This is a genomic window from Nocardia sp. NPDC050406, assembly GCF_044459025.1.
Taxonomy (GTDB): domain Bacteria; phylum Actinomycetota; class Actinomycetes; order Mycobacteriales; family Mycobacteriaceae; genus Nocardia.
This window is the reverse complement of record NZ_JBITIM010000001.1, coordinates 1,842,853-1,957,910: the sequence shown is the minus strand read 5'-3', so window position 1 is coordinate 1,957,910 and position 115,058 is coordinate 1,842,853. Positions and strand designations below refer to the sequence as shown.

Below are 115,058 nucleotides of genomic sequence, written 5' to 3'. Positions count from 1 at the left end.
CATCGGTCACCGGCGCGGAATCCATGGCGGCGACGGCTGTTTCGGTGTCCTCGGTATCGAGTACCAGCCAGCGCACCCGATCCGGCAGAGCTGGCCGCGCCGCCGCCACCGTCACACCGGCCACCACGCCGCTGTCGCTGAGCATGTGCTCGATGCGGTCGGTCGGATAGTCGGGGTCGATGGGGACGAACGCTGCCCCGGTGCGTGCCACCGCGCACATCGCGAGCACCGACCGCACCGACCGCGAGATCGACACGGCCACCGGCCGTTCCGGTCCCGCCCCGGCGGCGATGAGCACGCGCGCCAGCTGATTGGTGTACTCGTCCAACTCCCGATAGCTCAGGACCGTCCCGTCGCCTCGAATCGCGATGGCCGAGGGATTCTTCGCCGCGCCGTGCTCCAGAATCTCCGGCAGTGTGCGGACCGGTGCGTCGGAACGTCCACGCGCGGGCGCGATCTCGCGCTCCGCCTCGGCCAGCACCGTCAGCGACACCAGGCGGCCGCGCGGTCCCGCCGCGAGGAACGTGTGCAGGAAATCCAGGAATCGCGTGTGCAGCGACGCCAATTCGTTCTCGTCGTAGCAGTTCGGATTGGCCTGGAGGTCGATATGGGTGCTCTCCCCGCCCACGCCCGGATAGACGTTGACGAACAGATCCTCGATGAGCCCGGAGGTCAGCACGTGCAGGCGACCGGTGGTGTTGCCGAGCCGAATCCTGCTGTCCACCAACATCAGATTGACCGTCGGACCGAACGAGCCCACCTCGTCCATGGCCCAGCCGAGGTCGCGGACGATATCCTCCTGCCGGTACCGCTGCCGTCGCAGCGCCGCCGTCAGCTCCCCCTGGGTGGCGCGAATCAGCTCACCCACTGTCAGCGTCGGCGACTGCCGCAGGCGCAGCGGCACCACATTGGCCATCATGCCGCCGGAGCGGCGCAGCGTCGCGGTGGTGCGGCCCGAAACCGGCAGGCTCAGCACGATTTCCGGGGCGCCGGTCATGGCTCCCAGATACGCGGCGAAGGCGGCGACGATCACCGGCGCGGCACTCGAGGACAGCTCCCCGGCCACCTCGTCCAACAACTTCGACGTGGTCGCGGGCAGAGCCCGGCTCGACAGCCGCGGATGGGCGTCGACCGCGCCGCTGTGCCGCCCCAGCCGCACCGGCTCGGGCATACCCGCCAGATGCGCACGCCAATACTCGCGGTCGGCGTGCAACCGCTCCGAATCACGGTAGGCCGCATCGGCTTCCACGATGCCGCGCAGATGTTCGGCCTTGCCCGGCGGGATCTCGCGACCCGAGGCCGCCGCGTTGTAGATCTCGCCCGTGCGCTGCAACATGGTCAGCGCGCCGACCCCATCGAGAGCGATGTGGTGGAAACGCGAATACCAGAACCAGCGGTCCTCGCTCAGCCGCAGCATGGCGACCCGGCAGAGCCGATCGCGCAGCGGGTCCAGCGGGGCGGTGTACTCGGCGCGCATCCAGGCGTGCGCGGCCGCCTCCGGATCGGGGGCATGGCGCAGATCGACGGACTCGATGGCGTCGTCCAGCGAGGTGTCGACCATCTGGTAGGGGAAGTCGTCGATCTCGACGAGGCGCAGATATCCGGTACCGAACTCCCGCCCCGCCCGCCGGGCCGCCTCCTCGAGGAGGGGAACGTCCACCGCGCCGCGGAATTCCACGTACTGGGCGATGGAGACGGGGGTGTCACCGGCCAGATGCTGGGCGAACCAGATTCCGCGCTGCGCGGCGGAGAGCGGGAAGGCGGCGTCGGAGCCGGTGACAGTGGGGGACAGGGCAGAGCTCGAAACCATGAACAGTCCTGCGTACTGGTGGAATACGACCGGTCAGGACGCCTTCCTCGCCAGCTGGCGGTCGGCATCGGTGATCGGAGCGTCGGAGCCGGTCAGGTACTGCACCAGCGTGGCAAGCTCGTCCAGCACCAGCCAGCCGCTGGCGGTGCTGCCGGACAGCGCGGTCAGACGCTCCCGGCCTTCCTTCGTGGTGATCACGAAATCCGCTCGCGCGGTGGAGCTTTCGGTGCCCACGGCGATCAGTGCGGCACCGGTCTTGGTGACGGCCTCGCGGGCCACCATCGATTCGAGTCGCGGGGTCCCCACGATCGCGACGCGGGTGCCCGGGCGGGCCCCGAGACGCAGCAGCATGCGGGCCACGCGGTTGGACCAGCGGTCCAGTTCGGCGAAGCTCAGCTCGCAGTCGGCGGCGGCCACCGCGATGGCGGCGGGGTCGTGCGGGGCGGCAACCGGATCGGCCGCGCTCGGGCGGAGTGCGACGAGAGTTGCGGACGATTCGACCGGCTTGCACATGAGTATCATCCCCTCGGATGTGGTGATCTGTGGCGCTGTTCGGGATGTATTCAGAGTCGTCGCTCCGGGTTCATTCCGACAGCAACCTCAGTGCGGGGGATCACCGCTCCGAGGGTGGGGGAATCCGCACCTAAGGGGTATTGAGCTCGCGCATCTCCTCGATCGTCTTGTGGATCAGGTCCTCGGAGTGCTTCGGGCTCAGCGCCATGGCGCGCAGCTGATCGAACATCACCCCGTAGCGGCGCACCTCGGTGTGGCCCTCGATGATCTCGTCACTGGCGATGCCCTCCACGTACACCAGCTCCGGATCGGCGGGGTTCTGGAAATCCAGCAGCACGAAGGATCCGGCCATCCCCGGATGCGCGCCCGCGTCGAAGGGCAGCAGCTGCAGGATCACATTGCGCTTGTCGGTCTCGTCGAGCAGGCGTTGCAGCTGTTCGATCATCACGTTCGGGCCGCCGACCATGCGCCGGATCACGCACTCGTCCAACACCACCCAGAGTTCGAGGGGATCTTCTTTGGTGAGCACCTTGGCGCGCTCCACCCGGGCCTGGACGCGCTGGCCGCGCACCTCGTCGGAGATCTTGGGCATGGAGGTCTGCATGATGGCATCGGCGTAGGCCTCGGTCTGCAGCAGGCCCGGAATGTAGCTGGCCTGGAAGAACCGGGCCGAGAGCGCCTCGGCCTCGAAATTGATGTACGCGCCGTACACCTCGCCGACCGCGGCCTCGAAGGGGCGGGCCATACCGGGCTTGAGCGCATCGGTCAGCAATTGCAAGGCGTCTGAACGCTGTGGTTCGCCGATCTTGTAAAGATCCAGCATCGCCGTCAGCGTGCGGCGTTGCGGACGCGCCTGCGCGGTCTCGATGCGGTAGAGAGTGGTGACATTGATTCCGGTTTTGGTGCTGACCTCTTCTTTGCTGAGCCCGGAGTGTTCGCGCATCTCGTGGAGCATGGCCGCGAGCCTGCGCAAACGAACGGTCAACACGGTGCGCTTGCCTGCCATGACAACCCTTTCGCTTAGCGCACTAGTTAGAACGCAGTATTGCGTTCTTGCATTTGTAAGAGCATGATCCAGCTAGCCTAGTTCTAGTACGACCGATCCGATGAGCGGTTCAGCTGAATCCGGAGACCAATCATGTTGCTGCGATTAGTGATGTTGTCGGTAACGTTCGGGGAGCCTAGATGACCATGTCGATAGCGGGCGTGCTGCCGACGGCCCCGCAATTGCTCTGCGCCTTCCAGGGCAGGCGTTTCCAGGACCGAGTTCTGCTGCGCTCCGCGCACGCGCTCGCGGAACTGCACGAACGCCGTGCGCAAGTGGGCGATCCCCTGCTCGTGACCGAGATCGATTGTCGGCGCGGCGAACTCGTTGACGATATCAACGATTGGGTGGAACAGGAACTGCCACAGCACCGTAACGGGGCCGCCCTGCACACCGAGAGCCTCGGCGCGGTGGTGGACCGTATGGCCCGGAGCTGGGTCGAAGCGAACCAGGTCATCGACCACGAGGGCGCTGCCAGCGACAATACCCATAAACACTGGTATCACCTCGCCGAACTCGTTGACGGTTACACTGATCTCGTATTCGACGTGGCCGGTGGCCGTCGCCGTTTACCCCAATGACTCCGAATGCATTGACACAATTGATGCATTGCCGCCGAGCCATTGTGTCGCCTGCGGTGACGTCAACCGAGTCGCGCTATCCGACCAGTAGCTCACTCGAACCGTAGACGTCGCCCGCCATAAGACGGCGGGCGCAACGGGGCGCCCCGCCCGGCGTGCCGCGTGGTCGACTGGCGCGGCACGCCCGTCCTGAAGATCGCATTTCTTTTCCTAAAAATACGCACCATTCAGTTTGTTACGAAGCGCAATTCGCTACACACGAATGGAGTTCGCCAGTGCGCGCGGATGAATCGGCCGCCCAACAAATCTACGCAGAAGCGGCAGATGGGACATTCCGCATGGATGTCATCGCCGCCCGCAAGTGCGCCGCAAACTTCCTGCGCTTCGCCCACGCGATCGACACCCAGCTCCCCGCCACGAGCGACCTCCAATCCCTCACCGGCTTCGGCGGTTTCGAATCGGCGCACCAATTGCGCCGGGGATTCGAGGGGAAGGCCGCCGAAGCCACCGAGATCCTCACCGGCCTGCGCACCTCCGCGGTACGCATAGCGCAGGCCTTCCTGCTGTCCGGCGGGTTGATCGAAGAGGCCGACACTCTCACGGCCAAGTCACTCCAGGCCGCCTTGGCCGACCTCGAGACTCCGCGCTGAACGGAGTTCGCCGCAGTTCGTGCCGCACTGTCAGCGCAGTGCGGCCTTGCCGCGTACGCGGCCGAGAACGACCAGGGCGATGAGGGTGACCAGGACGAGCAGAGTGGTGCTGGCGGCGGCGTCGAAGACCTCGCCGCGGTCGGTCGCGGCGAAGATGGTGACCGGCAGGGTTTTCCAGGTGGCGGGGTAGACCATGATGGTCGCGCCGAGTTCGCCCATGGACAGGGCGATGGAGAGTCCGGCGGCTGCTCCGAGGGCGGGCAACAGCAGGGGGAGGGTGATGCGGGTGAGGACTCGGATCGGGCCCGCGCCCAGGGATTCGGCGGCTTGGCGGTAGCCGGGGTCGAGGCGGTCCAGGGCGGCGGAGACGCCGCTGAAGGCATAGGCCAGCACCAGGACCGTATGGGCCAGGATCACAATCCATTTGGTGCCGCCGAGCAGCAGGGGGCGCTCGTTGAAGGCGATGAGGACGCCGAGTCCGATGGCGACCGAGGGGACCGCGACGGGGACGTGGAAAACGGCATCGGTGCAGCGGCGCAGCCATTCGGGGGCTTCCCGGGCGGCGAGGGCGGCCCAGGTGCCCAGGACGAGGGCGACGGCACCGGCGAGCAGAGCGGTTTGCAGGCTGACCGAGAGGCTGGCGGCCTGTTCGCCCGAGAGTGCCTGATCGAAATTGGCGAAGCCGAGGTTCGAGGGGAGCGGGCCGGTCCACTGTCCGGCCAGGGCCGCGGCGACCACGGTGGCGATGGGGGCCACGAAGACCACGGTGACGATGACGGCGAAGACCGCCAGCACGGCGGCGCGGCCGCGACGGGTCCAAACCAGCATGGGTCAGCGCTCCTGTCGAGATCCGGTGAGGCGGGCGAAGATCAGGCGGTAGCCGAGGTAGAGGGTCAGCGACAGCAGCACCTGGATGGAGGCGAGCACCGCCGCGCCGGGCAGATCGAAGGTCACGATGCCGCGGGTGTAGATGAGCGCGGGCAGGGTGATGACGCCCTTGGCTCCGGTGAAGAGCACGATGCCGAATTCGTTGAGGGTCAACAGCAGTACCAGGCTGCCGCCGGCGGCGAGAGCGGGCCACGCCTCGGGCAGGACCACCTGGCGCAGCACGCGCCACGGGGACGCGCCGAGGCTGGAGGCCACGTCGAGTTGTTCGCGGGGGAGCTGCGCGAACGCCGCCAGCAGCGGGCGCACGACGAACGGGGTGAAGAAGGTGATCTCGGCGAGGATGACGCCCCACGGGGTGGTCAGGAAGTCCAGTGCGGGTTCCGTGCGACCGGTGATCTCGCCGATGAGCGCGTTGACCGCGCCCGCCGCGCCGTAGAGGAACGTGAAGGCCAGGGTGATCAGGAACGACGGCAGCGTGAGGATGGTGTCGATGAGCCGCCCCACCAGACCCGACCCGCGAAACGGGACGAAGGCGAGCACGATCGCGAGGAAGGTGCCCAGCACCAGACAGCCCAGCGTCGAACCGACCGCGATGGTGATGGTGCGCCACAACGCGTTTCGGAAGGACTCCGAGCCCAGTACCGACGTCCAGGTCTCGGTGCCGCGGCCCTGCGGAGTCTCGGTGGACTCCCACAGCACCCGCGCGATCGGGTAGACGGCGATGGCGAGCACCACCAGCACCGGCGGCAGCGTCCACAGCACGGGCTTCCAGGAGCGGCCGGGCTCGACCGGTGTCGAGGGGGTGGCGGGGGATTCGAGCAGTGCGGTCACGCCCGCACCTCGGATTCGCCTGCGGCGGCGTCGGTTCCGATCCCCGGCGGAATGAGCACACCGGCGGGGTCGGGGAAGCGCACGCCGACGAAGGAGCCGACCTCCAGCTCGGTGTGTCCGAGCACATCGGCGGTGAGTTCGCCCGGAATTCCGGCCACCTCGAGGTGCAGGCGGGTGGAGGCGCCCTTCCACACGGCGGCGGTGACGGTGCCGCGCAGGGCATCGCGCTCGGTGAGCGCGCAGATGCCGATGGTGTGCGGCCGAACGCACAGCCGCGCTTCGGCATTCGGCACCCAGTCCGGCCGCCCGACGCCCGGTGCGGGCGCTTCGGCGCGCAGGGTGTGTTCACCGACGGTGACCAGCGCGGCGGTACCCGACACGTGATTCACCGTGCAGGGCAGCAGATTCGCACCGCCGAGGAACGAGGCGGTGAAATCGGTGGACGGTGTCTGCCACAGCTTGCGGGCGGTATCGATGTCGACGAGGCGGGCATCGCGCATGACCGCGATCCGGTCGGCGAGCGCGAGCGCTTCGGCTTGGTCGTGGGTGACGTACAGCATGGCGGTGTCCGGCAACGCTTTTCGCAGTTGCTGGAGTTCGCCGAGCATGGACTGTCGCAGCTGGGCGTCGAGGGCGGCGAGCGGTTCGTCGAGCAGCAGGACCTTGGGCCGGATGGCGAGGGCCCGCGCGATGGCGACGCGCTGCTGCTGCCCACCCGACAGCTCACGCGGCAGCCGCTTGGCGTAAGCCCCCATGCCCACCATGTCCAGGGCTTCGGTGACGCGCGCGTCGATCTCGTTGCGCGGCACCCGATGTGACTTCAAACCGAACGCCACATTGTCGTGCACCCGCATATGCGGGAACAGCGCATAGGACTGCACCACCACCCCGATGCCGCGCTTGGCGGGGGAGAGGTGGGTGACATCGCGGCCCGACAAGCGCACCGAACCCATGCTCGGCCGGACGAATCCGGCCAGGGCCTTGAGCGCGGTGGACTTGCCGGAACCGCTGGGTCCGAGCAGCGCGACCGTTTCCCCCGCGGCGACGCGCAGGTTGAAATCGGCAAGGGCCACAGTGGTTTTGCGGCCGCGCCCATAGGTGACACCGACTCGGTCGAAGACTATGGCCGGTTCGGCGTCGGTGGTGTTCGCCGCCGTTGCTGTGGTCAACGCGTGGGTCATGATTGCGCTCCTCGGAGATGGGGCGGACGGGCTACTGGCCGGTGGCCTTCTGGTACGCCGCGAGATCGGCGTCGAGCTCGGCGAGCACGGTGTTCCAATCCGGGTTGACGATCTCGACGCCGGTGAGCAGCGTCGCCGGGCTCGGTCCGGTGCCGGTGGTGGTGAGCGAGCGCAGTTCCTGGCGGGCCGGAACCGCCATGGCGTCGGGCAGCGTCTTCTGCACGTCGGCGGAGAGCAGGAACTCCATGAGCTTCTTGCCCGCCTCCGAATTCGGCGCGCCCTTGGCCAGGCCCATCAGGTACGGCAGCGCGATGGTGCTGCGCTTGCCGTCGGCCGAGGCCGGGAAGAAGAGGCTGAACTTGGAGCCCTTCTCCTTGATATTGGCCAGGTTCATCTGGATATCGCCATTGGCGATGAGGATCTCGCCCTTGTCGACCTTGGCTTGGAGCTTGCCGGTGGACGAGGACGGGCCGACATTGTTGGCTTGGAGCTTGGTCAGGTAGTCCAGCGCGCCCTGCTTGCCGAGCAGCTGCTGCAGCAGGATGAGCACGGCGGTGCCGTCACCGGCCTGACCGGGGGTGGAGTACTGGATCTTGCCCTTGTACTCCGGCTTCAGCAGATCGTCCCAGGTGATCTTGGAGGAATCGACCGAGGGATTGGCGATGAAGGACAGGTAGTTGCCCGCCAGCATGACGAACTTGCCGCCCGCGTCCTTGTCGGTGGCCGGAACGGCGCTGGTGTCCACGCCGCTGGTATCCAGCAGCCCCGCCTTGTCGGCCTTCTGCATGAAGGGCGGCAGCGTGACGATCACATCGGCCTGCGGGTTGGACTGTTCCTTGTCCACGCGGTTGACGACCTCGCCGGAACCGGCCTCCACGAGGTTGACCGAAATACCGGTCTGCTGCTTGAAGTTCTCGAACTGGGTCTTGTACCAGTCGCCGACACCGTCGGCGGAGTAGACGGTCACCGTCTTGCCGTCGCCGGATTCGGTGCCCGTGCCGCCGCAGGCGGTGAGGCTGAGGGCGACGGCGGTCGCGGAGGTGAGGATCAGCGCCGTACGGGCGATGGTGCGTGCGAGGCGGTTGTTCGAATTACGCACGGTGACTGCAACTTTCGGTTCGTTGGAGCGAGAATCGAAGGGGCGGGGAAGCCGTCGCCGGATGCGGCGACGGGGTCTCAGGCGCGCTCGTCCAGGAGGATTCGCGCGAACTCGGCGACATCGGCCACGACGTGGGTGGCTCCGGCGGCACGCAGCTGCTCTTCGTCGTGCGCCCCCGTGAGGGTGCCCGCGACGATCCGCGCTCCGGCGGCCAGGCCGGTCGCGATATCGCTGGCCGTATCACCCAGCACCGCAACCCGATCCACGGCGTCGATGCCCAAGCGGAGCAGCGCGGTGAGCACCATGTCCGGGTAAGGGCGGCCGCGACCGGCGTCGGACGGGGCGAGCGTGAGATCGGCGAGCTCTTGCCAACCGAGAGCGGCCAGCAGCTTGTCCTGGGTGCCACGGCTGAACCCGGTGGTGAGCGCCACCTTGATCCCGGCCTCGCGCAGTCGCGTAACCGCCTCCGCCGCACCGGGAATCGGAGCCGCGGCGGTGGCGGCGAACTCGTCGTAGGCGGCCTCGAAGGCGCGATTGGCGGCCTGGGCACTGTCCTCGTCGCCGAGCAGGGCGCGGAAGACGACGATCTTGGACTGCCCCATGGTGTCGAGGACGTACTGCCGGGCGGCGTCGCGCTCGAGCCCCTCGGTGGGGATTCCGGCGGCGGTCGCGGCCTCCTCGAAGGCGCGCAACACCAGGCCGCCGTCGGCGACGGTGGTGCCCGCCATATCGAGTACCGCGAGGTCGATCTGCTTGTCGGACATGGTTTTTCCTTTACAGATTGAGCAGGTCGGCGGTTTCCTCGCCGAGGGCAGGGCCGAGGGTCATACCGCGTCCACCCGGCCCGGTGACGACCCAGGTCCGTTCGTCGGCCTGCGCGCGGGTCACGATGGTGCCCGGATCGATGGACTGGCTGTAGACGCCCGCCCAGCGCCGCACCACCGGCGGCAGCTCGCGGCCGAGCAGCTCCTCGACGACGCCGGTGAGGTATTCGTACGGGGCCTCGTCCACATCGAAGTTGAACGGCTCCTCGTATTCGTGCGTGTCGCCGATGGTGAGGCCGCCGTGCAGGCGCTGGACACACAGCATCTGCATCTTGTGCTGCGCCGCGACGAAGGACTGCGCCTCTTCGGCATTGAGCCGGTCGAGCTCCGGGCCCTGGAAGCCCGGGTAGTAGCGGAAGCTGTCGCCGTCCGCGATGGCGGTGGTGAGGTTCTCGCCGAGCGGCGCGGTCTGCATCATTTGCAGGCGCACGCGGCGAACGGGCATGTCGCCCACCAGTTCTCGGGTGAGGCCGGTATGCGCCGCACCCGGGCAGACAAGGACGAGATCGCCCGTGTGCGCACGGCCCCGGTCGTCGGTCACGGTGCCGTTGGAGATGGTGCGGGCTTCGGTACCGGCGAAGAACTGGTAGCGACCGGTGGACTCCATGTACCGGCGCAGCGCGGGCAGCGCCTGCCGTGACTCGACGGCCGCATCCTGCGAACAATGCAGTCCCGCAAGGAATGTGCCACGAAGCGCCGGATTGAGCGCACGAACCTTGTCGGCCTCGAGCAGTTCGAACCCCCGCTCGGCCGCGGATGCGTTGCCCGCGGCGGCCTCGGCCACCTTCAACTCCGCCTCGGTACGCACCAGGGTGAGCGACCCCGCCGGTCGGAACCCGACCCCCGGCACCTTCCCACCGATCTCCTCCCACAGCCGCCGCGACCGCAGCGTGATCTCCAGTTCGTTCGCACTGCGCCCCGACACCCACACCAGCCCGAAGTTCCGCACGGTCGCCCCGCGCGCCTCCACCTCACGCTCCAGGTGAATCACTTCGTGTCCGCGCCCGACCGCTGCCAGCGCGTGGGCGGTCCCGAGGATTCCACCGCCGATAATCACCAATCGCATGCCGCCATCGTGACCAATGGTCTAGACCTATGGGTGTTTCGCACGCAAACGTCAGGTTAACAATTGGTATAGACCAATCTTGTGTACGCTGGGCGCATGGAGACGACCGACGCGGCGGGGGTGGGCGCGCGCAAGGACCGGGCGCACGGCTACGGTGAAAGTCAAGTTGTGCCAACGGTTTCGGGCGGTGAGCGACTGCCCAAGGCATACCGGGTTCGAACCGAGCTCGATTCGATTCTCGGGGAACTCAGCGAAGGGGACCCCGTCCCCTCGGAACGCGAGCTGGCGCTGCGGTTCGGAGTGGCCCGCGAAACCGTGCGCCAGGCACTACGGGATCTCTTGGTAGAGGGGCGAATCAGACGCAAAGGACGCGGCACCGTCGTCTCACACCCGAAAATGGTGCAGCCGCTATCGCTGCGCTCCTACACCGAAGGCGCGATCAGATTCGGCCGGACGCCCGGACGTCTCCTGGTCGACTGGTCCGACACGCCCGCCGACGAGAACACCGCGCGGGATCTCGGTGTGGCGGTCGGAACCCCTGTCATGCACCTGGAACGAATCCTCCTGGCAGACGGTGAACGCATCGGCCTGGAAAGCACCTTCCTCCCTCTGGAACGCTTCGCCGACCTCCGCGAAACCTACGATCCCGCAACATCGTTGTACGCCGCGGTCCGCGCCACCGGAGTGGTCTACACCGCCGCGACCGAACGCATCGAAACGGTCCTCGCGTCTCCGCGCGAGGCTCATCTCCTCGAATGCACCACCGCTCTACCGATGTTGCTGCTTCACCGGCGGAGTGTTGATGCGGAGGGAATGCCGATCGAGCGGGTTCGGGCGCTCTATCGAGGTGACCGGATTGCCTTCGAGGCCGCGTTGCGTGAGTAAAAGATTAAAAGCATGAAGTGTGGTTGCGTCGCCTGCCTTTCCTGACTTTAGCTGACGCGACTTGGGAGCCGTTGGCCTGCGATTCCAGCCTGCGGACTGCACTAATGCTGTTTTAGAGATTAGAAGAATTTGAAGATGCTGAGATCAGATATTTTTCCTGCACTGGGACAATGCATTTCGCGATAGAATTACCGCATGACTTCGGGTGGGGAAATCAACGAGAACGGCGTGGTCGCCACACTGGCGAACCTCGACGTCCTTCTCGATTCTCTGCTCGACAATTCATGCACCACTTTGTCCGATGACGAGTTCATCGACCACATGCGCGAATTCGAAGCGTTCGCACGCAAAGTCGCCGTCGTGCAACACCGCTTCGCGCAAGCGGTCGCCGACCGCGGGTTGGCGCAGCGGTACGGGTTCAGCCCCACCGCCGGAGTGCGCAGCTTCCTCGTGGAGACCCTCAACCTGTCGAAGGGGGACGCGGCCGCGCGGGCGAACGCCGCCGAACACCTCGACGATCGCCGGTTCAGCCCGAACGGGTACCTGCCACCGGCATTGCCGTTGACCGCGGCCGCGCAAGCCGCGGGCGAGGTGTCGGCCGACCATGTGCGCGTGATCATCTCGGTGATGGACCGCATCCCCAGCAGCGTCGAGCAGCAGTCGCGGACCGAGGCCGAGGAGCGGCTGGTCGAGTCCGCGCGGGTGTGCACACCCGACGGATTGAAGAAGGTCGGCGCGCGCATTCTCGCCTTCCTCGACCCCGACGGGAAACTGACCTCCGACCGGGATCGCGCGCGGATGCGCTCGCTCGTGCGCAGCACCCAACGCGTCGACGGCATGATCGAATTCAAGGGCCTGTTCAACCCGGAGGCCACGGCGTTTCTCGACACCATGTTGGCGAAGTGGGCACGTCCAGGGATGTGCAATCCGGACGATCCCGAGAGCCCGATGGTCGCCGATCCCGACGGGGACGACCGCAGCCTCGTCGAGGCCGCCGCCGCGCGCGACACGCGGTCGCAGGCGCAGCGCAATCACGACGCGCTGCTCGCCTACCTCAAGCACGGCGGCCCACAGAAACTCGGCGACCATCGCGGCATCCCGGTCAGCGTCGTGTTGACCATGACCGTCGAGGATGTCGAGAAGGCATCCGGGTGCGCCACGACCGCCACCGGCGGCACCGTGCCGATGAAGACCGCCCTCGAAATGGCCGAAGGCAGCATCCCGACACTCATGGTCTTCGACCACACCCAGAACAAGCCCCTGCACCTCGCACCCGGCGTGCGACTGGCCAACAAATGGCAGCGCCTCGCCCGCATCGCCACCGATCGCGGCTGCACCCGCCCGGGCTGTGCGGCCCCGGCGACGATGTGCCAGATGCACCATGTCCTCGGCTTCGCCCAAGGCGGGTTGACCCACATCGAGAACCTGACTCTCGCCTGCGATCAGTGCCATAGCCGGATCTTCGGCACCACCTCAGGATGGGAAACCGAAGTCCTCGACGCGAATTCGGACCATCCGGGCAGAGTCGGCTGGCGAGCCCCCGCGCACGTGGACCCGGTCGGTCTACTCGAGGTGAATCATGTGCATCATCCCGACGAGGTCCTCTACCAGGCCGACGTCCGCATCGAGGCACGCCACCTCCGCGAAACCCGCGTCAACGCACGTGGTTCCACCGCGCCCGCCTCTCCAGGCATCGCCCAGGCCAGCGCACCCACCGCACCAGAACCACCACCGGGCACAACGCCGAGCAGCGAACCCGCCGCCTCCCAACCCCCGTGGTGAGCGTCCCCAAAGAGGGACAACCCCGCACCAGACCCCGGGAATCGCCGTGGGGTAATCCCATCACCCCCAGCCCCCGTGGGTTAGGTCGGAAGGCGACCCGCTGCGGCCGAACCCCCGGGACGACCCATCGCCCCCGGGGTCCCGGGCATTGTGTCGGACAACCAATCCCACTGCCCCGACCCCCGGAAGTTGTGCCGGGACTGATCCCATCACGCCCAATACTCAGGTGTTGTGCGGAAGGTAATTCCACCGCGTCCGAGTCTCGAACTGTTGCTTGGGGGCCTAACCGGCACTGGATTGCCGTCCGGGACAACACACGGAGGTTCAGGCGCTGGGCCCCGGGTGTTGTGTCGGTAGGCGGCCCGTCGCGCCTGAGCTCTCGGGTGTTGTGCCGGGAGGTGACCCGTCGCGCCTGAGCTCTCGGGTGTTGTGCCGGAGGGCAACCCGCCGCGCCTGAGCCCCGGGAGTTGTACCGGGAGGCAAACCCTCCTCACTCGAGCCATCTTGGCGGCATGTCCCGGCGGAGAACCCGCCGCGCCTGAGCCCCGGAGTTGTACCGGGAGGCAAACCCTCCTCACTCGAGCCACCTTGGTGGCATATCCCGGCGGAGAACCCGCCGCGCCACAACTCCGGGTGTATCTGTCAGTGAATTGTCTCTAAAACAGCATTAGTGCAGTCCGCAGGCTGGAATCGCAGGCCGACGGCACCCAATGTCGCGTCAGCTAAAGTCAGGAAAGGCAGGCGACGCAACCGCGCTTAATGTCGTTCAAAGCAGATGTCGCCCAGGACATCTACCCGTTCCTGGCAGACGGACGCACACACTCCTACAATTCATCCACTTCAAGAAGCCAAACCCCTCAAGCAAGCGGATGCATCGAACCACCCCGGAACCCTCGCCGCTCGCATACCCTTCAATCGGCACTTCCGAGCAAAGGGGTAGGCCGTGTACCACGTAGTCCAAGCGCTCCCGACTGCGGCCGACCCGCCTCATGTGGAGCTGGCCATCATCGCGTCCATGTCCGTTCCCGTTGTGGGAGCGGTGCTTTCGTCACCAGGCCTGCGTGAGGTGCGGCAGATCGCCAGCGCCAACCTGCGGCGCACGCTGGTGGTGTCGCAGGTATTGGCGGGGTTGGCGGCGATTGCGTTCTTGGCCGCTGTGTTGCTCGGGGTGCTCGTCGCGGACGCTCATACCGAAGTGATCTTCATTGGGCTCGGGGCTGGGACTTTGGGGGTCGTGTCGTTGCTGGTGGGGCGTCGGACGGCGGGTGCGCAGCGGTTCGCGAATGATGTTGCGGCCGTGCGGGATGACGCTTCGGCCAGGTTCGCGTTGATCACGAATCTCGTGGACGGGATTCATGATCGCGCGACACAGGATCAGGTGCGGGCCGACGCCGCGAAACTGTTGATCAGATCGTTGGCAGGGGAGCGGGCGGAAGATCCGGGGCCGATGCCGAATCTTCCGGTGCCGCTGGAGAAGTCGGAGTCCTGATCAGCGGACCTGCGGGGCGACCTTCTCGCCGAGGAGTTCGATATTGCGGAGTACCTTCTCGTGCGGGAGGGTGCCGACGCTGGTGTGCAGCATGAAGCGGTCCAGGCCGAGGGTGTCGCGGATATCGGCGATCTTCTCGGCTACGTAGTCGGGGGTGCCGACGAACAGTGAACCGCTCTGGGAGCGTAGGGCGTCGAACTGCTGGCGCGTCATCGGGCCCCAGCCTCGTTCGCGGCCGATATTGCTCATGGCGGCGGCGTACGGGGCGTAGAAGTCGTTCACCGCTTGGGAATCGGTGTCGGCGATGTAGCCGTGCGCGTGGACGGCGACCGGCTGCTTGTCGTGGCCGCCTTCTTCGAGTGCGCGGTGGTAGAGGTCCACCAGCGGGCGGAAGCGGGCGGGCTGGCCGCCGATGATGGCGATGGCCAGGGGTAGGCCGAGAAGTCCTGCGCGAGCTACGGATTCGGGAGTGCCGCCGACCGCGATCCAGACGGGCAGTGGACGCTCGGTGCGGGGGTACACGACGGCATCGGTCAGGGGTGCGCGGAACTGGCCGGACCAGTTCGTCGGGCCTTCCTCGCGAATCTTCAGCAGCAGTGCGAGTTTCTCCTCGAACAGCGCGTCGTAATCGCTCAGGTCGTAACCGAACAGCGGGAACGATTCGATGAAGGACCCGCGTCCCGCCATCAACTCCGCCCGCCCATTGGAGATCAGGTCGAGCGTCGCGAACTCCTGGTACGTGCGTACCGGGTCCGCGGAGCTGAGCACCGTCACCGCGCTGGTCAGTTGAATGCGTTCGGTGCGCGCGGCAATCGCCGACAACACCATGGCGGGGGAGGATGCCGCGAAGTCCGCGCGGTGATGCTCGCCGACGCCGTACACGTCCAGCCCTGCCCGCTCGGTGGCGACGGCCTCCTCGACAACTTCGCGCAGCCGCTGTCCAGCACTCGGTGCGGGCTGGTCGCCGACCGCGATCATCTCGGCGAATGTGGTCAGGCCCAGTTCCATGGCTCGCGCCCCTTCTAGTAGTTCCCGTGTCAACCAAAAGGCTAAACGGACCGTGGTCCGGAAACATTCCCGGACTCGAACCCGTAAGCATTCAGGCTGCTCAGGAACTCGTCCGGGTCGACCAGCTCTTCGATGTGACGCACTCCTGCCGGGAAACGGTCGAGGCGTTCGACCAGCATGGCGGCGACCACGCCGGTGGCTCGGCTCTGACGGCGTCCGGTGAACCACGCGCCCGCCGTGCCCGACTCCGCTTTCAAGGCGAAGCGGTCGGATCCCACATGGATTCGACCGAGGGCGGCTGCGGCCGCGCGGCTTCGCATGACTTTGGCAAGGCCGGGCAGCCGTGCGGCCGCAAGGAGGGCTGTGAGCAGTCGGGAATCCATGGCGAGGCCGGTGCGGACCTGCGATGCGCCGAGGGTTCGAGGCAGCGTGTACTGATCCGAAAAGGGGAAGCGGTGCACGCTGCGGCGACCCGTGGGGAAGTCCATTGCCCACGAACCCGGCAGGCTGCCCAAGCCGTCGAGTGTCCAGCGGATAGCGGCTGGTCCGTGGGTTTCGCCGGAGCCGAGCACAGCGCCGATGCCGACCTCGTCGGCGGATGACCGTTCGAAGACGCTGCGTGCCAACAGGTTCGAGACGCCAGGAATCAGTCCGACGCTCAGAACTCCGACGGCGTTGTTGGCCACCGCCGACTCGTGCAGAGCCTCCAACGCGCAGATCACCGGGTACGAGGCGGTGACGTCCAGGTAGTGGATGCCACGTTCGAAGGATGCCCGAGCCACCTCGGCATTCTGAGATTCGGTGCACATGAGCACCGCGCTCGCATCCGCGAGCGCGGACCTCACCTGCTCTGGATCGGTGGTGTCCACCCGGACCATTTCGGCACCTGGAATCGCCTTCGCCCGATCCGGATTCCGCCCGGCGAGCACCACTTTCCGTCCCGATACCACCAGCTCGCGCGCCGCTTCACGCCCGACCGCGCCGTACCCACCGAAGATCACGATCTTCGCCATTTCGATCACACCTCCACGAGTTCGCGGACCGGCCGGTCCGGGACGTACCAGGCCAGCGCCACCACCACACCAAGCGCCGCGAGCACCGCGGCGGCGGCGAAGTCGATACGCAGACCCGCCTTGCCCCCGACCCGCGCCGCGACAATGAGCGCCGCCGTCAGCCCGAGCGAAGCACCCAGGCGCTGAACGGTATTCACCACACCCGACGCCGCACCCTTGTCGGCGTCGGCGGCAGCACGCAGCACCGGGGCCATGGACCCCACGAACACCGGCGGCAGGCCGACCGCGAAAACCAGGCTCACCGGCAGTATGACGGTCAGGTAGTCCGCGCCGGGCGTCATCAGCACCGCGAACCCCGCGAGACCCGTTGCCTGCAAAGCCATTCCGCCCGCCAGCACCAGCCGCGACCCGTACCGCTCCATCGCTCGCGGAACCACCGCCCGCGCCACCACGAGATTGACCAGCGCGATGGGCAGTACCGCGAATCCGGCTTCGATGGCGGAGTAGCCACCGTGCTCCTGCAGCATGACGGTGATCAGCACGAAGGCGGGGACGTGCGCCGCGCCGACGATGAAGGCCGCAGCCGAACCCACCCGCACCTCACGCAATCGCACAAGAGTATTGGGCACCAAGGGATCCCGGCTCAGCCGCTGATCACGCACGAAGACAGCCGCCGCGGCCACGGTCAGTACGGCGGCCGCCAGGGTCACGGCATCGATCCCGCGTCCGGGCAGCTCCGAGGCCAGGTAGACCAGTGACAGCAGAGCGACGGTGCCACTGACCGCACCCGTGAGCGCGATGGTGCGCCGCGCACCCGAATCCACTGCGTCACTGGGCAACAGGCGCGTACTCGATACGAGCACCAACACCCCGATCGGCACATTGATCAGAAAGATGGACGGCCACCCCAGCCATTCGGTGAGCACCCCGCCCAACGACACCCCGATCGCCGCACCGGCCGCCCCCATGGCACTCCACACCGCGAAAGCCCTTCGGTAGGACGCGGGTTCGGTGAAGATCGCCGACAGCAGCGCGAGCTGCGCCGGAATCACGATCGCCCCGCCCATGCCCTGCAACGCGCGTGCCGCGATCAGCAGCCCGCCGCCGGGAGCGGCCGCCGCGGCCAGCGAGGCGAGGGTGAACAGCGCGAGCCCGAGCTGGAACATGCGTCGGCGGCCGTACAGATCGGCCGCGCGCCCGGCGACCAGTTGGAAGCCGCCGAAGGTCAGCAGATAGGCCGTCACCACCCAAGCCGCACCCGACGGCGTGAGATCCAGCGCGGCGGTGATGGACGGCAGGGCCACGTTCACCACGGACCCCTCCAGAAAAACGAGCAGCTCGACAGAGGTGAGCAGCAGCAAGGCCGCTCTAGTTTTCGTAGTCACGCTACAAGAATGTTTTAGTAGTGCCACTACAGTCAAGGGTGTTGGCAAAGTTTTTGGAGTGGAACTACAGTTAGCCGCCATGGCCAAGGAAGACGGCAGAAAAGCCCGCGCACGCGCCACCAAGGCGAAGATCGTGCGCGCCGCCACCGAGCTGTTCGTCGCGGACGGCTACAGCGCCACCAGCATCACCGCCATCGCCACCCGTGCGGGCGTCGGCGAACAGACCGTCTACTACGCGCTGGGCAACAAACGCGCCATCCTGAGCGCGGCCCTCGACCAAGCCGTCGCCGGGGACGACGAACCCGTGCCCACCCTCGAACGCTCCTGGACCGCCGACGCCCTCGCCGATCCGGACCCCCTCGGCCAACTCCGCGCCCAGGTCCGTGGCGCGGCCGAGATTCTCGAACGCGCCGCCCCGCTGCTCGACGTGGTGCGCGGCGCGGCCGCCACCGACGCCGAACTGGCCGAACTCTGGGCCACCAATATCGCCCAACGCGCCACCGTGCAGCACACCTTCGCCGCCGCCCTCGCCACCAAAACCCCACTGCGCGGCAGCCTTTCGATCGACGAGGCCGCCGACATCATGCAACTGCTGCTCGGCCCGGAGAGCTACAGCCTGCTCGTCGGCGCGCGCGGCTGGTCACAGCGGCGCTGGCGCGACTGGACCCTCGAGGCCCTGGTGCGCCAACTCACCGACCTCACCCCGGAGCCCTCCGGGCAGTAGCCTCGCCAACTCGCGGCACCGGGCAGATAGTCTTGATCCATGTCAGTGCGCACCCGCAAACCTCTCGTTCCCGGCACCCAGTCGCCCATTCGTGAGGTGCCGAAATCCATCGAGCGGCCGGAGTACGTCTGGAAGAAGACCGCCAAGGAGGGCAACGAGCCCTGGGTGCAGACGCCGGAGACCATCGAGAAAATGCGTATCGCGGGCAAGATCGCGGCGCAGGCCCTCGAGGAGGCGGGCAAGGCGGTCGCGCCGGGCGTCACCACCGACCAGCTCGACGCCATCGCCCACGAGTACATGTGCGATCACGGCGCGTACCCGTCCACCCTGGGCTACAAGGGTTTTCCCAAGTCCTGCTGCACCTCGCTCAACGAGGTCATCTGCCACGGTATCCCCGACTCGACGGTCATCGAGGACGGCGACATCGTGAACATCGACGTCACCGCCTACATCAACGGCGTGCACGGCGACACCAACAAGACCTTCCTCGCCGGTGACGTGGACGAGGAGGTGCGCCTGCTGGTGGAGCGGACCGAAGAGGCCACCATGCGCGCCATCAAGGCGGTGCGCCCGGGCCGCGCGCTCAATGTCATCGGCCGCGTCATCGAGGCCTACGCCAATCGTTTCGGCTACGGCGTGGTGCGCGACTTCACCGGCCACGGCGTCGGCCCCACCTTCCACAGCGGCCTGGTGATCCTGCACTACGACCAGCCCGCGGTCGAGGCCGAGATCGAACCCGGCATGACCTTCACCATCGAGCCCATGATCAATCTGGGCGGTATCGACTACGAGATCTGGGACGACGGCTGGACCGTGGTCACCAAGGACCGCAAGTGGACCGCGCAGTTCGAGCACACCCTCGTGGTCACCGAGGACGGGGCCGAAATCCTCACCCTGCCCTGACGTGAAGGGCGCACTGCTGGTCGCCGGTACCACCTCCGACGCCGGGAAAAGCGTTGTGGTGGCCGGGCTTTGCCGCATGCTGGCGCGGCGCGGCATCAAGGTCGCGCCGTTCAAGGCGCAGAACATGTCCAACAACTCCGTCGTCACCCTCGACGGCGGGGAGATCGGCCGGGCGCAGGCGCTGCAGGCGCGGGCGTGCGGCCTCGAGCCCAGCGTGCGGTTCAATCCGATCCTGTTGAAGCCCGGCAGCGACCGGCGGTCGCAGCTGGTGGTGCGCGGACGCGCGGTCGACACCGTCGGCGCGAAGGACTACTTCCGGCACCGCCAGCAGCTGCGCCAGGTCGTCGCCGACGAATTGGCCGCGCTGCGTGCCGAATTCGACGTCGTGATCTGTGAAGGCGCGGGCTCGCCCGCCGAGATCAACCTGCGCGCAACCGATCTGGCGAATATGGGCCTGGCCCGGGCGGCCGATCTCCCGGTGCTGCTGGTCGGCGATATCGACCGAGGCGGAGTGCTCGCACATCTCTTCGGCACCGTCGCGATCCTGGAACCCGAAGACCAGCAACTCATCTCGGGTTTCATCATCAACAAGTTCTGCGGCGATGTGGACCTGCTCCGGCCCGGCATAGACCAGCTGGCCGAGCTCACCGGACGGCCGACCCTCGGCGTCATCCCCTTCGCCGAGGAGCTCTGGCTCGACGCCGAGGACTCCCTCGGCACGGTCGCCGACGCCCCCGTGGGCCGCTCCCGCCCACCGCGCGGCAAGGAATGGCTCACCGTGGCGGCCATTCGGCTCCCGCGCATCTCCAACTCCACCGATGTCGAGGCGCTCGCCTGCGAGCCGGGCGTCTCCGTGCGCTGGGCCAGCGACCCCGCCCGCCTCGCCGGTGCCGACCTGGTCGTCCTGCCCGGCAGCAAATCCACCGTCAGCGACCTGGAATGGTTGCGCCGCAGTGGAATCGCCGACGCTCTCACCGCCCGCGCCCAGGCGGGAGGTCCCATTCTCGGCATCTGTGGCGGCTACCAGATGCTCGCGCGCACCATCACCGATCGCGTCGAATCCGAGGCGGGCACCGTCGACGGACTCGGCCTGCTCGACCTCGAGATCGAATTCGCCGATCCCAAGGTGTTGCGTCGCTCCGACGGCCCGCTGCGCGGCTATGAGATTCATCATGGTCGCGTCCGCCACAGTGGTGACGCCCCCTGGCTGCGGCTGCACGGCGTACCGGAAGGCAGTGTGCGCGGCTCGATCTGGGGCACCCATCTGCACGGCGTACTGGAGAACGACGACTTCCGTCGCGACTGGCTCCGCATGGTCGCGATCCGCGCAGGTCGCACGGATTTCGTTGTCGCCGAGGATATTTCGGTCGCAGCCGTGCGCGACGAGCAACTCGATCTGCTCGCCGACCTGATGGAGAAGCACCTCGACCTGGAAACCCTCGAACGCCTCGTCGACACCGGGGCGCCGACCGACCTCCCGGTTCTGCGAACCACCCGCTGACCAGCGCTCCAAATCACACCGACTCGAGGTCGCGACTCCGTGCCGCCGTGTACCGTGAATCCACATGGAAACTCGGCAGCTCACGGTTGGCGACAACACGTGGACAGTGCGAGTCGGGGGTCCGCAATCCCGGCACAGCGTGCTGTTGCTACCGGATGCGGGCGACCCGGCCGATGTCTTCGACCGCGTATGCGAACGCCTGCACAACTCGGATCTGCGCACCATCGCCGTGGAGAACGCGGACGGTCTCGACGCCACGGCGGTCTTCGGCATTCTCGACCAGCTCCAGGTGCCCTGGGCCAATCTCGTCGGCGTCGGCGCGGGCGCGGATCTGGCCTGGCAGCTGTGCGCCCGCGGCTTCGGCCGCTTCATGAGCCTGGTGGTGGCCGGTCGCGGCCATCCCGCCGTGCCCGGTGAGGACGGCACCGTCGTCGACGCCAGCTGCCCGGCCGTGGAGATCCCCACCACACTGCTGGCCACCAAGAGCCTGCCCGGCTCGATCGCCGAGGTCTCCGGCCGCCACGTCTACGGCGAATTCCGCATGGTCACCGTCGATGTCGCCGATATCGCCACCGAGGCCGACCACGAATTGGCCACCGAGATCGTGCTACGCACCAGTTTCTGGTGAGGTAGTCAGCCACGCCAACCACGAATCGAGTTCGGCGAGCGCCTGTTTGCGCGGCGCTTCCGCCGACAGGAACACATCGTGGCGCGCGCCCTCGATCGGCACGATATTGGTGCGCGTGCCCAGGCAGCCCGACCAGCGCTGAATCTGGCGCACATCCAGGACCACATCCGAGACATCCGCGGCCGGACCGTACTTGCGCATGAACTTGGTCACCTTGGACCGCAGAATCAGCGCGGGCACACCGATATCCAGACCCTGGTGCAGCTGTGCGTGCCCGCGGCGAATGGCCCGCAGCCAGCCCGCGTGAACCGGGAAGCCCGCCAACGGTTTCCAGTCCAGGTCGTAATCCCATTCCCCGGACGCGGTGTGGTGCAGGCTGTCTCCGTAGGTGCGGATCTCGCCGAGTGGGAGCTTGGTCTTGGCGCTGAACCGCCCCAGCCCGTGCAGGATCGCGGTTCCCACCGAGCGGTAGTAGGACGGCCCCTGTAGGTCGAACCACGGGCTGTTGAGCATCAGGCCGGTAATGCCCTGCGCCCGCACGCCACCGCCGGTGCGGTTCAAGCGGTTCAGCCACAGCGAGGTGATGAGCCCGCCCGTCGAATGCGCCATGATCAGCGTCGGCAGGCCGGTCTCGGCGCGAATGACCGCCAGCGCGCGATTCAGTTCGGCGTCGTAGAGCGCGAGATCGCTCACATAGTGCGGGGTCTGCCCCTCCTTGCGGGCGCGCCCGCATTTGCGCAGGTCGAGCGCGTAGAAGCGGTAACCCTGACCGGCCATGTGCTCGGCCAGATGTTTCTGGAAGAAGTAATCGGTAAAGCCGTGGATGTAGAGCACGGCATGGGCGGCGACCGGCGCGTCGGTGGGCGTGTGCCGCACCAGCACCGCCTCGACCTCGCCTTCGCCGTCGGGGTCGGTGCCCAGCGGGATGGTCAGCCGTTCGTAGCCAGCGCCGAGCACATCCGATTGCCACTCGGCGGGGCTGCCGTTGTCGGTGGAAGTGGAGGTCGCGGAGGACGTATCGGAGCTCACACCCCCAATCTAACCGCCGCCGCGACGGTGTCCAGCCAGGAGGTATCTCTCACATTCGGCGGTTCCGTTGCAGGATATCGGCGTGTGGAGGGGCACAATCGGATTTAGGTGAACGACGGGTAACCTAAGCGCCGCTAGGTTGCCGCATCTAGGACAAGGAAGTCGATCCAGCCGTGCCGAACGCTGCCAAGATTGAGAAAACCGACGTAGTACTGATCGGTGCCGGAATCATGAGTGCCACCCTGGGTGCACTTCTCCGCCAGGTGCAGCCCGACTGGTCGATCACCATGTTCGAGCGGCTCGACGCCGCCGCCGCCGAGAGCTCCGACCCGTGGAACAACGCGGGCACCGGCCACTCCGCCCTCTGCGAGCTGAACTACACCCCGCAGAACGCCGACGGCTCCGTCGAGATCGCCAAGGCCATCGATATCAACGAGCGCTTCCAGGTGTCGCGCCAGTTCTGGTCGTACGCCGTGGAGTCCGGCATCCTCGCCGAGCCTTCGAACTTCATCAACCCGATCCCGCACGTGAGCTTCACCCACGGCGCGAACGGCGTGGAGTACCTGCGCAAGCGCCACGCGGCGCTGTCGCGGCACCCGCTGTTCGAGGGGATGGAGTTCATCGACGACTCCGCCGAATTCGCCAAGCGCCTGCCGCTGATGGCGCGCGGCCGCGACTTCTCCGATCCGGTCGCGCTGAACTGGACCGACTACGGCACCGATATCGACTTCGGCGAGCTCACCACCGAACTGCTCGCCTACCTGGGCGCCAGCGGCGCGGATCTGGCCTTCGGGCACGAGGTGCGCAACCTGAGCAAGCAGTCCGACGGCTCCTGGCTGGTGAAGGTCCGCAATTCGCGCACCGGCAAGAGCCGCGTCATCAACGCCAAGTTCGTGTTCGTGGGCGCGGGCGGCGGTGCGCTGCCGCTGCTGCAGAAGGCGGGCATCAAGGAGATCTCCGGTTTCGGCGGCTTCCCGGTCAGCGGATTGTTCCTGCGCTGCACCAACCCCGAGCTCATCGCACAGCACGAGGCCAAGGTGTACGGCCAGGCGTCGGTCGGCGCGCCGCCGATGTCGGTGCCGCACTTGGACACTCGCGTCATCGACGGTGAGCGCGGGCTGCTGTTCGGCCCCTACGCGGGCTGGACGCCGAAGTTCCTCAAGGACGGCAAGAACACCGACCTGTTCAAATCGGTGAAGCCGAACAACCTGTTCTCCATGCTCGGTGTGGGCGTGACCGAGATGGGCCTGGTCAAGTACCTGGTCTCCGAACTGCTCAAGTCGCAGGCCGGTCGCGTGGACGTGATGGAGGAGTTCCTGCCGCGCGCCAATGGCGACGACTGGGATCTGATCATCGCCGGTCAGCGTGTCCAGGTGATTCGCCGCAAGGGCGCGGGCGGTGTGCTCGAGCTCGGCACCGCGGTCGTCGCCGCCGAGGACGGCACCATCGCCGGTCTGCTCGGAGCCTCGCCGGGCGCGTCCACCTGTGTGAGCGCCATGCTCGATGTCATGAAGCGGTGCTTCCCGCGCGAATTCGCTTCGTGGGAGCCGAAACTCAAGCATATGGTGCCTTCGCTCGGTGTGAAGCTGTCGGAGAACCAGGCGCTGTTCCGCGAAGTGTGGGACTGGTCCAACAAGGCGCTACGTCTCGATTCCAACACGCCGAATGCCACTGGGGTCGCATCGCACGCTTTGGTGTGATAGCAAGACTCGATGATGTCAACGGTCGCTCTCAAACGGTCATGGGCCCAGGACCTGGATACCGAGACCCTGTACAAGCTGTTGAAACTTCGTGTCGAAGTGTTCGTCGTCGAGCAGAAATGCGCCTACCCGGAACTCGACGGACTCGACCTGTTGCCGGAGACCCGGCATTTCTGGCTCGACGACGAGGGTGAAGTGATCTGCACCCTGCGTCTGTTGGAAGAGCACGAAGACGGCGTGAAGTCCTTCCGCATCGGTCGCCTGTGCACCTCGGTCCCGGCGCGCGGACACGGCTACACCACGCGGGTTCTGCAGGCGGCGCTGGCCGAAGCCGGTTCGGCCACAGTGCGTTTGAACGCGCAGACCTACCTGGTCGATATGTACACCAAGCACGGTTTCAAGCCCGATGGCGACGAGTACATCGAAGACGGCATTCCGCATATTCCGATGCGGCGCGGGTGACATCGCCCCGATAGCTCTCTGGCCCCGTACCCCTGTTGGGGTGCGGGGCCACTGCTTTCCCGAGGGCGTACGGGGGCAGCGGAGGCGGGTGTGCGCGGCGCGCATACAGTTGGGGCGTGTCCGTTTCCCGTGTTGCGCATCCCGAATCCGTGCGAGTGGGCGGTTCCGCCGTCGAAGAGGCCGGGTTTCCGTTCTCGGCCGTGGTCGGGCAGGAACGGTTGCAGCTGGCGCTGATTCTGTGCGCGGTGCATCCGGGGATCGGCGGGGTGCTGGTGCGCGGCGAGAAGGGGACGGCCAAGTCGACCGTGGTGCGGGCGCTGGCGCAGCTGCTGCCGCCGGTGGTGGACGAGCGGGGTCCGCGGCCCGCGCGGCTGGTGGAGTTGCCGGTCGGCGCCACCGAGGATCGTGTGGTCGGCTCGCTGGATTTGGAGCGGGTGCTGCGCGACGGGGAGCAGGCGTTCAAGCCCGGGCTGTTGGCGGCGGCGCACCACGGCGTGCTCTACGTCGACGAGGTGAACCTGCTGCACGACCACCTGGTGGATGTGCTGTTGGATGCCGCGGCCATGGGGCGCGTGCATATCGAGCGCGATGGGGTGTCGGCATCGCATCCGGCGCGATTCGTGCTGGTGGGGACCATGAATCCGGAGGAGGGCGAACTGCGGCCGCAGCTGCTGGACCGGTTCGGGCTCACCGTCGATGTGGTCGCCTCGCGGGATGTGGACGTGCGCATGGCCGTCGTGCGGCGGCGGCTGGACTTCGAAGCGGATCCGGCGGCGTTCGCGGCACGGTATGTCGAGGCCGATCGGGAGGTGGCCGATCGGATTCTGAGCGCGCGGGACCGGTTGGCCGATATCGCCCTCGACAATGTGGAATTGCGCCGAATCGCCGCGCTCTGCGCGGCTTTCGATGTGGACGGCATGCGAGCCGACCTGGTGGTGGCGCGTACCGCGACCGCGCACGCGGCTTGGCGGGGGAGCCGGACCGTCACCGAGGAGGATGTGCGGGTCGCGGCGGAACTGGCCCTGCCGCACCGTCGGCGACGCGATCCGTTCGACGAGCCCGGTATCAGCGAGGAACAGCTGGACGAGGCCATGCGGCAGGCGGGGGAGGAGGCCGCGCGTGCGGAGAAGGACGGGGACGCAGCGGAATTCGACGGCGGCGACCCGGGAAAAGCGACGCGGTCTCCGGTGCTGACGCCGCGGGACCGCTGAACGAGACACCGGACGGGGCGGAGCCGCCTCAGGGCGAGGGGCAACCGGATGGCCCGGAGTCGGGTCGTGAAGGACCGTCCGCCTTGGAAGGGCCGGACTCCGGACCGGAATCTCCCGGCGCGGAGCAGGATTCAGGTACCGAGCAGGATTCGCTCGACCAGCCGCGCCCGGACTCCGCGCGCGACCGCCGCGGCGCGGATTCCGCTGGCAGCGACCAGGATTCGCCCGGCGGTGCCCACGCCCGCGAAGGCCATGCGGGTCTGCCCACCCACTCGCTGCCCAAGCCGCCGCGCTGGGAGGTCCCCGGCATAGGTGAGGGCGCGCCCGGCCGCCGCTCCCGTGCCCGCACCCGGCAGGGCCGGGTCGTCCGCGCCACGCCCGACACCACCGGCGGCCTGCACCTGCTCGGCACCATCTTCGCCGCCGTCCCGCATCAGCACGCGCGGGGCCGCACCACCGGCCCGCTGGCGTTCCTCGCCGACGACCTGCGCGGCGCGTATCGGGAAGGTCGCGAAGGCAATCTGGTGGTCTTCGTCGTCGACGCCTCGGGTTCCATGGCCGCCCGTGACCGCCTCTCCGCGGTCACCGGCGCGGTGGTGGCGCTGCTGCGCGACGCCTACCAGCGCCGCGACAAGGTCGCCGTCATCACGGTCCGCGGCCAGGACGCCGAACTGGTTCTGCCGCCGACCTCGTCGGTGGACATCGCGGTGCGCCGCCTCGCCGGAATTCGTACGGGCGGCAAAACCCCTCTGGCGCAAGGGCTTCTGAAAGCACGGGAGGTGCTCACCCGGGAGCGGGTGCGCGATCCGCAGCGGCGGCCGCTCGTGGTGCTGCTCACCGATGGGCGGGCCACGGGTGGTGCCGACCCGGTGGTGCGTGCTCGGACGGCGGCCAGGTTGCTCGCCAATGACAATGTCACCGCGATGGTCGTGGACTGTGAGCGGGGGATGGTTCGGCTGGGGTTGGCTCGAGAGCTCGCTCGGGAGTTGCGGGCGGGGTATTTGCAGTTGGGGGAGTTGACCGGGGATGCGGTGGCGGGGGTTGTGCGCGCTGGGGTGGCGGTGGCCTGAATTGGGAACCCAACACCCCCGTCACTCGTCGAACAACCATGGGACTCTTCCGCCGCAAGAAACCACAACCCCACACCCGCACCCCCGACAACGCCGACTTCGTGGGTGAAGCCACCCCCGCCATGCTCGAGGCAGCCCCGGGTCTGGCCCGGGTCGCCTTCGGCTGGGTGGGCCGCCTCTTCTCCGCCATCGCGCACGCCCTGAACTGAGCGACTCCCGGCGGCAGACCGTCACCGGGGATATGGCACCGTGGGAGCGAGCGGCCGACGTCGACGGCCGTGTCGTGAAAGGAGCCTGCTTCCATGCCCAAGGGTGTTCCGCTGCCGGAGAGTATCCCCGACGACGGATTGACGACGCGGCAGCGGCGCAATCAGCCGGTGCTCGCCGTGCACACCGGAACCGGCAAGGGCAAGTCCACCGCCGCCTTCGGCATGGCATTGCGCGCCTGGAACCAGGGTTTCGACATCGCCGTCTTCCAGTTCGTGAAGAGCGCGAAATGGAAGGTAGGCGAGGAAGCCGCCTTCCGCACCCTCGGCACCCTGCACGACGAACACGGCGCGGGCGGCGCCGTCGAATGGCACAAAATGGGCGAAGGCTGGTCCTGGACCCGCAAACACAGCACCGACGAAGACCACGCCGCCGCGGCCCGAGCAGGCTGGCAGGAAATAGCCCGCCGCCTGGCCGCCGAACAACACCGCTTCTACGTCCTCGACGAATTCACCTACCCCCTCAAATGGGGCTGGGTGGACGTCGACGAGGTAGTGGAAACCCTCCGCACCCGCCCCGGCAACCAACACGTAGTCATCACCGGCCGCGACGCCCCCCAACAGCTCATCGACTCCGCCGACCTCGTCACCGACATGACCAAGGTCAAACACCCCATGGACGCGGGCCGCAAGGGCCAACGAGGCATCGAGTGGTGAACCAGCCAGCCCGTTGCGCGAGCGTCAGGAGACGGCCTCGCTTCGGTACAGCGGCGACGCGCGGCGCGTTCACGATCAGCCCGCGCGGTGCGCTGACGATCGCGGCCGCCGCGACCGGCTATGGCCCCGGGGAAACCCAGGGCGACAGGGATTCGGCCGCAACGGCAGTCGCTGGCTCCGGTGTGTGGATCGACGACCCGGCCGCTACGGGTTCGGTGTTCGTCGAGACCGCTTGTGCGGGTGGGACTTCGGCATGCCGGGTATCCACTGACGAGCCTTGTGCGGGAATGGTTCCCGAGCGCGGAGCGGACGCGGCCGAGGTGGCTGGGCGCGCCTACGAGGTGGGGCTGTGAGTACGCCCGCGGTGGTTATCGCCGCGCCTGCTTCCGGCAGCGGTAAGACGACAGTCGCCACCGGGCTGATCGGGGCGTTGCGGCGGGCCGGGCATGAGGTTGCGCCGTTCAAGGTGGGGCCGGATTACATCGATCCGGGGTATCACGGGTTGGCCGCTGGGCGGCCCGGGCGCAATCTCGATCCTGTGTTGGTTGGGGCGGAACGGGTTGTGCCGCTGTATCAGCACGGCAGTCGGGGGTGCGATATCGCGGTGGTCGAGGGCGTGATGGGGCTGTTCGATGGGCGGATCGACGAGCACAACACCGCGCCTGTTGCGGAAGGGTCTACCGCTCAGATAGCTGGAATGCTTTCCGCGCCCGTGGTTCTTGTGGTGGATGCCCGGGGTCACAGCCAGAGCTTGGCGGCGCTGCTGCACGGCTTCGCCACCTTCGACAGCGGCATTCGACTCGGCGGTGTGATCCTCAACCGCGTCGGCAGCGACCGCCACGAACAGGTGCTGCGCGCTGCCTGCGCCCGGGTCGGCCTTCCAGTGCTTGGGGCCTTGCCACGTATGGCCGAATTGGTGGTTCCCTCACGGCATCTCGGGCTCATCCCAGCTGTCGAACACGGCTCCGCCGCCCAAGCCGCGGTAGACGCGATGACCGACCTCGTCGCGGCCCACATCGACCTCGCCGCCGTGGTGTCTCTCGCAGCGTCGGACGCGCGCGGCGCGGCATGGGATCCGACCGAAGAGCTGCGGGCGGCCTCGGCGACAAGTCGGGTGGTTTCCCGCCCCAGCGAATCGGCTTCTGCCGCTGCCGATCCCGAGGTCGGTGGCCTGGATGCGGGTGGCGTCATGACCTTGTCGGCAGGCACCGGCCCGGTCATCGCCGTCGCGGGTGGTGCGGCATTCACATTCGGTTACGCCGAACATCGGGAGCTGTTGGAGGCAGCTGGCGCGCGGGTGGTCGTCTTCGATCCGCTGCGCGACGAATTGCCCGTGGGCACAGCGGGACTGGTGCTGCCGGGCGGCTTCCCCGAAGAGCATGCGGCGCAGCTGTCCGCCAATACGGGGCTGCGGTCGGCCGTGGCCGAACAGACCGCACGGGGTATGCCCATCCACGCCGAGTGCGCCGGACTGCTCTACCTCACCCGCAGTCTCGACGGCCACCCCATGGCGGGCGTAGTCGACGCCGAAGCCGAATTCGGCCCTCGCCTGACCCTCGGCTACCGAGACGCGGTGGCCCTGGCGGACTCCCCGCTCTGGTCAGCGGGCGAGCGAGTCCGCGGCCACGAGTTCCACCGCACCCGCCTGACCGCGACCGGCACGGACACCCCCGCATGGGGTTGGCGCTCCCCGGCTGGCGAGACCGTCCGCGAGGGCGCACTGCCACACAATGTCCACGCCTCCTACCTCCACACCCACCCCGCTGGAAATCCGTCCGCGATCGCCCGTTTCGTCAGCGCAGCAGCCGCTTTCGCAGTCTTAGGTGAATCCATCGTGCCCGGCACACGTACGGGGTCATGAGTACCGCCGGACGTGATGCCGTGGCCACGCGACATACCGCCGCGGGATATCGGGAAACCGCGGACGCACATTGCCGACCCACTACCGCAGATCGCGGCGATACTCACGAGCTATGTTGTCGCACAGGTACTTCGGATGTTCCTGCACGAACACGTGCTGCGGGGCTGCGGCTCGTCGTCGCCGCCGCGCCAGGCTCGGGTTCACGGGTCTACGGATGTGTGCGCGGGCTGCCCGGCTCGTCTAGCCCGCAGCTGATTTCGCGGGGAGCCGCGTTCGCCCGCGAAGGGGTGCTGCGCCTGGCTGGGAGCCAGGCCGGTCCCGGTGCGGCGAAAATCGGGTCGCTCGGCGGGGAAAGCGAAACCGGCGGCGCGTTGGGGTATCGCGCCAGCCATGCTTGCCTCGGCGGCCGTCAGCTCGACTGGGGTGCTCTTGGCGACGGTGGCGTCCGTTCCCGGCGCGGGACGAAGCTCGGTGGTCTTGCCGACCGACAGGGCGCGGTCCTGCGGGGCACCGGCATCCGTAGGCGCGCCCTTGCGGTTTCCAGGTCGCGCGGAACTCGTCGACTGCGGTGGATGTCGTGAGCGGCGGAGAGATCGCGGTGGGGATCGGGATGCGGCCGGGGGTGGGTTGTGCGGACATTCTTCGGGCGGTGCGGGTTGCCTTCGGGGGGTTCACGATTGGGTGTTTGGCTACCGTGGACAGACGGGCGGGGGAGCCCGGGCTGGTTGCGGCGGCAGCGCGGCTCGGGGTGTCTGTGGTGGGGTTTTCGCCGGGGGAGTTGAGCGGGGTTGCGGTGCCCAACCCCTCGTTGCGCACCGCGGGGGCGCTCGGGACTCCTAGTGTGGCGGAGGCTGCCGCGATGTTGGCCGCTGGCAGTGATGTGTTGGCGGTCGACAAAACCGTGGTTGGGGGAATTGTGTTGGCGGCCGCGGTTATTGGCGTCTGAGGGCGAGATGTCGCGCACGGCTGCTCGGGCAGGGGGCTGCCACAGCTGCCGAAGCTGCCACAGCTGCTGGAGCTGACGGATCGTGCGCGATGAGGTGTTGGGGGCCTCCCTGCGGGTGAGTCCGTTGGGGGTGCCGGGTCGGAGGACCCGCGCCTGGAGACGCGGGTCCCGTCGAACCGTGGCATGAGGTTCTTCGTTGCCACGGGGTGGTCGGATTGCTCAGGGGGCCACGGACATCCAGTCGGTGAAGCCGGTGGGGTCGTGGCGGCCCATGCTGCCGTGTTCGAACAGGCCCCAGCCTTCGGCGCCGTTGCAGCGGGCCTTGCCTACGTGGTCGATGACGCCGAAGGGGATGCGGCCCGCGATGGCGGGGTCGGTGAGGTCGTAGCGGCGGCTCTCGGCCCAGCCGCGGCCCTTCCATTGGCCGTGCAGCCAGTCCGGATCACCGCCGTACCCGCAGCCGACATTCAGGGCGATGAAGGTGCCCGCCTCGACCTCCACCTCGAGCGGTTTGCCGTCGGGGGTGGTCAGATCCAGCTTGAGCGACACCGGGATTCGGGTGCCGGACTTGTAGGTGAGGTGCACGCGCGGCCAGCCGAGCTGTTCGACGCGGCCGTCGTGCCAGATCCGGGTGGCGTCGTTGAGTGTGCGGAACCCGTTGGGCTCCTCCTGCACGATGACGATGATGGAGAAATCGTCGAACCGCAGCGGCACGTACAGCCACCAGAATCCTTGCGACGGTTCATCGGCCGCCCGCCCCGGCGGATCGGATTCGCCGACCGGCCGAATCCCCCAGGACCGATCCCGCGTCCCCGTCCACACCGCCGGATCGACGGTGAAGTCGGTCCCGTCGACATGCAGTGTGCCGGACCAGGATCCGACCTGCGCGAAGCGCTGCGCGTCGATGATCGGCCGATTCAACCCGGTGATGATGGTGTGCGGCTGCTCCTGCACGACCGGGAACGCGCCCTCCCAGGTCATATCGAAGGACAGATCGTCGTGCTCGCACACGACGCGGATCTTCTGGAGCGGTTCGATAACCTCCAGCCGGTAACCACCGACCTTCAGATCGAGGCTGCGATCACCGAGCGCATCCGAAAACCGCACCGCCCGTTGCTCGTTCCCGCGCCGCACCGTCGCGAAGGCATCGGTCACCCCGAGATTCGGATACACCCCGAACCCGGTCACCAGGAACGTCCCGCCGTCCCGGTCGGAGGCGTTGAAGTAGCTGCGGTCGTAGAAGTTCCGATCGCTGGTGCCCACCCGCGCCATGGGCAGCGGGGTCTGGTGGATCGGGTATTCGTCCAAGGGACCGATCATGACGTCCTTTCTCAATCCCACGTGTAGGTGCCGTCGAGCAGTGCTTCCAGCAGCGGCCGGTGCATGACGTAGTCGTCACGATCGGCGGTGTCGGTGTCCTCGCCGAAGTGGATCATCCGGCGCTTGATGCGGCCCATCACGATGCCGTGCCGCAACGCGGCGTACATGAGGTACCAGTCCAGGTCCCGCACCCGGTACCCGGTGAACTCCTCGTAGAACCGCTCGACATCGCTGCGCCGCATGTAATCCGGCAGCCCGGGCTGATCGAAGCGGGTGGCGATGTCCTGGAAGAACCGGTGGATGAGCAGCGTCCACGCCACATCGAGTTCGCGCGGCCCGATGGCCGCCATCTCCCAGTCCAGCACCGCGACCGGCTCGAACCCGTCGAACATGATATTGCCGGGCCGGGCGTCACCCCAGCTGAGCACATCGGGCCCGGGATCGGCGGGCCAGTGCTCCTCGAGCCAGTCGAAGGCCCGCTCCAGAATCGGAATGCGGAACCCGTCGCGCGCGAGAGCCCAGTCGTACCAAGCCTTCTGGGCGTCCACATGCCGCCGCAGCGCATCCCCTGCACCCGCGAGCGCCGGGAAACGCTGCTCCGGATTCTCGATGGCATGCAGCTTCGCGATCACCTCGACGGTATTGCGCGTCACCCGCAGCCGCTCCTCCGGCGTGGCATCGAACAGCCACCCCAGGAACACGTACGGCGGATTGTCCTCGGGCACACGGCCGTTCACCCGCCGCATGACGAAGAACGGTGAACCCAGCACGCTCGCATCGGTTTCCAGCCAGCACAGCGGCGGCACCGGCACATCGGTGGCCTCGGCCACCCCGGCCATCACCGCGAATTGTGTTTCCAGATCGTACTTCTCGAAGACCGGGAAGGAGCTGTCCTCCGGTGGCAGCCGCGCCACGAAGGCCCCTCCGGCGGCCTCGCCCCGCTCACTCCATTCGGCGTCGAAGAGCAGTGTGGTGCTCGACATCCCACCGGCGGTCGGCCGGGTGATCGAGGTGACCTTGGGCGGCGCGTCGGCGTCGACCTTGGTGGCGAGCCACTGTGCCAGGTCGGTGGCGAGCACGTCGAGGTCGCGTTCGGTGGTGGTGAGTTCCCGCCGCTGGTTGGGATCGGCATCGGCCGACGTCATGGGTCCTCCTGACACATGGGACTGCGGAGTGTGGCGAATGTAACGCGTTCTAGTTCGCGGGGGAATGGAATCGGCGGATCGGTCCGCAACGGTTCCGGTGAGTGGGATACGCGCTTGTCCTGCGCAAACACTCGGCCATCGGGGTGTCCCGTAGATCTCGAGAGGTACGGGCTGGCCCTACTCGGGAGCCAGGGGCTCCTGGTGATCCCTTACGGTCGAGCCAGGGGGGAATCATGCCGACGCCGGATGTGCCGCACGAGCGGATTCCCTACCGTCGGAGACTCACCGGCCAGCGGTGAGACATGTGCAGAGAGGGGACACCATGAGTGTGGGGACGGTCGCCGTCGAGACCGACCTCGTCGAGCCGCCGGAGGAGCGACCCGCGGCGCGATGGAATCCGCTGACCCGCATTCTGTTTCGGTTCAGCTTCCTGTACTTCGGACTGTTCTGCGTAGTCTTCCCGCAGATCATCCTGTCACTGCTGGGTCCGCTGGCGCAGCGGCTGCCGGAAGACCTGGTGATGTCCTACGCGAAGCTGCCCGCCCCGATCGTCGAATGGGTGGGCCGCACGGTTTTCGACGCCGAGGCCGTGCTGCGCACCGATTCCGGCAGCGGCGATCAGGTGTTCTTCTTCGTCGAGGCGTTCTGCCTGCTGGTCGTCGCCGTCGTCGCCACCGTCGTGTGGACGCTGCTGGATCGTCGCCGCACCGAATACCGGCGTCTGGCAGCGTGGTTTCTGGCATTCATCCGTATCTGCCTGGCCGGGCAGATGCTGGTCTACGGATACGCCAAGCTGATTCCCACGCAGATGCCCGAACCCTCGCTCGTCGCGCTGCTCCAGCCTTATGGCGACTTCACGCCGATGGCCGTGCTGTGGAGCCAGGTCGGCGCGTCACCGATCTACCAGATGCTGCTGGGCGCCGCGGAGGTCACCGGCGGCCTGCTTCTGCTGCTGCCGCGCACCCGTCTGCCCGGCATTCTGTTGAGTCTGGTGAGCATGGCCCAGGTGTGGGTGCTGAACATGACCTACGACGTGCCGGTGAAACTGCTGTCGTTCCACCTGCTCCTGGCGTGCCTGGTGCTGTTGGCCCCGGAGGCGAAGCGCCTGACCACCATGCTGCTGGGCGGTTCGGTCGGCCCGTCGACGTATCCGAGGGTGTTCCGTGACCGGGCCGCGACCTATGCCGGGGTGGCGCAGATTCTCTTGGCGATCTGGATATCGGTCGGCTTGGTGCAGACGAGTATCGAGGGCTGGAACGAATGGGGTCCCGGCCGTCCGAAGTCCGAGCTCTACGGCATCTGGAACGTGGACGAGTTCACCCGCGACGGCCAGCCGGTGGCGCCCTTGACCACCGATGAAACCCGTTGGCGGCGTGTGGTGTTCGAGGATCCGGAGGCGGTGTACTACCAGCGCATGGACGACAAGCTGGTGCCGCTGCCCGCCGAGGCCGACGCGAACGCGCGCACCGTCACCCTCCTGCGCGATCCGGCGGCCGGGCCGTGGGCGAGCTTCACCTACGAGCGCCCCGCCCACGACCGGCTGGTGCTCACCGGCACGCTCGACGGCCGCCCGGTCACCATGTCGCTGTCTCGGCTGGACGAGGACTCGTTCTCCCTGCGCGACAGGGGTTTCCACCTCGTGCAGGACTATCCCCGCCTGATGGGCGGCGTCAATTGATCGCGCCGGTCTGATTGACCCAGTGCGGATTCGGGGCATAGAACTCGCCGGTTCCGGTCGTGAAGGCGCGCCGCGCGTCTTCACGACCGAGCAACCGGGCCGCGAACCAAGCGGTGGGGTACCCGAGGTACCCGTGCACGCCCTCCACGCAGAGCTCGATCTCCGGCGTGCACCCCGGCTGTCCCTGAATGTCGTTGTGATTCGGCCCGACCAGCGTCCCCCACGCCTTCGGAATCGACGCGGCCTCGTAATACGCACCCACCGACTGCAATCCGACCAACTGCCACGGCAGCGGCTGGGTGGACGGCGAGACGACGCTGTCGGCGGACCCGTTGACGAAGAACACCGAGCCGGTGCGCAGCTGACGCGAATCGGCACACCAGCCCGTGACGCAGAACAGCTGCGACACGATCTCCACCGGCACCGCCGTGGTGATGCGGCCCCCGGAGGCCACCATGGCATTGAGCACCCCGGTCGCACCCTGGGAATGGCCCATCGCCCCGATCGAGTCGGTATCGAGCTTGCCGTGGAACACGCTGGCGGGATCGGAATCCCGCGCCACCAGATAGTCGGCCGCCGCGAGAATCTCACGGCCCGAACCGGTTTGGGAGTTCTCGGTCGCGATCACCACGAATCCCCACGACGCCAGATGCCGCAGCAGATAGTCGTACTGACGGGGCACCGCCCAGGTGCCGTTGCCCCAGGTGATGATGGGATGCCGAAAACCGTTCGCGCCCAGGTCGGTCGGATACCAGATGTCGTAGGCCGAACCGCTCGGATCGCAACACGCGACCGCCCGCTCCGCCGTCACCCGCCACGGCCCGGACCGCGTGAACGTCGCCTCGACACTCGAGGCGGTCTCCGCCCGCACCGCACCCACCGGCAGCAGGGCGAGCACGGCGACAACGGCGAAGATCACGGCGCTGCGGATCGGCATACCGCGAGCCTAGGGAAAGCAACCCCGCGGCAACGGTATTGATCGCGCGTGGCGGGAATGCCCGCCGCGCACCGGTGGTTCGCAGCAGATGTGACACATACCACCACCCTCTCCGATGCCCTCAAGAAGCACATCGACGAGTCCAAGGTCTACGCCACCGTCGCCACCGTCGGCGTGGACGGCCAACCGCACCTCACCGTGGTCTGGCTCGGCCGCGACGGCGACGAACTCGTCTACTCGACGACGGTCTCGCGCCAGCAGTACAAGAACCTGGTGCGCGAGCCGCGCGTCACCGTCATGATCAATCCGCCGGAACAGCCGTTCCTCTATGCCGAGGTCCGCGGCGTCGCCAAGGCGGTACCCGATCCCGAACGGCTCCTGCCCGACCAGATGTCGCTCAAGTTCACCGGCAAGCCGTACCGGGAGTTCAATCCGGCGTCGGTGGACGACGCCGACCGCGTCGTCATCCGAATCAGCCCCACGAAGGTGCTGGGTCGGCTCTGATCGGGTGCGGGGCGGCGGTGAGCTGTCTATCGGTTGCCGAACGGAAGCCGGGCGATTGTCGCGGCGGCGCGGCCACGCCGTAGTCTCGAACCTTGTGCAGAACTCGTCAGCCGCCTCCGCAGACCACGCCGGATCCGACTCCGCCACCGGCCCGGTGGGGGACCCGAACTACCTGGTCGGCCTGGATCTGAACGGCCGTCGGGTCGTGGTGGTCGGCGGCGGCACCGTCGCCCAGCGGCGGCTCGGACTGCTCATCGCCTCGGGCGCGGACGTGCACGTGATCAGCCGCGGCGTCACCCCGGCCGTCGAGGGGATGGCAACCTCCGGGCAGCTCACCCTGACCCTGCGCGACTACGCCGACGGCGATCTCGACGGCGCGTGGTACGCCATGGCCTGCACCGACGAACCCGAGACCAATGCGGCCGTGGTCGACGAGGCGCAGCGGCGGCGCATCTTCTGCGTGCGCGCCGACAATGCCCGCCTCGGCACCGCCGTCACCCCCGCCACCGCCCGTTACGACGGTCTGACCCTCGGCGTCCTCGCCGGGGGCCAGCACCGCCGCTCCGCCGCCGTGCGCACCGCGCTGCTGGAGGCGTTGCAATCCGGTGTGGTGACCGATGATTCGGCCCCGATGGCCTCCGGCGTCGCCCTCATCGGCGGCGGCCCGGGCGATCCGGACCTCATCACCGTGCGCGGCCGTCGCCTGCTGGCCCGCGCCGATCTCGTGGTCGCCGACCGCCTCGCGCCGCCGGAACTGCTGGCCGAACTCGGCCCGGACGTCGAGGTGGTCGACGCCGCCAAGATTCCGTACGGGCGCGCCATGGCGCAGGAGGCCATCAACAACGCGCTCATCGAGGGCGCGAAGGCGGGCAAATTCGTGGTGCGCCTCAAGGGCGGCGACCCGTATGTGTTCGGGCGCGGCTACGAGGAGCTCGAGGCCTGCGTCGACGCGGGCGTGCCGGTGACCGTGGTGCCGGGTGTCACCAGCGCCATCTCGGTGCCCGCCCTGGCGGGTATCCCGGTCACCCATCGCGGCGTCACCCACGAATTCGTGGTGGTCAGCGGCCATGTCGCGCCGGATCACCCGGATTCGCTGGTCGACTGGCCCGCCCTGGCCCGCCTGCGCGGCACCATCGTGCTGCTCATGGCCGTGGAGCGCATCGAACAGTTCGCCGCCGCGCTGCTGGACGGCGGCCGCGCCGCCGACACCCCGGTCACCATCGTGCAGGAGGGCAGCCTGCGCACCCAGCGCGTGGTGCGCGCCGACCTGTCCACCGTCGCCGAACGCGTCCGGTCCGAGGCCATCCGCCCGCCCGCGATCATCGTCATCGGCCCCACCGCGGGCTTCACCGCCGGTGCCCCCGAGAACGAGCCCTCCGAAGCGGGCGCGCGCTAGCCGTTAGGCTTGCCCACATGTCGGCGGAGAGCGAGCGCGCGCCCTACATCGCCATCGTGCTGTACGAGACCTCCAGTGACGCTGCCGATTACGAGCCGCTGTACCGCGAGGACGTGGTGGTCGTCTACGCCGAATCGCCGGAGCGCGCCCGCGAGCGGGTGCTGGCTCGGGCGCGAGCCGAGGAGGGCAGCTACGCGAACGAGGCCGGGGACACCATCACGTGGAGCTTCAAACAGCTCGTCGACTGTAACCGGGCGCTCGAGGACGATCTCGGCCGCGACGCCGACCTGTATGCCCGCCACTTCCGCGATTACGACGCCTACCGCCGCTTCGAGCCGCTGTCGTGATGGGTTCGGCCCATCGGTGATCGGGTACCGTGGCTTGCTGTGCTCGATAACCCCGCTGCGATGCAGTACCCGGTGACCAAGCGGGCGTTCGGCCTCGCCATCCTCGTCCTGAGCGGGCTGCAGCTGATGGTGGTGCTCGACGGCACCGTCATGATTCTCGCGCTACCCCGCCTCCAGGAGGAGATGGGCCTATCCAGTTCGGGCAGCGCCTGGACGGTGACCGCCTACGGTCTGCCGTTCGCGGGGCTGATGTTGCTCGGTGGTCGGCTCGGCGACTCCTTCGGCCGCAAACGCATGCTGATCTACGGCGTCGCGCTGTTCACCCTGGCCTCGGCCCTGTGCGGGATGGCGACCAACGAGGCCATGCTCATCGCCGCCCGCGCGCTGCAGGGCACCGGCGCGGCCATTGCCGCGCCGACCGCATTCGCGCTCGTGGCAAGCACTTTCGCGCCGGGACCGGCGCGCAACCAGGCCATCGCCATCTTCGGTTCCATGGTGGGCATCGGCTCGGTGGGCGGTCTGGTGATCGGCGGCGCGCTCACCGAACTCGACTGGCGCTGGATCTTCTGGATCAATGTGCCGATCGGCATTCTCATTGTCATCGGCGCGATCTACCAGCTGCGCGATACCGAGCACCACCGGATCACGCTGGATGTGCGCGGCGCGATTCTCGGCACGGCCGCCGTCGCCGCCATCGTCTTCGGCGCGACCGAGGGACCGGTCTGGGGCTGGACCAGCCCGATCATTCTGGGCGCGCTGATCGGCGGCTTCGTCCTGCTGCTGGTGTTCGTCTTCGCCGAACGCACCGTGCGCAATCCGCTGCTGCCGTGGTCGCTGTTCGACAGCCGCGACCGCGTCATCTCCTTCGTCGCCATCTTCCTGGCCTCGGGCGTGCTGGGCGCGACCACCTTCTTCGTGGCGCAGTTCCTGCAGAACGTGCTCGGCTACAGCCCGCTCGTGGCGGGCCTGGGCAGTATCCCGTTCACCCTCGGCGCGGGCGTCGGCACCGCGGTCGCCTCCAAGGCCGCCATGCTGGTGCCGCCGCGCTGGCTGCTGTTCGGGGCCGCGATCCTGCTGGCCGCGGGACTGCTCTACGGCTCCACGCTGGACCAGTCGGCCGAGTACTTCCCGACCCTGCTGATCCTGCTGTCGGTGGTGGGTTTCGCGGTCGGCATGTCGATTGTCATCCTGCCGCTGTGCGTGCTGGTGGGCGTGGACATGGCCAATATCGGCCCGCTCTCGGCCATCGGCCAGATGTTCATGAATATGGGCACCCCGGTCGCGGTCGGTCTGCTGAGCCCCGTCGCCGCCTCCCGCACGCTGTCGCTGGGCGGGCACACCGGCAAGGCTGCCGAGATGAACTCGGTCGAAATCGCCGCCCTCGGAAGCGGTTACACGCTGGTGCTGTTCGTCTGCGCCATCGGCACGGCCATCATGGGCCTGCTGGCGCTGACCCTGCGCTACACGCCCGCGCAGCTGGCGCAGGCGCAGCACACCCAGGAAGAGGCCGAAAGGTCCTGAGGTCCACGGGTTTCGCTGTTGTCCTGTCCCGTAGGGCAGCAGCGAGGCAGGGCAGTGGCGCACACCACCGGCTCCCAGGGGTGTTGTGCGCGCCGTGGATTCGGCACACTTCGTGAATGAGTACCGACGCGAAGCTGTTGGAGCGGTGGGCGGCCTTGGCCGGGCCGGGTGCGCGGACGGTGGGGGAGGACCTGGTCCGCAGATACCGGGAACCGCATCGGCGCTATCACACCGTGGAGCATTTGGCCGCCATGCTGGCCGTGATCGACGATCTGGCCGAGGACGCCGACGATACCGACGCGGTGCGCTACGCCGCGTTCTTCCACGACGCGGTCTATGCGGTGGACCGCGGTGACAACGAGGAGCGCAGCGCCGAACTGGCCGAGACCGTGCTCGCGGAACTCGGTGTCGAGCCCGCCCTGGTGGCCGAGGTCGCGCGGCTCGTGCGTTTGACGGCCGGGCACGCGCCCGAGCCCGACGATCGCAATGGCGCGGTGCTCTGCGATGCCGATCTGGCGGTGCTGGCGGCGGACGAATCCGGCTATGCCGCATACACATCCGCCGTTCGCGCCGAGTACGCGCATATTCCCGACGAGCTGTTCCGGCGCGGCCGTCGCGCGGTGTTGGAGGGCCTGGCGCAGCTGCCGCATCTGTTCCGGACCGCGACGGCGCGGGTCCGGTACGAGGCCAAGGCGCGGGCCAATCTCGCGAACGAGCTCGCGGCGCTGGCGGATTAGCGGGTGCCCCACTTGTAGGTCTGTTTGCGCAGCTTCAGATAGACCATGATCTCCGCGTGCCGCACCCCGTGCAGGGCGCGCATGCGGGTGGAGACCAGTTCGAGCAGCGCTTCGTCGTCCGGGCAGACGGCCTCGGCCAGAATGTCGTAGCGGCCCGCGCACACCACCACGTAGCTGATCTCGTCGATGGCGGCCAGCGCGTCGGCCACCGACTGCACCGGCCCGTCCACGGTGATGCCGACCATGGCCTGCCGAAACATGCCCACCTGCAGCGGGTCGGTCACCGCGACGATCTGGATGACCCCGGTATCGGAGAGCTTCTGCACGCGCTGGCGCACCGCGGCTTCCGACAGGCCCACCGCCCGGCCGATGGTGGCGTAGGGTCGCCGCCCGTCCTCCTGGAGCTGGGCGATGATGCGCTTGGAGATATCGTCGAGCGCCGGGGTGGTGGTCCGGCCGGAATTGACATCGCTCACGCACGTCATCCTTCCCGACCGCGCGCGATACGACGAATTGCCGTGGGCGAGAGCCCGATTGCCGCGCCCCGAACGCGGCAACCCGACTCGCGTCGCCGGTGCTCAGCTGTCGAAACCCAACCCCGTGTAGTCCAGGGTCTTCAACCACAGATTCCTGCGCCCCTGCCGCGCGTCGGCGCGCGCCAACGACCACCGCGTCAAATGAATACCCGCGCTCCGCAACGGTTCCGGCGGCAGCGGCAGCGGCCGCGAGCGCACCAGCCGCAACCGGGTCCGCTCGGTATCCAAGCCCCACAACTGATCCAACATCACCTGCGCGCCGAAGCGCGTGGCCCCGACCCCCAATCCGGTGTACCCGGCGGCGTACGCCAGCCGCCCCCGATACGCCGACCCGAAGAACGCGCAGAACCGCCCGCACGTATCGATCACCCCGCCCCAGCGATGGGTGAACCGCACGCCGTCGAGCTGGGGGAATATCTGGAAGAAGTGCCGCGCCAAGGTCCCGAACGTCGCCTCGTTGCTCTCCAGCGTCGGGGCGATGCGATTGCCGAAGTGGTAGATCGCGTCGTACCCGCCGAACAGAATCCGATTGTCCTTGGTCAACCGGTAGTAGTGGAACCGGTACGAGGCGTCGCCCAGGCCCTGACGACGTTGCCACCCAATGGATTCCAGCTGCTCGGCGGTGAGCGGCTCGGTCATGAGCGCGTAGTCGTACACCGGCACCACATGCCGTGACAGTTTGGGAAACGGTCCCGCGAAAGCGCTGGTGCACAACGCGACTCGGGGAGCGCGCACCTCTCCGTGTGGCGTGTGCAGCAGTAGCGCGCCGCTGTGTGACTTCGAAATCCGTTGTACCGGAGTGCCTTCGTAGATGCGCACCCCGAGACTCATACAGGCCCGGCGCAGCCCCCACGCCAGCCGGGCGGGATCGAGCATGGCGATACCGTCGCGATCCCACCACCCGCCGAGGTAGGTGGGCGAATGAACTTCCTGGCGTACCGCGTCCCGGTCCAGGAGTTCGGTGCGGTAACCCAGTGCCAGGGCCGAATCATGGCTCTCCCGAAGCCATTCCAGTTCGTGTGCGGCGGTGGCGACCTCCATCTCGCCGGTGCGCTCGAAGTCGCAGTCGATGCCGTAGTGCGCGATGGATTTCTCGATCTCGTCGAGATTTCGGCGGCCCAGCCGCTCCAGATCGGCGATCTCGTCCGGGAAGCGCTCCACGCCATTGGCCAGGCCGTGGGTGAGGCTGGCCGCGCAGAACCCGCCATTGCGGCCGGAGGCGGCGTGGCCGCACATACCCGACTCCAGCAGCACCACATCGATATCCGGATCCCGCTCCTTGGCGAGCAGCGCGGTCCACAGTCCGCTGTAGCCGCCGCCGATGACGGCCAGATCGGCGTCGGTGGCGGTGGTGAGCGGTTCGGTGGGGGCGGGCCGCTCGGGCCGGTCGGTCCAGTACGGCGTCGGCGCTGCCTCGGACAGGGCCGACGCCCACAGTTTGCTTCCTTTAGCCTGCACGGCCGATCATCTCCTTCTCTCTCGCCGAACGGTCCGGCCATTCGGGGCCTGGGTGCGCGGAGTCCCCGGGTTGCGGGAGGCGCGAAGGGTGTTGCTCGTTTGTAGCTACACCAGTACCAGAGTCGATGCCGGGGCACCGCTGACGCGGCCGTGTCGAGAGAGGGTTGGGGATCGGCCGTGCTATTCGGCCATAAAGATCACCTCGTGCCATGGTTTGCGGGCCACCGCGGTGATATCGGAGATGACGTGCTTGACATTGGTGTACTCCTCGAACGAGTACAGGGACATGTCCTTGCCGAATCCCGAAGCGCCGTAACCGCCGTGCGGCATCTCGCTGATGATCGGGATGTGGTCGTTGAGCCACACGCAGCCGCAGCGTATCTCCCGGGCGGCGCGCTGGGTGCGGAACACATTGGTGGACCACGCCGAGGCCGCGAGACCGTAGGGGGTGTCGTTGGCCAGGGCGATGGCCTCGTCGTCGGTGTCGAACGGCAGCGCCACCAGCACCGGGCCGAACACCTCCTGCTGCACGATCTCGGAGTCCTGGGCGGCGCCGGTGATCAGGGTGGGTTCGAACCAGTGGCCCGCGGCCGGGGTGTGTTCCGGAATCCGCCCGCCGCGAACGACTTTCGCCCCGGCGTCGCGGGCGCGTTCCACCATGGCGATCACCTTGTCGCGGTGGGCGCGGGTGATCAGCGCACCCATATCGGTGGTGGGATCGTCGACCGGTCCGAGCCGCACCCGATCCATGAGATCGGCTACGCGCCCGACGAATTCGTCGAACAGTGGCCGCTGCACGTAGGCGCGGGTGGCGGCGGTGCAGTCCTGTCCCACATTGATGAGCGACCCGGCGACCGCGCCGCGCGCGGCGGCCTCGAGGTCGGCGTCGTCGAAGACCACGAACGGCGCCTTGCCGCCGAGTTCGAGGTGTACGCGCTTGACCGCACCGGCCGCGGTGGCGGCCACCTGACGGCCGACCCGCGTGGAGCCGGTGAACGACACCATCGCCACATCGGGATGCGAGACCAGCGCCGCACCCGCGAGTTCGCCTGTGCCGGTGAGGATATTGATCACCCCCGCCGGAATCCCGGCGGCGACGGCGGTCTCCGCGAACAACAGCGAGGTGAGCGGGGTGAGCTCGGAGGGCTTGAGCACCACCGTATTTCCGGCGGCCACGGCGGGCAGGATCTTCCACGCCGCCATCTGCAAGGGATAGTTCCACGGCGCGATGGAGCCGACCACGCCCACGGGTTCGCGGCGGATGGTGGAGGTGTGGTCGGCCGAATACTCCGCCGAGGCTTTACCTTCCAGATTCCGGGCGGCCCCGGCGAAGAAGGCCACATTGTCGATGGTGCCCGGCACGTCGAAACCCTCGGCGAGCCGAATGGGTTTGCCTGCGTTGCGGCTCTCGACGGCGGCGAATTCGGCGGCCCGTTCCCGCAGCAGTCCGGCCCAGGCGTGCATGAGGTCGGACCGTTCGCCCGGCGTCCGGCCCGCCCAGCCCGGGAACGCGGCCGTGGCGGCGGCCACGGCCGCGGCCACATCGGCGGCGTCCGCGCCCGCACCCGTGGTGATCTCGGCTCCGGTGGCGGGTTCGGTGATCGTCAGCGCCGCACCCGCGCCCGCCCGCCGCTCGCCCGCGATGAACTGCAACCGTTCCATGGGGTCTCTCCCTACAGATAGCCGTCGGCGACTGTCAACGCCTGGTCGAGCAGCGCCAGCCCTTCCTTGGCCTCGGCCTCGCCGATGACGCAGGGCGGAACCACGTGCAGCCGATTGAAGTTCACGAACAGCAGCAGTCCGGCGGATTTGGCCGCCGCCACCGTCGCGGTCATGGCCGGACTGGTGCCGCCATAGGGTGCGAGAGGTTCGCGGGTGTCGCGATCGCGCACCAACTCGAGGGCCCAGAAGACACCGAGCCCGCGCACCTCGCCGATACTGGGATGGCGTTCGGCCAACTCCCGCAGTCCGGGGCCGAGCACGTTCGCGCCGATGTGCGCGGCATGCTCGACGATGCGCTCCTCGGTCATGGCCTCGATGGTCGCCACCGCCGCGGCGCAGGCCAGGGGATGCCCGGAGTAGGTGAGACCGCCGGGATAGGCGCGATCGTCGAAGCTCGCCGCGATCCGAGGGCTGATGGCCACGCCGCCGAGCGGCACGTAGCCGGAGTTCACGCCCTTGGCGAAGGTGAGCAGATCCGGTACCACGCCCTCGAAATGGTCGATGGCGAACCATTCTCCGGTGCGCCCGAACCCAGCCATCACCTCATCGGCGATGAAGACGATCCCGTACTTGTCGCACAGCTCGCGCACGCCCGCGAGGTAACCCGGTGGGGGGACCATGATTCCGGCGGTGCCGGGCACCGATTCGAGCAGGACCGCCGCGATGGTGCTGGCCCCCTCGAGCACGATGGTCTGTTCGAGATGTTCGAGGGCGCGCTGTGTCTCCTCGGCCTCGGTGCTGGCGTGAAAGTGGCTGCGGTACAGGAACGGTCCGAAGAAGTGCACGATCCCGGCATTGCCGTGGTCGTTGGGCCAGCGGCGAGGGTCGCCGGTGAGATTGACCGCCGTCTCGGTGCCGCCGTGATAGGAGCGGTAGCGGGCGAGCACCTTGTACTTGCCGGTGTGCAGCCGCGCCATGCGCACCGCGTGCTCGACGGCGTCCGCGCCGCCATTGGTGAAGAAGATCCGGTTCAGCTCGCCCGGGGTGCGTTCGGCGATCAGTCGCGCCGCCTCCGACCGTGCCGCATTGGCGTGCGAGGGCGCGATGGTGCACAGCGCGGCCGCCTGTTCCTGAATGGCGGCAACGACTTTCGGATGCTGATGGCCGATATTGGTGTTCACCATCTGCGAGGAGAAGTCCAGCAGCCGGTTGCCGTCGCCGTCCCAGAGATAGCAGCCCTGGGCGGCGGTGACGACCATGGGTTTCAGCGCCGCCTGCGCCGACCACGAGTGGAAGACGTGCGCGCGGTCCAATGCGTAGGTGCGGGCGGCCTGTTCGCGTGCCGCCTCGGGGGTCATACCGTTCGGGAGGGTCATGGTCGTCCTCAGAGGTTCTGGGGGAAGCCGAGATTCAGCCCGCCGTGGCTGGGATCGAGCCAGCGGGTGGTGACGGCCTTGGTGCGGGTGAAGAAGTGCACGCCGTCGATACCGTGGGCGTGGGAGTCGCCGAACAGCGAGTTCTTCCAGCCGCCGAAACTGTAGTAGGCCATGGGCACCGGTATGGGGACGTTGATGCCGACCATGCCGACCTCGACCTCGTTGTGGAAACGTCGAGCCGCGCCACCGTCATTGGTGAACAGGGCGGTGCCGTTGCCGTAGGGGTTGGCGTTGATCAGGGCGAGGGCCTCGTCGTAGGAGTCCACCCGCAGCACCGAGAGCACCGGGCCGAAGATCTCGTCGGTGTAGACGCTCATCTCGGGAGTGACATTGTCGAGAACGGTAGGGCCGAGCCAGAACCCGTCGGCGTCGCCATCGGCCTCGACGCCGCGCCCGTCGAGAGCCACTGTGGCACCGGCGGATTCACCCGCGTCGATGTAGGAGGTCACCTTGTCGCGATGCGCCCGGGTGACGAGGGGACCCATATCGGTGCCTCGGGTGCCGTCGCCGATACGAATGGTCCTGGCGCGCTCGGTGATTCGCGAGACCAGGTCGTCGGCGATCGGTCCGACCGCGACCAGTGCGCTGATGGCCATGCACCGCTCACCGGCGGAGCCGAAGCCCGCGTTCACGGCCGCGTCGGCGGCCAGATCCAGATCGGCGTCGGGCAGCACCACCATGTGGTTCTTGGCCCCGCCGAGGGCCTGCACCCGCTTGCCGCTGGCCGTGCCGCGCTCGTAGACGTAGCGCGCGATCGGCGTCGAACCTACGAACGACACCGCTTTGACGGCCGGATTGTCCAGGAGTTCGTCGACGGCGACCTTGTCACCCTGCACCACATTGAAGACGCCGTCGGGCAGCCCGGCCTCCTGCCACAGCGCCGCCAGCCACAGCGCGGCCGACGGATCCTTCTCACTCGGCTTGAGCACCACCGTATTTCCCGCCGCGACGGCGACCGGGAAGAACCACATGGGCACCATGGCCGGGAAATTGAACGGCGAGATGATCGCCACCGGGCCCAACGGCTGGCGAATGGAGAAGATGTCCACCTTGGTGGAAGCGTTCTCGGTGTAGCCACCCTTGAGCAGATGCGGTATGCCGCAGGCGAATTCGACGACCTCCAGGCCGCGCGTCACCTCGCCGAGCGCGTCGGCGAGCACCTTGCCGTGCTCGGCGGTGACAATCGCGGCCAGCTCTTCCTTGCGCGCGTTGAGCAGTTCGCGGAACCGGAACAGCACCTGGGTGCGCTTGGCCAACGAGGCGTCGCGCCACGCCGGGAAGGCCGCCGCGGCGGCGTCCACCACCGCCCGCACATCGGCCTGATTGGCGAGGCTGACGCGTCCGGTCACCGCGCCGGTCGCGGGATTGGTCACCGGCGCGGTCGATTCGCTGGTTCCGGCGAAGGGTTTGCCGTCGAGCCAGTGCGCGATGGTCTGCATATCTCCTCGATTCCTGAGGGTCCGCGAGTACGAGTGGAATCCACCCCGGTCCTACCCTGGCCCATCAATCATCGGATGAGTCCCGACGATCTGTACACGATTTCGGAGTTCGTATTACGATTCGTCGGTGCTTCTCTCGGTCGCTGATGTGGTGGCGATGCCGGTGGTGCGGGCCGGACAACCCGAGGTCGTCGGCGGCGGATCACTGGATCGTCCGGTGCGCTGGGTCCACGTCAGCGAACTGTCCGATGTGGCCGAGCTGCTCGTTGGCCGCGAATTGATACTCACCACGGGCCAGGCGCTCACCCACGGCGACGCCGCCACCGTCGAGTACCTGAAATCCCTGGCGGCTGCCGGTGTTTCGGGTCTGGTCGTCGAATTGGGCACCTATGTCAGCGAGCTGCCGCCGCTGGTCGCCGACACCGCCGACGAACTGGGCCTGCCCGTGATCGCGCTGCACAAGATCGTGCGGTTCGTGGAGGTCACCGAGGCGGTGCACCGGGTGATCGTGGCCGACCAGTACGCGGAGCTGGAATTCGCGCGGACCGTACACGAGACCTTCAGCGCCCTGAGCGTGCGAAGGGCCTCGCTCACCGAGATCGTGAAAACCGCGGCGACCATGCTGGACGCGTCGGTGGTGCTGGAGGATCTGACGCATCGGGTGCTGGCGCTCACCGCCCGGCACGCGGCGACCTCGGCGATTCTCGAACACTGGGAGACCACCTCGCGCCTGCTGCCCGACAGCGATGCCACGGTGTGCCCGGTCGGGCCGCACACCCAGCGGTGGGGGCGGCTGATCCTGCGCTCGCACCGGGTGCCGACCGCTCGCGCGCGCATGGTGCTCGAGCGCGCGGCCCAGACCCTCACGCTGCATCGCATGATCGAGCGCGATCGGTTCGGCCTGCACCGGCAGGCACAGACCGGGCTCATCGACGACATGATCAACGGGCGCGTCGGCGACGAGCGCGACGCTCTCGCGGTGGCCGCCACCCTGGGGCTGGCTCGGCGCGCCCGCTATGTGCCGCTGGCCATCGATATCGCCGCTGTGAACGAATCCGATCCGGTGGCCCGGCAGCGCCGCACCGCCGCCGTCCTCGACGCCGCGACGCACGGCGTGGCGCTGGGCAAGGCGACCGCGCTCACCGCACCCGAGCACGGCGACCGCGTGAATCTGATTCTCGCCGTGAACCGTTCGGCCGATCTCGACGAAGCCCTGACCACGGTCTGTACCGGAATAGCCGCCGAGGTGCGCCGGGTCGCGGGCGTGGAACGGGTGGTCATCGGCGTCGGCGCGGACTCGGAGTCGCTGCTCGACACCGCCCGCGAACTCGCGCAGGCCGCGCATATCGCGGAAGTGGCGCTCTCCCTGGAGACTTCGGTGCGCCGCGCCTTCTACCGCAGCGGCGATGTGCGGCTGCGCGGGCTGCTCTCGCTCATCCGCGACGAGCCCGGGGTGCAGCGGTTCGCCGAGACCGAGCTCAGTGCGCTACTGCGCCACGACATTCGGCACGCCACCGACCTCACCCGCACGCTGCGTCAGTTCCTCGACCTGGCGGGCAACAAGACCGAACTCGCCAAGCGGCTGAACATCAGTCGCCCGACGCTGTACGACCGGCTCGCGCGCATCGAACGGATACTCGATGTCGATCTCGACGATGGCGAGACCCGCACCTCACTGCACACGGCTCTGCTCATTCGCGATCTCGCCGCCCCCGCCGACACCCGGTGATTCGGTCTCGGAGCCGGTGCGCAAGGCGGCGACCTCCGCGCGCAGCGCCCGCAATTCCTCGGCCAGCGCGCCGATTTCGCGATCGGCGCGGTCGGCGGACTCCTCCACCGATTTGAGCTGGTCGACCACCCAGCTGGTGGCGGTGCCGATGGCGAAGCTGATCAGGCCGATTCCGAAGAACATGAGCACCAGCGCGATCAGGCGGCCCTCGACGGTGACCGGATAGTAGTCGCCGTAGCCGACCGTGGTCACCGACACCGACGCCCACCAGAGGGCATCGCCGAAGTTCTGCACCTTCGCGCCCTCCACGCCGTATTCGGCGTCGAACATGGCCAGGCTGCACAGGTAGATCACCAGCGCCGAACTGGTGCCGACGAAGACCGACAGCCGCATGCGGCTGAAGGTGTGCCGGTTGAGCGTGTCCAGGACCACCATGGCCGCGCGCATCAGGCGCAGCGGGCGCAGCGGCGGCAGCAGCGCGATGAGCAGTTCGATCGGGTGGGTCCGCACGAAATGCCAGCGGTGCGTGGACAGCCAGCAGCGGACGGCGAAATCGGTGGCGAACAGCAGCCAGATCAGCACGTCGAAGGCGGTGAGCAGGAAGTCCACCCGCGGTGACGCGCCGGTGTCGAGGACCCGCCAGGAGTAGGTGGCCAGGAACAGGACCGCGAGCACGGTCATAGGGATGCTGGTGGCGCGCTCGTACGCCAAGCGGCGCGCACTGGGCGCATCGGTCGAAACCATGGGAACTACCTGCGGATCGGGCTACTGGACCTGCCGAGGTTACCCGCCGTGACCACCGGGTTCGGCGGCATTGCCGGAGCTCGCGGCGGTGACGGCCCATCCGGCCCGACGAACCGTAAAGCGGGGGACCGGGTTTCGATGCGATCGTAAAGATTGTGAGCTAGGCCACACCGATGGTTTCTGGTGGTAACCCCGTTTCATATCGCCGCAATCTTCCGGACCGCACAATCCCTCACTAGGTCGCAGGACCGAATGATGAGGAGCTTGATATGGAACCGGTTACGCCAACGGTGGTTTCGGGGGGAGCCGACACCGCGCCGACAGGCATCGCACGACTCAAACCCAATGCGGTGGGGCTGCTCGGCGTGATCTTCATGGCCGTCGCCACGGCCGCGCCGATCACCGCCATGACCGGCAATGTGCCGTTCATGATGTCCTCGGGCAGCGGCATCGGCACGCCCGCGGCATATCTCATCGCCATGGTGGTTCTCGCCATCTTCTCGGTCGGCTTCACCACCATGAGTCGGCATATCACCGCCACCGGCGCGTTCTACGGCTTCATCTCCTTCGGCCTCGGTCGCACCGCGGGCCTGGCCGCCGGACTGCTCGCCGCCTTCGCGTACATGGTCTTCGAGCCGTCCATCATCGGCATCTTCTCCAGCTTCGCGCACTCCACGGTGTCGGATCAGCTGGGTCTGGATGTGCCGTGGTGGGTGTTCGCCATCGGCATGCTGGTGGTGAACAGTCTGGGCACCTGGTTCGGAGTCGCTGTCGCGGAACGCATTCTGATCGCGCTGCTGGTCACCGAGGTGACGGTGCTCGCCATCATGGCGGTGTCGGTGCTGTTGCACGGGGGTGGGCCCGACGGTATTCCGCTGGATCCGATCAATCCCGTGAACGCCTTCGCCGGGGCGTCGGCGGGGCTGGGGTTGTTCTTCGCGTTCTGGTCGTGGGTGGGGTTCGAATCCACCGCCATGTACGGCGAGGAGTCGCGCGATCCCAAGCGAATCATCCCGCGCGCCACCATGATCGCGGTGCTCGGCGTCGGCGTCTTCTATGTGTTCGTATCGTGGATGGCCATCGCGGGCAGCGGCCAGGACGCCGCCATGGCGGCCGCCGCCTCGGCGAATCCCATGAACGTCTTCTTCGGTCCGACCGAAACCTATGTGGGGCAGTGGGCCGTCACCGCGATGCAGTGGCTCATGGTCACCGGCTCGCTGGCGTGCGGTATGGCCTTCCACAACTGTGCGGCGCGCTACCTGTACGCGCTGGGGCGCGAAGGCGTTGTTCCCTTGCTACAGAACACAATTGGGCGTACACATCCCAAGAACGGCTCCCCGCATATCGCCGGATTCGCGCAGACCGTCATCGCCGGGCTGCTCATTCTGGCCTTCGGGCTCGCGGGCAAGGATCCCTACACCGGTCTCTACACCCTGTTGGCGGTGCTCGGCACCATGGCCATCCTGGTGGTGCAATCGGTCTGCTCGTTCTCGGTGATCGCCTACTTCCGTGACAACCACCCCGAGACTCGCCACTGGTTCCGCACCTTCGTCGCTCCGCTCGTCGGCGGCGTGGCCATGCTCGGCGCGGTCGTGCTGCTCATCGTCAATATGGAGACCGCGGCGGGTGCGGAGGCGAATTCGCTTGTGCTGCGGGCGACTCCGTGGATAGTCGCGGCCATAGCGATCGCCGGGATCGCCTACGCGCAGTACCTGAAGCGCCGCGACCCCGCCCGCTACGCGCTACTGGGCCGAACCGTGCTGGAGGAGACTCACGAACGCTGACCGGGGGTGCTCGCGGGGCCCAGCTCCGCGAGCACCGCGTGAACGGCCGGGCTGGCCTGGGCGCTGCGCCGCCAGGCCGCGTGGATCTCGCGCTTGGGCTGTCGCCGCAGCGCACGGGTGACCAGACCGTCGCCGATGGGCGGGCGCGCCAGGCGGGGGATGAGCGCGACCACGTCGTTGGCGGCGACGAGCGAGAGTTGGGTGGCGAAATCGTCGACCAGATGCCGGACGTCGGGGTCTTCGGGGATATCGGCGCAGAGGCGGCGAAACCATTGGTGGCACACCGTTCCGGGTGGGCTTGTCACCCAGGCTTGACCGATCAGGTCCTTACCGGTGAGGGGATGGGCGTGGTCGGCGAGCGGATGGGTGCGGTTCATGACGAGATCGCCGATATCGGTGTGAATGTGGCGCTGGGTCAGCGCTGCGGGCAGCGGGGCGGGCAGATCGTCGGCGTCGTGGACCAGGGCGAGATCGGCGGTACCGGCATCGACGCTGTGTAGCGCCTGGTCGGGATCCTGTTCGGTGATGTGCAGGCGCAGCTGCGGGTACCGCGTCGACAGCCGGGCGACGGCGGGCGCGAGCAGGCCGCGGATACCGGTGGAGAAGGCGACCACGCGCAGGACGCCGCGCGGCTCGCCCTCCGACACCGATTGCGCCGCTTCGGCACAACGCTCCAGCGCCTGGAACACCTCGGGCGCGGAATCGACCAGCGCCCGCCCCGCCGGAGTGAGCACCACGCCGCGCCCCGCCGCCGCCAGCACCGGCACTCCGAGTTGGCGTTCCAGGCGTTTGATCTGCTGCGATACCGCCGAGGCCGTGAAGCCCAGCTCATCGGCGGCCCGCGCCAGCGTGCCGAGGGCGGCCACCGACCGCAGGGCCCGCAGCGCCGCCACATCGATCATGAAGCCACACTACGCAATATCGGCAAGAAACCTTCGCTGGACCCCATGATTGGGGAGCGTCAGGATCGAAGCATGACCGCCCCACAGCCCTCCGCCGCCCAGCTCTTCGGCACCAATCTCGTCGCCATGGTGACACCCATGCAGCCCGGTGGCGCGCTCAGCGAACCCGGAATCGCCAGCCTCGTCGACCATCTCGTGAACTCCGGCTGCGACGGCATTGTCGTGGCCGGAACCACCGGTGAATCGCCCACCCTGTCCGAAGCCGAGACGGCCCGGCTCATCGGCACCGTGGCGGAGCGGGTCGCGGGCCGGGCGCGCGTGGTCGCCGGTGTCGGCACCTACGACACGGCCGCCAGCGTCCACCGCGCGCAGGAGGCCGTGGCCGCCGGGGCCGACGCCCTCCTGCTCGTCTCGCCCTACTACTCCAAGCCGACGCAGGCCGGGCTGGTGGCGCACTGCGTCGCGGTGGCCGACGCCACCGAACTCCCCGTCATGCTCTACGACATCCCCACGCGCACCGGCACTCCGTTCGAGGCCGCCACTCTGGTCGAACTCGCCGACCATCCCCGCATTCGCGCGGTCAAGGACGCCAAAGGTGATCTGTTCGAAGCGATGTCGCTCATGGCGCGCACGCCGCTGGCGTACTACTGCGGCAGCGATGATCTGAATCTGCCCTATCTCGCCTGTGGCGCAACGGGTTTGGTGAGCGTCATCGGCAATCTCGTGGCTCACCGCAATGCCGAGCTCATCCGCGCGGTCCGTACCGGTGACCTCGATGCCGCCCGCGCGATCCACACGCCGTTGATTCCCTTGGTGGAGGCCATCATGCACACCTCTCAGGGCGCGATCATGGCCAAGGCCGCCCTCGCGGAATCGGGCATCATTCCGCACGCGACCGTGCGCCTTCCGCTGGTCGAATCGCCGCCGCCGCACCTGCGGCGTCTCAGCGCCGCGCTGGCGGGCATGGCCGCGCCCATCTAGCGCGGTACGCGCACCCGCCGTGCGGTCACAGGGGGTCGAGGCGGGTGTCGAGGAGGCAGAATTCATTGCCCTCCGGGTCGGCCAGGACGTACCAGCTCTCCTCGCCGGTCTGCCCGATATCGGTGGGTTTGGCTCCGAGGGCGAGCAGGCGTTCGAGTTCGGCGTCCGCGTCGCGATCGGTGGGATTGACATCGAAGTGCAGCCGCAGCTTTCCGGTGCGCGGGTCGCTGCTCGGACTGAAGACGAGGGTGAGCTGCGGCCCGCCGACAGTGGAATCGCGCGGGCCGATGGCGATACTTCCGGCTTCGCGGTCGAGTTCGACGAAGCCGAGCGCATTGCTCCAGAACGCCGCGAGTAGATCGGGATCGGCGGCGTCGATGACCAATTCACTGATGCGGCATGCCATCACGACAGTCTACGAGGGTCGCCGGGGGCTTGCTGCATGATTGGGCCATGCTCCCCACCGATGATCTGGCCCCGGCGGACCGCCGCCCAGCCGTGATCGACACGCCGCTCGGCATCGTCGGATTCGACGTGACGCTCGGCTCGGAGGCGCTACCCGCTACGCCGAATGCGGTGTGGCGCTTGGCCAATGGCTCACACCTGCACCGCTGGCAGCAGCGTGGCGCGACGGTGGATCTGCTGCTCGGCGGTATCGACGTCCCGCCCTGGGACGGCGGCGCACCCGTCCCGATGTGGGCGGCCATCTGGCAGGTGCGGGCCACCGAGACCGTCCCCGCCCTGACCATCTCCGCCGAGGTGACCGACCTCCCCGCCGACGCCTACGGCAGCCCCGACCCCGCCGAATGCCTGGCTGCCATCACGATCGAGAACGACCACTTCATGGTCTCCTTCGGCGGCCCCGACACCGAACTACTCGCCATGCAAGCCGCCGACGGCCGCCTCATGCCCACCACCTGGACCCAGCACCTCCCCACCGACGACACCACCCCCGACTACGGCGTCCACTACCCCACCCCGCACCGCATCACCTGGCAGCTCCCCGCCCTAGCGCCCCAAGAGGCGGCCCGCCTCTGCATACCCACCGCCTGGTCCCCCCGAGACGACGACCGCCCCGCCGCCTGGTACGCCATCGACCTCCCCCTCGACACCGCCTACCACCACTTGACGACCGGCCAAGTGGACTGCTGAATTACCGCTGAATTGGACATACTGAAGGACCAATTCGATGGCTACCGTCAGGCGTATGAGCGGTGATTGGCAGGTTGTCCCCACGTTGCGCGGTAAGCATGTCCGGCTGGAGCCGTTGAGCGCGGCGCATGCAGAGGGGCTGTTCGAGTCGACGCGGGATCCGGGGATCTGGGCCTGGTTGTCCATGCGGCAGCCGGAATCGGCGGATGTGTTGCGGGAGTGGATTGTTCGGCATGTCGCGGCGGAGGGGGTGCGGGCGTTCGCGCAGGTCGACGCGGAGACCGGGGCGGTGGCGGGGACGACCTCGTATTACGAGGTCGATCCGGTACACCGGGCATTGGCCATCGGGTATACCTGGCTCGGGAGTGCCTGGCAGCGGACGGGGGTGAACACCGAGGCGAAGTTGCTGTTGTTGGAGTACGCCTTCGAGGAGTTGGGGGCGATTCGGGTGGTGTGGCACACCGATATTCGGAACCTGCGCTCGCAGCGCGCCATCGAGCGATTGGGTGCCCAGCGCGAAGCGGTGTTGCGGCAGCACCGGATTCGGCCCGACGGCAGCCTGCGGGACACGGCGCAGTACTCGATGCTCGACGTCGAGTGGCCGGGTGCGGCGGCGCGGTTGCGGGCACGGTTGGAGCGTTGAGTTCGCGGACGGATAGCCGTGGCACGGGGCGAGGTCGCGCGTCACTAGGCTCACCGGTCGTGGACACAGACGCACGGATCGAGATGGTCGACCTCCCGGCGGGCCAGGTGACGTTGTCGGATCGCCGGACCCAGCACAGGTGGACGGTCGCCGTCGCCGCCTATCGATTGGCGGTCGCCCCGGTCACGCGGGCGCAGTACGCGCGGGTGGTGGGGGAGTGTCCGAGCGGGACGGAGCGCTTGCCCGTCGACAGCGTGTCCTGGGAGGACGCCGTGCGCTTCTGCGACGCGCTATCCGAAATCGACGGCCTCACACCGGTTTACCGCGCGACGGGCGAGAACCTGGAGTGGGATCGGTCCGCCGACGGCTACCGCCTGCCCACCGAGGCCGAGTGGGAGTACGCCTGCCGCGCGGGCACCACCACCCCGCGCTACAGCGAATTGGACGACATCGCCTGGTACCGAGCCAATTCCGACTCCCGCCCCCACGAGGTCGGCACCAAACTGGCCAATCCGTGGGGACTGCACGACATGCTCGGCAATGTCTGGGAATGGTGCTGGGACACTTACGATCCCGAGGTCTACGGCAGCTACCGGGTGCTGCGCGGCGGAGGATGGTTCGACGAACACTGGAGTTGTCGAGTATCGGTGCGCCGCCGCAGCCATCCCACGTTGCGCCTCGACGATGTCGGCTTTCGGCTGGCGCGCGGCTGATTCAGGCGGGGACGCCCATACCCTCCGCGAGCAGCGGCCAGGACTTGTGCAGGGCCTCTTCCCAGTACGGCCAGTAGTGGGTGCCGACCGGGTTGAACTGGTAGGTCGCCGGGATGCCCAGCGAATCGAGGCGCGACTTCAGGTTGGCCGTGCAGCTGTTGACGGCCGCCTCGATCGCCACGCCGAGCCCGAGGTTGACCGCACCGGTCGGCCCGGGCGAGGACTCCAGGTAGTACCGCACATCCTCGAGCATCGGAATGCCGCTGCCACTGGAGATGTAGAGGCGGGTGCCGCGCAGCTTCTCGGCATTGATGACCGGGTCGTTCTCGGCCCAGACCGGGCTGTCGGGCGGGCCGTACATATTGACGGTGTTGCCACCGGCCCAGGTCTCGGTCGAGAAGCGGACGAACTGCTGGCCGACGGGATCGGCGATCTGCGCGCACCCGCTGTAGGCCGCGACCGACTTGAACAGACCCGGCTTGGCCTCGGCCAGTTGCAGCACCGAGGTGCCGGAGGTGGACAGGCCCGCCAGGGCGTTGAGGCCGGTGGAATTCAGCGCCTTGTCCAACAGCGGCGGCAGTTCCTCGGTGAGGAACGTCTTCCATTTGTTCAAGCCGAGCTTCGGATCGCGCTGCAGCCAATCGGTGTAATAACTGCCGCGTCCGCCGATCGGCTGAATGACATTGACCTGTTTCTGCGCCAGGAATTGCAACGCGTCGGTCTGGGCGGCCCAACTGGCGGTGCCCTCACCGCCGTCGAGGCCATTGAGCATGAACAGATTCGGCGCGGGCGCGGATTCGTCGACCGGACGCTGCACATCGATCGGGATATCGGTCTGCATGGCCGCCGAGTACACCTTCAGGTGCCAGGTGCGGCCCTCCTTGGTCACGGAGGTGATCGACGACTGCTCCGGCGCGGCCGCGGCGGTCCCGCCGAGCAGCCCGACGAACAGCGAGGTCGTCAGTGCGACCGCCGCCGCGCGCACCGCGCCGAGACCGCGAAAACGCCCAGTTCTTCCGACATGCATCCAGGTAACTCCCTTTGCCTGTTGTCCTTCGACCGGCCCGCGTGGCCAACCAACCCCGACCGCTACGTCTTCCGCCGGACCGGAACTGTTACACGGCAGTGCCTCACACCACTTTGGGCGCGGCGCGGAAATGCGGTAAAACGATGTCGCCGACCAGTACTCGACTGGCCGGTTTCTTGGTAGTTTCTGTCGGGTACGTATGGGTTGCCGGGCATTCGCTGTGGTCGGTTTGTCGGCTTCGTGCGGTGCGTGCCTGGAAATCGGCGATGGGGCCGATCTGGAGTACGAGAACAACTGCAACTCAAACCGTCCGAGCAAGGAGTGTGGGGCTTGTCAATTCGTACGGAGCGGTCATTCAGGAGGGTGTCCGCGGTCGCGACGGCGTTCGTCGTGGTTGCGGCCGGAATGCTGTGGGCAGGCGGTACGCCGCGGGCGGAGGCGGCACCGGATTGTCCGGATATGAATGTCATCGCGGTGCCGGGCACCTGGGAGACCTCGCGGGAGGAGTCGAGCCAGGGCATGCTGTCGCTGGTGACCCGCGGGCTGCCGGGTTCGGTGCGCACCGACTACGTCAGCTACGCGGCCACCGCGCTGCCCTGGGAAGGTGAGGTCTACGGGCTCTCCAAGCGGGACGGTATCAATACCGCCCGCGGCATGATCGCCCAGATGGCGGCGCGTTGCCCCGCAACGCGTTTCGCGCTCATCGGCTACAGCCAGGGCGCGGATGTGGCCGGTGATCTGGCCGCGGAGATCGGCACCGGACTCGGCGTGGTGCCGCCGGATCGGGTGGCCGCGGTCGGCCTGCTCTCGGACCCGCGCCGCTCGGTCACCGATATGCTGGTCGGCCCGCCGGTGCCGGGTGCGGGCGCCGGTGGCGCGCGCGTCGGCGGCTTCGGCTGGCTGACCCCGAAGGTGCGGACCTTCTGCGCCGACGGCGATCTGTACTGCTCGGTGCCCAGCGATGATCTCGCCGGGCGCTTCGCGGGTTTCTTCACCCAGCTGTCGGCCCCGGATCCGCTCCAGGTCGGCAACTATGTGCTCTCGCTGCAGAGCATTCTGGGTGAGGCGCTGTTCCCGGGTATCAACGCCATTCTCGCGGCTCCGGCGGACGATCCGGCGGGCGAGCAGTGGGTGCGGCAGGTGGAGGAGTTCCTCCGCTCCGGCGCACATCAGTCGTACCCGAGCTATGTGGTCGACGCCAACGGCACGACCGCCACCAGGTGGCTGCACAACTGGCTCGTCGACATCGCGTCGGAACGCTGAATCCCTTTGCGCTGACGCATTTTTCGACCGTGTGGGGTGCCCCGATGGGGCACCCCACACGTGTTTTCAGCCCCGGCGGCGCACGCCCTCGGCGAGCTCCGCCGTGAGCGCCCGCACGGCCGCGAGCCCCGCCTCCTCGGTCGGCGCGTCGAGCAGCGCCTTGACGAACGCGGTGCCGACGATCACGCCGTCGGCGTAGGCCGCCACCGCCGCCGCGCGCACGGCATCGGAGATGCCGATCCCGACGCAGACCGGCAGTTCGGTCACCGCCCCGACCCGCCGCACCAGCGTGCTCGCCGCCTCCCCGACGGACTCTCCGGTGCCCGTCACCCCCATCATCGCCGAGGCGTACACGAATCCCGTACCGGCCGAAGTGATCTCGTGCAGCCGTTCGGTGGTGCTGCTGGGCGCGACCACGAAGACGGTGGCCAGTCCGTGCGCGGCGGCCTGCTCGCGCCACCGCGCCGACTCCTGCACCGGCAGATCCGGCAGAATGCAGCCCGCCCCGCCCGCCTCGGCGAGTTCGGCGGCGAAGCGCTCGATGCCGTAGCGGTCCACGGGATTCCAGTAGGTCATCACCAGGACCGGCTTGCCCGTGGCCTCGTGCGCCGCGCGCACCGTGCGCATGACGTCGGCGATCTTCAGCCCGCCGCGCAGCGCGATATCGTCGGCGGTCTGGATGACCGGACCGTCCAATACCGGATCACTGTGCGGCAGACCGACTTCCATGATGTCGGCACCGGCGTCGAGCACCTCGGTGATCGCGGCGATCCCACCGTCGACGGTGGGGAATCCGGCGGGCAGATACGCGATCAGCGCGGCCCGGTTCTCGGCCTCGGCTTTCGCGAAGGCCTCGTGCAGCAGTCGAATGTTCCCGCTCACTTCGAGCCCTCGTCGGCAGCGTCGAAATACCGTGCGGCGGTTTCCATATCCTTGTCACCGCGCCCGGAGAGGTTCACCAGGATCAGCCCGTTCGGGCCGAGTTCCCTGCCCACCTCGAGCGCACCGGCCAGGGCGTGCGCGCTCTCGATGGCCGGAATGATGCCCTCGGTGGCCGACAGCAGTCGAAAGGCCCGCATGGCGGCGTCATCGGTGATCGGGCGGTACTCGCCGCGACCACTGTCGTGCAGATGCGCGTGCTCCGGCCCGATCCCCGGATAGTCCAGTCCCGCCGAGATCGAGTGCGCCTCGGTGATCTGCCCCTGCTCGTCCTGCAGCACGTAGGAGCGCGAACCGTGCAGAATCCCGGGCTCGCCCGCCGAGAGCGAGGCCGCGTGCTTGCCGCTGTCCACCCCGAGTCCGGCGGCCTCGCAGCCGATCAGACGCACACTCTCATCGGCCAGGAAGGCGTGGAACAGGCCGATGGCATTCGACCCGCCGCCCACGCACGCGACGGCCGCATCGGGCAGCCGTCCGGCGCGCTCGAGCAGTTGACGGCGTGCCTCCACGCCGATCACCCGCTGGAAATCGCGAATCATGGCCGGGAACGGGTGCGGCCCCGCGACCGTGCCGAAGATGTAGTGCGTGTTCTCGGTATTGGCGACCCAGTCCCGGAACGTCTCGTTGATGGCGTCCTTGAGTGTGCGCGACCCGGTGGTCACCGGAACCACCTGTGCCCCTAGCATTTTCATGCGAGCGACATTGAGCGCCTGACGTTGGGTGTCGACCTCGCCCATGTACACGGTGCACTCCAGCCCGAACAATGCGCAGGCGGTCGCTGTGGCCACCCCGTGCGATCCGGCCCCGGTCTCGGCGATCACGCGGGTCTTGCCCATGCGCTTGGTGAGCAGCGCCTGGCCGAGCACATTGTTCACCTTGTGCGAGCCGGTGTGGTTCAGATCCTCGCGCTTGAGGAAAACCCGTGCGCCACCGGCGTATTCGGCGAAGCGCGGCACCTCGGTGAGCGCGGTGGGCCGCCCGGCGTAGTTGGCGAGCAGGCTGTCGAGCTCCGCCGTGAAGTCGGGATCGGTCTTGGCCTTCTCGTAGGCGACGGCGACCTCGTCCACGACGGCGACCAGCGCCTCCGGAATGAACTTGCCACCGAATGCGCCGAAATAGCCCTCGGCGCTGGGGATCTGGCCCGGCGGCGCCGGGGCGAAGAATTCGCTGTCCATATGTCGACATGCTCCTGATCCGGGACGGACGTCCCGGTTGTGCGGCTGATGGTCAAAGCCGCGGGGAGGGCGAAGAATGCCTCAGAGACCCCGCGCGATGCGTGGCACGCCGAGCCATCGCATCCCATTGACCTGACCCGGCTCGGAGCCGATCACATAGCGCACCCGACGGCCGTGCACACGTCGCGCGGGAGCCCGGCAGCCGCGCGGGCGGCAGCCAGGAGCGAGACGGGCGGCGATGGGCATGGTTCGGAGCCTAACCGATCGATCAGTTTTGAAGAAGCCAGGCCCCGGCCGCGCTCCCTAGCATTGAGATATCACTTCGACCAGTAAGGAACCCCGATGAGCGACGCGAAGCAGCCCGCCAAGAACTCCGACGGATTCACCGAGGCCGAGCGCAGCGCCATGAAACAGCGCGCCAAGGAGTTGAAGAAGGGCGCGGACAAGGAGAGCGACGTCCTGGCCAAGATCGCCGAGATGTCCGAGCCCGATCGCGCCCTGGCCGAGCGAATCCACGCCCTGGTCAAGGCCGCCGCACCGAACCTCACCCCGAAGCTCTGGTACGGCATGCCGTCCTACGCCAAGGACGGCAAGATCGTCTGCTTCTTCCAGACCGCCGAGAAGTTCAAGGCCCGCTACGCGACCCTCGGTTTCAACGACATCGCCGCCCTCGACGACGGCACCATGTGGCCGACCGCCTTCGCCCTCACCACCCTGACCCCCGAGGACGAGGCGCGCATCACCGATCTGGTGAAGCGCGCCGTGGGCTGACGTCGATGACGCTCAGTGACTGGATTCGGTTGCCGCCCAGCGATTCGCGGTGAGGGTGAATCCGGGCAGCGCGTCCAGTGACATGGTGGATTCGAAAATGCGCTCGTAGCCGGTGTGCTCGATGAGCCAGCGCCCGTCCTCGCGGCGGTAGCGGTCGCGGTAGTAGGCGGCCCCGCGAATGGCCACCCGATAGTCCGGCACGATCACGGTGTCCTCCAGACACCAACTGCCCGTGGCGGTCTCGCCATCCACCTCGATATCCGGGTGGGTGGCGACGTGCACGGTGATGATATTGCCGCCCAAGGCCTTGCGCATGTAGCCGACGATCTCGTCGCGCCCGGTGAACTCCAAAGGCCCACCGCCGGACGGTGATCCGTAGGACCCGGTCGCATCGGCGGCGAAGGTGGCGGCGAAATCGTCCCACCGCTTGAGGTCCAGGGCGCGCAGGTAGCGGTACTTCAGGGTGCGGATGCCCTCGATGGCGATCAGATCCATACCCGACACCATGACATGGGTCACACCCTCCGCGCTCGTTAAGCGTTCGCCAAGCGGGGGCGGTGAGACTGTGGCCATGTTCAAGAAGTTGCTTGCTGCTGTCGGAGTCGGTGGGGCCGAGGTCGAGACCGAACTGCACACGCCGGGGGTACAGCCGGGCGGCACGGTGCAAGGCGTCATCCGATTGCGCGGCGGCGGTGTCGCCCAGGACATCAGCCGCATCGCGCTGGAACTGGTGTCCCGCGTCGAGATCGAGAGCGGCGGCGAGGAATACGACGGCTACCGCGGTTTCCATCGGTGGAATGTGCACGGCCCGTTCACCTTGACCGCGAATGCCTCCGACGAGTTCCCGTTCGCCCTGCCGGTGCCCTTCGAAACCCCGATCACCTTCTACAACGGCCGTCACCTCCCGGGGATGGAGATCTTCGTCCGCACCGTGGTGGAGATCGAAGGAGCCGTCGACGCGGGCGACCGCGATCCGCTCGGCATCGGCGCGCTGCCCGCGCAGCACGTCATCCTGGCCGCCCTCGAACAGCTCGGCTTCCCGCTGCACCGCGCCGATGTGGAGCAGGGTCGGCTGCGCGGCATCCGCCAAGAGCTGCCGTTCTACCAGGAGATCGAATTCGGCCGCTCGCACCGCTTTCCGCGCCTGAACCAGCTCGAGGTCACCTTCGTCGCGCGGCCCGACGGTATGGACGTGGTGCTCGAGGGCGACAAGAAGAGCGGCTGGGTGCGCGAGGGCCGCGACGTCTACGACGTGCTGCGCGTCGACTACCACGCCCTGAACAATGTGGATTGGGTCGGCATGCTGCACCACCGGTTGGAGACGATGTCCAGCGGACACTGAGGCGCGACAAAACTGAAACGTGTTCTCGAAATAGGCCCGAGCGGCGGCCCGCGACTGCTACCGTCCCGGCATGATCGCCACCCTGGTCTGGGGCACCGGCAATGTCGGCCGGGCCGCCATTCGCGCCGTCGCCGCGCATCCCGCCCTCACGCTCTCCGGTGTTCTCGTCCACGACCCCAAGAAAGTCGGCAAGGACGCGGGTGAATTGGCCGGGCTGGACACCGGTGTGGGGGTCGCGGCCACCGACGATATCGACGCCGCGCTCGCGGCCGGGCCCCGCGCGGTGGTGTACGCCGCCTCCGGCGATATCCGGCCGCTCGAGGCGTTCACCGATATCCTGCGCGCCATTCGCGCCGGAGCCGTGGTGGTGACGCCCGCGCTCTACGCCTTCTACGACCACCGCAGCGCCCCAGCGGATCTGCGCGAGCAGGTGCTGGAAGCCATTGCCGCGGGCGGCGGTTCGCTGTTCGTCTCCGGTATCGACCCGGGCTGGGGCAACGATGTGCTGCCGCTGCTGGTGACCGGGCTGGCCAGCACCGTGGAGGTGGTGCGCTGCCAGGAGATCTTCGACTACACCACCTACGACCAACCCGATTCGGTGCGCTACCTGGTCGGCATGGGCCAGCCCATGGACTACCAGCCGCCCATGCTGGCGGCGGGCGTGCCGACCATGGTGTGGGGCGGGCAGATTCGGCTCATGGCGCGGGCGCTCGGCGCGGAGCTCGACGAGATTCGCGAAACCCTGGACCGGCGCGCCCTCGACGCCACCGTCAGCACCGACCGCATGGGCGAATTCGAGGCGGGCACGCAGGGCGCGGTGCGCTTCGAGGTCCAGGGCATCATCGACGGTGAACCCCGCATCGTCATCGAACACGTCACCCGCATCCACGCCTCCTGCGCCCCCGACTGGCCCACCCCGCCCACCGGCGACGGCGCGCACCGCGTGATCATCGAGGGTCGTCCGCGCATCGAGGTGAGCATCGAGGCCACCGACGAGGACGGCAATCGCTCCGCGGGCGGAAACGCCACGGCCGTAGGCAGATTGGTCGGGGCCATCGACTGGCTCACCGCCGCCGACCCCGGCCTCTACGACGCACTCGACGTCCCCCTGCGACCCGCCGTCGGCATTCTCGGAAAGGCACATCCATGATCATCGACATCCCCGAGGGCAAGGACCCCATCGGCTACGTGTGGGGCGAAATGGTCCCGGGCATCGGCATCGCCGCCTCCCAGTTCTCCCTCGCCGTCTACGAGCACACCACCTTGGGGCTGCGCGAATTCGAGGCCGCCCGACTGCGGATCGCGCAGATCAACGGGTGCCTGTTCTGTCAGGACTGGCGCACCGAGAAGGACGGCGCGAAGGTCGAGGACACCTTCGCCGACGCCGTCACCGAGTGGCGCACCACCGACGCCTTCGACGAGCGCACCCGCATGGCCGCCGAGTACGCCGAGCGCTACGCCCTCGACCACCACAATCTCGACGACGAGTTCTGGACGCGCATGTTCGCGCACTACTCGCAGGCCGAGGTGGTGGAGCTGAGCATGTGCATCGGCTCCTGGCTGGCCTTCGGACGCCTCAACCACGTTCTCGGACTCGACGCGGTCTGCGTCCTGCCCAGCCACCTGGCCGGGAAGTAGCGCCCGCGCTCAGGTGATGACGAGAAGTTCGGTGGGGGAGGCGATCTCGATGCGCAGCCCCGCCTTCTCGGCGACCTTGGCCAGACCGTTGATATCGGTCGGCTCCGAACGGGTCAGCACCAGTGCCCGCGCCAACAGGCCCTTGTGATGTTTGTTGAAGTGGCTGACCACGGTTCGCGTACCGTCGGGCCGCTCGGTGAGCACGGTGGCGGTCACCGCGCCGGGCACTCGGCCCAGCTGCTGATAGGTCCCCGAGCGCAGGTCCACCACCAGGTCGCCGTCGGCCTCCTCCTGTAAAGCCTTGGGCAGCACCTGCTTCCACAGCGATTGCAGGGTGGGCTGGCCCGGCAGCTTGGAGCCGCCCGAGAGCCGGTAGGCCGGAATCGGATCGCCCGCGCGCACCACACCGAACAGCGCCGAGCCGATACCCACGCGCGCCTGCGCCTTGGCCCGCTGTGCCTTGGTGAACGAGGCGGCGTCGAGCGCGTCGTAGAGCACCCCGGTGTAGCGGTCCAGCGCGGGCCGGGTGGGGGAGGAGCGCAGCGCGGCATTGCGTGCGATCTCCGCGTCAGCCCCCTTGCCCAAGCCCAGGGCCGCGCGGGAGGCCTCCGGATCGGCCGCCAGCAGCGTCAATTCGGTGCACAGCGCATCACGCACCTTGGTGAGCTGCGGCAATGCGAGGGCGTCCAGGTCCAGCGGAGCACCCGATCCGCCATCGGACTTGGTTTCGGAGGGAGGCAGCAGCACCAGCACGAGCCAACACGGTACCGGTGCGGGCGGTCAGGGCGCGGAGGCGGTAGCTTGCGTAACCATGGAGCGCCCCCGCCCGCACCGAATAAGGCGAATGCCTTGTGAACAGCGCGGCGGCAGCGGCTAGTCTGTGGAGCCGTGATCACCCGCCTCTCACACCTGTTCCTGCGTACCCTGCGCGACGACCCCGCCGACGCCGAGGTGCCCAGCCACAAGCTGCTGGTGCGCGCCGGATACGTGCGCCGCATCGCGCCCGGCGTCTACTCGTGGCTGCCGCTCGGCCTGCGCGTGCTGCGCAAGGTCGAGGATGTGGTGCGGGAGGAGATGAACGCCATCGGCGCTCAGGAGATCTCGCTGCCCGCGCTGCTGCCGCGCGAACCGTACGAGGCCACCAACCGCTGGGTCGAGTACGGCGACGCGCTGTTCCGGCTCAAGGACCGCAAGGGCCAGGACTACCTGCTCGGCCCCACCCACGAGGAGCTGTTCGCGCTCACCGTGAAGGGCGAGTACAACTCCTACAAGGACCTGCCCGTCACGCTGTACCAGATTCAGACCAAGTACCGCGACGAAGGCCGTCCGCGCGCGGGCATTCTGCGCGGGCGCGAATTCATCATGAAGGACTCCTACTCCTTCGACCTCGACGAGGACGGGCTGAAGAAGAGTTACAACGCCCACCGTGAGGCGTATCAGCGCATCTTCGAGCGGCTCGGCGTGCAGTACGTGATCGTGGCCGCCACCTCCGGCGCCATGGGCGGTTCGGCCTCGGAGGAGTTCCTGGCCGACAGCCCGGTCGGTGAGGACACCTACGTCATCTGCCGCGCCTCCGGCTACGCCGCGAATGTCGAGGCCGTGGTCACCGCCGCGCCGCCCGAGATCGCGATCGAGGGCCAGGCCGAGGCGGTCGTGCACGACACCCCCGACACCCCCACCATCGCGACGCTGGTCGACTGGGCCAACGGCGCGGGCATCGCCGAACAGCTCGGCCGCCCCGTCACCGCCGCCGACACCTTGAAGAACGTCATGGTGAAGCTGCGCCATCCGGACGGCAAGACCGAGATCCTCGGCGTCGGCATTCCCGGTGACCGCGAGGTCGACGACAAGCGCCTCGGGGCCTCCGTCGAGCCCGCCGAGGTGGAGCTGCTCACCGACGCCGACTTCAAGGAGAACCCCTTCCTGGTCAAGGGCTACATCGGCCCGAAGGCGTTGCAGGCCAACGGTGTTCGCTACCTGGTCGACCCGCGCGTGGTCTCGGGTACCAGCTGGATCACCGGCGCGGACGAGCCCGGCAAGCACTACGTCGGTCTGGTCGCGGGCCGCGACTTCACCCCCGACGGCACCATCGAGGCCGCCGAGGTCCGCGACGGCGACCCCTCGCCCGACGGGCGCGGCACCCTCGAATCGGCGCGCGGCATCGAGATCGGCCACATCTTCCAGCTCGGTCAGAAGTACACCGACGCCTTCGAGGTGGACGTGCTCGGCGAGGACGGCAAGCCGGTGCGCCTGACCATGGGCTCCTACGGCGTCGGCGTCTCCCGCATGGTCGCGGTGGTCGCCGAGCAGATGCACGACGACAAGGGCCTGCGCTGGCCCCGCGAAATCGCCCCCTACGACGTGCACGTGGTCATCGCCAACAAGGACGAGGGCGCGCGCGCCGGAGCCGAACAGGTGGCGACGGAGCTGAGCGCGGCCGGGCTCGACGTGCTCTTCGACGACCGCAAGGCCTCCCCGGGCGTGAAGTTCAAGGACGCCGAACTGCTCGGCATGCCCCTGGTCGTGGTCGTGGGCCGCGGCTGGGCCGACGGCAAGGTGGAGCTGCGCGACCGCTTCGCGGGCACCAGCGACGAACTGCTCGCCGAGGGCGCGGTCGAGGCCGTCCTGGCCAAGGTGCGCGGCTGACGCGATAGCCGCACAACGGAATTCGAGCCGCGCACCGGTGGGTGCGCGGCTCGACTCGCGATATCAGTTGTAGGACTTGGCGACCCCGTCGAGCAGGTGTTCGAGGGTTTCGTAGTCGGGCGGGTCGATCACGTCGATGAGCTGCGGCGTCACCGGCACCTGGTAGCGGCCCGCCACCTGGGTGAACTGTGTCGGGTCGGCGGTGCGGAAGCCGTGCTCGGCCGCGAGTTTCTGGAGGTCCGGGTCGGTGGTGAGCAGTTTGCCGAGGCGGTCGCCGCTGTCGTTCAGCGGCACCACCGTGTGCTGCGACAGCACCGTCGGCGACGGGTACATGAGCACCATGTCCGGCTTCAGCTGGCCGTGCGCGGCGGCCTCCACGAACTGGGCCTCGTAGATCCACACCATCGGCGTGGGGCCCATACCGCTGGACAGATACTCCTTGAACGGTCCGTCGGAGCTGTTCTCGGTGTAGCCCTGTCGGGTGAACAGGCGCGAAACCCGGGATACCGCATGCTCTTCCGCCGCGGTACCGCGCACGATCGTATTGTCGTTCGCGACATAGGCCGCCGCCGCCAGATACATGGCCGCCGAACTCGAGGTGCGCGGATCGGTGGTGGAGACCAGCACATTCTTGCGCACCGGATAGACGGTGTTGTCCGCCAATTGATCCCACTGCACACCCCGCTCGGCGAGCGCGAGGAATTTCTCCACATCGAAAGTCGGCACCGGTCCCGGGGTGACGATTCCGGCCCGCGTCAGCAATTCCACGATCGGCGTGAACGTGGCGATGGCCATGGGCGAGGAGAATGGCGTGTATTTCCCGCTCACTCCGCTCTGGCGCTGAATCCGTTCGGCCGCCGGTGCACTCGACGGAAATGCGAAATCGTACTTCGCCAGGTCGACGGTGGTGGCGATCTGCCGGGATCCGGCCGGGTCGACCTCGACCTTCACCCCGTGGCGGGCCAGCACCTCACCGACGCGAGGGTCCTCGAAGAAGGCCGACTTCTCCGATCCCACCACGCCGCGAATGGTGGTCGCACCCGAGGTGGCGCCCGTTCCGGGAACAGTTTCCGAATCGCCGCCGGTGCCCAGCGCCACCGCGACGGCGAGCACCACGACAATGGCCGCGGCGAGCCCGCCCAATACCCGCTTGTCCCGGGCCAGCGTGCGCCAATCGGTATTTCGCTGCGACGGCTCCGAATTAATCCGGCCCGCATCGGGATTCGCGCCCACCACACTCGCGGTGATGCGTTCGGTCACCTCGTCGCCCGTCCGCGGCTCCAATTCCCGCCGTACGATCCGCTCCACCAGAATCGGTACGAATTCCCGAATCTTGTGCCCCTCGAACCGTTTCCGGGCCGCACCCACCACCGCATCGACCCGATCCGCCGAATGCGTCTCCCCGTACGCGTTCACCAATCGCTCCCGCACCTGCGAGAGCGCCTTCTCCTCGCGTCCGGTATCCACCGTCACCAGCATCTCCTCAGCCCTGCGTCGGATCGACTGCGCGGCAGGAGAACCGGCCCCGCCGACGCGCTCGCCAAGCTGTCTATCCGCAGACTCGGAACAGCAGGCGACGCGCAGGTGTGCAGCGCCTGAACGCAATACGAGGGATGCGCGCCTCAGGGCTGGCCGGGAAAGGCCACCGTCGCCGGATTCGTCCCCAGAATCGCCTGCCACGACGCCAGTCGCAGTGCGGATTCGGTGAGCCCGTCGATACCCGTACGCCGAATGTCCGGGGTGTCGGCGCGCTCCACCACCGAGCGCCACGCGGTGGCGGTATCGGTCTCGACCACCACGGCGAGCTTGGCCGCCGGAATGGGATCGTTCACCGTGAACGGCACGGTATAGGCGGCCTCGGGCGCCGGGGCCGGTGCGCCCAGCGACTCGATCAGATCGATCGTGGCGTCCCGGCGCGCCCGATGCGCCGCCGTGTACTCCGAAACCAGCTTCCGCCGTTCGGTATTGGCGAAGGCGGCAATGATCCCGTACGCGTAGACAGCGGCGTATTCGGCGTTCAACGCATCGATGAGCGCCTGTTGGTCGATAGTCGTCATGCGAGCAGAACTCCCACGTGGGTGGCGCAGGCGGCGCTGATGGAGGCGAGCAGGGCGGCGCGGTAACCGGATTGGGTGGTGGACAGGTCGGCCGCGGACTTCTGGGAGTTGGTCAGGCCGGTGCGCAGTTCGTTCACCGACGGCGGAGTGGCGGGGGCGATCGGGGTCACCGGGGGAGTGCGGTGCGAGGGGGTGGTGCCATCGCCGTAAACGCCTATGGCGCGGTCGATTTCGGTGCGCAGGGCATCGGCGTGCGCGGTGCGCTGGGTGGCGATGGTCTGCAGGGCCGCCGCCCGGTCCGGCGCGGTCGCGATGGCGGCGGTGGCAGCCACCGCGTCGGAGCGGGCCGACAGCTCCTGTGCCACAAGTGGATCCGGCGCGGCCGGTGCGTCCTCGGCGCAACCTGTCACCGCGCCCAGCGCCACCATCGCCAGCGCGCCGCCCCCGGTCCAGCGCAGTACGGCGCGACGATCGAGGGTGGCTGTCGGTGAGCTGGAACACGAAGCCGGGGGAACCGGCGAGACCGTGACATCGGCCGCATGACGAGGAGGGCTGCTGGGCACGGATACATGGTGCCAGCCCCTCGAGCGGCCCCGCCGCGCCAGGCCCCTCCGATAGGCTGTGATCTCGGTCGATACCCGCCCCGACCGGGCGCGTCGTCCTGGACACGCCGACGGTGCGGCCCACCCCAGCGGGCGGAAGCCGCGGCCGTTGGCTGGTCCTTTACACTCTTTCCGCGCGTTACGCTAGACCTTTGACAGGTATTTCGTCGTGGCCGCGCGCCGCCGCCGCTCGACCCCGATCGAAACCCGCACGACCAGTACCGATATCGACAACTCAACCCGTCACAACTGAACCAGGAGCCGCCCCACATGCCGATGCCGACCGAGGAAAGGGTGAGCCAGCTAGTTGCTGAGCTCGTAGAACGCCGGGGATTCGACCTCGAAGGCGTCGCGATCGCGGCCGCGGGCACCGAGCATGCCAAGGTGAAGGTGATCGTCGACAGCGACGGACCCGCCGACCTGGATGCCGTGGCCGACCTGAGTTCGGATATCTCGGCCGCCCTCGACGAGGCCGGAGATTTCGGTGAGACGCCGTATCTCCTGGAGGTCACCACCCCCGGTATCGACCGACCGCTCACCGCGCTGCGCCACTGGAAGCGCGCCCAGGGCCGGAAAGTCAAGATCGCGCTGCGCCCCGGCGCCGAATCACCGGAGGGCAAACAGAAATTCGAGGCCCGCGTCGGCGCCAGCACCGACACCGACGTGGCGCTGGTGCTCGGCGGCAAGCACAAACCGCACCGCGTGACGGTGTCGCTGGCCGATATCGAGAGCGCGGTCGTACAGGTGGAGTTCAATCCACCGGGCGCGGCGGAACTCGAGCTAGCGGGGGGAGTGGCACCGGGACGCCCCCGACCCGGTGCCCGGGAGGAATCCGAAGAAGAAGTAGCAGCAGTTTCGTCGACCGAAGGGATCGTGGAATGAACATCGAAATCGAAGCCCTGCGCGCGATTGTCGCGGACAAGGGGATCTCGATGGAGACCGTGATCTCCGCGATCGAGTCCGCGCTGCTCACCGCGTACCGGCACACCGAGGGCCACCAGCCCAACGCCCGTATCGACATCAACCCCAAGACCGGCGTCGTGCGCGTGATGGCGCGCGAACTCGACGCCGACGGCAATGTCATCTCCGAATGGGACGACACCCCCGAGGGCTTCGGCCGCATCGCCGCCACCACCGCCCGCCAGGTCGTGCTACAGCGGTTGCGTGATGCCGAGAACGAGAAGTCCTTCGGCGAGTTCTCGACCCACGAGGGCGATATCGTCGGCGGCGTCGTGCAGCGCGACGCCCGCATGAACGCCCGCGGCACCGTGGTGGTGCGGATCGGCTCCGAGGCGCACGGCACCGAGGGGCTCATCCCGCCCGCCGAACAGGTGCCGGGCGAGACCTACGAGCACGGCGACCGCATCAAGTGCTACGTGGTCGGCGTCTCCCGCGGCCCGCGCGGCCCGCAGATCACCCTCTCGCGCACGCACCCGAACCTGGTGCGCCGCCTGTTCGCCCTCGAGGTGCCCGAGATCGCCGACGGTTCGGTCGAGATCGTGGCCGTGGCCCGCGAGGCCGGACACCGCTCCAAGATCGCGGTGCGCTCGACCGTGCAGGGCGTCAACGCCAAGGGCGCGTGCATCGGCCCGATGGGTCAGCGCGTGCGCAATGTGATGAGCGAGCTGGCGGGCGAGAAGATCGACATCATCGACTACGCCGAGGACCCGGCCGCCTTCGTCGGGAATGCGCTGTCGCCGTCGAAGGTTGTCTCTGTGACGATCGTCGACCCCGACGCCCGCGCTGCCCGCGTGGTGGTGCCGGACTTCCAGCTCTCCCTCGCCATCGGCAAGGAAGGGCAGAACGCGCGGCTGGCGGCTCGTCTCACCGGTTGGCGCATCGATATTCGCAGCGATGCCGCACCCGACGTGGCGAGCGGCACACGCAGTGAGGCACACCGCGGCTGATCGGGTCGCGAAAACCGTTCGACCAGCGAGTAATTCATCGAACAGCCCCGCCGATCCGTAACGGACCGGCGGGTATGTCCGCGCAAAACAGACCCCTCGGATGACATGTTGGTAACTTCCGAGGGGGACGGATGCGGAGATCGGGACACCACGGAGGTAGAGTTGACGCAGGCTCAGCGCGAGTCTTCGACTGCTTTGCGCTCCGGGCGTGTGGAAGATCAACGATCCGCACCCGTTCGGACGTGCATCGGATGTCGAAAACGCGAGCTGGCCGTCGATCTGTTGCGGATTGTGGCGCAGAAGGCTGATGAAGTGCAGCCCGCTGCGGTCGTTCCCGATCCGCGGCGCAGACTTCCCGGTCGGGGTGCCTGGCTGCACCCCCTTTCGGCTTGTCTGAGCGCGGCAGTTCGACGCCGAGCATTCGGCAGAGCACTACGAGTGTCCGGAAATCTGGATATCTCAGCCCTGGAGCATTACGTAGAGAACAGGCACGAGCACTCATGAGCACACCGTGAAGTCCCAGCGATGATCGGCCATCGGAAATAATCTGAGGTCGTGCGGGCCCCCATCACCTAACGACGGATGGGATGCCACGCTCGACCTCTCAGTGAGGAGAGCAGTGGCAGGCAAGGCCCGCGTGCACGAGTTGGCGAAAGAACTCGGTGTCACGAGCAAGGAACTACTCGCAACGCTCAAGGAGCAGGGCGAGTTCGTGAAGTCGGCGTCCTCGACGGTGGAAGCACCCGTCGCACGCCGTCTGCGCGAGTCGTTCGCGTCGAAGAGCGCCCCCGCGAACGGCAACGCCAAGGGTTCCGCGAAGCCCACCCCCGGTCAGGGACCGCGTCCGTCCGCCAAACCGGCCACCCCGGCCGCCGGTGGACCGCGCCCCGGCCCCCGTCCCGCCCCGGCTCCGGCCGCGTCGGCGACCCCCGCGCCCAGCAAGCCCGCGGCTCCGGCCGCGGCGGAGCAGTCGGCCCCGGCCGTCCGCACCGAATCCGCTGGCGTGAAGCCCGGCCCGGCCGTCAAGCCCGGTCCGGCCCCCAAGCCCGAAACGCGTGAGACCCCGGCGGCACCCGCCGCCGCGGCCAGCGCTACCCCCTCGGCACCGGCTCCGGCCGGTCCGCGCCCGACCCCGGGTGCGGCCAAGCCGAATCAGCCGGGCCCGCGTCCCGGCGGCCAGCAGCAGGCGGGCACTCCGTCCGCCCCGCGTCCGGCCGGTCCGAAGCCGGGGCCCAAGACCCCGCGCGTCGGCAACAACCCGTTCTCCTCGGCCCCCGAGCGGCCCGCGCCGCGTCCGGCCCCCGGCCAGGGCGGTCCCCGCCCGGGTCCGCAGGGTGGACCGCGTCCGGGCCAGGGTGGTCCGCGTCCGGGCCAGGGCGGTCCCCGTCCGGCTCCCGGCCAGGGTGGACCCCGTCCGCCCGCCGGTCAGGGCGGCGGCGCCCGTCCGGGTGGTCCGCGTCCCAGCCCCGGTTCGATGCCCCCGCGGCCGAACCCGGGTGCCATGCCCCAGCGCGCGCAGCGTCCCGGCCCCGCCGGTGGCGGTGCGGGTCGTCCCGGTCGCCCGGGTGGCGGCCCCGGTGGCGGCGGCCGTCCGGCCGGTGCCGGTGGGCCGTACCGCGGTGGCGGCGGCGGTGGCGGCACGGGTGCTCCCGGTGCCGGTGCCGGTGCGGGCGCTCCCGGTGGTTTCCGTGGTCGTCCCGGTGGCGGCGGTCGTCCCGGTGGTCCGGGTGGACGTGGCGGCGCGGCCGGTGCGTTCGGTCGTCCCGGTGGCGCTCCGCGTCGTGGCCGTAAGTCGAAGCGGGCCAAACGCGCCGAGTACGAGTCGATGCAGGCGCCGATCGCCGGTGGCGTGCGGCTGCCTCGTGGCAACGGCGAGATCATCCGTCTCGCTCGCGGCGCGTCGCTGTCGGACTTCGCGGAGAAGATCAACGCCAACCCGGCCTCGCTGGTCCAGGCGCTGTTCAACCTCGGCGAGATGGTCACCGCGACCCAGTCGGTGAGCGAGGAGACCCTCGTGCTGCTGGGCCAGGAGATGGACTACGTCGTGCACGTGGTCTCCCCGGAGGACGAGGACCGCGAGCTCCTGGAGAGCTTCGACCTCACCTACGGCGAGGACGAGGGCGACGAGGAGGACCTGCAGGTCCGTCCGCCGGTGGTGACCGTCATGGGTCACGTCGACCACGGTAAGACCCGACTGCTGGACACCATCCGCAAGGCCAACGTCCGCGAGGGCGAGGCCGGTGGCATCACCCAGCACATCGGCGCCTACCAGGTGCTGACCCACGTCAACGAGGTCGACCGACTCATCACCTTCATCGACACCCCCGGTCACGAGGCGTTCACCGCCATGCGTGCCCGTGGTGCGAAGGCCACCGACATCGCGATCCTCGTGGTCGCGGCCGACGACGGCGTCATGCCGCAGACGGTGGAGGCCATCAACCACGCGCAGGCCGCGGACGTGCCGATCGTGGTGGCGGTCAACAAGATCGACAAGGAAGGCGCGAATCCGCAGAAGATTCGCCAGCAGCTGACCGAATACGGTCTGGTCGCCGAGGAGTACGGCGGCGAGACCATGTTCGTCGACATCTCGGCCAAGCAGGGCACCAATATCGAGTCGTTGCTGGAAGCGGTCGTGCTGACCGCCGACGCCACCCTCGATCTGCGGGCGAACCCGGATATGGACGCCCAGGGTGTGGCCATCGAGGCGCATCTCGACCGCGGCCGCGGTCCGGTCGCCACGGTGCTGGTGCAGCGCGGCACGCTGCGCGTCGGTGACTCCATCGTCGCCGGTGACGCCTACGGTCGCGTGCGCCGCATGGTGGACGAGCACGGCGATGACGTCAGCGAGGCGCTGCCGTCGCGTCCGGTCCAGGTCATCGGCTTCACGTCGGTGCCGGGTGCCGGTGACAACCTGCTCGTCGTCGAGGAGGACCGCATCGCTCGACAGATCGCGGACCGTCGCAACGCTCGCAAGCGCAACGCCCTGGCCGCGCGCAGCCGCAAGCGGATCTCCCTGGAAGATCTGGATGCCGCTCTGAAGGAGACCTCGGAGCTGAACCTGATCCTCAAGGGCGACAACTCCGGTACCGTCGAGGCCCTCGAAGAGGCGCTGCTCGGTATCGAGGTGGGCGACGAGGTGCGGCTGCGGGTCATCGACCGCGGTGTCGGTGGCGTCACCGAGACCAACGTCAACCTGGCCTCGGCCTCGGACGCGATCATCATCGCGTTCAATGTGCGCGCCGACGGCAAGGCGACCGCGCTGGCCAACCGCGAGGGTGTCGACATTCGGTACTACTCGGTCATCTACCAGGCGATCGACGAGATCGAGAAGGCCCTCAAGGGCATGCTCAAGCCGATCTACGAAGAGGTCGAGCTGGGTCGGGCGGAGATCCGCCAGATCTTCCGCTCCTCCAAGTTCGGCAATATCGCCGGTTGCATGGTGCTGTCGGGTTCGGTCAAGCGCAATGCCAAGGCGCGTTTGATCCGCGACAACGTCGTGATCGCCGAGACCATGACGATCTCGTCGCTGCGCCGTGAGAAGGATGACGCGCAGGAGGTCCGCGAAGGGTTCGAGTGCGGTATGACCGTCACCTTCAACGACATCAAGGATGGCGACATCATCGAGGCTTACGAGCTGCGGGAAAAGCCGCGCGACTGAGCTAGGTAGTACACGATCCCGCCGGGCCCTCGGGTCCGGCGGGGTTGTGCCCCCTCCCTTTCCGGGTAACTTGCGCGCATTTCCCGGGGCGCGGTCATATGACTGAAAAGCTGTTTTTCGGAGCGCTCGAATTCGATATCTTGCTCGGTGATGTGCATTCACTGAAAGAGAAGCGCTCTATCATCCGCCCGATTCTCGCCGATCTCAAGCGCTTCGGCGTGAGTGTCACCGAAGGCGGGGAACACGACAGATACCGGCGTTCTTTGCTCGGCGTGGCCATGGCCAGCTATGGCATGGCCCACCTGACCGAAGTGTTGGACAAGTGTGAACGCCACGTCGCGCACCGTCCGGAGTTAGAGTTGCTGGCGGTACGCCGCCGCGTCTTCGGACCCGAAGACTGAAAGACGAGTTAGGAGGGACGTCCCATGGTGGATCAGGCCAGGGCACGCCGACTCGCGAAGCGGATCTCCTCGATCGTGGCAACCGCCATCGAGTACGAGATCAAGGATCCGCGGCTGCGTTTCGTCACCGTCACCGATACCAAGGTGACCGGTGATCTGAGGGAGGCCACCGTCTACTACACGGTGCGCGGCGAAACCCTCGATGTGGAACCGGATTACGCCGAAGCGGCGGCCGGACTGGAGAAGGCCAAGGGCATTCTGCGCTCCAAGGTGGGCGCGGGTACCGGCGTGAAGTTCACGCCCACCCTCGCCTTCAAGGTCGATGTGGTGCCCGATGTGGCACGCGAGATGGAGGAGCTGCTCGCCCGGGCGCGTGCGGCCGATGCCGAGGTGGCGCAGGTCGCGGCGAGCGCGAAGCACGCCGGTGAGGCCGACCCGTACAAGTCCGACCGCGACGACGACGCCGAAGACTGAGCGGCAGGCGGCGTGGACCGGCAGAATCCGGGGTAACAACCGGATCGGTCCGCGCCGTACGCGGGTAAGGGAGACACAGTGGGCGAGGTTGACCTAGCCGCAGCCGTCAAAGTGCTCGAGACCGCTCAGTCGGTGACGGTGCTCTGCCATGTGCAGCCGGATGCCGACACCATCGGCAGTGGGTTGGCCTTGGCGCAGGTCTTGCGGCGACGCGGGGTCCCCGTGTGTGTGTCCTTCGCCGAACCGGCCGAGATCCCGGTGTCGATGCGCTCGCTACCCGGTATCGAACTGGTCGTCCCCGCCGATCGAGTGCCCGCCGAAGTCGACGTCCTGGTGGCCGTCGACTGTGGCAGCGCCGGACGCCTGGGTTCGCTGCGCGACCGCCTCGACGGCGCGCGGGTGAGCCTGGTCCTCGACCACCACCGTTCCAACACCCGCTTCGGCACCGTGAACGTCATCGACGAATCCGCCGAATCCACCGCGGGTCTGCTCGCCCGAGTCCTCGACGCCTGGGGCGAGCCCATCGACCGCCCCATCGCCCACTGCCTCTTCGCCGGTCTGGTGACCGACACCGGTTCCTTCAAATGGACCCGCCCCGGCTCCCACACCCTCGCCGAACGCCTCCTCGCCACCGGCATAGACGGCGCCGCCATCACCCGCACCCTGATGGACACCCACCCCTTCGGCTTCCTCACCATGCTCTCCCGAGTCCTGGCCACCGCCCGCCTGAACCCCACCGCCGCCGCGGGCGCGGGCCTGGTCTACGCCTTCGTCCGCCGCGACGACACCATAGGCGTCCGCTCCGAAGAGGTCGAAAGCGTCATCGACGTGGTCCGCACCACCGCCGAAGCCGAAATAGCCTGCGTCTTCAAAGAATCCCGCGCCACCACCAACCTCTGGACAGTCTCCCTCCGCTCCCGAGCCCACCCCGACGGCACCCCCGGCGTAGACGTAGCAGCCATAGCTGCCGCCCTCGGCGGCGGCGGCCACCGCTACGCCGCTGGCTACACCACAGCGGGCACCCCGGACGAACTGGTCACGGCCCTGCTCGCCGAATTGGGCTGAGCGACAACGGGTCCACGTGCCTCACCGGGACCCGAACCAAGCCGGAGTCCACATACCGATTCTCCGCAGTTCCAGCGCGGTGCTGTCCGACTGGACCAGGCAGAGCAACCGCCTCCCGAGTAGCGCTGCGCGCCAAGCGCGTTCGGCGACCAGCTCCAACATGATGTGCGCGTCGTCGCGTTGATGTGCGGCGAACACGTCGAATCCGGTGAAGACGAGGGCGAATCCGCTCGCGCGCGACCAGACCTCGGCGAGCGCTTCATCGAAGCTCTCGCCCAGGCAATGCCACTGGTCGTGGCAAATGTGGCCGAGGGCGGAGCCGAGATCGCGGAACATGTGCGAGGTTATGAGCCACGAGGCGTCCACTTCGAGGATCTCGTAGCCGTGGCGACGCAGCCAGTCGACGGTGTCGCCCAGCAGAGATCGACTGTGTACCAGGCGAACCGGGCTGAGCATCAGTAGCTGGAAGTCGAGCCTGTCGACATCCGTCTCGCGATCGAAGGCCTGCACGGGACGCAGTATTCCAGTGGGTACGCGGGGGAGGCCGAAGGGGTCAGGTTCGAGGGGTGCGGGGTGTGGCGGATCAGTCGTGCGAGGGGGTTGACAGGTGGGTGGGGGAGGCGGAACCTGAAATAGTTGCGCAAGCTAAGTTAATCTTGCGTTGGTAGCGGACCGCAGGGTGGATTCTCGCTGGTTGGCGAGATGGTGCAGGGAGGTTGGTCGACGTGGGTGGATCGTGGGGTTCTGGGCGTGAACGGCGGATCGCGGGGGCGTTGGCCGATGGGCAGGTGCGGGCGGCGCTGGTCGATGATGGGGTGAAGGCGGCTTCGGGGCGGGCGGGGTTGCGGTTGGCGGAGATTGTCGATGTGGTGATGCGGGGGTATGCGGAGCGGCCCGCGGTGGCGTGGCGCAGGGTCGAGGTGGGGGCGGGCGGGGCGCGGCTGCTGCCGGAGTTCGAGACGCTGAGCTATGGGGAAGTGTGGGGGCGCGCGGGGGCTGTGGCGGCGGAGTGGGGTGGGGGCGCTGATCCGGTGCGGGTGGGGGATTTCGTGTGCACGCTGGGGTTTTCGAGTCCGGATTACGCGGTGTTGGATTTGGCGTCCATTCGGGCCGGTGCGGTGATGGTGCCGTTGCAGTCCAGTGCCGCTGTGGCGCAGTGGGTGTCGATTATCGGTGAGACGCGGCCGCGGGTGTTCGCGGTGGCCGCCGAGATGCTGGAGGCGGCGGTCGACGCGGTACTGGGCGGATTCGTGCCGCCTCGGCTCGTGGTCTTCGACTATCTGCCCGAGGTGGATTCGCATCGGGAAGCCATGGCGGCGGCGCGGCGGCGGTTGGCGGAGGCCGGGTGCACGATCGGTGTGGACACCTTCGCCGAGGTGCTCGCGCGCGGAGCGGAACTCGATGCGCCGCTGCATGTTCCGGACAGCGACGATCGGCTCGCGCTGTTGGTGTACACCTCCGGCAGCACGGGCGCGCCCAAGGGGGCCATGTACACCGATCGGCTAGTGTCGGCTATGTGGTTGTCCCCGCTGAACATTCGGGTTCCGGCGATCACGATGAACTACATGCCGCTCAGCCACGTCGCGGGGCGGCTGACGCTCTACGGCACACTGACCCGAGGCGGCACGGCCTATTTCGCCGGGGCCAGCGATATGTCCACCCTGTTCGAGGACATCGCACTGGTGCGGCCGACCGAACTGGTCTTCGTGCCCCGCGTGTGCGAGATGCTGTTCCAGCGGCATCAGGGCGAGGTCGATCGCCGGGTGCTCGCGGGCGAGGATCCGAACGCCGCCGCGGACGCGGTGAAAGCTGAACTGCGGGAACATGTTCTGGGTGGCCGCTACCTCACCGCGCTCTCGGCCAGCGCCCCGCTGGCGGCGGAGATGAAGACCTTCATGGAGGCGCTGCTCGAGGACGAACTGCACGACGGCTACGGCTCCACCGAGGCCGGTGGCGGCGTCCTCATGGACAACCAGATCCGGCGGCCACCGGTGCTCGACTACAAACTGGTCGATGTCCCCGAACTGGGCTACTTCGGCACCGACAAGCCGTATCCGCGTGGCGAACTGCTGCTCAAGACCGAGACCATGTTCCCCGGGTACTACAAGCGCCCCGAGATCACGGCGGAGATGTTCGACGCCGACGGTTTCTATCGCACCGGCGATGTGGTGGCCGAACTCGGCCCGGACCAGCTGGTGTACGTGGACCGCCGCAACAATGTGCTGAAACTGTCGCAGGGCGAATTCGTCACCGTCGCGAAGCTGGAGGCGGTGTATTCGACGAGTCCGCTGATCCGGCAGATCTTCGTCTACGGGTCCAGCGAGCGGGCCTACCTGCTGGCCGTGGTCGTGCCCACCGAAGACGCCCTCGGCCAGCCGGATACGCGATTGCGCGCCGCACTGGGAGAGTCGTTGCAGCGCATCGCGAAGGACGCGGAGCTGCAACCCTACGAGATCCCGCGCGACTTCCTGATCGAGAGCGAACCGTTCACGATCGAGAACGGCCTGCTGTCGGGCATCGGAAAACTGTTGCGGCCCAAGCTGAAGGACAAGTACGGCGAGCGGCTCGAACAGCTCTACGTCGATATCGACCGACAGCGCGACGACGAACTGTTGGAGCTGCGGCGCGGCGCGGCCGACCGGCCCGTCCTGGAGACGGTGAGCCGCGCGGCGGGTGCGGTACTCGGCTGTGCCGCCACGGAACTGCGCCCCGACGCCCATTTCGCGGATCTCGGCGGCGATTCCCTGTCGGCGCTGTCGTTCTCGACCCTGCTGCGGGAGATCTTCACTGTCGAGGTGCCGGTGGGCGTCATCGTCGGCCCGGCCACCGACCTGGCGCGGCTGGCCGAATTCATCACGGCCGAAAAGGACTCCGGCGGCCAACGCCCGACGGCGGCCTCGGTGCACGCCGACCCGAGGGCGATCCATGCCGCCGAGCTGACCCTGGAGACCTTCCTCGACACCGCCACCCTGACCGAGGCCGCGAATCTCCCACTCGCCCCGCAGCCGCCCCGCACGGTCCTGCTGACCGGAGCCAACGGCTACCTCGGCCGCTTCCTCGCCCTGGAATGGCTACGCCGACTGGATGATTCGAGCGGCACGCTCATCTGCCTGATCCGCGGCCACGACGCCGACGCCGTCCGCCGCCGCCTGGATTCGGCCTTCGACACCGGCGATCCCGGCTTGGCCGCGCACTACCGCGATCTCGCCGCCCGCCGCCTGCGCGTGCTCCCCGGCGATATCGGCGAACCGAATCTCGGCCTGAGCGAACGAGACTGGCGTGAACTGGCGGAGTCCGTCGACCTGATCGTGCACCCCGCCGCCCTCGTCAATCACGTCCTGCCCTACGCACAACTGTTCGGCCCCAATGTGGTCGGCACCGCCGAGATCATTCGCCTCGCCCTCACCGCGCGCCTGAAGCCGGTGACCTACCTGTCCACGGTCGCGGTGGCCGCCGGAATCGACCCCGAAACCTTCAGCGAGGACGGCGATATCCGGGAGATCAGCCCCACCCGCCCGCTCGACGACAGCTACGCCAATGGCTACAGCAACAGCAAGTGGGCGGGAGAAGTGCTGCTGCGCAACGCCTCCGACCGCTTCGGGCTGCCGGTGGCGGTATTCCGCTCCGATATGATCCTGGCGCACAGCGACTACGCCGGACAGCTCAACCTGCCCGACATGTTCACCCGGCTGCTGCTCAGCCTGCTCACCACCGGTATCGCACCGGCCTCGTTCTACACCGGCGAGCGCGCCCACTACGACGGCCTGCCCGCCGATTTCACCGCGACGGCCATCACCGCCCTCGGAGCGGCGGTCACCTCCGGCTTCGAGACCTACGACGTGCTCAACCCGCACGACGACGGCATCTCCCTGGACACCTTCGTGGACTGGCTCATCGAGGCCGGAGAGCCTCTCGAACGCATCGCCGACTACGACGACTGGCTCGCCCGCTTCGACACCGCCCTGCGCGCACTGCCCGAACGGCAGCGGCAGCACTCCATCCTGCCGCTGCTGCACGCCTTCCGCCGACCCGCCCCGGCAATCCCCGGTGCGGCCCTGCCCGCCAAGCGGTTCCGCGCTGCGGTCCAACAGGCGCACCTCGGCCCCGACGGCGACATCCCGCACCTGACACCGGAATTGATCGGCAAGTACGTCAGCGACCTGCGACTGCTCGGGCTGCTGTAGCGCGCGGAACCGCGCCACGACCGACATACACCGGTCCATGTCACACCCGTATGCCATCGTGATCAACGTGCGCGATGGTGACGGGGTTGCGGAGGAGAACGGCGAGCCGACCGGTTCGGACACGGTGACGGCGGTGGCGGCCGAACGCGGCGCGGCGGCGGCCAATGCCGGACCGCGCCGCATCCTCGGCATCGCGGTCCCGACCCTCGGCGTCCTGATCGCCGAACCGCTCTACCTGCTCTTCGATATGGCCGTCGTCGGCCGCCTGGGCGCACTCGCCCTGGCCGGACTCGCGGTCGGCGGACTGGTGCTGGCGCAGGTCTCGACCCAATTGACCTTCCTGAGCTACGGCACGACCGCGCGAGCCTCCCGCAGGCACGGCGCGGGCGACGAGCGCGGCGCGGTGGAGGAGGGCGTGCAGGCCAGCTGGATCGCCATCGGCGTGGGCGTCGCGATCGTCGCGCTGCTGCAAGCCTTCGCGGGCCCGGTCACCCGAGCCATCGCGGGCGGCGGCGATATCGCCGCCGAAGCACTGCCCTGGCTGCGCATCGCCCTGTTCGGCGTTCCGCTGATCCTGCTGTCCATGGCCGGGAACGGCTGGATGCGCGGCGTCCAGCAGACCCGACGTCCGCTGCTGTACGTCGTTGCCGGACTGGCTCTTTCGGCGATACTGTGCCCGATCCTGGTACACGGCCTACTCGGCGCGCCCCGCCTGGGCCTGGAAGGCTCGGCGGTCGCCAACCTCGTGGGCCAACTGGTATCCGGCGGCCTCTTCGTGCGGGCGCTGTTCCACTCGAAGGCCCCGCTCACCCCGCGGGTGTCGGTCATGAAGGCGCAACTGGTGCTGGGCCGCGACTTGATCGCCCGCAGCCTCGCCTTCCAAGCCTGTTTCGTCTCCGCCGCGGCGGTGGCGGCGCGCTTCGGCGCGGCCTCGGTGGCGGCCCATCAACTGGTGCTCCAGCTGTGGAACTTCCTCTCGCTCACCCTGGACTCACTCGCCATCGCGGCGCAGACCCTGGTCGGCGCGGCCCTCGGCGCGGGCAATGCCCGTGGCGCACAAGGCTTGGCGCGACGCATCACCGGATGGTCGACCATCTTCGCGGTGGTGCTGGCGCTGCTCTTCGCCGCCGGATACACCGTGATCCCGCAGCTGTTCACCGACGACCCCTCGGTGCTGGACCGCACGCACGTGGTGTGGTGGTTCTTCGTGGCCATCATCCCCATCGCGGGCGTGGTCTTCGCTCTCGACGGCGTGCTGCTCGGCGCGGGCGACGCCGCCTTCCTGCGCAATGCCACGCTCGGCTCCGCCATGCTCGGCTTCCTGCCCGTCATCTGGCTATCCCTGGTCTACGACTGGGGTATCGCCGGAATCTGGTCCGGGCTGGTGGCCTTCATGGTGCTGCGGCTCATCGCCGTATCGTGGCGGGCGCTCTCGGGGCGGTGGGCGCGTATCGGCGCGGAGATCCCGCGCCGAATCGCCTAGCCGACAACTACTTTCCGTTGCTCTCCGCGTTCCCGTTGGTCTCCGCCTTGGCCTCCGCCGCCTGCCGCGCGAGGTTCTCGGCCACCTCCTTCTGCCACGCCTCATTGGCATGGGTGGTGTCCACCTCGAATTCGAAGCGCTGCGTCATCTCCGGCGTGATGTCCGCGACGTCCACATAGAACTGCTCGTACCACCGCCGGTACTGGTACAGCGGCCCGTCCTCTTGAGTGAGCAGCGGATTGTCGATGCGCGTCTTGTGCTTCCAGATCTCGACGTCCTGTAGGAAGCCGACCCCGAAGCTCTTGGCGAACGCCTTGGCGAGCTTGGGCGCCTTCTCCGGCGGCACCCCCGGAATGCGCTGCACGCTCACACCCCACTGGAGCATGAACGAATCGTGCGTCACCGGGTAGTGGCAGTTGATCAACGCCACCTCCACGGTGTGCTCACCGAAGTCGTTGTGCAGGTAGTTGATCATGTAGGACGGCCCGAAATACGAAGCCTCCGAACGCAACAGCGAGTTCTCCACCGAATAGTTCGAGCTGGAGTGCACATCCGGGCGGCCCTTGGACTTCAGGTACTGGGTCGCCACATGCCCTTCGAACACATTCTTGAAGTAGATCGGGTACGCGAAGTGGATATAGAAGAAGTGCGCCATATCCACGTTGTTGTCCACGATCTCGCGGCAGTGCGCGCCCTCGATGAGCAGCGAGTTCCAGCTCCAGTCGCTCCACTCGTCGGTCTCGATGCCCTCGATGTGCGGGATGGCGACCTCCGGCGGCGGCGGATTGCCCTCCGGATCGTGCCAGACGAAGAACTGCCCGTTCTCCTCGCAGGTGATCCAGGACCGCGTGCGCGCCAGCGGCGGCACCCGCTTGGCATAGGGGATTCCGGCGCACTTCCCGTCGCCGCGCCACCGCCAATCGTGGAACGGGCAGGCGATGTCATCGCCCTTGACGCTGCCGTAGGACAGATCCGCGCCCATATGGCGGCAGTACCCGTCCAAACAGTGCAGTTCCCCGTGCGAATCGGCCCAGACCACCAGCTTCCCGCCGAACGCCTGGATGGAATGCGGCTTCCCGTCCCGGAAACTCTCCGCCAGTCCGAGGCAGTGCCAGCCGCGCGCGAACCGCGTCATCGGCTGTCCCACATCGATTGTCCGAACTTGATCTTGCGTCTTCACCGTCGTCCTCCACGGTTGATGAGCGGACGCAGGGTAATCGCGGCCACACGCCGATCATACGGAGAAACTAGAACGTGTGTCAGTTTTCGCGTGGAAAGAAGCGGTGCTTTTCGCGTCAGGACTGGGCGGCGGGTTTCGGCTTGGGTGCGCGATGGCGTCGGACCACCACTTTCGCCGGGCGTACCGAGCGCTCGCCGATCAGGAGTCCGGGGGTGACAACCGAGTCGACGGTGCGGTCCGCCTCGGGGTCGTCGGTCGCGCGCACATCGGCGGCCTCCATGGTCAGCGCGTCGAAGGCCGTACCCGGTGCGGGTTCCACCACGCGCCCGCCCCGCCCGGTGAGCAGCCGCTCCACCCGTGCCGCGAACGCCTCGAACGCCGCGCGCTCGGACTCCGACTGCGCCGTGGCGGCGAAGGAGCGCACATCGCCGTGCAGCCCGAACAACTCGACCACCAAGGGGACGTCCGCCCCGGCGCGCTCGCGCTGCGCCCGCGCCTTCGCCTCGTCGGCGAGCCGCTCGATGGTGTTGGCCTGGCGCGCGATCACGCGCGCGAGATCCTCCACCCGCTCCGCGAGCAGGGCGGTGAGATCGGGAGCGCTCGGCGCTTCCTGGGGCCTCGGAGTGGATACGTGGGGAGTGTTCGGCGGCGGCGCGTGCGGAGTGCTCGGCGTGGGTGTGGCGTGGGTGCTCAGCGGCGGCGCGGCGGATTCGGTTGCGGCCGTGCGCCCCTCGGTCTCGACGGCGTCCGGGCTGGCGACGCCGTCGGAATGCCCTGCGGCTGCTGCGGATTCGGTCACGACCAAACTGTATCCCCGCCGTCGTATTTCGGCTGCTACGATCGCCTGCCATGGGGGTCTACGGCATAGACCTGGGAACCACGAATTCCGCTATCGCGCGCATTGATACGGATGGTCGCCCAGAGGTTCTGGTTGGGTTGAATGGTGAGCCGACGGTCCCTTCGGTGGTGCTGTTCGCGTCCGCGCACGATCACGTGGTCGGCGAGGGGGCGCGGCGGCAGTCGCGACTGGATCCGGAGCATGTGTGCGCGCTGGTGAAACGGCGTATGGGCGATGCCGAGTGGCGGTTCATGGCGCACGGCCAGACCTGGTCCGCGCCCGCGGTCTCCTCCCTGATCCTCAAGAGCCTCGCGGCCGACGCGGAATTCGCCGGGGCCGACGCGGTGCAGCGGGTGGTCATCACCGTGCCCGCGTACTTCGGTGACGAGGAGCGGCGCGCCACCATTCAGGCCGGGACCTACGCGGGATTCGATGTGGCGGGCGTGCTGTCCGAGCCGATCGCCGCGGCGCTGTCCTATGGCTTCGGGCGGCTGGACGGCAGTATCGACATCGGCAAGGGCGGCGCGCGCGAAACCGTGCTCGTCTACGACCTCGGCGGCGGCACCTTCGACGCCACCGTCATCGAACTGGCCGACCGGCGCATCTCGGTGCTCGCGGTGGAGGGCGATCACCAGCTCGGCGGGGCCGACTGGGACGAGCGCATCGCGCTGCATCTGTCGCAGCAGTTCTGCGCGGCCAATCCGGACGCGGAGGACCCCCTCGACGATTCGGCCGGATCGCAGATGCTGGTGCTGGCGGCCGAGCGGGCCAAACACGAGCTCTCCGATGCCGAGAGCACCGAAGTCGTTGTCGCCCATGACGGAGCGCGCGCGGTGATCACGCTGACGCGCGCCGAGATGGAGGCCATGACCTCCTCGCTCATGCGCCGCACCATCGACCTCACCAAGGCGTGCCTGGCCGCCGCCGAACAGCGTGGCGTGCACCGCGTCGACCGGGTGCTGCTGGTGGGCGGATCCTCGCGCATGCCCATGGTGGCGCGGGAACTGCACGCCGAACTCGGACTCAGCGGCGAACTGCGCGACCCGGATCTGTCGGTGGCGCGCGGCGCGGCGCTCTACGGCGAGAAGCTGGAGATGGAGCGCCTGGTGATCGCCGATCTGGTGACGCGCGGGCGACTACGCGACGGCGCGGAACTGGTCGACGCCTCGCCGGGTGATCTGGAGCAGTCGGTCGCCCGGGTGGCGGCATCGTTCGGGCAGCCGGTGAGCCTGGTGCGGCGAATGCTGGAGATTCGCGTCGATACCGTGGTGTCGCGCGGATTCGGGGTACTTGCGCTGGATCCGTTCAACGGGCTGGCGGCGAGCTGGCTGGTGCACCGCAATCAGACGCTGCCCATCAAGGTGCGGCGCTCCTACGGCACCGTGCGCGCCGATCAGGACCAGATCGAGCTGACCATCGTCGAGCAGCAGGGGCAGGCCGCCTCCACCCGACCCGAGGATTCGAAGGTGTTGGTGGAGGGGCGGATGCACATTCCGCCGGGTTACGAGGCGGGCAGTGAGGTACGGGTGACCTTCGAAATGGGATTCGACGGGATCCTGCACGTCACCGCCTATCACGTGGACGCCAAGATTCCCCTGACGCTGTCGGTGCAGACCGGGGCGACGCTGTCGGCGGCGGATGTGGCGCGCGAGCTCGACCAGTTGCAGCGCACGCGGCGTCGGCCCGTCTAGGCGACAACCCATGCGCGCCTTCGAACCCAACGACTACCGCAAACGGGTGCTCGCCGCCGTGGAGCGCCGCGGCGGCATCGAGCACTCGGATGCGTTCGAGCTCTACGACATTCCCCTCGACGAGGCGGGCACGCTCACCGACGGTGAGGTGGAGGCGCGTATCCAGGAAGTGTGGGGGTTCTGGCAGAAGCAGCGCGATCACCCGAAATACCGTGTGCTGGTGGGTCTTCTGGTGGACGGCCACGATGAGCTGTCGCATCCGCTGCGGAGTTCGGCGTCGCGGCGGGTGGAGGCGGACCGGGTGCGGCAGCTACGGTCGCGCCGCGATGCCGAACGCTTCGAGATGCTCGACACCGCCATCGAACGGCTGGTGAACCGGCACGGTGGCATTCCGGCCGGGAAGATTCCCGGACTCGAGGATATCGGCAAGCTGAGCGGGCTCGACGCGGCCGATATCGCGGCGCGGCTGCGGCGGCACCGGATTATCGACGAAAGCCCTACCGCCACACCGGAACCCGCTCGCGGGGTGAGCGCGCAGCGGCGGCAGCAGATCCGGCAGCTGCTCGCGGAGTACGATCGGCTGCTGCCCGGCGAGCCGGTGCCGACCCTGCTGGCGCTGCTCGGATTGGAGTACTCCTCGGCACGGCAGGCGAGCGAGATCCATTTGCGCGCGGAGGCTTTGCGGGCGCGCACCCGCGAACTGCCGCCCGGGCGGGTGCGGGTGGTGCTCGACGAGCTGCTGGTGCATGTGCGCGAGCTGCTCGAACCCGGCGGGCAGGTGGTCGAGGACTACCTGAAGGCCATCGCCGAGGATGTCGCCGATCTGCTGCGCCCCCAGGTGCGGGCCGCGGTATTGGTGGAAGACCAACTGGTGGAAGCGGATTACCGCTACCTCGTCGGCGAGGCCATTACCGCCGGACTGGACTATTCGACGGCGCAGCAGGTGATCATCGGGCTCGCCACCGAACTGGGGTCGACCGTGGAGGGCGTGGACGCCTCCGGGGCGAGTGGTGGTGCCGCACACGGTGGTTCGTGGCAGGGGAGTGGTAGAGCCACGCAGGGCGGGGGCTACTCGAGCTCCGGGCATTCGGGTGCCGCGCACGGGTACTCGGGCTCCACGAGCGGCACCCACTCGGGTTCGGCGTCGGGAACCGGCCGCGCCGGGACATCGCATACGGGACCTTCGGGCTACCAGACCAGCTCGCACACCAGTCCTGCACGGGCACACCAGAATTCACGAGCCTGGGAGGAGCCGCTCAAGTCGGCCCGCGCCGCCCTGCGCTCCGGGCACCCCCGCGAGGCCGCCCGCCACGTCGAGAACGCCCGCCACTACGCCGCCTCCGATCCGGCGGGCACCACCTCGGTGCGCCCCGTCGCCGAAGAGGTCGAGCGCCTGCTCGCCGAAGCGGCCGTCCGCTGGCGCAGCGCCACCGCGGCCTGCGCCGCCAAACGCTATATCGAGGCCCTCGACCACCTGCAATTCCTGGAGCGCTCCGCCTCCGACGTCCCCAACCCCCAGTCGGGCGGCCCCGACCTGTCCCAACTCCTCGCCCAGGCCCGCTCCGCCATCGCAGAGGCCGACCGCCTGCTCGCCGCCGCCCCGGCCGGACCCCTAGACACCCGCCTGCGCGCCATGCGCGCCATCCTCGACCTGTGCGCCGACCACACCGGAGCTCGAGCCGCCCTCAACGCCGTACCCCTCGACCCACCCGGCCCCCTCACCGCCACCCGCAAACCCAACGGCACCGTCACCCTGACCTGGACCCCCTCGGCCACCTCCGGCGTCGAATACAAGGTCACTCGCCAAGGCCCCGACAACACCTGGCGAGTCGTAGGCCGCACCCGCACAACCGAACTCGAAGACGGCGGCGCACCCCCCGGCCCCCTGCCCGTCTACGCCGTGGTAGCCACCCTCTCCGGCCGCTCCTCCGAACAAACCCGCACCGACGTCCCACCTCCTCCCGCCAGCTCCCCCCGCAGCGACGCCACCACACCAGGCCACCATGCCGCGGCCCCCTCGAGTGCGGGTCGCATCGATATGACGCGCCCTGCGCGCGGCAGTCGCGCCAGCACGCCCGCGGCGACTCCCGCGACGTCCGCTGCCATCCCGCCCTCCACCGATCCCGAATCCACCGGTAGCGCGACCGGAAACGATATGGGTCGCACCGGGACTCAGGGCGGTGGCATAAACATGACCCGCCCTCCGCGCGGCAGTCACACCGCCACACCGTCTACGACTTCCCCCGTTGCCGCGCCGCCGACATATGCCACACCAGCCCCACCGCAAGCCGCGTCCACCTCGCCTGCCTCGGCGGGGAACGCCACCCCCAGTGGGATGCCGACGGTCGAAAACCTCGCTGCCACCGGCGGATTGCTGACCTTCGACTGGCCGCCCGGCATTACCGAGGTCATGGTGGTTGCCCGTACCGACTCGCCGCCGGTCGCTCCTGACGATCCGGATGCGCGGGCCTGGAAGGTCACCAATACCCGGTATCAGTTGGATGGTGGGGTTCGTATTCCAGCGGATATCTTCACGCCCTGTCATATCGCGGTCGCGTCGTGTCGGCGGGCTCCCAGTGGGATGCTGACCGTGGCGGAGGGGTTTGCTCCGGCGGCGCGTATGCGTTGGGAAGGGTTGGCCTAGGCGGTCGGAAATCGCTTCGGGGTGGCGATATTTGGCGTCTTGTGTTGAATTTCGACCGTTCAGGCCGACCGAGAGGACCGCGTGCCCAACACCCGGAAGCTCGACCTGCGGATGGTTTGCGGCCATCGCGGGGACCTCGGCCTCCCCCTGCTCGATGAGATATACCGCTTGCGCTACGACATCTTTCGTACACAGCTGGGCTGGGACGTCACCGGCGACGACGGCCGCGAGATGGACGAGTACGACACTGCCACTACGTATTACGTCGCAGCCGTCGACAGGGACAACCGGCTCCTCGGTACCTGCCGACTGCGCGCCACCACGGGCTCGTACATGGTGCGCGACACCTTCCCCAGTGCGCTCGGGAACCTCACCCCGCCGTCGTCACCCCTGATATGGGAGATGTCCCGCCTCGCTGTCGCCCCGGGGCAACCCTTCGCGGAGGGTTTCGGCCCCGTCGCCACCAGCGTCGTCGCCGCCGCGCTCGACCTGGTCGGTGACCTCGGCGGCGACACCATGCTCGTGTTCTCCCACCAGGATGTGGAGCGCAAGATTCGCGCGGCGGGGTTCACCGTCCGCCGGGTGGCTCCCCCCATCCGCATCGACGGCAAGGCGTGCACCGCGTACACCCTGCCCGTAGGGGCGCGTTGACCCGCGTGGGAATCTGGTGGGGGTCGACGCCGTTGCCGGAGAGGGCGACGCGGGTCGCCGTGAGCAGAGAGGCGGAGCTGGGTGAATCCGAAACTGATGGCGGTGAGCGACATCCACGTCGGGCATCAGGGCAACAAGCCCGTGGTGGAGGCGATCCGGGCGGATTCACCCGAGGACTGGCTGATTCTGGCCGGTGACGTGGGGGAGAAAACCGACGACATCCGGTGGGCGCTCGAGACGCTGCGGGGACGGTTCGCCAAGGTCGTCTGGGTGCCGGGGAACCACGAATTGTGGACCACCGCAAAGGATCCGGTGCAGATTCACGGCGCGCCGCGCTACGACTACCTGGTGGCCATGTGCCGCGACCTCGACGTGCTCACCCCGGAGGATCCGTTCCCCGTCTGGACCGGCGCGGGTGCGGAGGAGTACGGCGGCGCGGTCACCCTCGCGCCGCTGTTCGTGCTCTACGACTACTCGTGGATGCCCGAGGGCGCGCTCACCAAGGCCCAGGGCCTGAGCATCGCCCGCGATCGCAATGTGGTCGCCACCGACGAATTCCTGCTCTCCCCGCAGCCCTACGCCACCCGCGACGCCTGGTGTCACGCCCGCGTCCAGTACACCCAGCGCCGCCTCGACGCCCTCGAGCCCAACACCCCCGTGGTCCTCATCAACCACTTCCCGCTCCTACGCGAACCCACCAAGATGCTCTTCTACCCGGAGTTCGCGCTGTGGTGCGGCACCGACCTCACCGAGGACTGGCATATCCGCTACAACGTGGTCTGCTCCGTCTACGGCCACCTGCACATCCCTCGCACCACCTTCCACGAGGGCGTCCGCCACGAAGAGGTCTCCCTCGGCTACCCCCGCGAATGGCAGCGCCGCGGCCTGCCGGACAAACTGCTCCGCCAAATCCTGCCCACCCCGCAGTACGGTCCCGACGATCTGAATGCCTGGGGCGGCCACTTCAAGATCACGCCGGAAATGGAGAAGATGGCCAAGGAGATGCGCGCCCAAGCCGACAAGCGCCGCGGCCTGGCGTAGCGCTCACGTCGGAGGCCGCCGGTCGGCGGGCCGCCCCGAGCGGTGAGCGCCGCCCGTGCGCGGGCTAGGCTCGTCAGGGCAGGAATCACGGTGTGAGCAGGAGGCGGTCATCGAGCAGCGGGCAGACGCGACGACGGAATCGGCGCGCTTGATCGGCAGAATTCTCCCCACCGGCGTCGCCGCCGCCGAACTGCTGGCGTATCCGCCGGACCTGAAGGCGCATCCGGGCGAGGAACACCTCATCGCCAAGGCCGTGGAGAAGCGGCGACGCGATTTCATCGGCGCGCGCCACTGTGCCCGCGCGGCGCTGACCCAACTCGGCGAACCGGCCGTCGCCATCGGCAAGGGCGAGATGGGCGCGCCGATCTTCCCGCGCGGCATTGTCGGCAGCCTCACCCACTGCGACGGGTACCGCGCGGCGGCGCTGGCGCACAAGCTGCGCTTCCGCTCCATCGGCATCGACGCCGAACCGCACGGCGCCCTCCCCGAGGGCGTCCTCGACTCGGTGAGCCTGCCGCCCGAGCGGGACTGGCTCGCCGCCGCGCGGCCCGGCACCGACCTGCATCTGGATCGGCTGCTGTTCTGCGCCAAGGAGGCCACCTACAAGGCGTGGTATCCGCTCACCGCGCGCTGGCTCGGCTTCGAGGACGCTCACATCACCTTCACCGTCGACGAGGAGGCCGACGGCGGCGGATCCGGCACCTTCCATAGTGACCTGCTGGTCCCCGGCAACACCCACGACGGCGGCGCGCCCCTGACCTCGTTCGACGGCCGCTGGATCATTGCCGACGGACTCATTCTGACCGCGATCGTGGAGGGCTGATGAGCGACAATCGCGAAGCGGCTCATCGTGCCCGACCGGGTGCGGGTGTCCCGCAAGACACAGTGGAGGGCTGAGAGCGTATGCGCGAGAAGCGAACCCCCGTCGTCGACGCACTCGGCGGACTGGTGATCGTGGACAAGGACGGCGGCTGGACCAGCCACGACGTGGTGGCCAAATGCCGGGGTCTGTTGCGCACCAAGAAGGTCGGGCACGCGGGCACCCTGGACCCCATGGCCACCGGCGTACTGGTGCTGGGCGTCGAGCGCGCCACCAAGATGCTCGGTCTGCTCACCCTGACCACCAAGGCCTACACCGCCACCATTCGCCTCGGCCAGACCACCATCACCGACGATGCCGAGGGCGAGGTCACCGCCACCACCCCCGCCGGGCACGTCACCGATGCCGAGATCGCCGCCGCGGTCGCGGAGTTGACCGGCGACATCCAGCAGGTGCCCGCCACCGTCAGCGCCATCAAGATCAATGGTGAGCGCGCCTACGCCCGTGCTCGCGCCGGTGAGGACGTTCAGCTGGCGGCCCGCCCGGTCACCGTCAGCCGCTTCGAGGTGCTCGCCCGCCGCGATACCGACGGCGACGCAGGACAATTCGTCGACCTCGATGTCGAGGTCGAATGCTCCTCGGGCACCTACGTCCGCGCGCTGGCCCGCGATCTCGGCGAGAAGCTCGGCGTCGGCGGTCATCTCACGGCCCTGCGCCGCACCCGCGTCGGCCCCTTCACCCTCGAACACGCCCGCACCCTGACCGAACTCGCCGCGGCGGCCGAGGCCGACCAGCCGCCGCTGAGCCTCGATATCGACGCCGCGGCCCGCACCGCCTTCCCCGTGCGCGAGATCGACGACACGCAGGCCGAGGATCTGCGCAACGGTCGCTGGCTCGAACCCATCGGACGCGCCGGTGTCTACGCGGCCGTCGACCCCGAGGGCAGGGCCATCGCCCTGGTCCAAGAAAGCGGCAAACGCGCCTCTTCGGTCATGGTCATTCGCCCAGCAAATCTCTGACTTACCGCCCGGAGCGGCCCGAGGTTTGGATTATCGGCTACGGTGGAAGTGCTTACTCGGAGATCATTCGACCTCAATGAGGAGGCTAGGAATGAGTTTCGAAGCGAGCGAATCTGAAAAGGATTTCTCCGCTACGGTTTTGGACCTTTTCGAACGCGCAAGCGCGTCGCGTTCGCCCCGCCCCGATGGGGTATCCGAACGACCATTGAATATTGTGATGGTCGCTCCTCCTTATTTCGACATTCCGCCAGCCGGTTACGGCGGCGTGGAGGCGATCGTCGCCACTCTGGCCGACGAACTCGTGGAGCGCGGACATCGGGTCACTCTGCTCGGCGCTGGCAAGCCGGGCACCAAGGCCCGTTTCATCCGGGTCTGGGACGAACTGTTGACCACCCGTCTCGGTGAGCCCTACCCCGAGATCGTCAACACGATGAAGGCGATGCGCATCATCGAAGAATTGAACCGAGAAGAGCCCATCGATATCGTGCACGACCACACATTCGCGGGCCCGGCCAATGCGGCGGCCTACCGAATGATGGGCATTCCCACCGTGGTTACGGTGCATGGGCCGGTCGATTCCGATATGAGTGAATATTACAAGTCGCTCGACCGCAGCGTGCAGCTCGTCGCCATCAGCGACCGCCAGAAAGAATTGGCGCCGGACCTGAACTGGATTGCGCGCGTACACAATGCGATCGAACCGGATGAATGGCCGTTCCGTCCCGAGAAAATGGACTACGCGCTGTTCCTCGGCCGGTACGCGCCCTACAAGGGCCCGCACCTGGCGCTGAAGGCGGCACACGAGGCCGGGATGCGCCTCATCCTCGCGGGCAAATGCAACGAGCCCGCCGAGAAGGCGTACTTCGAGGAGCAGATTCGGCCGCTGCTGCGCGAGACCGACGATGTCTTCGGCGAGGCGGACGCCACCGCCAAGCGACTGCTGCTCGCCGGTGCGCGCTGCATGCTCTTCCCGATCCGCTGGGAGGAGCCGTTCGGCATCGTCATGATCGAGGCCATGGTGTGCGGCACCCCCGTGGTGGCTTTGCGCGGCGGTGCGGTGCCGGAGGTCATCGAGCACGGCGTCACCGGATTCATCTGCGACGATCCGGAGGAGTTGCCCGAGTACCTCGCTCGGATCGATGAGATCGACCCGTTCGCCTGCCGAGAGCGGGTGGAGAAACTGTTCGCGGCCGACCGTCTCGCGAGTGGTTACGAGGCGGCGTATCGACGGGCCGTATCCGCTGGCGTCGAACGGCTTTCGCCGCCCACGCCGACGCATCGCATCGTGGTTCCGGCCGTGGCCGGGGCCGAAGGGATGGTCAAGACCAGGCCATGAGTATTTTCAATGCCGGACAGCCGCCGGTGGCCGACGACCCCGGCGGCATCGTCACCATGGTGGAGGCGAGCACGTTCTGTTTGTCGGACGCGCTCGGCGATATCCACGCGGGCACCGCGCAAGGATTGTTCTATCGCGATGCCCGCGTCCTCGCCCGCTGGGAACTGCGGCTGGACGGCCATGCGCCGGAACGGCTTTCGCTCATGATGCCGGAAGCCTTCCGGGCGCGTTTCGTGGCGCGCAAACCACCGAATCCGGGCGTCGCCGACGCCACGGTGCTGGTGCTGCGGCGTCGCATGATCGGCGACGGCATGCGCGAGACCATCGAGGTGCACAACCTCGGCGACGAGGACACCGCGATGACGGTCACGCTCACCGCCGACTCCGATTTCGCGGATCTGTTCGCGGTCAAGGCGGGCCGGGCGAACGGCGGCGGCTGCGAGATCAACGCCTCGGAGAATTCCCTGCATCTGACCGATCGCCGGGATTCCGGCCGCGGGCTCACGGTGTCGGCCACCAACGACCCCATGATCCAACCGGGTTCGCTGAGTTGGCGCATCGTGGTGCCCCGGCACAGCAGTTGGCAGACGGTCGTGTTCTGTCAGCCGATCATCGAACATCGCGCGGTGCCGCTGAACCTCGCCGACGACGACGAGGACAGCCCCACCAACAAGATTCGGCAATGGCGGGCCACCGCCACCAGCCTCACCGCGGGTGGTTCCGGCCTCAACGCCATCCTGCAGCGCACCGAGAGCGATCTCGGTGCGCTGCGTTTGGACGACCCGGCCGACGGCACCGCGTACGTGGCGGCGGGCGCGCCGTGGTTCATGGCGCTGTTCGGCCGCGACAGTCTGCTCACCTCGTGGATGGCGCTGCTGCTGGATTCCGCGCTGGCCCTGGGTACTCTGCGGCAACTGGCGAAACTGCAAGGGACAGAGGTGGATCCGGTCACCGAGGAGGAGCCGGGCCGCATCATGCACGAGATGCGGCACGGGCCCAGCGGCGATCAGGTGCTCGGCGGTTCGGTGTACTACGGCACCGCCGACGCCACCCCGCTGTTCGTCATGCTGCTCGCCGAATGCTGGCGGTGGGGTGTGGACGAGTCCGCCATTCGGGAACTGCTGCCCGCCGCCGACGCGGCGCTGAGCTGGATCGACCGCTTCGGCGACGACGACGGTGACGGGTTCGTGGAGTACCAGCGCAAGACCGACCGCGGCCTGGCCAACCAGGGCTGGAAGGACAGCTGGGATTCCATCAGTTTCGCCGACGGACATCTAGCGGACCCGCCCATCGCACTGTGTGAGGTGCAGGGCTATGTGTACGCCGCCCGGCTCGGCCGCGCCGAATTGGCCGAAGCCATGGGCGATTCCGCCACGGCGACGCGATTGCGCGCGCAGGCGGCGGAATTGCGCAGCCGGTTCGACGAGGCGTTCTGGATTCCGCAGCGCGGCTGGTACGCCGTCGCGCTGGATGGCGCGAAGCGCCAGGTGGATTCGCTCACCAGCAATATCGCGCACTGCCTGTGGACGGGCATCATCCCCGACGAGCGCGCCGCGCAGGTGATCGAACATCTCGGAAAAGCCGATATGGACAGCGGTTTCGGGTTGCGCACGCTCTCGTCGTCCATGCGGCGGTTCAATCCCATGGGCTACCACAATGGTTCGGTGTGGCCGCACGACACGGCCATCGCCATCGCCGGGCTGCTGAACTACCGGCACATCCCGGGCGCGTGGGAGTTGTCCGAGCGCCTCGCGGGTGGGCTGTTGGAGGCGATTCGGGATTTCGGGTCGCGGCCCCCGGAGCTGTTCTGCGGTTTCGCGCGGCGCGACTTCCGTTCTCCCGTACCGTATCCCACCTCCTGCTCCCCGCAGGCGTGGGCGAGCGCGGCCCCGCTGCTGCTCATGCGCTCCTTCCTGGGGCTGTCGCCGAATGTGCCGCAGCGCAGGCTGACCGTGACGCCGCGACTGCCGGAACGGGCCGGGCGGGTGCGGTTGGCGGATCTGCGGCTGGGTTCGGCGACGGTGACCATCGAGGGTGAGGGCACGACGGTGAAGGTGGAGGGGCTGCCCAGCGATTGGGAGCTGATCCAGCCCTGAGCGGTCGTGATCAGGGGTCTTGATCCGCGTTAATCCCCAACGGTCGGCGTGCGATAACTCGGTATCGGGATGCCGCGACCGAAGGTGGATGGCCATGGGTGTTCGAGGAATGGGTGGTCGAAGGCTGCTGCCGAGGATGCTCATCGTCGCGGCGTTGGGGATGGCGACGGCCTGCGGGGCGGATGACGCGCCGCGGGCCACCTCGCCCACCGTGACATCGGTCAGCGTGCCCGGTGTGACGCCGCCGCCCGGTGTGACGACACCGGACGCGCCCCGCACGACCGCCGCGCAACCGCCCGAGGCCCCGGGGATTCCGCGCAACGACGCACCGGACGCGAAGAGCACGGTCGTGCTCCGCACCGTCAGTGTCCAGGGCGTCGCCATTCCCTACGTGCCGGTCCGACTGAGTCGTTTCGTGCCGTGCGATCCGGCGAGCCACGACCTTCCGGAAGGCACGACCGAGCAGGTGCGCTGGGACGGCACCACCGACGCCAACGGTCAGACGGGGTTCCTGGTCCCCGTCGGCTGCTACCGCTTCGGCATGACCCCGCCGCCCGGCACCAACCCGGTCCCCGAGGGTCTGCACACCCTCTTCGTCGAGTCCGAGGGCCAAATCGTGCACGGCCAGTTGCGTTTCCAGGATCCCGCCCCCGATCCCGTCTGTGCCGGACAGACCATCGTCCATGATCTCGGCGAAGGCCCGCCCTACACCACCGCGACCCCGACGGTGAGCGAATGCGACGGCTTCTGGGCGGTCATCTCCTGGGATATCCCCGGCGACAGCCAGCGCATAGTCCGCCGCGGCTACGACTCCGGCTGGACCACCTACGTCCGCTTCCCGCACGACATCTGCTGGTCCCAGGCGACCGCCGAGGGTGTCCCCGCCAACTTGGAGAAGTACTTCCAGAACTGCTGACCCCGTTCGCGCCGAGGGGGACTGGTGGCGGCAGCCGCCGCGAACGTCCCCTGACACCAGTTCCCCTCGGCGCGGGCGGCCAGCCTCGAACTCGCTACCCGCCCAACAAAATTCGCGTCAGATGTGCCGCCTCGGCGGCCAGTCCGGGCGGGTTGGTGGCGATGAACATGGAATCGGCGGCGAGATTTCCGAGGACGTGCCAGGTCGGGTCCGGATTGTCGTCGACCAGGAGGCGCCGGGTGAGCGGATCCGTCGACAGGCCGCCTGCCGGATGGAGTTCGGCGGCGCGTGCGCGCAGCAGAGCGCTCACCAAGGGTTCGGATTCCCGAGGCGTCGTGTAGGCGGGCGGGTTCACGGCGTTCACGACCGCATCGGCGGTCCATTCGGCGCTGTCGAAGACGGTGAAGCCGCCGACCGCGCGGGGCTCGATCTTCAGCACCCCGGGGCGCAGCCGCAGCTGGCCCGAATCCAGCAGCCGCAGCACGATTTTGGCGTTGTGCGGCACCATCGGTGAACTCAGGCCATTGATGGTGCGAAAGTGCCCGCCGCGCAACCTGGCCCGATCGGCCTCGGCCAGCAGCGGCCACGCCACCGGCCCGACCACGCGAATGGCCATGGTCAGCAACCGAAGTCCCGGATGCGGTGAATCCACCGCCGCCAACTGCCGCCGCAACCGCTCGACGGGCGGCTCGGACTCCGCTGAGAGTATCTCGGCGGCGAACGGCTCGAATTCCGCTCCGAGGTCGGCCAATTCGTCCCGCATGAGCCCCACCAGGTCCTCGAAGCTCACCGCGCCCCGCTCACGCGCCACCTCCACCACGGCCTCCCGGGTGAGATGCCGCAGCGCCAGATCCATCGGCCGCTGCTGCACGAAAGGCAATGCCCCACTGCGCGATACGAACGAGATCGGCCCCGTATGCCCCCGCCCCGCCAAACCGGCCGCGATATCCACAGCGGTCAATCCGCTGCCGATCACCGCCACATGAGCATCCGGCGCGATCTCCGGCAGGGTTCGCGCGAGCGGATACGGCTCGTTCACATACCCCGGCACGCCACTCAACCCGTAATGGTCACGCGGACGGCCGTTTCCGACACACAGCACCGCTCGATCGACCGCCACGCGGCCGCCACCCTCGGTGTGGAGCGTGGCGTGACGTGCGGCCGGGCGTTGCGAACCATCGACGTCCGCCGCAACGGTGTCTGCCGCGCCTCGTGAGAACCCGGTGACCCTTTCGCGCACGACGCTGACTGTCCAACCCGCCGTGCGCAATCGGTCGATGGCCGCTTGCGCGGTGTCCTCCAGATAGCGCCCGTAGTATCCGCGTGGCACCAGGGTTTGGCCCAGGGCCTCGTCGGTGTACGCGGCGATATCGTCGCGGCCGTCCAGCCACCGTTGGTAGTGGGTCGGATCGCCCGCCCGCAGGGACATGACGCGTGGCGGCGCGTTGACCCGGACCGCGTCGATATCGGGCTGATAGGGCCGACCGCGCCAGACGTCGGGCGAGCCGTCGAAGACCGTGATGGCCCCGGGCGCTGCCTCCGCCGCGGCCAAGGCGTCCAACACGGCCACTCCGGCCGCTCCCGCGCCGACGATTCCGATATGCATGACTGGTTCCTTCCGATCACCGTGTGCTGCTCGACCAGCGTCGTTGCCGCAGCCCCCGGTGCCCATCCCGCGAATGGGGGGAATATCGCCGCGCCGCGAAGGTTCCCCCTCATATGCGGGATGGCAGGCAAGGGCGTGAGCGCGCAATGATCGCGTCCATGCCCACCACGACCCGTCACGGCGTCGAATCGCTGCTCGCCGGAATAGCCCAGGCTCCCGACGCGCACGCCCTGTTCGCCGAGACCTCCACCCGGCTACAGCGCATCGCGCCCTTCGACGCCGCCGTCTGGGTGGCCACCGATCCCATCAACGGCCTGACGACCGCACCCGTGCGCGTGGAGAACCTGCCCGAAGGCGGCTGTGGCACCTATTGGGAACTGGAACTGTTCGACGAACACGTGAGCCTGTTCCGCGATCTCGCGGTCGCGCCCTCCCCGGTGGCGGGTTTGCGCGCGGTCACCGGCGACGACCCGTCCGGCACCGCCATGTACCAGAACTACATGCGGCCCAGGGGTTTCGAGGACGAGCTGCGCGCGGTGTTCCGCGTCGACGGCCAGCACTGGGGCCAGCTCAGCCTGTTCCGCGAGCGCGGTCGCCCCGACTTCGACGCCACCGAACTGGCGCTGCTCGAATCGCTGTCCGCGCCCATGGCCCAGCGCCTGCGGTCCTTCGTGCGCCCCTCCACCCCCGCGCCGGAGGACACCGGCGACGCCCCCGGCATGCTGCTGTTCGACGCCGACGGAAACCTGATGTCGCTCAACGACGAAGCGCGTCACCTCCTCGCCCAGATGCCACCCGGCCCGGCCACCACGACGCCCCTGGGCATCGAATTGCCGCTGCCCGTCTGGATTCTCAGCACCGCCGGTCGCGCCCGCCTCACCGGCGGCAGCGCCCGCATTCGCATTCGCGCCACCACCGGCCGCTGGCTGGTCTGCCACGCCTCCTGCCTCAGCGACGGCGAAGGGCGCGGCGGCGCGACGGCCTTGGTCATCGAAGCCGCGAAACCCTCCGAGGTCGCCGCGCTGGTCGTGGCGGCCTACGAACTGACGCCGCGCGAACTCGATGTCATCGAACTCATCGGCCGCGGCCTGCCCACCGGCGATATCGCCGCCCGGCTGCATCTGTCCCCGCACACCGTGCGCGACCATGTGAAGGCCATATTCGACAAGGTCGGCGTCACCAGCCGCGGCGAACTGGTCGCGAAACTCTTCACCGAATTCCACCTGCCGCTCGCCGCGCGCGACACCGTGCGCGTCGAACGCTAAGCGGTCAGCCAGATCGCTTCGGCCGCAATACCACCCAGGTCGATCACCCGGTCGTCCACGCGAATCTCGATGGTGCCCGCGAAATCTCGCCGCTCCACGATCGTGATCGGAGTGTCCAAGGCGATCCCCAGCGAATCGAAGTACCGCAGCATGGCCGGATCGGAGTCGGAAATGCGTGCGACACGGCCGGATTCGCCATCACGGAAATCACTGAGCTGACGCGCCGGGGGAGTGGGCACCGCCCCGTCCACCGACGGAATCGGATCGCCGTGCGGATCCCGGTCCGGGTAGCCGAGTTTGGCGTCTATCCGCGCCATCAGCGTCTCCGAGACCGCGTGCTCGAGCACCTCCGCCTCGTCGTGCACCTCGTCCCAGCCGTAGCCGAGCTCCTGCACCAGGAACGTCTCGATGAGCCGATGCCGCCGCACCATGGCGATGGCGGCCCGGCGGCCCTCCTCGGTGAGCGTGATCGCCCCGTACCGGGCATGCTCGACCAGTCCTTGGTCGGCGAGTTTGCGCACGGCCTCCGACACGGTGGACGCCGACACCCCGATGCGTTCGGCGAGCAGTTTGGTCGACACCTTCTCCTGCGACCACTCCTGTGCGGTCCAGATCACCTTCAGATAGTCCTGGGCGACCGAGGAGAGCACCGGCGCGACGCTCGCCGCGGCGGGGGCGGACTCGGCGTCGGGTGCGGTGGATGCGGACGGATCGGCCAGCTCGCGGCGCGTGGCGATGTCTCGTTTTCCGGGCACGTACCTGAGCTTAGGCACACCTCGCCCGGTTTCCCACATTGGCACGCTGCCTGGTCGGGCGGGGTGAACAAGGGATGATCCAGACATGTCCGACGTGAACATCACCACCGCCGAATACTGTCTGTGACGCGCTTTCCGTAAGCTTCGCTTGTGCAGAGATGGCGAAGTCTCGATGAGATGCCCGCGGAGTGGGGCCGGTGCGTGCTCACGATCGGGGTGTTCGACGGCGTGCACCGCGGTCACGCCCAGCTCATCAGCCGCGCGGTGAAATCCGCTGCGGCGCGGGGCGTTCCCTCGGTACTGATGACCTTCGACCCGCACCCGATGGAAGTGGTGCGCCCCGGCTCGCACCCCGCCCAGCTGTCCACCCTGGACCGGCGCGCGGACTTGGTCGCCGAACTCGGCATCGATGTCTTCTGCGTCATGCCGTTCACCCAGGAATTCATGAAGCTGACCCCCGAGCGCTATGTGCAGGAACTGCTCGTCGACAAGCTGCATGTGGCCGAGGTCGTGGTCGGCGACAACTTCACCTTCGGCAAGCAGGCCGCCGGAACCGTGGACACCATGCGCGAACTCGGGGGCCAGTACGGCTTCGAGGTCGACGGCGTCACCCTGCTCGGCGAACACGCCGTCACCTTCTCCTCCACCTATATCCGCTCCTGCGTGGCGGCCGGTGACATGTCCGCCGCCGCCGAGGCGCTGGGTCGCCCGCACCGCGTCGAGGGCGTGGTGGTGCACGGCGACGGCCGCGGCAAGGGCCTCGGCTTCCCGACCGCCAATGTGGCCCCGCCCATGCACGCCGCGATTCCGGCCGACGGCGTCTACGCGGGCTGGTTCACCGTCCTCGGCGAGGATTCCCCCCGCCGCATGGCCGCCATCTCGGTCGGCACCAACCCCACCTTCGACGGCCGCAATCGCACCGTCGAACCGCATATCCTGGATTTCGACGGCGACCTCTACGGCAAGCACGTGGCGGTGGATTTCATCGAACAATTGCGCGGCATGCGGAAATTCGAGTCCATCGACGAATTGGTCGAGGCCATCGGCCGCGATGTGAAGCAGGCCCGCGAAATCCTCACCTGAGCGGTCCTGTACTCTGGTCCGCTGGGTTTGCTGCGGTTCGCGGTGGCGCCCATCCGGGTGCGGATCTCACGATCCGAATCCGGCACCTCATCGCGCGGACTGAAAAAGGAGTGAATTTCTGTGGCTTTGACCACCGAGCAGAAGAAGGCCATCCTGGCCGAGTACGGCCTGCACCCGACCGATACCGGTTCCCCGGAGGCCCAGATCGCGCTGCTGTCCAAGCGCATCTCCGATCTGACCGAGCACCTGAAGGTGCACAAGCACGACCACCACACCCGGCACGGTCTGCTCGCGCTCATCGGTCGCCGTCGTCGCCTGTCGAAGTACCTGCAGGCCAACGACATTCAGCGTTACCGTTCGCTGATCGAGCGTCTGGGCCTGCGTCGCTGAGCTGCACGACGCGGTGTCGCACGCTCGACGCGACACAACACAGCTGCCATAGGTAGTTGACGAACCGGCCGACGGGGAGGCATAGAATCTCCTCGTTGGCCATTCGTGCATGGGGCGAGATTCGCCGTATGCACCCAACGCACAGCCGTATGCACCCGTCGCGTGGCGTCGGTCTTCGGTAGTGGCTTTTCGGCGGCGTGCTTGAAAGAGGGCACAGCCGGAGGGCTTCGATCGATGACCGCCTCCGCGTCGCTGTATCCAAGGGGATATCGGCACGGGTGTGCGCGCACCGCCCGCAGGGCTGCGGCGCGTCCACGCCGGGTACGGCTGACGATGCCGGATCGCGCGCTGAACACAGCGCACGCGGATCCGGCGAAGACGAGAGGTTGAGAAAAGAAAAATGACTGAAACAGTGACGACCGGATCCGCCGTAGAGGTCGAGCCCGGAGTATTCGAATCCGTAGCGCTCATCGACAACGGCAGCTTCGGCACCCGCACCATCCGCTTCGAGACCGGCCGTCTGGCCAAGCAGGCCGCGGGCTCCGTGGTCGCCTACCTCGATGACGAGACCATGCTGCTGTCGGCCACCACCGCCGGTAAGAACCCCAAGGACCAGTTCGACTTCTTCCCGCTGACGGTCGATGTCGAGGAGCGGATGTACGCCGCCGGTCGCATCCCGGGTTCGTTCTTCCGCCGTGAGGGCCGCCCCTCCACCGACGCCATCCTGACCTGCCGCCTGATCGACCGGCCGCTGCGTCCGTCCTTCGTCGACGGCCTGCGCAACGAGATCCAGGTCGTGGTGACCGTCATGTCGCTGGATCCCAAGGATCTCTACGACGTGGTGGCCATCAATGCCGCCTCCGCCTCCACCCAGCTGGCCGGTCTGCCGTTCTCCGGCCCGGTCGGTGGCGTGCGCGTCGCGCTCATCGAGGGCCAGTGGGTCGCCTTCCCGACCGTGGAAGAGCTGGAGAAGGCCGTGTTCGACATGGTCGTCGCCGGTCGCGTGGTCGAGTCCGGTGATGTCGCCATCATGATGGTCGAGGCCGAGGCCACCGACAATGTGCTGGCGCTCATCGCCGAGGGCGCGCAGGCCCCCACCGAGACCGTGGTGGCCGAGGGCCTCGAGGCCGCCAAGCCGTTCATCGCCCGGCTGTGCAAGGCGCAGGCCGACCTGGCCGCGCTGGCCGCCAAGGAGACCGCGGAGTTCCCGGTCTTCCTGCCGTACCAGTCCGACGTGTTCGAGGCCGTCGAGGGCACCGCCAAGGCGGAGCTCAACGAGGCGCTGTCCATCGCGGGCAAGCAGGAGCGCGAGGAGAAGATCGACGAGATCAAGCTCAGCGTGCTCTCCTCGCTGGCGGAGACCTTCGAGGGTCGTGAGAAGGAAGTCGGCGCGGCCTTCCGCTCGGTCACCAAGAAGCTTGTGCGCCAGCGCATTCTGTCCGACGGCTTCCGTATCGACGGTCGCGGTCTGGCCGATATCCGCGCGCTGTCGGCCGAGGTCGCGGTGGTTCCGCGCGCCCACGGTTCGGCGCTGTTCGAGCGCGGCGAGACCCAGATCATGGGTGTCACCACCCTCGACATGGTGAAGATGGCGCAGCAGGTCGACTCGCTCGGCCCGGAGACCTCCAAGCGCTACATGCACCATTACAACTTCCCGCCGTACTCGACCGGTGAGACCGGCCGCGTGGGATCGCCCAAGCGCCGCGAGATCGGCCACGGCGCGCTCGCCGAGCGGGCGCTCATGCCGGTGCTGCCCTCGCAGGAGGAGTTCCCCTACGCCATCCGTCAGGTCTCGGAGGCGTTGGGCTCCAACGGTTCCACCTCGATGGGTTCGGTGTGCGCCTCCACCCTGTCGCTGCTGAACGCCGGTGTGCCGCTGAAGGCCCCCGTCGCCGGTATCGCCATGGGTCTGGTGTCGGACACCATCACCAACGACAAGGGTGAGGACGAGGTCCGCTACGTCGCGCTGACCGACATCCTGGGCGCCGAGGATGCCTTCGGCGACATGGACTTCAAGGTCGCCGGTACCCCCGAGTTCGTGACGGCGCTGCAGCTGGACACCAAGCTCGACGGTATCCCCTCGCAGGTGCTGGCCGGTGCGCTGAACCAGGCCAAGGACGCCCGTCTCACCATCCTGGATGTCATGGCCGAGGCCATCAACACCCCGGACGAGATGAGCCCCTACGCTCCGCGCGTCACCGCCATCAAGATCCCGGTCGACAAGATCGGTGAGGTGATCGGACCCAAGGGCAAGGTCATCAATCAGATCACCGAGGACACCGGCGCGAACATCTCCATCGAGGATGACGGCACCGTGTTCGTCGGCGCGACCGACGGCCCGTCGGCGCAGGCGGCGATCGACGCGATCAACGCCATCGCCAACCCGCAGCTGCCGAAGGTCGGCGAGCGCTTCCTGGGCACGGTCGTCAAGACCACCGCCTTCGGCGCGTTCGTCTCGCTGCTGCCGGGCCGCGACGGTCTGGTGCACATCTCCAAGCTGGGCAACGGCAAGCGCGTCGCCAAGGTCGAGGACGTGGTGAACGTCGGCGACAAGCTGCGCGTGGAGATCGCCGATATCGACAACCGCGGCAAGATCTCCCTCGTCCCCGTGGACGAGGAGGCCGACAGCGCGGCTCCGGCCGACGCCGCCGCCGAGTAACACCGGCGTGTAGCAGCGGTGGCCCCTCGTTCCGGATCGGGACGAGGGGCCACCGGTTTACGCTCGCAGTATCACCGCCGCGCTCGAACAGAGGCTTCCGCAAAAAATGGGTCGTAAGAAGGACAATCAACTGTCGGGTACCACTGCTGCGCTGGTGCGGACCACCACGGACGCACCGCTCGCCGACACCGGTGTGCGGCGCACCGTACTACCCGGCGGGCTACGGGTTGTCACCGAACACGTGCCCGGGGTGCGGTCGGCGTCGATCGGCGTGTGGGTCGGGGTCGGCTCGCGCGACGAGGGGCCGACGGTGGCCGGTGCGGCGCACTTCCTCGAACATCTGCTCTTCAAGGCGACCCCGACGCGTTCGGCGCTCGATATCGCCCAGGCCATGGATGCCGTTGGCGGAGAACTGAATGCGTTCACCGCCAAGGAGCAGACCTGCTACTACGCCCATGTCATCGACGAGGATCTGCCGCTGGCGGTCGACCTGGTCACCGATGTGGTGCTCAACGGGCTGTGCCGTGCCGACGATGTGGCCGTCGAGCGCCAGGTGGTGCTCGAGGAGATCGCCATGCGCGACGACGACCCCGAGGACATGTGCGGCGACGCCTTCCTCACCGCGCTCTTCGGTGACCACCCCATCGGCCGCCCGGTGATCGGCTCGATCGAGACCATCGAAGCCATGCAGGCGAATCAGTTGCGCTCCTTCCATCTTCGCCGCTACCGCCCCGACCGCATGGTCGTCGCCGTGGCGGGCAATATCGAGCACGAGCACACCGTCGAACTGGTGCACCACGCCTTCGCCGATCGGCTCGAACCGGGCCGCGAACCCGCGCCGCGGCGCGAGGGCAAGTTCCGCCCGCGCGGCAATCCGGAGCTGCTGCGCATGTACCGCGAGAGCGAACAGGCGCATCTCACCTTCGGCACCCGCGCGTTCGGCCGCCACGAGGGCGAAAAACGTTGGCCCCTCTCGGTTCTCAACACCGTGCTGGGCGGCGGCCTGAGTTCACGGCTGTTCCAGCGCATTCGCGAGGAACGCGGCCTCGCCTACTCGGTGTACTCGAGTGTCGACACCTTCGCCGACACCGGAGCCTTCTCGGTGTACCTGGGCTGCCAGCCCGACAATCTCGGCAGGGTCGCCACGTTGGCCAAGAACGTCCTCGAAGAGGTGGCCGAACACGGCATCACCGATGCCGAGTGCGCCCGCGCCAAGGGTTCCCTGCGCGGTGGCCTGGTGCTCGGCCTGGAGGACTCCGGCTCCCGCATGAACCGGATCGGCCGCAGCGAACTCAGCTACGGCAACCACCGCAGCGTCTCCGAAACCCTCGCCCGCATAGACGAAGTCACCACCGAGGAAGTCTCCGCCATAGCCCGCACCCTGCTCTCCCGCCCCTTCGGCGCGGCCGTCGCGGGCCCCTACCGCCGCAACCGCGACCTCCCGGCGGTAGTGCGCAACCTGGTCGACTGACGCCACCCCGTCCAGGGCGAAAGCCCCTGGGAGTCCCGAGAGTTGGGCTTCCCGGTGCGCGATGGGCAATCGGTGGGCTAGTGTCAGCGGCCGGAGTGCACGATCGGGAGAGGGATGACGGAAACCTCGCGGGTGCTGGAAAAGGCACGCGCCGCAAGTGATCTCGGGCGGTTCGACGAGGCCCGGGAGTTGGTTGGCAAAGCCCTGGTGGGGGAGCCGCACGATCCCGAGTTGTTGGGATTGATGGCGGATCTCGCGCTACGGGCCGACCGGGTGGACGAGGCGTTGCGGATGGCCGGGTTGGCCATCGCGGCCGACCCGGACCGGGTGGACGCGCATCTGGTCGCGGCGCAGGCGTTCGAGGCGGCGGCGCGGCGGGAAGAGGCCGTGCGGCACGCGCGGGTGGCCGTCTCGCTGGAGCCGGAGAACGTCTCGGCCCTCCTGGTCTTCGCGGGCATCCTGTCGCGGGGCTTCGGACCGACCGAGGCGGAGCGCGGGGAAGCGCGGACCGCCGTGGTGCGGGCATTGCGGCTCGCGCCCGGCGCGGATACGCACGCCGCGGCCGCCGAACTCGAGATGGAGTTCGGCGACCGGATGGCGGCGACGCGCCATGTCGAGGACGGGCTGGCGCTGAACTCGCTGCATCCGGATCTGCTGTTGCTGCGGGCCCGACTGGACGTGTGGCGGGGCAGTCCGTTCGCGGCGCTGCGGGGGCTGTTCGCCTCGCGGCCCGGCCATCTGCCCGCGCGCCAGCTGCTGGCCGCGACCACCTGGCGGTCCCTGCTGCGGCTCGCCGCGTGGGTGTGGATCTTCGCCGGAACCGTTGCGGTGCTGTCGATCTGGTTCGAGCCGGGCACGGCGAGCTGGTTGACGCCGGTACTGCTCGCGGTGGTGCCGATCGCCTGGGTGCGGGTGTATCAGGTGCTGCGGCGTCAACTGCCCGAGGGCTATTTGCGGCGTCGGGTGCGCGGGCGCTCGGAAGCGGTTGCGGGACTGTCGATTCTGGTCGTCGCGAGCCTGGTCGCCGATCTCGGCGCGGTACTGCTGCGGCTCGACTCCGCCGCCGACTCCACCCGCACCGCGTACCTGCTGCTGGTGGTCGCCGCCCTGGGTGCGGGTCTCGGCCACGCCTCGCTGTTCTGCGCGTGGATGCGCCGCAACGGCGGCGAGGAGAACTCCCTCGGTAGTTTCGGCTACGCCAGCACGGGCTTCCTCGGCGTCACCGCGCTCGGCGTGGTCGGCGTCGCGGCGATCGCGGCACTGGCGCAGTGGTCGGACGAACCGGCCGCCGCCTGGACCCTCGCGACCGTGGTCTGCGTCGCCGCGGGCACCCTCGCCCTGGAGATCCCCCTCGCGCTGGCGGTCCTGGCCCGCCGCCGCCGACGCCGCCGTCTCGGCGGCGCCCTCGTGGCCCTCACCGCCCCGCTGGTCCTGCTCACCGCCGCCGCATTCTGCTGGACCGCAGCCCATGTCGCGGGCGCGGACTACGAGAGGCGCACCCCGCCGGTGACCGAGGTCGACCCCGCCACGACAACCCCGCCGACCACCTCGGTCACGGTGACGCCGACCACCACGACCCCGCCCCCGGAGCAACCGGCCCCACCCCCGGCGGAGCAACCAGCCCCGCCCCCGGCCGAACAACCGGCTCCGCCACCCCCGGCGGACGTCCTCCCGCCCGCGGAACTCCCCCCGCCGCCGCCACCGGAAGAGATCCCCCCTCCGGCTTAGTTGCCACCCCGGCGGCGCATGTCCAGCCGCGAGGGGGAATCGGTGGCGGCGGCTACTCGTGCGATGCCGCCACCAGTTCCCCCTGATCTCGGTGGGTCAGCCCAGGTCGCGCCGCATGGCTATGCGGGGCCAGCGGTCGAGGCCGACTTCGGACTCGTGGGCGCGGATCTTGTAGAGGTCCGGGGTGAGTTCGTTGTCGGGGACCTGGCGGAAGCCGAGGCGTTCGTAGTACGGGGCGTTCCAGGGGACGTCCAGGAACGTCGTCAGGCTCAGCGCGGGCAGGCCCTCGGCGCGGGCGATCGCGGCGAGGTGCTCGATGAGCGCCTTGCCGATGCCGCGGTGGGCGAAGCCCGGATGGACCGAGATCTGGCTGATGTGCTCGGTGTCGTCGGCCTGCCTGCTGATGAGATACGCGACGGGAGAATCGGATTCGTCCACGGCGACCCAGGCGCGTCCGGCGCGGCGGTACTGCTCGAGCACCTCGAGCGCGGGCGGGTCGTCCTCGGCGATTTCCAGCATGCCGATACTGCGGAACGGTTCTCCGGCGGCGATCTCGATTTTCTGGAGCAAGGGCAGTTCATCGATCGTCGCGGTGCGAATACGCATCCATCGACGGTAGCGCGGGAGCGGCCGTCGCGGCGGCAGGTTACTCCTTGGTTCGGTTCGCGGCGGCGAGAACGGCGTCGAGCAGGCCGGGCAGCGCCGCGCCGACCTCCTCGGTGCGCAGCCGGACCCAGGTCTGTCCGTCGACGGTCTCGCGCGCGGTGATACCGGATTCACGCAGGATCTTGAAGTGGTGCGCGGCGGTCGACTTGCTGATGGTGTCGTAGAGCGCGCTGCAGCGCATCGGCTCCCCGGCCTCGCCCAAGCGGCGCACCATCTCCAGGCGGATCGGATCTTGGAGCGCGCCGAGCACCGTGGGCAGCGATGCCACGGCGGCGGGCGCTTCGGTGTCGGACATGATCTACCTCACTCTGTCGTGCCATTCCTCGGCGAGAGGTTTGACGATCTTCGAACCGGGAGTAGGGTCAGGTTCGATCACAATCAAACTTACCTGATGGAGGGTTCGATGGCAGCGGATGTTGCGGTTCGGCCCGAGCGGGTCGATCAGGCCTGGGGATATGCGCTCGTACTCGCCGCCAGCGGCGTGGCGCTCGGCGTCTCCGGTGTCCCGGCCCCGCTCTACGGCATTTACCAGCAGGAGTGGCATTTCACCCCACTCACCACCACCTTCGTGTTCGCGGCCTACGCCATCGCGGCGCTGGGCGCGGTGCTGGTCGCCGGACGCATCTCCGACGCGGTGGGTCGAAAGCCGGTGCTGCTGGGCGCTTTCGGCATCATGATCGCCGGACTGGTGGTGTTCCTGCTGGCCGACAATGTGGCCATGCTGCTGCTGGCGCGGGCGCTGCACGGCGCGGCGGTCGGCGCGACGGTGGTGGCGGGCGCGGCGGCGCTGTTGGATCTGCGGCCCAAACACGGCGCGCGGTCCGGGCAGTTGACCGGCGTGGCCTTCAATGTCGGTATGGCCGTGGCCATTCTGGGATCGGCGCTGCTCGCGCAGTACGCGCCGTATCCGCTGCGCACGCCGTACGTGGTCATCACCGTCGTGTGCCTGCTGGTGGGGCTGGGCGTGCTGGCCTTGAACGAGCCGCACACCGCACGGGTGGCCGGACCGATCCGTATTGCGAAACCCGCCGTGCCGCACGAGATTCGCAGTGACTTCTGGTTCTCGGCGCTGGGTGTGATGGCGGCCTGGTCGGTACTGGGCGTGCTGCTGTCGCTGTACCCGTCGCTGGCCGCGGCCAAGACCGGCGTGCACAATCTCGTCTTCGGCGGGGCGGTGGTGGCGGCCACGGCGACCGCGGGTGCGGTCGCGCAGTTCTTCGCCACCGGTATTCCGGCCCGGCGCGCCGCGATCAGCGGCGATATCGGCATGGCGGTGGCCCTGGTGCTGACCATTCCCGCGCTGGCCACCCACAACTGGGTCTTGGTCCTGGTGGCCGGAGTGCTGCTCGGTTTGACCTTCGGCCTCGGTTTCGGCGGCTCCCTGCGCCATCTGTCCAATGTGGTGCCGCAACACAAGCGCGGCGAAACCATGTCGGCCTACTACCTGTTGGCCTACAGCGCGATGGCGCTGCCGACCGTGGTGGCCGGATGGGCGGCGACCACCTGGGGTCTGACCACCGTCTTCCCCTGGTTCGTCGGCGCGGTCGCGCTGGCCTGCCTCGCGGCGGCTGGCCTGGGTCTGCGGCGGCGGGCGGCCTGACCGTCGCGTGAGCCCGTCCGGCGTTGTGTCGGACGGGCTTTTCGCGTTTTCGGGCAGGGATTGTGCTGGCCACCGCTCTGGGGCACATCCGATCGGGTGAAATGTCGCTATCGGTGCGGTGGGGCGGTGGGGTCGTTACCATCTCGCTATGCGTCACTGGGGGCTGTTCGGAATGGGTTTCGGCCGCAGGGGGCGGCGGTCGGGGCTGTTGCTCTCGGTGCTGACGGGTGTGCTCGTCGCCGCGGCGGTCGCGGGGTGCAGTTGGTGGCTGTTGTGGACGTTGCTCGGGGTCGAGCCCGAGACGCCGAACCGGTTGCAGCTCACCATGATCGCGCTGGCGGTGACGGCGGGAGTCGGGGGTGCGGTCGCGCTGGTGGTGGCGTATCGGCGGCAGCGGGATCTGGAGCGTGGTCGGTTCGCGGACGTGTTCGGTGCGGCGGCCGCGCAATTGGGGGCCGCCGATGTGGCGGTGCGGATCGCCGGGGTGTACGCCATGGCCGGTGTGGCGGACGAGTTCTCGGCGTGGGGCCGCAGACAGCAGTGCGTGGATGTGCTGTGCGCGTATCTGCGGCTGCCGTACGCGCCCGACGCGGGAGACAACCACCTGGTGAGCCGGACCGAACGCCGCGAGGAGGACGGGGCGGCGGTGGAGCGGGTCTACCACTATCGGCAGAACGATCGGCCGGTGCGCGCCACCATCGCGCGCGTGATCGCCGACCGACTACGGCAGACCGCCGAAACCTCGTGGTCGGACTGCGATTTCGATTTCACGGGCGCGGTGTTCGAGGACGCCGACTTCCGCTTCGCCACCTTCGGTGGCCGCGACACGCGTTTCGCGGACGCGGTATTCCTCGGTACGGACACCACCAGCTTCGAGGGCGCGCGGTTCCTGGGCAAACGAATCACCTTCCGCGGCGCGACCTTCCGCGGTCGGGCCGCGTCGTTCCAGCGGGCGGTCTTCCGCCCGGCGGTCGTGGACCGATCCGAGCGCGGCGGCAGCGTCACCTCGTTCGTGGATACCACCTTCGCCTGCCCCGTCGCCTTCGACGAGGCCGTCTTCGCCGGTGCGCGAACCACCTTCGAGCGCGCCACCTTCACCGGCGACCGCACCGGCTTCGCCGACGCGAGTTTCGCCGCCGCCCTCACCACCTTCGGCCGCGCCGTCTTCGACGGTGACCGCGTCTGCTTCGCCGGAGCCGAATTCACCGGTGCCCGTATCGCTTTCACCGCCACGCACTTCTACGCCCGGGGCACCAGCTTCGACGGGTGCGCGCTCGGCGAACGCCCGCGCTGGCGTACCGGCGGCACCACCGACATCGACTTCACCGACGCCGAATACCACGGCGCGGTGTCCTTCGCGGACGCCGTCTTCGAGGCCCGCACGGTGCTGTTCACCGGCGGCGACTTCTTCGGCGAGATCTCGTTCCGCCGCAGCGGATTACACGCCCGCGAGGTGCGCTTCGACCGCCCGAGGGCGTGGGTGGGCACCCACTTCGACTGGGACGAGGTCCCCGCCGCCAAACCCGACAATGTGAAACCCGAGCCCTGGCCGCCCACGCCGGTCGAGCGTCCGACGAAGGCCGCGGACCAACCCACGCAGGGATGATCAGCGGGCCGGGAACCGAATGATGCGATCGTCACCGTCGCGTGGATCGCCGCGCCCGTCGGTATTCGAGGTCGTCACCCACAGCGCCCCGTCCGGCGCCACCACCACGGTGCGCAGCCGCCCGAGACCGTTCTCCAACCGCGCCACGGGTTCTCCGAGCGCGCCGTCGCGCAGCGGCACCGTCCACAGCCGCTCGCCGCGCAGCGCCGCCGCGTACAGCGTGTTCCCGGCGATCGCGATACCCGAGGGCGAGGCGTCGGTCGGATCCCAGGTCACCAGGGGATTGGTGAACCGCCCGCCCCAGGTGTCCCCAGTGCCCTCCACCTCCGGCCACCCGTAATTGCGGCCGGGCTCGATCAGATTGATCTCGTCGAATTCGTTCTGCCCGAACTCCGCGGCGAAGAGGCGACCGGCCGAATCCCACGCCAGCCCTTGAACATTGCGATGCCCGAGGCTGTAGACCGGCGACCCGGGCGTCGGATTGCCCGGCGCGGGCCGACCTTCCGGTGTCAGACGCAGGATCTTGCCGTTCGGGCTGTTCGAATCCTGCGACGCCCCACGGGTACTCGCGTCACCGGTGCCGACGTACAGCAACCCGTCCGGCCCGAACGCTATCCGCCCGCCATTGTGAATCGACGCGGCGGCGATCCCGGAGAACACCACCTCGGGCTGTCCGTCGAGCCGAAACCGCACGATCCGATTGTCGTCGACGCCGGTGAAATAGGCATACACGTAACCGTCTTCGGCATACCGCGGCGACACCGCCACCCCGAGCAGCCCGCCTTCCCCGATCGCCGCGACCCCCGGCACCTGATACACCCGCTCCGCCGCGGCTCCCGGCCGCACCCGCAGAATCGCTCCGGAGTCACGCTCGGCCACCAACGCACCCCCGTCGGGCAGGAACGCCAACCCCCATGGCACATCCACCTCCCGCACCACGTCCTCCCCGGCTCCGAGATCCGGCACCCCGGACGGCGAACTCGGCGCGGTGGTACTCGCCACCACCGTCGCCCGTCCCGGCCGCTCGGGTTCCGCACCACCACACGCCGCCACCAGCGCCGCCACTCCGGCGACGGCGAGCAGGCGCACCGCCTCGGAATGCCATGCACCCCAACGACGCCGCGATCGACGAGCCGAGCGAGTCTGTAGGCCACCCATACCCCCATCCTGCGCCAATCGGCGGCATACGGGGCGCAGATCGGTGGCGCGCCGCCGCCCGCCCCGGCGATGATCACTCCGCGACTTCCGGCTCCGGACACTCCGTCGATGTGCCGCCCCGGTGGCCGCCGGACATGGCAGAATGTCCAAGCGATCCGTGCCGATCACGCCCGACCCGTGTGCGCCGAAGGAGCAGGACCGATGCCTCGATCAGTGCCGTGCACCGCGTCGGTGGTCGGCGTCGCGCCTGAATCGGCCTCGCCCGCATCGGTCGTGAGCGCTCCCGCGTGAGGCTCGACCGCCTGGTATGGATCGCGTGCGGGCTCGTTCTCGGCCTGGTCACGCTGGTACTGGTGGTGGTACTGCCCGCCAGTGAAGACTCCTGTGCCCCCGGCATGCCCACCATCGCCAGCACGACAGCCGCTGCGACCCAACCGAATTGCCCCGCCACCGGATCACCCGCCGAGGACGGCCTGACCGACGGCGCGCTGCGCGCATTGCGTTGTGTGGTGGCGCGTTTCGGCATGATGGATATGCGCGGTCGCATCGACGACGCCGCCTTCGACGATCACCGCTCCGGTCGCGCGGTCGAGTTCATTGTCGGCTCCGACGGCATCGGCCAGGCCAAAGGCGAGGCCATCGTCGCCTTCCTACAGGAGAACGCGGCCAATTTCGGCATCGAGTACGTCATCTGGAAGCAGCGCAGCTGGTCGCCGGGGGCGTCGGCCGCCGTGCGCTGGACGCCCCTGGAAGATCGCGGCAGCGACGCCCTCAACCACCTGGATCGGGTGCAGGTCACCGTCAAGGAGAACGCCGCGCCCAGCTCCGCCGCCCCGATCACGCCCACCGTCTCGCTGGCCGCCATGCCGGGGCCGGTCAACGAGGCCGGTGGCCTGCGCGCGGGCAGCGCCCGCAATTTCCCGCTCGCCGCAGGCACTTTCAGCGTCTCCGATCCCTTCGGCACGCGCGGCGGCGGGCATATGGGCGTCGACCTCGCCGCGAGCGCTGGCACCCCGATCTACGCGGCGTCCGACGGTCGCGTGGTGGCCTCCGGCCCCGCCTCGGGCTTCGGCGGCTGGGTGGTGATCGACTCCCTCGACGAGAAGGGCAACCGCTACTCCACCGTCTATGGCCATATGGAGCTGTCGCAGATCTACGTGCGGGTCGGCGACGCCGTCACCGCCGGACAGCACATCGCCGATGTCGGCTCGGCGGGCGAATCCTCCGGCCCACACCTGCATTTCGAACTCGTCCCCGGCGGCCGCATGAACGGCGGCAAACAGGTCGACCCGATGCCGTGGCTGGCGGGCGGCACCATGCCCAGCGTCACCATCCCGGCCCCCAACTGCGACAACGGCTTCGGCAGCCCGGGCGGCAACCTCGCCGGTGGCAAGGTGCCGCCCGAACTCGAGATCTGGTACCGCCGCGCCGGATCGCTGTGCCCGCAGATCAGCTCCTCGCTGCTGGCCGCGCAGGGCCAGGCCGAATCCGGATTCCGCCGAGGCGCGGTCTCCCCGGCCGGTGCGCAGGGTCTGGCGCAGTTCATGCCCGGCACCGCGGTGGCCGCCGCCCCCGACGGCCAGCCCTATGTCATCGACGCCGACGGCAATGGCCAGGCCAGTGTGTGGGACGACGGCGACGCCATCATCGGCCAGGGCCGCTACATGTGCGCGCTGGCCGACAAGATCCAGGGCTGGGTCTCGGAGGGCAAGGTCTCCGGCGACGTCACCGCCCTGACCGTCGCCGCCTACAACGCCGGTGAGGGCGCGGTGCTCGCCTCCGGCGGTATGCCCAACCAGTACTCCGCGCACTTCACCGAGACCCGCCCCTATGTCGCGCGCATCCTGGCCGCGGAGGCCGGATTCCGCAGTGTCGGCAGCGGCGGCCGCTTCGTCCCCGATCCGAGCGCCGATCTGGGACCGCAGATTGTCGAGGCTGCCCACGAATGGCTCGGCACCCCTTACGTTTTCGGTGGCGGCGGACCGCAGGGGCCGTCCAATGGCGGCTTCGACGAAGCGGGCCTGACCGCGGCGGCCGTCTCCGCGGCCAGCGGCGGCACCATCACGCTGCCGAACACCGTGGAGCAGCAGTGGGAGATCGGCGTCGAGGTGCCGATGAGCAAGGCGCAGCCGGGTGACCTGGTCTTCGGCGACTTCCGGGCACGCGGCCCGGTCGTGGTCGGCATCTACACCGGCGGCGGGTCGATGCTGTACACCGCGACCAACGGTCAGGTGACCGAAGCGTCGGTGCTCGGCGATATGCGGGCGCGCCGCCTGGGCTGAGACGTTCCAGGACGCGGCTCAGCGCCGCGCCACCGTGATCACGTCGGGCACCAGGAAATCCGGCAGCGGCGGCCGCGATACCTTGCGCTGATCCTGCATGCGGAAACCGGCCCGCTCCACCAGCTTTCGCGTGTCGTAGGGCGACGGGGCGTG

General features: G+C 68.3%; 102 protein-coding genes and 1 pseudogene (2 of these 103 only partly in view). 61 read left to right on the top strand and 42 right to left on the bottom strand.

Going from position 1 to position 115,058, the window contains the following annotated elements; genetic code table 11:
* The 3 genes from ACIBH2_RS09365 to ACIBH2_RS09355 form a co-directional block, all read right to left on the bottom strand.
* Window positions 1-1,810, bottom strand: the beginning of a protein-coding gene (locus tag ACIBH2_RS09365; RefSeq protein ID WP_397115180.1) for an amino acid adenylation domain-containing protein. Its footprint begins 11,351 nt before the window's first position; only the first 1,810 of its 13,161 coding nucleotides appear in the window; its start codon is at window positions 1,808-1,810; its stop codon lies off the left edge, out of view.
* A gap of 33 nt (window positions 1,811-1,843) precedes the next feature.
* A complete protein-coding gene (locus ACIBH2_RS09360) occupies window positions 1,844-2,323 on the bottom strand; it encodes an AMP-binding protein (RefSeq protein WP_397115178.1) in 480 nt (159 codons plus the stop codon).
* A 130-nt stretch (window positions 2,324-2,453) separates the two neighbouring features.
* Complete coding sequence (locus tag ACIBH2_RS09355) at window positions 2,454-3,329, bottom strand: helix-turn-helix domain-containing protein (protein ID WP_397115176.1); 876 nt, start codon at window positions 3,327-3,329, stop codon at window positions 2,454-2,456.
* A 263-nt stretch (window positions 3,330-3,592) separates the two neighbouring features.
* Between ACIBH2_RS09355 and ACIBH2_RS09350 the strand changes: the two genes are divergently transcribed.
* Window positions 3,593-3,949 carry a DUF4254 domain-containing protein gene (locus tag ACIBH2_RS09350; RefSeq protein ID WP_397116926.1) on the top strand — a complete coding sequence of 119 codons (357 nt, stop codon included), beginning with the start codon at window positions 3,593-3,595 and terminating at the stop codon, window positions 3,947-3,949.
* Between the two features lie 338 nt (window positions 3,950-4,287).
* Window positions 4,288-4,599, top strand: a complete 312-nt coding sequence (locus ACIBH2_RS09345) for a hypothetical protein (RefSeq protein ID WP_397115174.1) — start codon at window positions 4,288-4,290, stop codon at window positions 4,597-4,599.
* Between the two features lie 30 nt (window positions 4,600-4,629).
* On the opposite strand, the gene ACIBH2_RS09340 is transcribed toward ACIBH2_RS09345, so the two are convergent.
* The 6 genes from ACIBH2_RS09340 to ACIBH2_RS09315 form a co-directional block, all read right to left on the bottom strand.
* On the bottom strand, window positions 4,630-5,427 hold the full coding sequence (locus tag ACIBH2_RS09340) for an ABC transporter permease (protein WP_397115172.1): 798 nt from the start codon (window positions 5,425-5,427) through the stop codon (window positions 4,630-4,632).
* A gap of 3 nt (window positions 5,428-5,430) precedes the next feature.
* Entirely contained in the window at window positions 5,431-6,318 is an 888-nt protein-coding gene (locus ACIBH2_RS09335) for a 2-aminoethylphosphonate ABC transporter permease subunit (RefSeq protein WP_397115170.1), read from the bottom strand.
* A complete protein-coding gene (locus ACIBH2_RS09330) occupies window positions 6,315-7,499 on the bottom strand; it encodes an ABC transporter ATP-binding protein (RefSeq protein ID WP_397115168.1) in 1,185 nt (394 codons plus the stop codon). The genes ACIBH2_RS09335 and ACIBH2_RS09330 overlap by 4 nt, the downstream gene beginning before the upstream one ends.
* Window positions 7,500-7,530: 31 nt before the next feature.
* Complete coding sequence (locus tag ACIBH2_RS09325) at window positions 7,531-8,598, bottom strand: 2-aminoethylphosphonate ABC transporter substrate-binding protein (RefSeq protein WP_397115166.1); 1,068 nt, start codon at window positions 8,596-8,598, stop codon at window positions 7,531-7,533.
* A gap of 77 nt (window positions 8,599-8,675) precedes the next feature.
* Complete coding sequence (locus ACIBH2_RS09320; RefSeq protein WP_397115164.1) at window positions 8,676-9,362, bottom strand: phosphonatase-like hydrolase; 687 nt, start codon at window positions 9,360-9,362, stop codon at window positions 8,676-8,678.
* A gap of 10 nt (window positions 9,363-9,372) precedes the next feature.
* On the bottom strand, window positions 9,373-10,488 hold the full coding sequence (locus ACIBH2_RS09315; protein ID WP_397115162.1) for a TIGR03364 family FAD-dependent oxidoreductase: 1,116 nt from the start codon (window positions 10,486-10,488) through the stop codon (window positions 9,373-9,375).
* A 96-nt stretch (window positions 10,489-10,584) separates the two neighbouring features.
* Here ACIBH2_RS09315 and ACIBH2_RS09310 point away from each other — a divergent pair, with 96 nt between their 5' ends.
* The 3 genes from ACIBH2_RS09310 (at window position 10,585) to ACIBH2_RS09300 (ending at window position 14,644) form a co-directional block, all read left to right on the top strand.
* The gene (locus ACIBH2_RS09310) at window positions 10,585-11,373 is read left to right on the top strand and encodes a GntR family transcriptional regulator (protein ID WP_397115160.1); all 789 of its coding nucleotides are present in this window, start codon (window positions 10,585-10,587) and stop codon (window positions 11,371-11,373) included.
* A gap of 195 nt (window positions 11,374-11,568) precedes the next feature.
* The gene (locus tag ACIBH2_RS09305; RefSeq protein WP_397115158.1) at window positions 11,569-13,155 is read left to right on the top strand and encodes a DUF222 domain-containing protein; all 1,587 of its coding nucleotides are present in this window, start codon (window positions 11,569-11,571) and stop codon (window positions 13,153-13,155) included.
* Between the two features lie 991 nt (window positions 13,156-14,146).
* Complete coding sequence (locus ACIBH2_RS09300) at window positions 14,147-14,644, top strand: hypothetical protein (protein WP_397115156.1); 498 nt, start codon at window positions 14,147-14,149, stop codon at window positions 14,642-14,644.
* Here ACIBH2_RS09300 and ACIBH2_RS09295 read toward each other — a convergent pair whose 3' ends face one another.
* From ACIBH2_RS09295 to ACIBH2_RS09285, 3 genes are read right to left on the bottom strand one after another with little or no spacing between them, the layout of a single operon-like run.
* A complete protein-coding gene (locus ACIBH2_RS09295) occupies window positions 14,645-15,652 on the bottom strand; it encodes an LLM class flavin-dependent oxidoreductase (protein ID WP_397115154.1) in 1,008 nt (335 codons plus the stop codon). It lies immediately after the preceding gene.
* A gap of 41 nt (window positions 15,653-15,693) precedes the next feature.
* Window positions 15,694-16,665, bottom strand: a complete 972-nt coding sequence (locus tag ACIBH2_RS09290) for an NAD(P)H-binding protein (RefSeq protein ID WP_397115152.1) — start codon at window positions 16,663-16,665, stop codon at window positions 15,694-15,696.
* Window positions 16,666-16,670: 5 nt separating this feature from the next.
* Complete coding sequence (locus ACIBH2_RS09285; protein ID WP_397115150.1) at window positions 16,671-18,050, bottom strand: MFS transporter; 1,380 nt, start codon at window positions 18,048-18,050, stop codon at window positions 16,671-16,673.
* A 79-nt stretch (window positions 18,051-18,129) separates the two neighbouring features.
* Between ACIBH2_RS09285 and ACIBH2_RS09280 the strand changes: the two genes are divergently transcribed.
* The 4 genes from ACIBH2_RS09280 (at window position 18,130) to ACIBH2_RS09265 (ending at window position 21,806) form a co-directional block, all read left to right on the top strand.
* A complete protein-coding gene (locus tag ACIBH2_RS09280) occupies window positions 18,130-18,774 on the top strand; it encodes a TetR/AcrR family transcriptional regulator (protein WP_397115148.1) in 645 nt (214 codons plus the stop codon).
* Window positions 18,775-18,813: 39 nt separating this feature from the next.
* Complete coding sequence (map, locus tag ACIBH2_RS09275; protein ID WP_397115146.1) at window positions 18,814-19,677, top strand: type I methionyl aminopeptidase; 864 nt, start codon at window positions 18,814-18,816, stop codon at window positions 19,675-19,677.
* A 1-nt stretch (window position 19,678) separates the two neighbouring features.
* A complete protein-coding gene (locus ACIBH2_RS09270) occupies window positions 19,679-21,178 on the top strand; it encodes a cobyric acid synthase (RefSeq protein ID WP_397115144.1) in 1,500 nt (499 codons plus the stop codon).
* A gap of 64 nt (window positions 21,179-21,242) precedes the next feature.
* Window positions 21,243-21,806 (top strand): alpha/beta hydrolase, encoded by a 564-nt coding sequence (locus ACIBH2_RS09265; protein WP_397115142.1) that lies wholly within the window; start codon window positions 21,243-21,245, stop codon window positions 21,804-21,806.
* Here the strand turns inward: ACIBH2_RS09265 and ACIBH2_RS09260 are convergent.
* Entirely contained in the window at window positions 21,786-22,835 is a 1,050-nt protein-coding gene (locus ACIBH2_RS09260) for an alpha/beta hydrolase (protein WP_397115140.1), read from the bottom strand. The two genes, ACIBH2_RS09265 and ACIBH2_RS09260, sit on opposite strands and share 21 nt — an antisense overlap.
* A gap of 173 nt (window positions 22,836-23,008) precedes the next feature.
* On the opposite strand from ACIBH2_RS09260, the gene mqo reads away from it, so the two are divergent.
* The 7 genes and pseudogenes from mqo to ACIBH2_RS09225 all read left to right on the top strand — a co-directional run bounded on the left by mqo (window position 23,009) and on the right by ACIBH2_RS09225 (window position 31,008).
* Window positions 23,009-24,535, top strand: a complete 1,527-nt coding sequence (mqo, locus tag ACIBH2_RS09255) for a malate dehydrogenase (quinone) (protein WP_397115138.1) — start codon at window positions 23,009-23,011, stop codon at window positions 24,533-24,535.
* A 12-nt stretch (window positions 24,536-24,547) separates the two neighbouring features.
* Entirely contained in the window at window positions 24,548-24,997 is a 450-nt protein-coding gene (locus ACIBH2_RS09250) for a GNAT family N-acetyltransferase (protein WP_397115136.1), read from the top strand.
* Window positions 24,998-25,152: 155 nt separating this feature from the next.
* Window positions 25,153-27,278 (top strand): annotated as a pseudogene (locus ACIBH2_RS09245) (magnesium chelatase subunit D family protein).
* Between the two features lie 38 nt (window positions 27,279-27,316).
* A complete protein-coding gene (locus ACIBH2_RS09240) occupies window positions 27,317-27,487 on the top strand; it encodes a hypothetical protein (RefSeq protein WP_397115134.1) in 171 nt (56 codons plus the stop codon).
* Between the two features lie 93 nt (window positions 27,488-27,580).
* Window positions 27,581-28,201: a cob(I)yrinic acid a,c-diamide adenosyltransferase gene (gene cobO, locus ACIBH2_RS09235; protein ID WP_397115132.1), complete on the top strand. Its 621-nt coding sequence runs from the start codon at window positions 27,581-27,583 to the stop codon at window positions 28,199-28,201.
* 349 nt (window positions 28,202-28,550) lie between these two features.
* On the top strand, window positions 28,551-30,062 hold the full coding sequence (locus ACIBH2_RS09230) for a cobyrinate a,c-diamide synthase (RefSeq protein WP_397115130.1): 1,512 nt from the start codon (window positions 28,551-28,553) through the stop codon (window positions 30,060-30,062).
* Between the two features lie 568 nt (window positions 30,063-30,630).
* Entirely contained in the window at window positions 30,631-31,008 is a 378-nt protein-coding gene (locus ACIBH2_RS09225; RefSeq protein WP_397115128.1) for a cobalamin biosynthesis protein, read from the top strand.
* Window positions 31,009-31,227: 219 nt separating this feature from the next.
* Here the strand turns inward: ACIBH2_RS09225 and ACIBH2_RS09220 are convergent, their stop codons facing one another.
* Entirely contained in the window at window positions 31,228-32,328 is a 1,101-nt protein-coding gene (locus ACIBH2_RS09220; RefSeq protein ID WP_397115126.1) for a hypothetical protein, read from the bottom strand.
* Between the two features lie 11 nt (window positions 32,329-32,339).
* Window positions 32,340-33,473 (bottom strand): phosphotransferase family protein, encoded by a 1,134-nt coding sequence (locus tag ACIBH2_RS09215; protein ID WP_397115124.1) that lies wholly within the window; start codon window positions 33,471-33,473, stop codon window positions 32,340-32,342.
* A 322-nt stretch (window positions 33,474-33,795) separates the two neighbouring features.
* Between ACIBH2_RS09215 and ACIBH2_RS09210 the strand changes: the two genes are divergently transcribed.
* A complete protein-coding gene (locus tag ACIBH2_RS09210) occupies window positions 33,796-35,151 on the top strand; it encodes a DoxX family protein (protein WP_397115122.1) in 1,356 nt (451 codons plus the stop codon).
* Here the strand turns inward: ACIBH2_RS09210 and ACIBH2_RS09205 are convergent.
* Complete coding sequence (locus tag ACIBH2_RS09205; RefSeq protein ID WP_397115120.1) at window positions 35,144-36,088, bottom strand: hypothetical protein; 945 nt, start codon at window positions 36,086-36,088, stop codon at window positions 35,144-35,146. The genes ACIBH2_RS09210 and ACIBH2_RS09205 overlap by 8 nt on opposite strands.
* A gap of 90 nt (window positions 36,089-36,178) precedes the next feature.
* Between ACIBH2_RS09205 and ACIBH2_RS09200 the strand changes: the two genes are divergently transcribed.
* The 5 genes from ACIBH2_RS09200 to ACIBH2_RS09180 all read left to right on the top strand — a co-directional run bounded on the left by ACIBH2_RS09200 (window position 36,179) and on the right by ACIBH2_RS09180 (window position 40,593).
* On the top strand, window positions 36,179-36,592 hold the full coding sequence (locus ACIBH2_RS09200; RefSeq protein ID WP_397115118.1) for a PPOX class F420-dependent oxidoreductase: 414 nt from the start codon (window positions 36,179-36,181) through the stop codon (window positions 36,590-36,592).
* Between the two features lie 154 nt (window positions 36,593-36,746).
* Window positions 36,747-37,988 (top strand): uroporphyrinogen-III C-methyltransferase, encoded by a 1,242-nt coding sequence (gene cobA, locus ACIBH2_RS09195; protein WP_397116924.1) that lies wholly within the window; start codon window positions 36,747-36,749, stop codon window positions 37,986-37,988.
* A 17-nt stretch (window positions 37,989-38,005) separates the two neighbouring features.
* The gene (locus ACIBH2_RS09190) at window positions 38,006-38,335 is read left to right on the top strand and encodes a DUF4288 domain-containing protein (protein ID WP_397115116.1); all 330 of its coding nucleotides are present in this window, start codon (window positions 38,006-38,008) and stop codon (window positions 38,333-38,335) included.
* 39 nt (window positions 38,336-38,374) lie between these two features.
* Window positions 38,375-39,856, top strand: a complete 1,482-nt coding sequence (locus tag ACIBH2_RS09185; protein WP_397115114.1) for an MFS transporter — start codon at window positions 38,375-38,377, stop codon at window positions 39,854-39,856.
* Between the two features lie 116 nt (window positions 39,857-39,972).
* On the top strand, window positions 39,973-40,593 hold the full coding sequence (locus ACIBH2_RS09180; RefSeq protein WP_397115112.1) for a metal-dependent phosphohydrolase: 621 nt from the start codon (window positions 39,973-39,975) through the stop codon (window positions 40,591-40,593).
* Here the strand turns inward: ACIBH2_RS09180 and ACIBH2_RS09175 are convergent.
* The 5 genes from ACIBH2_RS09175 to ACIBH2_RS09155 all read right to left on the bottom strand — a co-directional run bounded on the left by ACIBH2_RS09175 (window position 40,590) and on the right by ACIBH2_RS09155 (window position 47,124).
* Window positions 40,590-41,078 (bottom strand): Lrp/AsnC family transcriptional regulator, encoded by a 489-nt coding sequence (locus ACIBH2_RS09175; RefSeq protein WP_397115110.1) that lies wholly within the window; start codon window positions 41,076-41,078, stop codon window positions 40,590-40,592. The genes ACIBH2_RS09180 and ACIBH2_RS09175 overlap by 4 nt on opposite strands.
* Before the next feature lie 93 nt (window positions 41,079-41,171).
* Complete coding sequence (locus ACIBH2_RS09170) at window positions 41,172-42,587, bottom strand: NAD(P)/FAD-dependent oxidoreductase (protein WP_397115108.1); 1,416 nt, start codon at window positions 42,585-42,587, stop codon at window positions 41,172-41,174.
* Between the two features lie 180 nt (window positions 42,588-42,767).
* Window positions 42,768-44,249 (bottom strand): gamma-aminobutyraldehyde dehydrogenase, encoded by a 1,482-nt coding sequence (locus tag ACIBH2_RS09165; RefSeq protein ID WP_397115106.1) that lies wholly within the window; start codon window positions 44,247-44,249, stop codon window positions 42,768-42,770.
* An 11-nt stretch (window positions 44,250-44,260) separates the two neighbouring features.
* The gene (locus ACIBH2_RS09160) at window positions 44,261-45,625 is read right to left on the bottom strand and encodes an aspartate aminotransferase family protein (protein ID WP_397115104.1); all 1,365 of its coding nucleotides are present in this window, start codon (window positions 45,623-45,625) and stop codon (window positions 44,261-44,263) included.
* An 8-nt stretch (window positions 45,626-45,633) separates the two neighbouring features.
* Window positions 45,634-47,124: a CoA-acylating methylmalonate-semialdehyde dehydrogenase gene (locus ACIBH2_RS09155; protein ID WP_397115102.1), complete on the bottom strand. Its 1,491-nt coding sequence runs from the start codon at window positions 47,122-47,124 to the stop codon at window positions 45,634-45,636.
* 127 nt (window positions 47,125-47,251) lie between these two features.
* On the opposite strand from ACIBH2_RS09155, the gene ACIBH2_RS09150 reads away from it, so the two are divergent.
* Window positions 47,252-48,853 carry a PucR family transcriptional regulator gene (locus ACIBH2_RS09150; protein ID WP_397115100.1) on the top strand — a complete coding sequence of 534 codons (1,602 nt, stop codon included), beginning with the start codon at window positions 47,252-47,254 and terminating at the stop codon, window positions 48,851-48,853.
* On the opposite strand, the gene ACIBH2_RS09145 is transcribed toward ACIBH2_RS09150, so the two are convergent.
* Window positions 48,797-49,597, bottom strand: coding sequence for a potassium channel family protein (locus ACIBH2_RS09145; RefSeq protein ID WP_397115098.1), 801 nt, complete (start codon window positions 49,595-49,597; stop codon window positions 48,797-48,799). The genes ACIBH2_RS09150 and ACIBH2_RS09145 overlap by 57 nt on opposite strands.
* 269 nt (window positions 49,598-49,866) lie before the next feature.
* On the opposite strand from ACIBH2_RS09145, the gene ACIBH2_RS09140 reads away from it, so the two are divergent.
* On the top strand, window positions 49,867-51,381 hold the full coding sequence (locus ACIBH2_RS09140) for an APC family permease (RefSeq protein WP_397115096.1): 1,515 nt from the start codon (window positions 49,867-49,869) through the stop codon (window positions 51,379-51,381).
* Here the strand turns inward: ACIBH2_RS09140 and ACIBH2_RS09135 are convergent.
* Complete coding sequence (locus tag ACIBH2_RS09135; protein ID WP_397115094.1) at window positions 51,369-52,283, bottom strand: LysR family transcriptional regulator; 915 nt, start codon at window positions 52,281-52,283, stop codon at window positions 51,369-51,371. The genes ACIBH2_RS09140 and ACIBH2_RS09135 overlap by 13 nt on opposite strands.
* A gap of 72 nt (window positions 52,284-52,355) precedes the next feature.
* Here ACIBH2_RS09135 and dapA point away from each other — a divergent pair, with 72 nt between their 5' ends.
* Window positions 52,356-53,264, top strand: coding sequence for a 4-hydroxy-tetrahydrodipicolinate synthase (dapA, locus tag ACIBH2_RS09130; protein ID WP_397115092.1), 909 nt, complete (start codon window positions 52,356-52,358; stop codon window positions 53,262-53,264).
* 25 nt (window positions 53,265-53,289) lie between these two features.
* Here dapA and ACIBH2_RS09125 read toward each other — a convergent pair whose 3' ends face one another.
* Window positions 53,290-53,670, bottom strand: a complete 381-nt coding sequence (locus ACIBH2_RS09125) for a VOC family protein (protein ID WP_397115090.1) — start codon at window positions 53,668-53,670, stop codon at window positions 53,290-53,292.
* Window positions 53,671-53,717: 47 nt separating this feature from the next.
* Between ACIBH2_RS09125 and ACIBH2_RS09120 the strand changes: the two genes are divergently transcribed.
* From ACIBH2_RS09120 to ACIBH2_RS09110, 3 genes are all read left to right on the top strand, one after another.
* Window positions 53,718-54,416 (top strand): hypothetical protein, encoded by a 699-nt coding sequence (locus ACIBH2_RS09120; protein ID WP_397115088.1) that lies wholly within the window; start codon window positions 53,718-53,720, stop codon window positions 54,414-54,416.
* Window positions 54,417-54,471: 55 nt separating this feature from the next.
* The gene (locus tag ACIBH2_RS09115) at window positions 54,472-55,059 is read left to right on the top strand and encodes a GNAT family N-acetyltransferase (protein ID WP_397115086.1); all 588 of its coding nucleotides are present in this window, start codon (window positions 54,472-54,474) and stop codon (window positions 55,057-55,059) included.
* 83 nt (window positions 55,060-55,142) lie between these two features.
* The gene (locus ACIBH2_RS09110) at window positions 55,143-55,772 is read left to right on the top strand and encodes a formylglycine-generating enzyme family protein (RefSeq protein ID WP_397116922.1); all 630 of its coding nucleotides are present in this window, start codon (window positions 55,143-55,145) and stop codon (window positions 55,770-55,772) included.
* Window position 55,773: 1 nt separating this feature from the next.
* Here the strand turns inward: ACIBH2_RS09110 and ACIBH2_RS09105 are convergent, their stop codons facing one another.
* Window positions 55,774-56,799 (bottom strand): alpha/beta hydrolase, encoded by a 1,026-nt coding sequence (locus ACIBH2_RS09105; protein ID WP_397115084.1) that lies wholly within the window; start codon window positions 56,797-56,799, stop codon window positions 55,774-55,776.
* Between the two features lie 363 nt (window positions 56,800-57,162).
* Between ACIBH2_RS09105 and ACIBH2_RS09100 the strand changes: the two genes are divergently transcribed.
* Window positions 57,163-58,062 (top strand): cutinase family protein, encoded by a 900-nt coding sequence (locus ACIBH2_RS09100; RefSeq protein WP_397115082.1) that lies wholly within the window; start codon window positions 57,163-57,165, stop codon window positions 58,060-58,062.
* Window positions 58,063-58,128: 66 nt separating this feature from the next.
* Here ACIBH2_RS09100 and trpA read toward each other — a convergent pair whose 3' ends face one another.
* From trpA to trpM, 3 genes are all read right to left on the bottom strand, one after another.
* The gene (gene trpA / locus ACIBH2_RS09095) at window positions 58,129-58,932 is read right to left on the bottom strand and encodes a tryptophan synthase subunit alpha (protein WP_397116920.1); all 804 of its coding nucleotides are present in this window, start codon (window positions 58,930-58,932) and stop codon (window positions 58,129-58,131) included.
* Window positions 58,933-58,940: 8 nt separating this feature from the next.
* On the bottom strand, window positions 58,941-60,176 hold the full coding sequence (trpB, locus tag ACIBH2_RS09090; RefSeq protein ID WP_397115080.1) for a tryptophan synthase subunit beta: 1,236 nt from the start codon (window positions 60,174-60,176) through the stop codon (window positions 58,941-58,943).
* Between the two features lie 81 nt (window positions 60,177-60,257).
* Window positions 60,258-60,422: a tryptophan biosynthesis modulator TrpM gene (gene trpM, locus ACIBH2_RS09085; RefSeq protein ID WP_397115078.1), complete on the bottom strand. Its 165-nt coding sequence runs from the start codon at window positions 60,420-60,422 to the stop codon at window positions 60,258-60,260.
* 96 nt (window positions 60,423-60,518) lie between these two features.
* On the opposite strand from trpM, the gene ACIBH2_RS09080 reads away from it, so the two are divergent.
* Window positions 60,519-60,947: an iron chaperone gene (locus ACIBH2_RS09080; RefSeq protein ID WP_397115076.1), complete on the top strand. Its 429-nt coding sequence runs from the start codon at window positions 60,519-60,521 to the stop codon at window positions 60,945-60,947.
* A gap of 12 nt (window positions 60,948-60,959) precedes the next feature.
* Here the strand turns inward: ACIBH2_RS09080 and ACIBH2_RS09075 are convergent, their stop codons facing one another.
* A complete protein-coding gene (locus tag ACIBH2_RS09075; RefSeq protein ID WP_397115074.1) occupies window positions 60,960-61,466 on the bottom strand; it encodes a nuclear transport factor 2 family protein in 507 nt (168 codons plus the stop codon).
* A 52-nt stretch (window positions 61,467-61,518) separates the two neighbouring features.
* On the opposite strand from ACIBH2_RS09075, the gene ACIBH2_RS09070 reads away from it, so the two are divergent.
* The 3 genes from ACIBH2_RS09070 to ACIBH2_RS09060 all read left to right on the top strand — a co-directional run bounded on the left by ACIBH2_RS09070 (window position 61,519) and on the right by ACIBH2_RS09060 (window position 63,927).
* Window positions 61,519-62,289, top strand: coding sequence for a sporulation protein (locus ACIBH2_RS09070; RefSeq protein ID WP_397115072.1), 771 nt, complete (start codon window positions 61,519-61,521; stop codon window positions 62,287-62,289).
* 70 nt (window positions 62,290-62,359) lie between these two features.
* Window positions 62,360-63,439: a dihydrodipicolinate reductase gene (locus ACIBH2_RS09065; protein ID WP_397115070.1), complete on the top strand. Its 1,080-nt coding sequence runs from the start codon at window positions 62,360-62,362 to the stop codon at window positions 63,437-63,439.
* Window positions 63,436-63,927: a carboxymuconolactone decarboxylase family protein gene (locus ACIBH2_RS09060; RefSeq protein ID WP_397115068.1), complete on the top strand. Its 492-nt coding sequence runs from the start codon at window positions 63,436-63,438 to the stop codon at window positions 63,925-63,927. Before ACIBH2_RS09065 ends, ACIBH2_RS09060 begins: the two co-directional genes overlap by 4 nt.
* 9 nt (window positions 63,928-63,936) lie before the next feature.
* On the opposite strand, the gene yaaA is transcribed toward ACIBH2_RS09060, so the two are convergent.
* Window positions 63,937-64,680: a peroxide stress protein YaaA gene (gene yaaA / locus ACIBH2_RS09055; protein ID WP_397115066.1), complete on the bottom strand. Its 744-nt coding sequence runs from the start codon at window positions 64,678-64,680 to the stop codon at window positions 63,937-63,939.
* A 135-nt stretch (window positions 64,681-64,815) separates the two neighbouring features.
* Here yaaA and ACIBH2_RS09050 point away from each other — a divergent pair, with 135 nt between their 5' ends.
* Complete coding sequence (locus ACIBH2_RS09050; protein WP_397115064.1) at window positions 64,816-66,573, top strand: proline--tRNA ligase; 1,758 nt, start codon at window positions 64,816-64,818, stop codon at window positions 66,571-66,573.
* Between the two features lie 63 nt (window positions 66,574-66,636).
* On the opposite strand, the gene ACIBH2_RS09045 is transcribed toward ACIBH2_RS09050, so the two are convergent.
* The 3 genes from ACIBH2_RS09045 to ACIBH2_RS09035 form a co-directional block, all read right to left on the bottom strand.
* Window positions 66,637-68,052, bottom strand: a complete 1,416-nt coding sequence (locus ACIBH2_RS09045) for a three-helix bundle dimerization domain-containing protein (RefSeq protein ID WP_397115062.1) — start codon at window positions 68,050-68,052, stop codon at window positions 66,637-66,639.
* A gap of 143 nt (window positions 68,053-68,195) precedes the next feature.
* Window positions 68,196-68,630: a ferritin-like domain-containing protein gene (locus ACIBH2_RS09040; protein ID WP_397115060.1), complete on the bottom strand. Its 435-nt coding sequence runs from the start codon at window positions 68,628-68,630 to the stop codon at window positions 68,196-68,198.
* The gene (locus ACIBH2_RS09035) at window positions 68,627-69,193 is read right to left on the bottom strand and encodes a hypothetical protein (RefSeq protein WP_397115058.1); all 567 of its coding nucleotides are present in this window, start codon (window positions 69,191-69,193) and stop codon (window positions 68,627-68,629) included. The genes ACIBH2_RS09040 and ACIBH2_RS09035 overlap by 4 nt, the downstream gene beginning before the upstream one ends.
* A gap of 309 nt (window positions 69,194-69,502) precedes the next feature.
* On the opposite strand from ACIBH2_RS09035, the gene rimP reads away from it, so the two are divergent.
* The 7 genes from rimP to ACIBH2_RS09000 all read left to right on the top strand — a co-directional run bounded on the left by rimP (window position 69,503) and on the right by ACIBH2_RS09000 (window position 76,737).
* Entirely contained in the window at window positions 69,503-70,114 is a 612-nt protein-coding gene (rimP, locus tag ACIBH2_RS09030; protein ID WP_397115056.1) for a ribosome maturation factor RimP, read from the top strand.
* On the top strand, window positions 70,111-71,139 hold the full coding sequence (nusA, locus tag ACIBH2_RS09025; RefSeq protein WP_397115054.1) for a transcription termination factor NusA: 1,029 nt from the start codon (window positions 70,111-70,113) through the stop codon (window positions 71,137-71,139). Before rimP ends, nusA begins: the two co-directional genes overlap by 4 nt.
* A 108-nt stretch (window positions 71,140-71,247) precedes the next feature.
* Complete coding sequence (locus tag ACIBH2_RS09020) at window positions 71,248-71,643, top strand: YlxR family protein (protein WP_397116918.1); 396 nt, start codon at window positions 71,248-71,250, stop codon at window positions 71,641-71,643.
* Window positions 71,644-71,758: 115 nt separating this feature from the next.
* Window positions 71,759-74,797: a translation initiation factor IF-2 gene (gene infB / locus ACIBH2_RS09015; RefSeq protein WP_397115052.1), complete on the top strand. Its 3,039-nt coding sequence runs from the start codon at window positions 71,759-71,761 to the stop codon at window positions 74,795-74,797.
* A 110-nt stretch (window positions 74,798-74,907) separates the two neighbouring features.
* Window positions 74,908-75,198, top strand: coding sequence for a DUF503 domain-containing protein (locus ACIBH2_RS09010; RefSeq protein ID WP_397116916.1), 291 nt, complete (start codon window positions 74,908-74,910; stop codon window positions 75,196-75,198).
* A gap of 24 nt (window positions 75,199-75,222) precedes the next feature.
* On the top strand, window positions 75,223-75,672 hold the full coding sequence (gene rbfA, locus ACIBH2_RS09005) for a 30S ribosome-binding factor RbfA (protein ID WP_397115050.1): 450 nt from the start codon (window positions 75,223-75,225) through the stop codon (window positions 75,670-75,672).
* A gap of 78 nt (window positions 75,673-75,750) precedes the next feature.
* On the top strand, window positions 75,751-76,737 hold the full coding sequence (locus ACIBH2_RS09000) for a bifunctional oligoribonuclease/PAP phosphatase NrnA (RefSeq protein WP_397115048.1): 987 nt from the start codon (window positions 75,751-75,753) through the stop codon (window positions 76,735-76,737).
* Between the two features lie 21 nt (window positions 76,738-76,758).
* Here ACIBH2_RS09000 and ACIBH2_RS08995 read toward each other — a convergent pair whose 3' ends face one another.
* Window positions 76,759-77,247: a hypothetical protein gene (locus tag ACIBH2_RS08995; RefSeq protein ID WP_397115046.1), complete on the bottom strand. Its 489-nt coding sequence runs from the start codon at window positions 77,245-77,247 to the stop codon at window positions 76,759-76,761.
* A gap of 215 nt (window positions 77,248-77,462) precedes the next feature.
* On the opposite strand from ACIBH2_RS08995, the gene car reads away from it, so the two are divergent.
* Window positions 77,463-80,921, top strand: a complete 3,459-nt coding sequence (gene car / locus ACIBH2_RS08990; protein ID WP_397115045.1) for a carboxylic acid reductase — start codon at window positions 77,463-77,465, stop codon at window positions 80,919-80,921.
* A 37-nt stretch (window positions 80,922-80,958) separates the two neighbouring features.
* Window positions 80,959-82,404, top strand: a complete 1,446-nt coding sequence (locus tag ACIBH2_RS08985; protein WP_397115044.1) for an MATE family efflux transporter — start codon at window positions 80,959-80,961, stop codon at window positions 82,402-82,404.
* 7 nt (window positions 82,405-82,411) lie between these two features.
* Here ACIBH2_RS08985 and ACIBH2_RS08980 read toward each other — a convergent pair whose 3' ends face one another.
* Together ACIBH2_RS08980 and grpE are read right to left on the bottom strand one after the other, a co-directional pair.
* The gene (locus ACIBH2_RS08980) at window positions 82,412-83,539 is read right to left on the bottom strand and encodes a Rieske 2Fe-2S domain-containing protein (protein ID WP_397115043.1); all 1,128 of its coding nucleotides are present in this window, start codon (window positions 83,537-83,539) and stop codon (window positions 82,412-82,414) included.
* Window positions 83,540-83,699: 160 nt separating this feature from the next.
* A complete protein-coding gene (gene grpE / locus ACIBH2_RS08975; protein ID WP_397115042.1) occupies window positions 83,700-84,383 on the bottom strand; it encodes a nucleotide exchange factor GrpE in 684 nt (227 codons plus the stop codon).
* Between the two features lie 50 nt (window positions 84,384-84,433).
* Between grpE and ACIBH2_RS08970 the strand changes: the two genes are divergently transcribed.
* The 9 genes from ACIBH2_RS08970 (at window position 84,434) to ACIBH2_RS08930 (ending at window position 96,636) form a co-directional block, all read left to right on the top strand.
* The gene (locus ACIBH2_RS08970) at window positions 84,434-86,113 is read left to right on the top strand and encodes an Hsp70 family protein (protein WP_397115041.1); all 1,680 of its coding nucleotides are present in this window, start codon (window positions 84,434-84,436) and stop codon (window positions 86,111-86,113) included.
* A gap of 10 nt (window positions 86,114-86,123) precedes the next feature.
* Window positions 86,124-88,757, top strand: a complete 2,634-nt coding sequence (locus tag ACIBH2_RS08965) for a hypothetical protein (RefSeq protein ID WP_397115039.1) — start codon at window positions 86,124-86,126, stop codon at window positions 88,755-88,757.
* Between the two features lie 81 nt (window positions 88,758-88,838).
* On the top strand, window positions 88,839-89,408 hold the full coding sequence (locus tag ACIBH2_RS08960; RefSeq protein WP_397115037.1) for an acyl-homoserine-lactone synthase: 570 nt from the start codon (window positions 88,839-88,841) through the stop codon (window positions 89,406-89,408).
* An 81-nt stretch (window positions 89,409-89,489) separates the two neighbouring features.
* Window positions 89,490-90,449 carry a metallophosphoesterase family protein gene (locus ACIBH2_RS08955; protein WP_397115035.1) on the top strand — a complete coding sequence of 320 codons (960 nt, stop codon included), beginning with the start codon at window positions 89,490-89,492 and terminating at the stop codon, window positions 90,447-90,449.
* 148 nt (window positions 90,450-90,597) lie between these two features.
* Window positions 90,598-91,272, top strand: a complete 675-nt coding sequence (gene npt, locus ACIBH2_RS08950) for a 4'-phosphopantetheinyl transferase Npt (protein WP_397115033.1) — start codon at window positions 90,598-90,600, stop codon at window positions 91,270-91,272.
* Between the two features lie 80 nt (window positions 91,273-91,352).
* Window positions 91,353-92,288 carry a tRNA pseudouridine(55) synthase TruB gene (truB, locus tag ACIBH2_RS08945; RefSeq protein WP_397115031.1) on the top strand — a complete coding sequence of 312 codons (936 nt, stop codon included), beginning with the start codon at window positions 91,353-91,355 and terminating at the stop codon, window positions 92,286-92,288.
* 217 nt (window positions 92,289-92,505) lie between these two features.
* A complete protein-coding gene (locus ACIBH2_RS08940; protein ID WP_397116914.1) occupies window positions 92,506-93,624 on the top strand; it encodes a glycosyltransferase family 4 protein in 1,119 nt (372 codons plus the stop codon).
* Window positions 93,621-95,720, top strand: a complete 2,100-nt coding sequence (locus ACIBH2_RS08935) for a glycogen debranching N-terminal domain-containing protein (protein ID WP_397115029.1) — start codon at window positions 93,621-93,623, stop codon at window positions 95,718-95,720. Before ACIBH2_RS08940 ends, ACIBH2_RS08935 begins: the two co-directional genes overlap by 4 nt.
* Window positions 95,721-95,814: 94 nt before the next feature.
* A complete protein-coding gene (locus tag ACIBH2_RS08930; protein WP_397115027.1) occupies window positions 95,815-96,636 on the top strand; it encodes a hypothetical protein in 822 nt (273 codons plus the stop codon).
* Window positions 96,637-96,730: 94 nt separating this feature from the next.
* Here ACIBH2_RS08930 and ACIBH2_RS08925 read toward each other — a convergent pair whose 3' ends face one another.
* The gene (locus tag ACIBH2_RS08925) at window positions 96,731-98,242 is read right to left on the bottom strand and encodes an FAD/NAD(P)-binding protein (protein WP_397115025.1); all 1,512 of its coding nucleotides are present in this window, start codon (window positions 98,240-98,242) and stop codon (window positions 96,731-96,733) included.
* Between the two features lie 158 nt (window positions 98,243-98,400).
* Here ACIBH2_RS08925 and ACIBH2_RS08920 point away from each other — a divergent pair, with 158 nt between their 5' ends.
* Window positions 98,401-99,507: a LuxR C-terminal-related transcriptional regulator gene (locus ACIBH2_RS08920; protein WP_397115023.1), complete on the top strand. Its 1,107-nt coding sequence runs from the start codon at window positions 98,401-98,403 to the stop codon at window positions 99,505-99,507.
* On the opposite strand, the gene ACIBH2_RS08915 is transcribed toward ACIBH2_RS08920, so the two are convergent.
* Window positions 99,504-100,280, bottom strand: a complete 777-nt coding sequence (locus tag ACIBH2_RS08915) for a metal-dependent transcriptional regulator (RefSeq protein WP_397115021.1) — start codon at window positions 100,278-100,280, stop codon at window positions 99,504-99,506. The genes ACIBH2_RS08920 and ACIBH2_RS08915 overlap by 4 nt on opposite strands.
* Before the next feature lie 132 nt (window positions 100,281-100,412).
* Between ACIBH2_RS08915 and ACIBH2_RS08910 the strand changes: the two genes are divergently transcribed.
* The 5 genes from ACIBH2_RS08910 to ACIBH2_RS08890 all read left to right on the top strand — a co-directional run bounded on the left by ACIBH2_RS08910 (window position 100,413) and on the right by ACIBH2_RS08890 (window position 107,593).
* A complete protein-coding gene (locus tag ACIBH2_RS08910) occupies window positions 100,413-101,345 on the top strand; it encodes a bifunctional riboflavin kinase/FAD synthetase (protein WP_397115019.1) in 933 nt (310 codons plus the stop codon).
* A 120-nt stretch (window positions 101,346-101,465) separates the two neighbouring features.
* Window positions 101,466-101,735 (top strand): 30S ribosomal protein S15, encoded by a 270-nt coding sequence (gene rpsO, locus ACIBH2_RS08905; protein ID WP_397115016.1) that lies wholly within the window; start codon window positions 101,466-101,468, stop codon window positions 101,733-101,735.
* A 400-nt stretch (window positions 101,736-102,135) separates the two neighbouring features.
* A complete protein-coding gene (locus ACIBH2_RS08900) occupies window positions 102,136-104,394 on the top strand; it encodes a polyribonucleotide nucleotidyltransferase (RefSeq protein WP_397115014.1) in 2,259 nt (752 codons plus the stop codon).
* A 106-nt stretch (window positions 104,395-104,500) separates the two neighbouring features.
* Window positions 104,501-105,865, top strand: coding sequence for a M16 family metallopeptidase (locus tag ACIBH2_RS08895; RefSeq protein ID WP_397115012.1), 1,365 nt, complete (start codon window positions 104,501-104,503; stop codon window positions 105,863-105,865).
* Window positions 105,866-105,979: 114 nt separating this feature from the next.
* Entirely contained in the window at window positions 105,980-107,593 is a 1,614-nt protein-coding gene (locus ACIBH2_RS08890) for a tetratricopeptide repeat protein (RefSeq protein WP_397115010.1), read from the top strand.
* Window positions 107,594-107,689: 96 nt separating this feature from the next.
* On the opposite strand, the gene ACIBH2_RS08885 is transcribed toward ACIBH2_RS08890, so the two are convergent.
* Window positions 107,690-108,199: a GNAT family N-acetyltransferase gene (locus ACIBH2_RS08885; RefSeq protein ID WP_397115008.1), complete on the bottom strand. Its 510-nt coding sequence runs from the start codon at window positions 108,197-108,199 to the stop codon at window positions 107,690-107,692.
* A 40-nt stretch (window positions 108,200-108,239) separates the two neighbouring features.
* Complete coding sequence (locus ACIBH2_RS08880; protein ID WP_397115006.1) at window positions 108,240-108,554, bottom strand: ArsR/SmtB family transcription factor; 315 nt, start codon at window positions 108,552-108,554, stop codon at window positions 108,240-108,242.
* Between the two features lie 108 nt (window positions 108,555-108,662).
* On the opposite strand from ACIBH2_RS08880, the gene ACIBH2_RS08875 reads away from it, so the two are divergent.
* On the top strand, window positions 108,663-109,859 hold the full coding sequence (locus ACIBH2_RS08875) for an MFS transporter (protein ID WP_397115004.1): 1,197 nt from the start codon (window positions 108,663-108,665) through the stop codon (window positions 109,857-109,859).
* A 148-nt stretch (window positions 109,860-110,007) separates the two neighbouring features.
* Complete coding sequence (locus ACIBH2_RS08870) at window positions 110,008-111,465, top strand: pentapeptide repeat-containing protein (protein WP_397115002.1); 1,458 nt, start codon at window positions 110,008-110,010, stop codon at window positions 111,463-111,465.
* Here ACIBH2_RS08870 and ACIBH2_RS08865 read toward each other — a convergent pair whose 3' ends face one another.
* Window positions 111,466-112,623, bottom strand: coding sequence for a PQQ-dependent sugar dehydrogenase (locus ACIBH2_RS08865; RefSeq protein WP_397115000.1), 1,158 nt, complete (start codon window positions 112,621-112,623; stop codon window positions 111,466-111,468).
* Window positions 112,624-112,910: 287 nt separating this feature from the next.
* On the opposite strand from ACIBH2_RS08865, the gene ACIBH2_RS08860 reads away from it, so the two are divergent.
* Entirely contained in the window at window positions 112,911-114,905 is a 1,995-nt protein-coding gene (locus ACIBH2_RS08860; RefSeq protein ID WP_397114998.1) for a peptidoglycan DD-metalloendopeptidase family protein, read from the top strand.
* Between the two features lie 18 nt (window positions 114,906-114,923).
* On the opposite strand, the gene ACIBH2_RS08855 is transcribed toward ACIBH2_RS08860, so the two are convergent.
* Window positions 114,924-115,058 carry the end of a class I SAM-dependent methyltransferase gene (locus ACIBH2_RS08855; RefSeq protein ID WP_397114996.1) on the bottom strand. It continues 516 nt past the right edge of the window, so 135 of the gene's 651 nt are visible here — the last part of the coding sequence; its start codon lies beyond the right edge, outside the window — the gene reads right to left on this strand; its stop codon occupies window positions 114,924-114,926.

What these genes read in the sequence shown, in the direction of transcription:
- ACIBH2_RS09360 (WP_397115178.1), bottom strand. Translation starts at nt 2,323, where the DNA reads ATGTGCAAGCCGGTCGAATCGTCCGCAACTCTCGTCGCACTCCGCCCG.
- ACIBH2_RS09355 (WP_397115176.1), bottom strand. Translation starts at nt 3,329, where the DNA reads ATGGCAGGCAAGCGCACCGTGTTGACCGTTCGTTTGCGCAGGCTCGCG.
- ACIBH2_RS09345 (WP_397115174.1), top strand. Translation starts at nt 4,288, where the DNA reads ATGGATGTCATCGCCGCCCGCAAGTGCGCCGCAAACTTCCTGCGCTTC.
- ACIBH2_RS09340 (WP_397115172.1), bottom strand. Translation starts at nt 5,427, where the DNA reads ATGCTGGTTTGGACCCGTCGCGGCCGCGCCGCCGTGCTGGCGGTCTTC.
- ACIBH2_RS09330 (WP_397115168.1), bottom strand. Translation starts at nt 7,499, where the DNA reads ATGACCCACGCGTTGACCACAGCAACGGCGGCGAACACCACCGACGCC.
- ACIBH2_RS09320 (WP_397115164.1), bottom strand. Translation starts at nt 9,362, where the DNA reads ATGTCCGACAAGCAGATCGACCTCGCGGTACTCGATATGGCGGGCACC.
- ACIBH2_RS09315 (WP_397115162.1), bottom strand. Translation starts at nt 10,488, where the DNA reads ATGCGATTGGTGATTATCGGCGGTGGAATCCTCGGGACCGCCCACGCG.
- ACIBH2_RS09310 (WP_397115160.1), top strand. Translation starts at nt 10,585, where the DNA reads ATGGAGACGACCGACGCGGCGGGGGTGGGCGCGCGCAAGGACCGGGCG.
- ACIBH2_RS09305 (WP_397115158.1), top strand. Translation starts at nt 11,569, where the DNA reads ATGACTTCGGGTGGGGAAATCAACGAGAACGGCGTGGTCGCCACACTG.
- ACIBH2_RS09295 (WP_397115154.1), bottom strand. Translation starts at nt 15,652, where the DNA reads ATGGAACTGGGCCTGACCACATTCGCCGAGATGATCGCGGTCGGCGAC.
- ACIBH2_RS09290 (WP_397115152.1), bottom strand. Translation starts at nt 16,665, where the DNA reads ATGGCGAAGATCGTGATCTTCGGTGGGTACGGCGCGGTCGGGCGTGAA.
- ACIBH2_RS09280 (WP_397115148.1), top strand. Translation starts at nt 18,130, where the DNA reads ATGGCCAAGGAAGACGGCAGAAAAGCCCGCGCACGCGCCACCAAGGCG.
- map (WP_397115146.1), top strand. Translation starts at nt 18,814, where the DNA reads ATGTCAGTGCGCACCCGCAAACCTCTCGTTCCCGGCACCCAGTCGCCC.
- ACIBH2_RS09265 (WP_397115142.1), top strand. Translation starts at nt 21,243, where the DNA reads ATGGAAACTCGGCAGCTCACGGTTGGCGACAACACGTGGACAGTGCGA.
- ACIBH2_RS09250 (WP_397115136.1), top strand. Translation starts at nt 24,548, where the DNA reads ATGATGTCAACGGTCGCTCTCAAACGGTCATGGGCCCAGGACCTGGAT.
- ACIBH2_RS09240 (WP_397115134.1), top strand. Translation starts at nt 27,317, where the DNA reads ATGGGACTCTTCCGCCGCAAGAAACCACAACCCCACACCCGCACCCCC.
- cobO (WP_397115132.1), top strand. Translation starts at nt 27,581, where the DNA reads ATGCCCAAGGGTGTTCCGCTGCCGGAGAGTATCCCCGACGACGGATTG.
- ACIBH2_RS09220 (WP_397115126.1), bottom strand. Translation starts at nt 32,328, where the DNA reads ATGATCGGTCCCTTGGACGAATACCCGATCCACCAGACCCCGCTGCCC.
- ACIBH2_RS09215 (WP_397115124.1), bottom strand. Translation starts at nt 33,473, where the DNA reads ATGACGTCGGCCGATGCCGATCCCAACCAGCGGCGGGAACTCACCACC.
- ACIBH2_RS09210 (WP_397115122.1), top strand. Translation starts at nt 33,796, where the DNA reads ATGAGTGTGGGGACGGTCGCCGTCGAGACCGACCTCGTCGAGCCGCCG.
- ACIBH2_RS09205 (WP_397115120.1), bottom strand. Translation starts at nt 36,088, where the DNA reads ATGCCGATCCGCAGCGCCGTGATCTTCGCCGTTGTCGCCGTGCTCGCC.
- ACIBH2_RS09190 (WP_397115116.1), top strand. Translation starts at nt 38,006, where the DNA reads ATGTCGGCGGAGAGCGAGCGCGCGCCCTACATCGCCATCGTGCTGTAC.
- ACIBH2_RS09180 (WP_397115112.1), top strand. Translation starts at nt 39,973, where the DNA reads ATGAGTACCGACGCGAAGCTGTTGGAGCGGTGGGCGGCCTTGGCCGGG.
- ACIBH2_RS09175 (WP_397115110.1), bottom strand. Translation starts at nt 41,078, where the DNA reads ATGACGTGCGTGAGCGATGTCAATTCCGGCCGGACCACCACCCCGGCG.
- ACIBH2_RS09165 (WP_397115106.1), bottom strand. Translation starts at nt 44,249, where the DNA reads ATGGAACGGTTGCAGTTCATCGCGGGCGAGCGGCGGGCGGGCGCGGGT.
- ACIBH2_RS09160 (WP_397115104.1), bottom strand. Translation starts at nt 45,625, where the DNA reads ATGACCCTCCCGAACGGTATGACCCCCGAGGCGGCACGCGAACAGGCC.
- ACIBH2_RS09155 (WP_397115102.1), bottom strand. Translation starts at nt 47,124, where the DNA reads ATGCAGACCATCGCGCACTGGCTCGACGGCAAACCCTTCGCCGGAACC.
- ACIBH2_RS09145 (WP_397115098.1), bottom strand. Translation starts at nt 49,597, where the DNA reads ATGGTTTCGACCGATGCGCCCAGTGCGCGCCGCTTGGCGTACGAGCGC.
- ACIBH2_RS09140 (WP_397115096.1), top strand. Translation starts at nt 49,867, where the DNA reads ATGGAACCGGTTACGCCAACGGTGGTTTCGGGGGGAGCCGACACCGCG.
- ACIBH2_RS09135 (WP_397115094.1), bottom strand. Translation starts at nt 52,283, where the DNA reads ATGATCGATGTGGCGGCGCTGCGGGCCCTGCGGTCGGTGGCCGCCCTC.
- dapA (WP_397115092.1), top strand. Translation starts at nt 52,356, where the DNA reads ATGACCGCCCCACAGCCCTCCGCCGCCCAGCTCTTCGGCACCAATCTC.
- ACIBH2_RS09125 (WP_397115090.1), bottom strand. Translation starts at nt 53,670, where the DNA reads ATGGCATGCCGCATCAGTGAATTGGTCATCGACGCCGCCGATCCCGAT.
- ACIBH2_RS09120 (WP_397115088.1), top strand. Translation starts at nt 53,718, where the DNA reads ATGCTCCCCACCGATGATCTGGCCCCGGCGGACCGCCGCCCAGCCGTG.
- ACIBH2_RS09115 (WP_397115086.1), top strand. Translation starts at nt 54,472, where the DNA reads ATGAGCGGTGATTGGCAGGTTGTCCCCACGTTGCGCGGTAAGCATGTC.
- ACIBH2_RS09110 (WP_397116922.1), top strand. Translation starts at nt 55,143, where the DNA reads ATGGTCGACCTCCCGGCGGGCCAGGTGACGTTGTCGGATCGCCGGACC.
- ACIBH2_RS09105 (WP_397115084.1), bottom strand. Translation starts at nt 56,799, where the DNA reads ATGCATGTCGGAAGAACTGGGCGTTTTCGCGGTCTCGGCGCGGTGCGC.
- trpB (WP_397115080.1), bottom strand. Translation starts at nt 60,176, where the DNA reads ATGGACAGCGAATTCTTCGCCCCGGCGCCGCCGGGCCAGATCCCCAGC.
- trpM (WP_397115078.1), bottom strand. Translation starts at nt 60,422, where the DNA reads ATGCCCATCGCCGCCCGTCTCGCTCCTGGCTGCCGCCCGCGCGGCTGC.
- ACIBH2_RS09080 (WP_397115076.1), top strand. Translation starts at nt 60,519, where the DNA reads ATGAGCGACGCGAAGCAGCCCGCCAAGAACTCCGACGGATTCACCGAG.
- ACIBH2_RS09070 (WP_397115072.1), top strand. Translation starts at nt 61,519, where the DNA reads ATGTTCAAGAAGTTGCTTGCTGCTGTCGGAGTCGGTGGGGCCGAGGTC.
- ACIBH2_RS09065 (WP_397115070.1), top strand. Translation starts at nt 62,360, where the DNA reads ATGATCGCCACCCTGGTCTGGGGCACCGGCAATGTCGGCCGGGCCGCC.
- ACIBH2_RS09060 (WP_397115068.1), top strand. Translation starts at nt 63,436, where the DNA reads ATGATCATCGACATCCCCGAGGGCAAGGACCCCATCGGCTACGTGTGG.
- ACIBH2_RS09045 (WP_397115062.1), bottom strand. Translation starts at nt 68,052, where the DNA reads ATGCTGGTGACGGTGGATACCGGACGCGAGGAGAAGGCGCTCTCGCAG.
- ACIBH2_RS09040 (WP_397115060.1), bottom strand. Translation starts at nt 68,630, where the DNA reads ATGACGACTATCGACCAACAGGCGCTCATCGATGCGTTGAACGCCGAA.
- rimP (WP_397115056.1), top strand. Translation starts at nt 69,503, where the DNA reads ATGCCGATGCCGACCGAGGAAAGGGTGAGCCAGCTAGTTGCTGAGCTC.
- nusA (WP_397115054.1), top strand. Translation starts at nt 70,111, where the DNA reads ATGAACATCGAAATCGAAGCCCTGCGCGCGATTGTCGCGGACAAGGGG.
- rbfA (WP_397115050.1), top strand. Translation starts at nt 75,223, where the DNA reads ATGGTGGATCAGGCCAGGGCACGCCGACTCGCGAAGCGGATCTCCTCG.
- ACIBH2_RS08985 (WP_397115044.1), top strand. Translation starts at nt 80,959, where the DNA reads ATGTCACACCCGTATGCCATCGTGATCAACGTGCGCGATGGTGACGGG.
- ACIBH2_RS08980 (WP_397115043.1), bottom strand. Translation starts at nt 83,539, where the DNA reads ATGACGCGGTTCGCGCGCGGCTGGCACTGCCTCGGACTGGCGGAGAGT.
- ACIBH2_RS08970 (WP_397115041.1), top strand. Translation starts at nt 84,434, where the DNA reads ATGGGGGTCTACGGCATAGACCTGGGAACCACGAATTCCGCTATCGCG.
- ACIBH2_RS08965 (WP_397115039.1), top strand. Translation starts at nt 86,124, where the DNA reads ATGCGCGCCTTCGAACCCAACGACTACCGCAAACGGGTGCTCGCCGCC.
- truB (WP_397115031.1), top strand. Translation starts at nt 91,353, where the DNA reads ATGCGCGAGAAGCGAACCCCCGTCGTCGACGCACTCGGCGGACTGGTG.
- ACIBH2_RS08940 (WP_397116914.1), top strand. Translation starts at nt 92,506, where the DNA reads ATGGTCGCTCCTCCTTATTTCGACATTCCGCCAGCCGGTTACGGCGGC.
- ACIBH2_RS08935 (WP_397115029.1), top strand. Translation starts at nt 93,621, where the DNA reads ATGAGTATTTTCAATGCCGGACAGCCGCCGGTGGCCGACGACCCCGGC.
- ACIBH2_RS08930 (WP_397115027.1), top strand. Translation starts at nt 95,815, where the DNA reads ATGGGTGTTCGAGGAATGGGTGGTCGAAGGCTGCTGCCGAGGATGCTC.
- ACIBH2_RS08925 (WP_397115025.1), bottom strand. Translation starts at nt 98,242, where the DNA reads ATGCATATCGGAATCGTCGGCGCGGGAGCGGCCGGAGTGGCCGTGTTG.
- ACIBH2_RS08920 (WP_397115023.1), top strand. Translation starts at nt 98,401, where the DNA reads ATGCCCACCACGACCCGTCACGGCGTCGAATCGCTGCTCGCCGGAATA.
- ACIBH2_RS08900 (WP_397115014.1), top strand. Translation starts at nt 102,136, where the DNA reads ATGACTGAAACAGTGACGACCGGATCCGCCGTAGAGGTCGAGCCCGGA.
- ACIBH2_RS08895 (WP_397115012.1), top strand. Translation starts at nt 104,501, where the DNA reads ATGGGTCGTAAGAAGGACAATCAACTGTCGGGTACCACTGCTGCGCTG.
- ACIBH2_RS08890 (WP_397115010.1), top strand. Translation starts at nt 105,980, where the DNA reads ATGACGGAAACCTCGCGGGTGCTGGAAAAGGCACGCGCCGCAAGTGAT.
- ACIBH2_RS08885 (WP_397115008.1), bottom strand. Translation starts at nt 108,199, where the DNA reads ATGCGTATTCGCACCGCGACGATCGATGAACTGCCCTTGCTCCAGAAA.
- ACIBH2_RS08880 (WP_397115006.1), bottom strand. Translation starts at nt 108,554, where the DNA reads ATGTCCGACACCGAAGCGCCCGCCGCCGTGGCATCGCTGCCCACGGTG.
- ACIBH2_RS08875 (WP_397115004.1), top strand. Translation starts at nt 108,663, where the DNA reads ATGGCAGCGGATGTTGCGGTTCGGCCCGAGCGGGTCGATCAGGCCTGG.
- ACIBH2_RS08870 (WP_397115002.1), top strand. Translation starts at nt 110,008, where the DNA reads ATGCGTCACTGGGGGCTGTTCGGAATGGGTTTCGGCCGCAGGGGGCGG.
- ACIBH2_RS08865 (WP_397115000.1), bottom strand. Translation starts at nt 112,623, where the DNA reads ATGGGTGGCCTACAGACTCGCTCGGCTCGTCGATCGCGGCGTCGTTGG.